We start from the raw sequence: 115,343 nt of genomic DNA on the forward strand, positions 1-115,343 counted from the left end.
GCGCACACAGTATCGACGTAGGTCCTCACCTGATCCACGGTATGGAGGAGGGCTCATGACCCAGCATGTCGCCCCCGCCCTACGCCTGCTCCCCTGGACCGGGGAGGGGGGTAAGGCGTGCTACCTGAGCACCGATGGCGAGGGCGGATACGTGTCCGCGGTCGCTGATCAAGTCGAAGCTGTCCAATTGGGCATGGCCTCCGAACTAATGGACCACGCAGACGACTTGCTCCAGCAGCCCTCAGTCACATCAACTGAACTACACTTCCTTGCCGCCCGTCTGACTGAGTCACTGCGCGACGTACACCGGGTCGCGAGGAGCCGGGGAATCAGGCTTCACTCTGAGGCCGCGTCAAACATCACCAAAGGACCTGACGGGGGCTCGTAATGAAGTAGCTGTCGACGAGGGTGCCGCACCAAAGATGGTGCGGCACCCTCGTTCGAACCCAGGTCCCTCACGGCCCCGCCCGCGTCGCCACGATCACGCACTCCGTCGGCGCCGCGGCCAGGACCTGGCGCCGGGGCCGGACGAACCCGGCCTCCGCGAGCCACTGCGCGTACTCCTCGAAGCCGTAGGTGCGGCCTCCCTGCGTATGGAACAGGTTGAGGCTGAAGAGCCGGACGTGGGCCTCGCCGAGGCGGCCCGCCGAGCGGTCGACGTCGGGGAGAGGTTCCAGGAGGGCCACCGTCCCGCCGGGGGCGACCGCCGACGCGGTGGCGCGCAGCAGAGCCTTGTTCTCCTCGGCTCCGTTGCCGTGCAGGACGTTGAAGAGCAGCGCCACATCGTGTCCGGTGCCGAAGTCGGCGCTCAGCCAGTCCCCTTCGCGGAGCGTGAAGCGGTCTCGCAGGCCCGCCCTCCCTATCGCCTCCGCGCCGATCGCCAGCGCACCCGGCAGGTCCACCAGGGTCGCGTGCAGCCGCGGGTGGCGGCGGCAGAACGCCAGGGCGTAGCGGGCGTGGCCGCCGCCGATGTCGAGGAGGCGCCTCGCCTTTCCGGGGACCGGAACCAGGTCCACCACGTCGTCCTTCAGGGACTCGGCCAGGCCGGTGAGCATCGTCTGGAACTGGCGGAGCGTGTCCGGGCGTTGCTCGATCCAGGAGTAGAAGTCGACGGCCCGGCGCCCCTTGCGCACCGATTCCTCCAGGTCCGTCCAGAGGTCGCCGATCACCGCCTGCCAGAACGAGAAGGCGCTCGCGTAGTCGTCGGGGGCGTCGCGGCGCAGCCAGGTGTCGGTCGCCGCCGTGTTCGCGTAGCCACCCTCCTGGCGTGTCAGGTAGCCGAAGCTCACCAGCGCGTCCAGGAGCACCGTGAGGCCGCGCTCGTCGGTGGCCGTGCGCGCCGCGAGCTCCGCCGCGCCGAGCGGGCCCGCGTGCAGCTCCTCGAAGACGCCGAGCCGGAAGGCGGCGCCCGCGGCCCGGAAGGAGACCGCCCCGATGAAGTCCAGGTAGGCGGCCGGGGCCTCGTTGGTCTGCGTATGGCGGCGCAGTTCCTCAGGGTCCGGTACGAGCGGCACAGGTCCTCCTCTCGCTCATGGGGGTCAGACCGTGCGCGGCCGCCGCCTCGTCGACCTTCTTGCGCAGCCGCGTGGGGATGTCGTCGTACGGGAAGCGCGCCAGGTACGCCTCCATGTAGTCGCGGTCGTGCGCCAGGAACGGCAGGTCGGTCGGGACCATGTAGCGGATGGCGAGCAGCGGCACGGGGCTGTGCAGCGGCCGGAAGTCGTCGTTCCAGAGGCCGGCCTTCTGGGGCGGGGCGTCGTGGAACTCCCCGATCATCAGCCCGTGCGAGACGTAGTCGATCTTCAGGGCCTCCTGGCTGGCGTCGATGAAGCGGGTCAGGTCGGCGGGCGGCACGTCGGGGAAGAGCACCAGGATGGTCCGGAACTGGGCCGCGGAGAGTCCGGCGGGCCCCATCTCCAGGAACCAGTCCCGGTAGTACGTGAGGGTCGACGCCACCACCCCGAGGTCGTCGGGCACCCCCCGGTACAGGCCGAGGTAGAAGGTGCCGCGGTCCATGGAGCCCTGGGCGAAGGGGCAGACGGGGCCGCGGCGGCCGAGCTCCGGGTGCGGGTTGGTGAGGTACTCGCTCGCCCAGCGCGCGACCGTGCGGAAGGCGTCCTCGTGGCCGCGCACCGCCTCGGGCAGCGGGTCGCGCGGGAGGTCGGCGAGTTCGAGGAGCAGCCGTTCGGGATAGGACCAGTCGATCAGCACGGATTACCTCATGTCCTTCGAAGTGGGACTCGGAGCGGAGCTCGGAGTGCGTACGGCCTTGCGTACGAGGCGGTGGAGGGCGAGAGCGGTGCCCGCGGCCGTCGCGGCGGCGAGCACCTTCAGTACGGTGTCCTGCCGGCGGGCGCGCTCCAGGGCGTCGCCGTACGGCATCGTGGTGTGCGAGACCATCGTGTAGAGCGGCTGCCACGCGGTCGGGAAGACCTTGCTGAGCGCCAGGTCGGCCTTTTTCAGGGCGACATGGAGCGGGGAGGCGAGGCGGTCGCGGAGCTCCACGAAGTTCTGTTTGGAGAGTTCGTTGAGGACGTCGGTGTGGCGCTTGCGCGCCTCCTCGAACTCCCGGAAGGCGGCGTCCAGTCGGCCCGGGTGGCGGCCGATGCAGGCGTCGAGTTCCAGGCAGTCCTCGAAGGAGGAGTTCATGCCCTGCCCGTAGAAGGGGTAGACGGCGTGCGCGGCGTCGCCGATGAGGACGGCCCGGCCCCGGTGCTGCCAGGGCCGGGTGCGGACGCAGACCAGCGTGCCGACCGGGTTGGCGTCGAACTCCTTGAGCAGGTCGGGGATGAGCTCCTCCGCGTCGGGGAAGCGGGCGCGGAAGAAGGTGAGGACGGCCTCCGGGGTGGTCAGGGTGGCGAAGCTCTCCTCGCCCTCGAAGGGCAGGAAGAGCGTGCCGGTCAGGGAGTTGTCGCGGTTGGGGTGCGCGACGATGAGCCCCGCACCGCCCGGCCAGATGTGCAGCGCCTCGATCCGGACCTGCGCGGAGCCGTCGGGCGCGGCCGGGATGGTCAGCTCCTTGTAGCCCCAGTCCATGAACTCCTGGTGCACATCGGCGCGTTCACCGCTGTGGAGGTGGCGGCGGACCGCCGAGTACACCCCGTCGGCGCCGATGACGGCGTCGGCCGTGACGGCGCGTTCCTCGCCGGTGGCCGCGTCGGTGACGTACGCGCACGCCTGGTCCTTGTCGAGCCCGGTGAGCCGGGTGCGAAAGACGAAGCGGACGTTCGGCAGGGCCTCGGCGGCGTCGATGAGGAGGCGGTTGAGGTCGCTGCGCAGGACCGAGTGGAGGATCTGGCTCTCCTCGGTCCCGTACGCCTGGAACGCCGGTGCGGCGCCCGGCCGGTGGATGACGCGGCCGCGCATCGGCACGGTCAGCGGCCACAGCCGTTCGAGGAGGCCGACCTGGTCGAGGGCCCGGATGCCGCGCGCGGACAGGCCCAGGTTGATGGAGCGGCCCTGCCCGTCGTCGGGCTGCGAGCGCAGGTCGGCCCGGCGCTCGTACACGGTGACGCGGTAGCCGCGCCGCCCCAGGTAGAGGGCCATGAGCGAGCCGGCGAGCCCGGCGCCGACGACGGTGAACCTCGGTGGTGTGTCGGCGGCGCCCGCCCTCGCTCCGTCCGGCGTACCGGTGGTGTCTGTCATCGCTCCCCCTCCGTCGTCCGGTCGCCGGTCCGCGTGGGCGCCGTGACGACCCGTATGTCCTGCAGCGTCAGTTCGCACCGCCCGACCGCCTCGGCCGCGCTGCGCCCCGTGGCCACGACCTCGCCGCAGACCCGGTCGACCGACCAGGTCAGGGGCGGCACGACCAGGCCCGGCTCGGCCTTAAGGTCCAGGCTCACGCCGTCCCGCAGGGTGCGCGGGACCTCGACGGCGGTGACCGTCCCCGGCTCGGCCGCGATGAACCGGACGGCCGCTCCGCCCACCGGGGGCGGCGCCGTGTGGTCCCACGCGGTCAGGCCGAGGGGCACTCCGACGGCGAGCCGGATCAGGTCCACTCCATAGGTGAGCCGCACCAGTTCGGGGATGCTGTCGCCGCCGGTGCGGTTGTGGGACTCCAGGATCCGGGGGCCCGCCGGGGTGAGCTTGAGCTCGGTGTGCGTGGGGCCCTCGGTCAGGCCCACAAAGTCCAGCAGACGCTCCGTCAGCTCGGTGCACTCGGCGGCGAGTTGAGGGGTGAGCGCGGCGGGCACGGCCTGGCCGAACTCGATGAAGCGCGGACCGAGCAGCTTGTCGGTGATCGCGACGACGGTGTGCCGCCCCTCGTACGAGAACGCCTCCAGGCTGACCTCGGGCCCCTCCAGATACTCCTCCGCCAGCATCCGGCCGCGCCCGCCGCGCTCGACCTCCCGCCAGACGCGGGCGGCGTCGGCCGGACCCTCGACGCGGTGGACGTCGGCGCTGCCGCCGTGGTCCGGCGGCTTGACGATGGCGGGACCTCCCAACCCCGCGACGAAGGCCGCGAGTTGGGCCGCCCCGCGCACCATGCGGTGGCGCACCGGGGACAGGCCGACGGAGTCGAGGAGGCCGCGCATCGCGGACTTGTCCTTGAGCAGGACGGCGGTGCGCGGGCTGTTGCCGCCGAGGCCGAGCTCCGCGTTGAGCCGGGCGGCCGGGACGAGGCCGGGCTCGGTGAGGGTGAGGACGCGGCGGAAGGGCCGCTCGGCGTGGGCCTTGCGGACCTCGGCGGCGATGGCCTCCTCGTCCAGGAGGTCGACGTCGACGACCCGTTCGCACAGCTTCGCCGACTCCGGTCCCGCCTTGCCCGGGGCGTGGAACAGGACGGTGTCGAGGCCGTACGAGGCCGCGGCCCGCAGGATGTCGGCCTGGCCGCCGATCACCGCGACGCGTGTCTCTGCCATCTCAACTCACCTCCGCGGTCCGGGAGTCGGCGTTCTCGACGGGCGCGCAGTGCACGCGGTAGCGGTCCGCCGTGTCGAGGACCTGCCGGGTGACCTCGGCGGTGGTCCGGCCCCGGTAGCGGAACCGGCCGCCGATGAACTCGTACGTCCCGCGCAGGTCCGGCACCACGGCACCGGGCTCGGGCAGGACCTCGGCGTACGGCCCTTCGGCGCCCGTCATCGAGGGGGCGCTGACGATGCGGCAGGGCCGGGGCCCGGTGAGCGGGACGAGGAGGCAGCCGCCGACGGGCTCGTCCGCCGGGAACGGGCGCAGGCGCGGCAGGACGTCGCACTGGAGGTGGAACTCCAGCTCCATCAGGTCGACTCCGTGCACCTCGCGCCAGACGAAGGGGATGTCCCCGCCGCCGGGACGGCAGCCGACCTCCAGGAACACACACGTGGGCCGGCCGTCGCGCTCGGCGAGGAACAGCTCCAGGTGGAAGACCCAGGGCTTGGTGGACATGCCGGGCACGACGGTGCGCAGGAAGTCCTCCACCACGGCGTTGACCGCCGGGTCGTCGACCTCCACGGAGCCGACGGGCTCCCCCATCATGAAGGCGAGCGGACCGGTGGTCGCGGCGCCCGGCACGTTCTCGTACGTGGACAGGCGCCAGGGACCGAGGTCCTGGCCGGTGTAGATGCCGTCGACGTGGTACACCCGGTGGTCCAGATACTCCTGGACGAGGACGGGCTGCGCGGCGTCGATGGTCAACTGCGCGGCGTCGTCGGGGCCTTCGAGGCGCCGGATGCCGGTGCTGGCCCGGCCCTGCAGCCGCTTGGCGACGACCGGCCAGCCGTACTCGGAGGCGAACTTCTCCACTTCGCCGGGCGAGGTCGCGAGGTGGGAGGCGGGGGTGGCGACGCCGGTGCGGCGGGCGGCCGCGAGCATCGCCTCCTTGTCGAGGAAGTGGTGCAGCTCCTCGGGGAGCCGTCCGCGCGAGCCGAAGTCGGCGCGCAGCCGGGCCGCGACGGCGAGGTCGCTCTCCTGGAGCGCGACGACGGCCTCGGGTAATCCGAAGCGGGTGACGACGGGGTCGAGTGCCGCGCGGACCGCGGCGTAGTCGGTGGGGTCGTCGACGACCAGGACGTGGGCGGCCTCCTCCGGGACCGCGGAGCGGCCGATCTCGGTGGTGACATAGGTGACGGCGCAGGCGGTGTGGTCGACATAGGTGAGGTAGTCCGCGTATTTGTCACGCCACCGGTTGAAGACAAGGATGTGCACGTTGTGCAGGGGAACTGCGGGCATGCGGGTTCTCTTTCCTGAATCAAACTTCGGCAGCGGCCAGTTGGAGATGCCGCGCGATCACGGGCCGGTAGGAAACGACGATGAGCGCCGCCATCACGGCGAACGACGCGGCCATTCCCCAGGGCGGAAGGAGCGCGCTGGCGCTCAGCCCGACGGACGCGATGATGAGTCCGCCCTGAATGCTCATCTTGAACACGGCGAGATAGGTCGTGCGGGCGTGCTCCGGCACCAGATCGGCGAGCATCGCCTGCATGACGGGAATGTGCATCAGCTCACCGACCGTCAGGGCCGCCACGGAGAGGATGAGCAGCACGACGGAATTGCTGACTCCGAGCGCCGCCATTCCCGCCCCGAAGAGCGCGATTCCCCAGTAAGCCCGTCTGGAGTCCGGCAGTTCGCGCAGCAGCCGTTCCGAGAAGAAGGCGAGCACGACGATGAGGATGGTGTTCTCCGCGCGGAGAATGCCGAGCAGCCGGTAGCCGTCGAGGTGCAGCCCCCAGAAGTCCTGGGGCCGCAGCTCCTCGGCGAGCCGCACGGCGACATAGCCGGTCATCTGCAGCTCGATGCCGAGCCACAGCGTCATGCCCAGGACCAGGCGCAGGAACAGGGAGTCGCGCAGCACCTGGGCGTACCCGGCGACGAGCCGGCGCGGCCGCAGCACCTCGCGGGGCACCGGCGGCGGCTCCTTTGCGGGGCGTGGCGGCGCCGTCTCGGTCAGCAGCCGCAGGCTGACCAGGGCGGCGGCGCCGGCGATGAGCGCGGCGGCGGCGAGCATGGCGGCGAAGAAGTCGGCGTAGAGGAACCCGCCGACGACGGCGCCGGCGGCGAGGGCCACATTGACCGACCAGTACTGCAGTGTGTAGACGCCCTTGCGCTCCTCGGACGTCGTCGTGTCGACGATCATCGCCTCGTTCGCGGGCAGCGCGAAGCTGCCCAGCGAGGTATTGAGCACATAGAAGAGATAGACGCCGGCCGCCGAATTGATCCATGGCGAGCTGAAGAGCGCCATTCCGCCGAAGGAGAGCGCCACTCCGCCCGTCCCCGCGACGAGCGGCCCGCGGCGCCCGAAGGCATCCGCGACCGGTCCGCCAAGGAGGCTCGCGAGGACCGAGATCCCCACGGCCACCAGAATGAGCAGACCGGCCAGTGCGGCGCCGACCTCGGCGGCCAGGTAAATGGCCATGAGCGGCGTGATGATCGTGTTCAGAAATCGCTCGACAAATCCCACGGCGATTCTGAGACGAAGGGCTGGATGAAGGGCGCGGAAGTGCACCTTGATATCCCCCGGTCAAGGTGGCAGTGCGACTTTTCGCAAGAAGCATTCCCGGCCGGAATCAAGACTGTCAATGTGACGCACGTCACACCGTAGAAAGGGTAATTACCTTGCCCGCACGTTGAGTTGCTAAATCACCGGAGAATGTAAAGGGCCGCACGTCACGGCACCGTCACGCGGCCGTCACCGAATGCGAGCAGTAATTACCAGCCGAAGAATTGCGCCCCGGCCGCCTCAGTAGGAACGCGGCGCGGCGCCGTGCGGCGGCGGATAGCCGTACCCCGCGGGGGCGGGCGCGGGGGCCGCCTGGGCCTCCCGGTCGTAGAACGGTCGGGCGTTGGCGCGCAGCCACATCGCCACCGGGTCGTACGCGTCCGACATCGCGACCGTCGAGACGGGCAGACCGTCCGGGACCGCGGCGATCGACTGCTGCATCATGGCGCGCACCGCGTCGACCGACGCCGGCGACGTGTCGTACACGTCGAGCCCGATCGCCAGGTACGGGGCGCCGAGCGAGGGCTGCACCCAGGCGCGGCGCAGCGAGCGCACGGCGGGCGTGCGGTGCGCGGTCTGCGCCAACAGGGCCCAGAACTGGGGGATTTCGATGCTCGGCTCGGTCAGCCGCAGCGGGCCCGCGGGCACCAGGTCCAGGCCCGTCGCGATGCGGCGCAGATCGAGCCACGGAATGCCGACGCCGCCGCCGGGCGCGTGCGGGTTGAGCCACAGGCCGTAGTGGTCGGGGAAGAGGGTGCGGGCGACGTCGAGGCCGCTCACCACCTCGTAACTCCTGTTCCAGCCGCTGGCGGAGAGCTCCTGGGCGGAGGTCACACAGGGCGCGTAGCCGAGGCCCTCGACCTCCATGTTGCCGTACTGGGCGTCGGGGGAACCGGCCTGGCCGTGCCAGAGCAGCATCCACACCTGGTCGGCGGCGAGGGCGCGCAGCAGTGCCTCGTACGCGTCATAACGCCCCGGCGTCACCTGGCGCAGCATGTGCTCGACCTGACCGGCCGCAGCCGTGCCCGACGCACTCACCCGTAACCGCCCCTTCATGACTCTTCCGACGAACCCGGCACATCTCTCGCGACGGTGGCACGACAGCGCGCTGTGTACGGCCGCGCGCCGACCGGGTCATGAAACCAGCTTAAGCGGCGATCCTGACACCGACTTGGCGTACGGAGTCCTCGGTGCTCACTCGGTGTGGCCCGGCGGCTGGAACGCGGGCTGCTCGGACGCCACTTGGTGCAGGTGATCGGCGGCCGTCTGATGGAAGGGCCGCACCCGCTCACGCAGCCAGTCCCCCACCGGGTCCTGCGCCACGTCGAGGAGCACGAGGTTCACCGGCCAGCCGACCGGAACCTGGGCCAGGGCGCGGCCGAGCGCCGCCATGGGCCGCTCGCGGGCGTCGCCGTCCCAGGTGGTCAGCTCGACGCCGACGAACAGGGTGGGGTCGCCGTCCTCGATGCGGGCCAGACAGCGGCGCGCGGTGCGCACCACGCCGGTCGCCTCGAACTCGCGGGCCGCGGCGGTCAGGAAGTCCACCGGGTCGTGCTGCCAGTCCGGCTCGTAGAGCTGCACCCGGCCGCCGCTCGCGGGCCCGTCGAGCTCGGTGCGCCCGGCCCGGCACAGCTCGGCGACGGCGGGCGGGGGCAGCGGGACGCCCACGGTGCCCTCCGGGTTCACGGCGATGCCGAGCTGCGGGGGCAGTCCGCGCGCGAACTCCACCGCGGGCGCCACCGTGCACCCCATGCGGCCGCCCGTGACCTGCTGGAACTGCTCCTCGGAGGAGAAGACCGGGACATACGCCTGGCCGTCGATCTCCAGCGTCGGCAGGTCGAGCGTCGCACTGTCGGGGCCGCCGCCCCTGGGCAGCGGGATCCAGATGTGGCTGCGCCCGAGGACCTCGACGATGCGGGCCCCCGTCGACGGCGCCGGCGCCGCGCCGCCGAGCGACGCCGCGAGCACCTCCTCGAGTTCGTTGCCCGGCCATCCGCCATATGGATGGGCGTGTGCCTGCGCCGGAATGTCCATCGCTCAACCCCTGCTCGCGTACCGCTCTGCCTGCGGCTCGAACCCTAACGCCGGTCGCCGCGACGGGGGCCGCGTGCACCCAAATGGACACGCTCCGCATCTGTCTGGTTGCGGACCGTAGGGACCGCTTCGAGGGTGGCCGTACAACCCCATCCCGCCCCCACCGCCGAAAGGTCCCCCCATGACTCCGCTCAGGACCGCCTCGCTCGTCGTCAGCGCGTCCGTCTGCGGCGCCCTGATCCTCGGGGCGGCCGCCCCGGCCGGTGCGGTGGGTGCGGCCCCTGCCAGAAGCTCCACCGACATCGCCCGCCCCACCGTGCCCCGGACCGTGCAGGACCTGGAGTCGCTCCTCGAAGCCTGCCAGTACCTGCTCGACACCTCGTTCGGCGGCTGGATCAACCCGGACGCCCTGGAGAAGGTCAGCGCCGAGCTGGACACGGTGCTCGGCGAGCCGACCCCGCCCGGCGAGGAGCCCGGCACCTGGCCGGGCGAGGCCCGCAAGACCTTGAAGAAGGAGGTCCAGGGCCTCATCGACGCGGCCTCGGACGGCGACTGGTTCAAGGTCTTCCTCGCCCTGCAGACCGTGCCGAAGGCGGCGAACGACCTGCTGTTCGCCGTCGGCCTCGGCAACTTCATCGACTCGCTGCCCCCAGCCCCCGAACCTCCGGCCAGCACCACGCCGGCGCAGTAGTCCCCACCCACCCACAGGAACACCGAACACCCCACCCCCACGGAAGGACCCTCCCCATGCGACTCAGCAAGTCCGCCACCGCGCTCGCCGTCTCCCTGTCCCTCTTCGCCGGCGCCGCGGGCTCCCTCGCCCTCGCCGCCCCCGCGAGCGCGGCCACCGCCTCCGTCGACGACCAGCGGGCGCTCCGCGTCGAGCAGGGCTTCGACGCGCTGTACGACGCGATCGACCGGCTCGCCGACCGCGCCGCCGACGACTCGGTCGGCCCGGCCGACCGCGCCGCCGTCGACGCCGCCCTGGACGGGGTGCTCGCCGCGACCGGCGCCGTGCGCGCCGCCGACCCGGAGCCGACGCCCCCGAAGGGCGACGACCCGGTCAAGGCGGCGCAGGCCAAGCTGAAGAAGCAGACGGATGTCCTGGTCCAGGCGGCGATGAAGGGTGACCTCCTCGGCCTCGTCGTCGCCCTCAACGCGGTCCCGCAGCTCGCGGTGGACCTGCTGATCCAGATCGGCCTCGGCAAGCTCACGAAGGACCTGCCGAAGCTGCCGGAGGTCCCGGGCCTGCCGAAGATCCCGGGCATGCCGGAGACTCCGGCCACCACGCCGCCCGCGACGACGCCCGCCGTGCCGGGCTTCCCGAAGATCCCGGGTCTGCCGTTCTGACGGCGCCCGCCCGCCCGAACAACGACGAGGCCCGCACCGTTCGACGGTGCGGGCCTCGTCGTCCTGTCAGCGCGTGAACCCGATCCTCCTCAGCGCCCCCGCCGCCTCCCGGTCAAGGAGCACAGCGGACCCGCATCCCCGGGGCAGCTCCCCCCTCTCGGTCGCGGCCACCAGGCGCCCCACCATCCTGCGATGCCGTGCGAAGGCGTACCGCGAGACGCCTCTGCCCCGCTCCCGCTGGCCCTTGAGGGCCGTGGCCTCGGGGACGTCCAGGAGGAGCAGATGGAGGGCGGAGCCCCGGCGCTCGGCCTCGCGCGCGAGCCACCCGCGCACCCACGCCTGCGTACCGCAGTCGTGCACCACGACGCTCTCGCCGGAGCGCAGCGCCCGGCGCAGGCCCGCGTAGTGGGAGAGGCGGACGAGGGGGCGGTAGAGCGCGTACGGGAGCAGGCGCGGCATCCGGTGCGCCCAGCGGTCGCGGGTGTCCTGGGAGTCGATGCGCCCGGCCGCGGCCGCGCGCCGCATCAGCGTGGACTTGCCGCTGCCCGGAAGACCCGACACCACCACCAAGTCGCCCTGGGCGAAGGCGAGCCGGTGCGGGCTGCGGCCCGCACGGGCCCGCAGGTCGCGGACCACCGGCCGGGGCAGCGGCGGTGCCGCGGCGTCCGGCGCGCAGCACTCGTGGGCCGGGGCACCCGCCTGCCCGGGCAGCAGAGCCCCCGTCGTCGTCGCGTAGACACTCGCCTTGCGCACCGTGATCGGCCTCCCCATGCGGTCACACGTCACTGGTCTCCCGCCCTTCCCCATCGAGTGTAAAGAGAAGGTAATGCCGCACAAGGGCTCCGCTGTTCGACCGCAGCTCCCCGGCGTGCGCCCCCGCATGCAATGATGTGCGCGCCAACTCCATACCGGCCGCTTGAATCCGCGCGGGAGAGTTCCCGGACCCCTGTACCGCACTACCGCTTCGTCGGTAGGTGATACGGATCCGGGGCGCCGAAGGAGCAAGTTCCTCCCTTGAATCTCTCAGGCCCCGTACCGCGTGGGCGAGGCACATCTGAAAAGCGGGCCGCCCCCTGGGCCGCCCCACCCAAGGTGCAAGCCGACGTCCCGGTGACCCCGGACCGAGGCGAACCTCTCAGGTTCCATGACAGATGGGGAGGAAACCAACCTCGCCGTCATGCATGCCCTGGGAGCCTTCACTCATGAGCAACGCCGTACGCCACACCGCCCTCGATGCGCTGCATCGTTCGCTCGGCGCGACCATGACCGACTTCGCGGGCTGGGACATGCCGCTGCGGTACGCCAGCGAGCGCGACGAGCACAACGCCGTGCGCACCAAGGCCGGGCTCTTCGACCTGTCCCACATGGGTGAGATCACCGTCTTCGGCCCCCAGGCCGTGGACTTCCTCAACCACGCGCTGGTCGGCAACATCGGCTCCATCGGCGTCGGCCGCGCCCGCTACACGATGATCGTCGACGAGAACGGCGGCATCCTCGACGACCTGATCGTCTACCGCCTGGGCGAGGCCGAGGCCCCCGAGTACATGGTCGTCGCCAACGCGGGCAACGCCCAGACCGTCCTGGACGCCCTCACCGAGCGCGCCGCGGCGTTCGACGCCACGGTCCGCGACGACCGCGAGGCCTACGCGCTGCTCGCCGTCCAGGGCCCCGAGTCCCCCGGCATCCTCGCCTCCGTCACCGACGCCGACCTCGACGGCCTCAAGTACTACGCGGGCCTGCCCGGCACCGTCGCCGGCGTCCCCGCCCTGATCGCCCGCACCGGCTACACCGGCGAGGACGGCTTCGAGCTCTTCGTCGCCCCCGGCGACGCCGAGAAGCTCTGGCAGGCGCTCACCGACGCGGGCGCGGCCAAGGGCCTCGTGCCCTGCGGCCTCTCCTGCCGCGACACGCTGCGCCTGGAGGCGGGCATGCCGCTGTACGGGCACGAGCTCACCACCGCGCTCACCCCCTTCGACGCCGGTCTCGGCCGCGTCGTGAAGTTCGAGAAGACCTCGCAGTCCGACACCTTCGTGGGCCGCGCCGCGCTCAGCGCCGCCGCCGAGCGCGCCGAGTCCGCTCCCCCGCGCAAGCTCGTCGGCCTGATCGCCGAGGGCCGCCGCGTCCCGCGCGCCGGCATGCCGGTCGTCGCGGACGGCCAGGTCATCGGCGAGGTCACCTCCGGCGCCCCGTCCCCCACCCTGGGCAAGCCGATCGCCATGGCGTACGTGGACGCCGCGCACGCCGAGCCCGGCACCACCGGAGTCGGCGTCGACATCCGCGGCACCCACGAGCCGTACGAAGTCGTGGCGCTGCCGTTCTACAAGCGCCAGAAGTGACCGTGGGGCGCCGCACGTGACGGCGCCCGCCGTCTCCCAGCTTTCCCTTGTTCACCAGCACACGCCCGCGTACAGGAGAATTCAGGCATGAGCAACCCCCAGCAGCTGCGCTACAGCAAGGAACACGAGTGGCTGTCGCCCGCCGAGGACGGCGTCGCGACGGTCGGCATCACGGAGCACGCGGCCAACGCGCTCGGTGACGTCGTCTTCGCCCAGCTCCCCGAGGTCGGCGACACCGTCACCGCGGGCGAGACCTGCGGCGAGCTCGAGTCGACGAAGTCCGTCAGCGACCTGTACTCCCCGGTGTCCGGCGAGGTCGTCGCGGCCAACCAGGACGTCGTGGACGACCCGTCGCTGGTGAACTCCGCGCCCTTCGAGGGCGGTTGGCTCTTCAAGGTGCGTGTCGCGGGCGAGCCGGACGACCTGCTCTCCGCGGACGAGTACACCGAGTTCTCCGGCTCCTGAGTCTCCTGCCTCCTAAGGACGTATAGGCATGTCGCTTCTGAACACCCCCCTCCACGAGCTGGACCCGGACGTCGCCGCCGCCGTCGACGCCGAGCTCCACCGCCAGCAGTCCACCCTGGAGATGATCGCCTCGGAGAACTTCGCTCCGGTCGCCGTCATGGAGGCCCAGGGCACGGTCCTCACCAACAAGTACGCCGAGGGCTACCCCGGCCGCCGCTACTACGGCGGCTGTGAGCACGTCGACGTCACCGAGCAGATCGCGATCGACCGGGTCAAGGACCTGTTCGGCGCCGAATACGCCAACGTCCAGCCGCACTCCGGCGCCTCCGCCAACCAGGCCGCCCTCTTCGCGATCGCCCAGCCCGGCGACACGATCCTCGGCCTGGACCTGGCGCACGGCGGGCACCTCACCCACGGGATGCGCCTGAACTTCTCCGGCAAGCAGTTCAACGTGGTCGCGTACCACGTGGACGAGGCCGGCCTGGTCGACATGGCCGAGGTCGAGCGCCTCGCCAAGGAGAACAGCCCCAAGGTGATCATCGCGGGCTGGTCCGCCTACCCGCGCCAGCTGGACTTCGCCGAGTTCCGCCGGATCGCCGACGAGGTCGGCGCGAAGCTGTGGGTCGACATGGCGCACTTCGCCGGTCTCGTCGCCGCCGGGCTGCACCCGAACCCGGTGCCCTACGCGGACGTGGTCACCTCCACCACGCACAAGACCCTCGGCGGCCCGCGCGGCGGCATCATCCTGGCCCGCGACAAGGAATTCGCGAAGAAGCTGAACTCCGCGGTCTTCCCCGGCTTCCAGGGCGGCCCCCTGGAGCACGTGATCGCCGCCAAGGCCGTCTCCTTCAAGGTCGCCGCCTCGGAGGAGTTCAAGGAGCGCCAGCAGCGCACCCTGGACGGCGCCCGCATCCTGGCCGAGCGCCTCGTCCAGGACGACGCCAAGGCCGCCGGCGTGGACGTCCTGTCGGGCGGCACCGACGTGCACCTGGTCCTCGTCGACCTGCGCAACAGCGAGCTCGACGGCCAGCAGGCCGAGGACCGCCTCCACGAGGTCGGCATCACGGTCAACCGCAACGCGGTCCCGAACGACCCGCGCCCCCCGATGGTCACCTCGGGCCTGCGGATCGGCACCCCGGCGCTCGCCACGCGCGGCTTCGAGGCCGACGACTTCCGCGAGGTCGCCGACGTGATCGCCGAGACCCTCAAGGCGCCCGCTCCCTTCGAGGGTACTGACGCGGCCGCGCTCCGCGCCCGGGTGACCGCTCTGGCCGAGAAGCACCCGCTCTACCCCGGCCTGTAAGGGTTCCGCAAGGATTACGTACCCTTGCGTACGTACGAACCTTCGGGGCACCGCGCACACTGGAATCAGAGAGACCAGCGCGCGCGGTGCCCCTGCCCATGCACCCCATGCACCGCCTGAGCGTCACCTCTGCACGACCCCGGCAGACAACGGCGTCTACCAACCACCCTTGGAGTTCCCCGTGGCCATCTCGGTCTTCGACCTGTTCTCGATCGGCATCGGCCCGTCCAGCTCCCACACGGTCGGCCCGATGCGCGCCGCCGCCCTCTTCGCCCGCCGCCTCAAGAACGAGGACCTGCTCCAGCGCACCGCCACCATCCGCGCCGAGCTCTACGGCTCCCTGGGCGCCACCGGCCACGGTCACGGCACCCCCAAGGCGGTCCTGCTCGGCCTGGAGGGCGAGTCCCCCCGCACCGTGGACGTGGAGAAGGCCGACGACCGCGTCGAGGACATCAAGCACAGCGGCCGCCTCAACATCCTCGGCACCCACGACATCACCTTCGACTTCGACGAGGACCTGGTCCTGCACCGCCGCAAGGCACTGCCCTACCACGCCAACGGCATGACCGTCGCCGCCCACGACGCCGCCGGAACGCTTCTGCTGGAGAAGACCTACTACTCCGTGGGCGGCGGCTTCGTCGTCGACGAGGCCGTCATTTCCGGAGAGGGCAACGCGGGCGAGAACCCGATCGTCCCCGACGACACCATCCTGAAATACCCCTTCCGCACCGGCGCCGAACTGCTCGTCCGCGCCCAGGAGACCGGCCTGTCCATCTCCTCGCTGATGCTGGAGAACGAGAAGGCATGGCGCACCGAGGACGAGATCCGCTCCGGCCTGCTGGACATCTGGCGCGTCATGCAGGCATGCGTCAGCCGCGGCATGTCGCGCGAGGGCATCCTGCCCGGCGGCCTCAAGGTCCGCCGCCGCGCCGCCACCTCCGCCCGCCAGCTGCGCGCCGAGGGCGACCCCCAGGCCCGCGCCATGGAATGGATCACCCTCTACGCCATGGCCGTCAACGAGGAGAACGCCGCAGGCGGCCGCGTCGTCACCGCCCCCACCAACGGCGCCGCCGGCATCATCCCCGCCGTCCTGCACTACTACGTCAACTTCGGCGCCGGCGCCGCCTCCGAGACAGAAAAGGAAGAAGGCGTCATCCGCTTCCTGCTCGCCGCGGGCGCCATCGGCATGCTCTTCAAGGAGAACGCCTCCATCTCCGGCGCCGAGGTCGGCTGCCAGGGCGAAGTCGGCTCCGCCTGCTCCATGGCCGCAGGCGCCCTCGCCGAAGTCCTCGGCGGCTCCCCCGAACAGGTCGAGAACGCCGCCGAGATCGGCATGGAACACAACCTCGGCCTCACCTGCGACCCCGTCGGCGGCCTCGTCCAGATCCCCTGCATCGAACGCAACGGCATGGCCGCCGTCAAGGCCGTCACCGCCGCCAAGATGGCCCTGCGCGGCGACGGCTCCCACAAGGTCTCCCTCGACAAGGTCATCAAGACCATGAAGGACACCGGCGCCGACATGAGCGTCAAATACAAGGAAACCGCCCGCGGCGGCCTCGCCGTCAACATCATCGAATGCTGAGCACGTGCCGGTCCGGCCCGAGCATGGGTGAGCGTTCCGCGGGAACCCGTCAGGGCGACCACAACTCGTGGGCTTTCAGGCTCAGTTGACGTACGCGGGAGGCCGCCGTGGAATCCCTGGCTCATAACGAGGCGACGGTGTCTCAGGCCGTGCTCGTGCTGGACACCGCCGAGCCCGAACAGCTCGCGGAGTTCTACGCGCGGCTGCTCGGCGCCGAGGTACCGGAGGAGCGTGAGCTCGCCCGGATCGAGATCACCGGACGCGGCGGCACCCGCCTCGCGTTCCGGCGCGACAACGGCGCCGCCCCACCGAGCTGGCCGCGCCCCGACGACTCCCAGCAGGCACACCTCCAATTCCTCGTCCCCCGCGAGGACATGGACGCGGTCGAGCGCCAGATCTTCGACCTCGGCGGCCGCCCCCTGGACACCAAGGAGAACGAGGGCCTGCACGACTGCAGGCTGTACTCGGACCCGGCGGGCCACACGTTCTCCCTGCGCAGCGAGTAGCGCGCAGGGGCGTCAGGGGGCGCGGGGAAGGCCACCCCTGCATTCCGGCGTAACTCCGGGTACCCACCGATGCCGGGCGAAACGGAGTCAGGCGTTCGGGGGTGGAGGGGCGCGGCTCCGGGAACCACTAGGAAACCCAGGAGGTTCACCGCCCGGCCTCCTCCCAGCCCGGGAGACGCCCATGATCCGTGGCATCGACGTCAGTTCCTACCAGTCCTCCTTCGACACCGACGGCCTCTCCTTCGTCTTCATCAAGGCGACGGAGGGGCGCAGTTACGTGAATCCACGCCTGACCTCCCAGACGAAACGCGCCCGCGACGGCGGCTGCGTCGTCGGCTTCTACCACTTCCTGTGGCCGGGCAACATCGCGGCGCAGGCGGAGTACTTCGTGAAGAAGGCGCCGGAGAAGGAGGGGGATCTGCTGGCGGTGGACTGGGAGTGGACAGGGGACCATACGGCGGCCACGAACGCGGAGAAGGACCGCTTCATCCGGGAGGTGAAGAGGCTGCGGCCGGACCACCGGTGCCTGTTGTACTGTTCGCGCGATTTCTGGCTGAACCGCGACTCCACGTCGTACGCGGGCGACGGCCTGTGGATCGCCGACTACGTCACGGCGGGCAAGCCCCGCATCAAGGCGAAGTGGACGATCCACCAGTACACGTCGACGCCGCTGGACAAGGACGTCGCGGCCTTCGACGACGAGGAGGCGCTCCGGGACTGGGCAACTCCCTAGCGCCGCACCGCCGTTGGGTCCCTGCGGTCAGGCCCGCCACTCCGCCGTGCGCTCCGGGGACGCCCCCGCGAGTGCCTTCGTGATCGTCTCGACGTCACCCCTGTTGCCGTACACCGGCGTGCCCGGCTGCTGGCGCCAGGAGTCGTCGAGGCCGCCGTTGTCGACGGTGTCGAAGCCGAGTTCGTCGATGAGCGCCCGTACGACCCGCTTGGCCGCCTCGTCGTCGCCGGAGACCGGCAGGGCGACGCGGCCCGGGGTCCCCTTGGGGAGCGACTTGTCGAGGATGTCCTCGGCGTAGGTGCCGTTGAACGCCTTCACGACCGGGTGGCCGAGCTGCTGCTCGGTCCAGCGGCTCTCGGTCAGGCCGTCCTCGATGGCGGCGATCCTGCCGTCCCGCTGCTGCGGGTAGTAGTTGCCGGTGTCGATGACGACGACGTTCTCGGCCGCCCCGTCGAGGATGCCCGCGGGCAGGTCGGGCACGGCCTTCAGCGGGATGGTGACCACGACGACCTGGGCGCCGACGGCCGCCTCCGTGGCGGCGACGGCCTTGGCCCCGGTTTCCTCGGCGAGCGCGGTGAGGGTGTGCGGTCCTCGCGAGTTCGCGACGGACACGTCGTGGCCGAGCGCGGTGAGACGGCGGGTGAGGTTGCCGCCGATGTTGCCCGCGCCGATGATGCCGATCTTCATGGGAGTGCCCTTTCACGATCCGTCGCAGTCCGTACGGGGAGCAGCAACCTCGCCGGGCTTCCGGCTATTCCGGCGGCCCGGCCGGGCCGATGGGGCCAATGGGGCCGATGGGGCCCGTACGGGTCAACGGCCGCCCAACCGCCCCATCGTCGCCTCCAGTTCCGTCCGCGCCGCCCGCTCCGCCTCCTCCGCGTCCCCCTCCGCCACCGCCCGTACGAGCGCCTCGTGCGCCTCGTGCCCGTGGTTGGACTCGTCCGCGCGTACGCCCGTCAGGTCCAGCAGGGCGATGAGGCCCTCCCGCAGCGCCGGGGCGAACTCGGCGAAGAGGTCGGTGAGTACGGGGTTGTGGGCGGCCGCCACCACCGCCGCGTGCAGGGCGATGTCGGCGTCGACGAAGGCCGGGTCGGGGCCCGCGGACGCCGCCCTGCGGCCCTCCAGCGCCGTTGTCATCGCCTCGACGTCCGCGTCCGTGCGGCGGTGCGCAGCGAGGCGGGCCGCCTGGACCTCGACCAGCATCCGCACCTCGTACACATCCTCAACTGCCGCCCTGCGCAGGCGAGTCGGCCAGTCCTCCTTCGCCTCCGTCGCCGTGACGAAGACCCCTGCCCCCTGCCGGGCCCGCACCAGGCCGGCGCCCGCGAGGGCGCGGAGGGCCTCGCGGACCGTGGAGCGGCCCACGCCGAGCTCCTTCGCGAGCGTCGTCTCGCCGGGCAGCTTGCTGCCGACCGGCCAGTGGCCCTCGGCGATCTGGGCGCGCAGGCGTGCCGCGGCCTGTTCGACCAGCGGGCTGGGGCGGAGAGCGCCGAGCGAGGAAGCGGATGAGGGCGAGGGCACCTTGGGCACCAACTTGTCTGAGGAGTACTTGTCTGAGGACCTGAGCTGTGGTTAGTGTAGCCGCATGATCTTCCGTGGTCTCCTTCTCGGCCGCCGCGGCGGGGCCTGACGCGACCGGCACCCCGCCGCGGGGTGCCGTGCTGCCGGTCGTCACGCCACCACCACGACCGAGCAGAGGCCGCACTCATGAATCCCGTAGATCCCGCGTACCCCTGGAATCCGCAGCGCCCGAGCGCCATGCCCTTCCACCGCTACCGCCCCTACGAGGAGCGGGTCGATGTCCCCGTGGAGGAGCGGAGTTGGCCCGGCAATCGCATCACCGAAGCTCCCCTCTGGGTCCCCGTCGACCTGCGCGACGGCAATCAGGCGCTCGTCGAGCCGATGGACACCGAGCGCAAGCGGCGGCTCTTCGACCTGCTGGTGCGGAGGGGGTTCAAGGAGATCGAGATCGGCTATCCGTCCGCGTCCCGGACCGATTTCGACTTCGTCCGTCACGTCGTCTCGCTCTGCGCCTCCGGCGCCGTGCCCGACGACGTCACGCCCGTCGTCTTCACCCCGGCCAGGCCCGACCTCATCGACCGGACCTTCGAGTCCATCGACGGGCTGCCGCGCGCCGTGGTGCACCTGTACATCGCCACCTCGCCCGTGTGGCGCGACGTCGTGCTGGGGAGGGACCGGGAGGCCGTGGCCGCCACCGTGCGGGAGGCCGCGGAGCGCATGGCGCGGCTGGCCGCCGAGCGGCCGGGTGCCGACATCAGGTTCCAGTTCTCGCCGGAGACCTTCAACCTCACCGAGCCCGACTACGTCATCGAACTCTGCGACATGGTGAGCGAGTTGTGGGACGCACGGCCGGAGCGGCCCGTCACGCACAACCTTCCGGCCACTGTCGAGATCGCCACACCGAACGTGTACGCGGATCAGATTGAGTACATGCACCGGAATCTGGCCCGACGCGACTCCGTCATTCTGTCCGTGCACCCGCACAACGACCGCGGCACCGGCGTGGCCTGCGCCGAACTCGCCGTCCTTGCGGGCGCGCAGCGCGTGGAGGGGTGCCTGTTCGGCAACGGCGAGCGGACGGGGAACGTCGACCTCGTGACGCTGGCGCTCAACCTGTACGCGCAGGGCGTGGACCCGATGGTCGACTTCTCCGACATCGACGCCGTGCGGGACGTCGTCGAGCACTGCAACCGCATCCCCGTGCACCCCCGCCACCCGTACGCGGGCGAGCTCACCCACACCGCGTTCTCCGGCACCCATCAGGACGCGATCAGCAAGGGCTTCGCCCACCACGCGGTGAGGGCGGCCGAGTGGGGGGTGGCGGAGAGCGAGGCGCCGTGGGAGGTGCCGTATCTGCCGATCGACCCGGCGGACATCGGGCGCAGTTACGAGGCGGTGATCCGCGTCAACTCCCAGTCGGGCAAGGGCGGCATGGCGTATCTGCTGCGCGAGCACCACGGCCTCGACCTGCCGCGGCGGCTGCGGCCGGACTTCTCGCGGGTGGTGCAGGAGGCGACGGACGACAGCGGGCGCGAGGCGACGCCGAAGGAGCTGTACGAGCTGTTCCGGGCGACCTATCTGGCGCCGGGGACCGACGGGGATCACGTGGGCCTGCCCTCGTGGACCGTCGACCGCGATCCGGCGACCGGCGAGCACCGCTTCGTCTGCACCCTCGAAGTCGGCGACAGGGCGGGGGACTTCGAGGGGGTGGGGAACGGTCCGCTGTCGGCGTTCGTGGCCGCCCTCGCGGCGGCGGGCATCACGGTCGACATCCTCGACTACTCCGAGCACGCCACCACGGCGGGCCCGGGCAGTGAGGCGGTCGCGTACGCGGAGTGCCGCGTCGGTGGGGACGCGGGAGGGACGTACTGGGGTGCCGGCCGGGACACCTCCGTGCTCACGGCGTCCGTGCACGCGGTCCTGGCGGCCGTGAACCGGGCGGGGGCGGGACGGTGACGACGGCGACGACGACAGCGGAGACGGCGACGGCCACGGCGGCTGCGACACCCGTACTGGCGGCCACGGACGTGACGGTCGTGCGCGACGGGCGCCCCATCCTGGACGACGTCTCGCTCACCGTGCGGCCGGGCGAGCACTGGGCGCTGCTGGGCGCCAACGGGGCCGGAAAGTCGACCCTGTTGAGCCTGCTCGGCGCGGTCGCGCATCCCACGCACGGCTCCGTCGAGGTGCTCGGGCGACGCCTTGGGAGCGTCGATCTGCGGGAGCTGCGGACGTACGTGGGTCATGTGAACCCGCGCCACCCGCTGCGCTCCCCGCTGTCCGTGCGCCACGTCGTCCTGACGGGCCTGACCAACAGCGTGGAGCCTCTCCCCCGCTGGCGGCCGACGCCGGAGCAGCAACGGCGGGCGGACGAGCTGATCGCACTGCTCGGGCTCGCGCACCGGTCCGGGGCGCGCTGGCCGACGCTGTCCCAGGGTGAGCGCGGTCGGGCCCTGATCGCCCGCTCGCTGATGCCGCAGCCGCAGCTCGTCCTGCTCGACGAGCCCGCGACGGGGCTCGATCTGGCGGGCCGCGAGGGGCTGTTGGACAGTCTGGACGCGCTGCGGAAGGGGCACCCGGAGCTCGCGACGGTCCTGGTCACCCATCACCTGGAGGAGCTGCCGTCCGGCACGTCGCACGCGCTGCTGCTGCGGGACGGGCGGGCGCTCGCCTCGGGCGCCGTCGGGTCGGTGCTCACCAGCGACCTGGTGACCAAGTGCTTCGACCACCCGGTGGAGCTGGCGCGCACGGACGGGCGCTGGAGCGTGCGGACCCGGCGCTGACGCCGGACATGACGGTGGGGCCCGGTGCGCTCGCATGCGCTCCGGGCCCCACCGCCGCAGGGCCGTACCGCCCTACTTGTTCAGGCTCGCCCAGAACTCGTCGAAGGACAGCTTCTTGTCCGAGTTGAGGTCCTTCGTGCCTATGACGGCCTCCGCCACGGTCTCGGTGACGTGGAAGTCCCCCATCTGCGCCATGGCGGTCTTCCACTCTGCCGCCGTGATGAAGCCGTCGCCGTCCGCGTCGAACCGGTCGAACGTCTTGCGCGCTTCCTCGATGTCCGCCACCGCGTCCACCCCTTCTTGTTGCCCTACTGACGGGCCACAGGGTATCCGCAGGTCATCTGAAGATCCCCGTGTGCCCCAGGGAGTAGCGGCCGGGCTGCGGGTAGACGGCGAGGCCGTGGGGTCCGCTGCCCACGGGGATGCGGGCGAGCTGGACGCCGGTGCGGGTGTCGATGGCGTACACCTCGGAGTCGTAGCGCCCGGACAGCCACAGGGTGTGGCCGTCGGCGGAGACGCCGCCCATGTCGGGGCTGCCGCCCTGAGGGAGCTTCCACTTCTTGGTGAGCTTGTTCTTCGGGAAGTCGAAGACGGAGATGGTGCCCTCGCCGCGGTTGGAGATGTACATCTCCTTGGAGTCACGGCTGACGTACAGACCGTGGCAGCCCTTGCCGGTGGGCAGCAGCTTCGGGGTGGTGAACCTCTTGCCGTCCAGGACCCACATGCCGTGGGCCATCATGTCGGCGATGTAGAAGGTCTTGCCGTCCGGGGACATCTTCACGTCCTGCGGCATGGCGCCCTCGAAGGGCAGCTTCTGCTGGCCGACGATCTCCATCTTCTCGGTGTCGACCTTGAGGAGCTCGCCGGAGAACTCGCAGGAGACGATGAAGTAGCGGCCGTCCATGGAGAAGTCGGCGTGATTGACGCCCGCGCAGGTCACCGGGACGGTCTTCACCCGGTTCATGGTCTTCGGGTCGCGGAAGACCAGCTCGCGGTCCATGGAGGCCATGACGACGGCGTACTTGCCGTTCGGCGTGAAGTAGAGGTTGTAGGGGTCGGAGACCTCGACGGTGCGGCCGGTCCTGCCGGTGGCGGGGTCGATGGCGGTGAGCGAGTCGCCCAGGTCGTTGTTGACCCAGAGGGTCTTCATGTCCCAGGAGGGGACGACGTGCTGGGGCTGGTTGCCGACCGGGATGGTCTCGACGACCTCGTACGTCTTGGGGTCGATGACGGAGACGGTGTTGGAGTTGGTGTTGGGCACGTAGACGCGCGGCAGGAACTTCTTGACCTCCGGCTGGAGGGCGTTCGGGCGGTCGGCGGCGTAGGCGTCCTCCGGGTTGAGGACGGGCGGCATGCCGGGCAGCCCTGGCACGACCTTCGGCTTGGCGGGCTTGCGCACGCCCTGGGTGCCGAGGGCCTCGTTGGCGCGCTTGCCGTCGGCGCCGCAGCCGGCGAGCGCGGCGAGGACGGCGCCGGCGGCGAGGAGCGCGCCGGTGCGCTTGGTGAGGGTCAGTTTCTGGTTCGTCTTGTGGCTCATCAGGTCAGCAGCTCCGTGGTCGTCACCGCGCGCAGGCCGCGGCGGTCGAGTTCTTCCAGGACGGCGGGGAGCGCGGCGACCGTGTCCGCGTACCCGAAGTGGAGGCTCACCACGGAGCCCGGTCGGATCTCCGCGGCGACCTTGCGGGTGATCGCGGGGGCGCCCGGCGAGGTGAAGTCGAGGGAGTCGACGTCGTACGAGAGGACGTGCGGGTAGCCGGCGCGGCGGGCCAGGCGCTCCACGAGGGGCGTCGCGGTCTGCGTGCGGGAGGGCCGGAACCAGGTGCCGATGGAGCCGGTGAGGCGGCGGAGCCGGTCCGCGCAGCCGGTGATCTCGGCGTATGCCTCGGCCTCGGTCATCGCGTTGATGTCGCGGTGGTGGTGGGTGTGGTTGCCGAGGTCGTGGCCGCCGTCGAGGATGCGCCGGGCGATGCCGGGGTGCTCGTCGAGCCAGCTGCCGACGGCGAGGACGGTGACGTGGGCGCCCGCCTTCTCGGCCTGGCCGAGCAGGGTCTGCGCGATGGCCGGGTCGCCCTGGCCGTGGAAGGTGAGGGCGACGCGGGGGCGGGTGCCGGGGCCGTGCGCGATCTGGGCGGGCAGGCCGGGGAAGCGGCGGGGGGCGGGCGCCGGGGCCGGGTGGCGGGCTTTGGCCGCCGGGTGGTCGCCGGTCGCCGCCCGGCGGTCGGGCGCGGGCTTCGCGGGGTCGCTCGTCGCGCAGCCCGTGGTGAGCGCGCCCGCGACGATCAGCCCGGCGCCCGCGCGCAGGGCTCCACGACGGTCTGTCTCGGTCACCCGGCCATTTAATAGGGAAAGCTTCAGAAAACTGGTGATTTGCCCCTTTCGGGACTGTTGCGCGTCGCAGCCCTTGGGTATCGCCCGTCACAGCGGGCCCTTAACCAGCGTTTACCAGGCAGGTGGCCCATCTCACCAAGGATTCACCTCTAAAGTGCAATGGTTAGTCCCGCTATGTCCTGGTTGGGACTTTTGGATCCCTGGGTCCCGTCTGCCATAGTCGGAGCCACGACCCCCATTGACCCGGGCTCAGGTCGTCATCAGCGGCCGTGGACCACACCCCTTCCGGTCCCGGCCCTCCGCGAAAAGCCCCCACGGCGCCGCATCAGGCTCCCGGGGGCTTTCGTGCATCCGGACCCGCACGGGTCCGGGTCCGGATGGGTCCAGGTCCGCGCGGGTCCGGGCGGGCTCAGCGGTCGACGACCCGCATCTCGAACCAGGTCGTCTTGCCGCGCGGCAGCAGGTCCACGCCCCAGCGGTCGGAGAGCTTGTCGACGAGGAAGAGGCCGCGGCCGCTGACGTCGAGGTCGCGGACGGGCATGAGGCAGGGCAGTCCGCGCGAGGGGTCGCGCACCTCGACCCGCAGCCAGCCGCGCCGCCGCAGCATCCGCAGGCCGAAGACGCGGGCACCGGTGTGCCGCACGGCGTTGCCGACGAGTTCGGAGACGAGGAGCACGACGTCCTCGGTGAGCTTCGGGGTCAGGCCCCAGTGGCGCAGGACGACGACCTGGGCGAGGCGGCGCGCGATGGCGGCGGACTCCGGGCGTGACGGCAGCGGAACCTCCGCGTCCGTCGGATTGCCGAACAACTCCAGCGCCTTCAGCGCGTGTTCGTCCTCAACCGCCGGCGACCAGCGTGCCGCGGTCGCACCCACGTGCCGCCGCGGCGGTTCGATACCCTCCAGCCCCGCCATGTCCACCATCATGGCCGCCCAGAGCGCTCTCCGGGGCCGTTCCGGCGGAATAAGCCCCCCGGAACGCCTCATTCCGGGGGGTCAAGTAGGCATATGCCGTTGGCAGTTAAGGGTCCGGCGCACCCGCTCCGACCTGCGATGACTTGCCGCTTACGAGTGATCACCGAGCGCCTCGGGCAAGGCTGCCTTAAGGTTCGCTTAAGTCAGCCCTAATCCGCCCCTTCGGGGGACACGTCGCGCTGACGCCCCCTCAACTGCCATGAATTCAGACGAACTTGGCCTTACCGGGTCCCTCCTCGACGAAGCTGCGCATGCCGCGCTCCCGGTCCTCGGTCGCGAACAGGCCCGCGAACCAAGTGCGTTCGACGGCCAGGCCGGTGTCGATGTCGGTCTCCAGACCCGAGTCGATCGACTCCTTCGCGGCGCGCAGCGCGAGCGCCGGGCCCTGGGCGAGCCGGGCGGCCCAGGTGTGCGCCTGCTCGTACACCTCGGCGGCGGGCACGACGCGGTCCACCAGGCCGAGCGCGAGCGCCTCGTCGGCCTTGACCATGCGTCCGGTGAAGATGAGGTCCTTCGCCTTGGACGGGCCGATGAGGCGGGACAGGCGCTGGGTGCCGCCCGCGCCCGGGATCAGGCCGAGCAGGATCTCCGGCTGGCCCAGCTTGGCGTTGTCCCCGGCGATGCGGAAGTCGGCGCAGAGCGCCAACTCGCAGCCGCCGCCGAGCGCGTAGCCGGTGACGGCGGCGACGACGGGCTTGGGGATGCGGGCCACGGCCGTGAAGGACTCCTGCAGGGCGCGGGAGCGCAGGACCATCGCCGTGTGGTCGATGTTCTGCATTTCCTTGATGTCCGCCCCGGCGGCGAAGACCTTCTCGCCCCCGTACAGGACGACGGCCCGCACGTCGGTGCGGGCCGTCGCTTCCTCGGCGAGCTCCTTGAGGCGGTCCTGGGTGGCGATGTCCAGGGCGTTCATCGGCGGTCGGTCGAGGCGGATCGTGCCGACGCCCTCGGCTACTTCAAGAGTCGCTGTCATGACCGCAGGCTAACGGGCGTTCACCCCCTGCGGTCCAGGGCGCGGGTCACATCAGTGGCGCTCCAGGGGTGCTACGCCTTCCACTTCTCCCAGGACATGTTCCAGCCGTTGTAGCCGTTCTCCGGGGCGATGGTCTTGTCGTGCGTGTTCTTCACGACCACGACGTCACCGGTCATCGAGTTGTCGAAGAACCAGGCGGCGGGGACCTTCTTGTCGTAGCCGCCGCGCACGTCGCGCAGGCCGATGCAGCCGTGGCTGGAGTTGACGTTGCCGAAGGTGCCGCCGCCCCAGTAGTTGCCGTGGATGAAGGTGCCGGAGTTCGACAGGCGCTGGGCGTGCGGGACGTCCTTGATGTCGTACTCGCCGCCGTAGCCGACCGTGTCACCGTTCATGCGGGTCACCTCGAGGCGCTCGCTGATGACCATCTGGCCGTTCCACGTCTCGTAGCCGGGCTTGCCCGTGGTCACCGGGATCTTCTTGATGAGCTTGCCGTCGCGGACGACCTTCATCTGGTGCGTCTTGGCGTCGACGGTGGAGACCTGGCTGCGGCCGATCGTGAACTTCAGGGTCTTGGCCTGCTTGCCGTAGACGCCCGGGCGGCCCTCGACGCCGTCGAGGTTGAGGTCGACGGTGACCTTCGTGCCGGGCTTCCAGTACTTCTCCGGGCGGAAGTCCAGGCGGTCGTTGCCGAACCAGTGGCCCTCGACCGGGACCGACGGCTCGGTCTTGATCCTTATCGCCTTCTGCACGGCCTTCGGGTCGGTGATGCCGCGCGTGAAGTGGACCGAGAAGGGCATCCCCACGCCGACCTTGGAGCCGTCCTCCGGGGTGAACTGGCCGACGAAGGTGTTCTGCGGCACCAGCGTCGTGAAGTCCGAGTCCTTGGCGGCCGTGCGGCCGTCGGAGTCCTTCGCGACCGCGTGCACCTCGTACTTCGTCGACGCCGCGAGGTGCCCGTCCGGGATCCAGCGGGCGCCGTCCGCGGCGATCCTGCCGGGTATCTCCTTGCCCTTGGGGTCCTTCACGGTGACCTCGGAGAGCTTGCCCTTGGCCGCGGTTATCTTCAGGGCGCCGCTGGTGGCGACCTTGTCCGCGCCGTCCTTCGGGGCGATCGTCACGACCGCCTGCGACGGGGCGTTCTTGTCGGCCCCGTCCTTGTCCTTGCCGCCCGAGTCCGAGCCGCCTCCCCCGCCGCACGCGGCGACGAGCAGCAGCGTCGCACCCGATGCGAGCGCGAGAGCGGTCCTCGCGCCCCTCCCGTGCTTGCGCCCCCGGCCGTACGCGTCAACCGACGCCCCCGATATCGGTCGCCCGTTCAAGATGTCTTCTCCCCTCGCACGGCCTGGACCAGGCCCGCACCCTCGCGCACCCCCGTGCGCGTATGCGCTCAGATCGCGCACTGCGCTAGATAACCACACGCCTCTGACCGATGGATCCCCGCCAATGTCACCGTTCAGTCCCAACCTCGTGTGTGGTGCGGGCAGACCCTTCACACGACCCCCTTCACCCCTGTCTCACCCGGTCCTCTTCCAGTCCTTCCACTCCATGTTCCAGCCGCTGAGCCCGTTGTCAGGAGCGACTTTCTTGTCATCGCTGTTGACGACTTCGACGACGTCCCCGATGAGGGTGCGGTCGAAGAACCAGCCCGCGGGCGTCGCTGAGCTGCCGCCCTTCACATCGCGCAGGCCCACGCAGCCATGGCTGACATTCGTGTTGCCAGGGGCGTTCGGCGACCAGTAGTTGCCGTGCAGGAAGGTCCCGGACGTGGTGAGGCGGATGGCGTGCGGGACGTCCTTGATGTCGTACTCGCCCTTGCCGTCGTCGTCGGTGAAGCCGACCGTCGCGCCGTTCATGCGCGTCACCTCGTACATCTCCGCGACCACCATCTTCCCGTTGTACGTGGTGGTCTTGGGGGCGCCCGCGGTGATCGGGACGGTGGAGAGGACCTCCCCGTCGCGGCGCACCTCCATGGTGTGCGCGGCGGCGTCGACGAGGCTGACCTGGCTGCGGCCGACCGTGAACGTGAACGACTTGTCCTGCAGTCCGTAGACGCCGGGCGCCGCCTGCACGTCACGCAGGTCCAGGTCGACGGTGACCTTCGTGCCGGGCTTCCAGTACTTCTCCGGGCGGAAGTCCAGGCGGGTGTCGCCGAACCAGTGCGGGGCGATCTCCACGGCCGGCTTCGACGTGACGCGGATGGCGCGCCGCACGGCCGCCCGGTCGGCGATCTCCCGGTTGAACTCCAGGGACACGATCATGCCGGTGCCGACGGTCGCCCGGTTCTCCGGCGTCACGTACCCGATGAAGCGCTCGTCGGGCACGTACGTCGTGAACGTCGTGTGCCGGGCCGAGCGGCGGCCGTGCCCGTCGAGGGCGACCGCGTCGACGCTGTACTTCGCGGCGAGCGGCAGCGCGCCCGGGTCCAGCGGCCGCCACGTCATGCCGTCCTCGTCGATGCGGCCCGGCACGTCGAACTCCTGGGCGTCCTGCGCCCGGACGACCTTCACCGACTCCAGGCGCCCGTCCGGTACGGACACCTCGATCCGCTCGTTCGGCTTCACGCCCTTGGCGCCGTCGTCGGGCGCCACCCGGATCGCGTCCTCGGGCGACCGGGACTTGCCGAACATCCCGTCAAGGCCGGTGCCGGAGCAGCCCGCGGCCCCGGCCAGCAGTCCTGCCCATGTCAGTACGGCGGCCAGCGCGGCCCCTGCGCGCCGTGCGCGCCTCGCTACCTGTGTCACGTAGGTGCCAACGACCGTGCCCCTCCTGGGGAAACGTGAGTGCGACGCACCCGCTGGGCAGAACAGTGGGGAGGACCGGCCTGGGAGGCCGCGGCCGGGACGCCGTGTGCCTTCCGCCCCGCCGGTCCCGGTGAGCCGCGGGAGGCTGAACGGTGTCGAGCGCACCCGAGCAGGAGGCAGTACAGGAGGGGCGCGGCGGTCATCCGGTGCGCGCGAGTGAGCGGGCGGCGCTGAACGGCGTACGGAGGAAGGGGCGCCCGCGGCCCGCCCCGCCGGTGTGGCCCGGGGCGCCGACACCGCTCGGGGCGCGCTTCCGGGTGGGCCCGGACGGCGTCGCGGGCACCAACTTCGCGCTGTGGGCGGGCGGGGCGGACTCCGTGGAGCTGTGCCTCTTCGACGACGACGGGGCCGAGACCCGCTGCCCGCTGACCGAGCTGACCCATGAGATCTGGCACGGCTTCGTGCCGGGCGTGCGTCCCGGGCAGCGCTACGGCTACCGCGTGCACGGCCGCTGGGACCCGTGGACGGGCGCCCGCTGGAACCCGGCGAAGCTGCTCCTCGACCCGTACGCGCGGGCGGTGGACGGCGACTTCACGCTGCCTCCCGAGGTGTACGGGCACGTCCGCGACTGGCCCCAGCAGCACGTCGCGGACACCGTGCGCGACGACCGGGACTCCGCCCCGTACGTCCCCAAGGGCGTCGTGGTGCACGACGACGCGCCGGACGACGAGTGGGCCGACGACCGCCGCCCGAAGACCCCGTGGGCGGACTCCGTCATCTACGAGCTCCATGTGAAGGGCTTCACCAAACTCCACCCGGGCATCCCCGAGGAACTGCGCGGCACCTACGCGGGCCTCGCTCACCCGGCGGCGATCGAGCACCTGGTGAAGCTGGGCGTGACGGCGGTGGAGCTCCTGCCGGTGCACCAGTTCGCCCACGAGGACCACCTGTTGAAGCGGGGCCTGCGCAACTACTGGGGCTACAACTCCATCGGCTACTTCGCCCCGCACGCGGCGTACGCGGCGTCGGGGACGCGCGGCCAGCAGGTCGGCGAGTTCCGGCGGATGGTGCGGGCGCTGCACGAGGCCGGGATCGAGGTGATCCTCGACGTCGTCTACAACCACACGGCGGAGGCGGGCGAGCTGGGCCCGATGCTGTCGCTGCGCGGCATCGACAACCGCGCGTACTACCGGCTGCAGGACGACGCGCGGCGGTACGCGGACTACACCGGCTGCGGCAACACCCTGAGCGTGGTGCAGCCGCACGTGCTGCGGCTGATCACGGACTCGCTGCGGTACTGGGTGTCGGAGATGGGGGTGGACGGCTTCCGTTTCGACCTGGCGGCCGCGCTGGCCCGGTCCTTCCACGACGTCGACATGCTGTCGCCGTTCCTCGCGGTGATCGCGCAGGACCCGGTGCTGCGGCGCGTGAAGCTGATCGCGGAGCCGTGGGACGTCGGCTCCGGCGGCTACCAGGTGGGCGCCTTCCCGCCGCTGTGGACGGAGTGGAACGACCGCTACCGGGGCGCGGTGCGGGACTTCTGGCGGGGCGCGCTGCCGGACGTCCGGGACCTCGGCTACCGGCTCTCCGGGTCGAGCGACCTGTACGCGTGGGGCGGTCGGCGCCCGTACGCCTCGGTGAACTTCGTGACGGCCCACGACGGGTTCACGCTGCGGGACCTGGTGACGTACGAGCGCAAGCACAACGAGAGGAACGGGGAGGGGAACCGGGACGGGTCCGACGACAACCGGTCCTGGAACTGCGGGGTGGAGGGCGAGACGGACGACGAGGGCGTACGCGCCCTGCGCCGACGGCAGTTGCGGAACCTCCTCACCACGCTGCTGCTGTCCACCGGGGTGCCGATGCTGGTCGCGGGCGACGAGATGGGGCGTACGCAGCGGGGCAGCAACAACGCGTACTGCCAGGACAACGAGGTGAGTTGGGTCGACTGGGGGAACCTGGACGACCCGGGCTGCCGGAGCCTGTTCGCGCTGGCCGCACGGCTGATCGCGCTGCGGCACGCCCATCCGGTGCTGCGGCGGCGGGCGTTCTTCTCGGGGCGGGCGCATTCGGCGGACGGGCTGCGGGACCTGGCCTGGTTCACGGACCGGGGCGAGGAGATGACGGAGGCGGACTGGTACGCGCCCGCGGCGACGCTCGGGATGTACCTGTCGGGGCTCGACATTCCCGGGCGGGACGCGCGGGGGGCCGCCGTGCGGGACGAGAGCTTTCTCGCGGTGTTCCACGCGGGCGACCGGGGGGTCAGCTTCGTGCTCCCCGGGGAGCCGTGGGGGGCTGCGTACGAGGTGGTGGTGGACACGGGGCTGGAGGAGCAGGGGGGTGAGCCGGGGGTGGTGTGCCGGGGTGGGGAGTCGGTGGTGGTGGGGGCGCGGTCTGTCGTGCTGTGGCGGGTGGTGGGGGGCTGAGGGGGCTGAGGGGGCTCGTCCTCACACGCCGGACGGGCTGATTCGGCTAGCCGAGGATGCCCCGGTCGTAGCCCGCCGCCACCGCCGCCGCCCTGTCCTTCACGCCCAACTTCCCGTAGATGTGCGTCAGATGCGTCTTCACCGTCGCCTCGCTGATGAACAGCTCCCGCGCGATCTCACGGTTCGCCGTGCCCTTCGCCACCAGGACCAGGACCTCCCGCTCGCGGGCGGACAGGGACGCGTCCGGCGCCGGGGCCGGGGTGCGGACCGCCGAGACCAGGCGGGACGCCACCGCGGGCGACAGCACCGTCCGCCCCTGCGCGGCGGCCCGTACCGCTGTGAAGAGCTCCTCGCGCGGGGCGTCCTTGAGGAGGTAGCCCGTCGCACCCGCCTCGATCGCGGGCAGCGTGTCGGAGTCCGTGTCGTACGTGGTGAGGACGAGGACACGGGCGCGGGCGCCGCGGCGGGTGAGTTCGGCGATCGCGTCGACGCCGTTGCCGCCGGGCATGCGGAGGTCCATGAGGACGACGTCCGGGTCCAGGGCCGCCACCTGGCCGAGCGCGGCCACGCCGTCGGACGCCTCACCGAGTACGGAGAAGTCCGGGGACGACTCGAACATGCCGCGCAGCCCGTCCCGTACGACGGGGTGGTCGTCGACGATCAGGAGGGTGATGACCTCGGGGTCCGAGGCCGCGCCCGAAGTGTTCTCAGCGTTCATCGCGCACCAACGGTACGCGAGCCGACACCGCCGTGCCGTGTCCCGGCTCGGACTCCACCGTGAGGGAGCCCGCGACGCGCTCCGCGCGGGCCCGCATGCCGTCGAGGCCGAAGCCGCCCGTGCCGGAGCGGGCCGGGACGGCGAGCGGGTCGAAGCCGGTGCCGTCGTCGCGGACGTCCAGCGTGACCTCGCCGTCCATGTAGGAGAGCGTCACGCCCACGCGCGTGGGCGCCGCGTGCCGGGAGGCGTTCGAGAGGGCCTCCTGGGCGATGCGCAGGAGGGTGGACTCCAGTTCCTCGTGGAGGGGGGTTGTGGTGCCTGTGGTCGTGAACTGGGCGCGGACCCCCGTGCGTTCGGACCACTCCGTCACCGTCTTCTTCAGCGCCTCCGGCAGCGTGTCGTGCTCCAGGGCGACCGGCGCGAGGTTCTGCACGGAGCGGCGGGCCTCGCCGAGGCTGTGCCGGGCCAGGTCGGCGGCGCGGTCGAGATGCTCGCGGGCGACCGCCCGGTCCGGGGCGTTCGCGACGACCTGGAGCTGGGCGATGATGCCCGTGAGCCCTTGGGCGATGGTGTCGTGGATCTCGGCGGCCAGGCGGCGGCGCTCGTCGGCGACGCCCGCCTCCCGTGCCTGGACGAGGAGTTGGGCGTGCAGCGCCGCGTTCTCGTCGAGGGCCTGCTGGAGCGCGGCGTTGGTGCGCTCCAGCTCCTGGATGGTGTCGGCCTGGGCCGCGGCCCGCTCGTCCTCCTTGGCGGCGAGGTGCCCCATGACGGTGACCAGGGCCATGTTGACCGCGAGGAGCGCCCCGAAGAGCGCCCAGCCGAGCGGCCCCTTGGGCGGCAGGCCGCCGGACTGGGAACCCGCCATGACCGCCGCCGTGGCGAAGAGACCCGGCCACAGCAGGCGCTTCAGGAGCAACTGCTGGACGCCGAAGTAGCCGCTCGCGGCGTAGAACACGAAGAACGGGTTCAGCCAGGACAGGACGAAGCCGATCGCCCAGCGGAGCCCGTAGTAGACGGTCCCGGCGACGGAGGGGCCGGGGCGGCTGCGGGCCGCCCGGTTCCACCAGACCTGGAGGGCCACCGCGACGGTGGTCAGGCTCCCCGCCACGGCCCAGTCGGCCCGGCTCATGCCCACGACGTGCGTCGTGGCCGCCGAGATGGCGAAGCCGAAGCCGAGGAGGGCGTAGGGCCCGTACCGGTTGAAGGCGCCCCAGCGCTCCTCGATGGTGGTCGCGGCGCCCGTGACCGTGGCGTCGCGGCCCGTTCCCGTGCTCATGCACCCAGTCTGCATCGTTCCCCCGTCGAGCCCGTCGAGCCCGTCGGCCCCGTCGCCCACCGGCTCACTCCCAGCGGAACCAGCGCGCGGCGGCGCCGGTGAGCAGGGCCGTCCATGCCACCAGGACGGCCAGGTGGGACCAGCTCGGCCAGTCCCCCGCGGCCGCCTGGTTGAGGGCCTGGGCGGCGGCGCCGAAGGGGGTGTACTCGACGACGCGGGCGAGGCCGTCGGGCATGGCCTGGACGGGCAGCCAGACGCCCGCGCAGAACATCATCGGGAAGAAGACGACCGTGCCGATGGCGTTGGCGATCTTCGAGGTGCGGGCCCGGGACGAGACGACCGCGCCGAGCCCGAGCGCGACGAGGATCGCGAGGACCAGGGCGAGGAGGTAGCCGGCGGGCTGCTCCGGCAGCGGCACGTCGAAGGCGACCCGGGCGACCGTGACCGACAGCAGCGCCGAGCCGAGCGCGGCGGCGCCGTGGATGCCCATCTGCGCGCCGAGCAGCCAGCTGGGCCGCATCGGCGTGGCCGACATGCGGCGCAGGATGCCGCGCTCCCGGTAGCCGGTGACGACCGGCGGCATGGCCTGGAGCGCGGCCATGATCATGGGGAGCAGCACGGCGACGGGCACGTAAGCGTCGACGAGGCGGATGCCGCCGCCGGAGCCGAGCGTCTTGTCGACCTCGCGGAACGACGGGATCGAGCCGAGGACGACGAGCAGCAGCGTCGGGAAGACGAGGATCCAGAAGAGGGCGGCGGGCTCCCGCCGAAAGAGGCGGATCTCCGTCTTCAGTACGGCGCCGCGCGCGCCGGAGCGGGCGGCGGGGGTCGCGACAACGGTGCTCATGAGGAGGTGGCTCCCGTCAGGTCCAGGAACGCGTCGTCCAACGTGGCGTCGGACACGCGGAGTTGGTGGGCGGTGATGTGGTGGCGCGCCAGCAGGCTGATGACGGCGTTGACGGTCTCGTCGGTGCCGCCCAGGGTGTAGCGGCCGTCGCGGTGGTCGACGGAGGCGAGCGCGGGGAGTCCGGCGAGCTCACGGTCGTCCAGCGGCGCCGACGGCGTGAAGGACATGACGGTGGAGCTCGCGGCCCGGCTGATCAGGCCCGCGGGGGTGTCGAGGGCGGCGACGCGGCCCCGGTCGATGACCGCGACGCGGTCGCACAGGTGCTGTGCCTCCTCCATGAAGTGGGTGACGAGGACGACGGTGACGCCGCCCGCGCGCACGTCCTCGATGAGCCGCCAGGTGTCGCGCCGCGCGCGCGGGTCGAGCCCGGTGGTCAGCTCGTCCAGGACGACGACCCTCGGGTTGCCGATGAGGGCGAGCGCGATGAACAGGCGCTGCTTCTGGCCGCCGCTGAGCTTCGCGAAGCGGGTGTCGAGCTTCTCGGTCAGGCCGAGCCGCTCGGCGAGGGAGCGCCCGTCGACCGGGTCCGGGTAGAACGCGGCGTACAGTTCGAGCGCCTCGCGCACGGTGAGCTTCGGCTGCAGCTCGCTCTCCTGGAGCTGGGCGCCGAGGATGCGGGTGACGCGGTCGTGGTCGGCGACCGGGTCGAGCCCGGCGACGCGGACGCCGCCGCCGTCGGGGACGCGCAGCCCTTCCAGGCACTCGACGGTGGTGGTCTTGCCCGCCCCGTTGGGGCCGAGGATCCCGAAGATCTCGCCCTCCTCGACGGCGAAGGTGACGCCGTCGACGACGTTCCGGCCGCCGTAGACCTTCTTCAGGTCGTTCACTTCGATGAGAGGCATGCTCAGAGAATCGCTGGTGGGAGGCGGTTCTGGCATCGCCCATCGCGCTCGGGAGCGCATCAGCCGATCGGTTGATGGGGGGTACGACCTCGCGGCTCCTGGCCCCTGGTCCTAGGACCAGGAGACGAGTGCGCGCGGGGCGAAACTCGGTGGGCACTGTCAGTGGCAATCCGTACGCTCACTCGTGATGCCGACAACTGATGCACCTACCAAGGAATCCGCCGGGGAACCCGCCGAGGACAGGTCCGCCGTCCGCACTCTGCTGCGCCTGTGGCCCTATGTCCGCCCGGTGCGAACTCGCCTGTTCACGGCGGCATTTGTCGCGGTCGCCGCCTCCTGCACGGGCCTGGTCTTCCCGCTCGTGCTGAAGTGGATGGTGGACGGTCCGGTGACCGACCGGGACTCGCGCGGGGTGTGGCTCGGGGCGCTGCTCCTGCTCGTCCTCGGGATCGCGGAGGCGCTGCTCTTCGGGCTGCGGCGGTGGCTGGTCGCGCGGCCGCTCGCGCACGTGGAGGCGCGGATGCGGGCGGACCTGTACGAGCATCTGCAGCGCCTCCCGGTCGCCTTCCACGACCGCTGGGCCTCCGGCCAGCTGCTGTCCCGGGGCACCACGGACCTGATGCTGCTGCGCATGTTCCTGGCCTTCCCCATGACGTTCCTGCTGGTCAACGGGGTGACGATCGCGGTCGGCATGGTCATCCTGCTGGCCCAGGACTTCACGCTCGGCCTGGTGCTGCTCGCACCCGTGGTGCCGATGGTGGTCTTCCTCTCCTACACGGAGGGGAAGTACGCGACGGTGGCGCGGCGGGCGCAGGACCAGGTCGGCGATCTGACGACGGTCGTCGAGGAGAGCGTGCTCGGCATCCGCATCATCAAGGGCTTCGGCCGCCACCGCAGCCAGGCGCACGCCTTCCGGGAGCTCTCGCACACGCTGCGCGGCACGGAGCTGGGCAAGGCGCGGCTGCTCGCGGGGATCTGGGCGGTCATCGTGACGCTGCCGGAGATCGCGATCGGCGCGGCCCTGGTGCTCGGCACGGTCCGGGTGGCGGACGGGGACCTGTCGGCGGGCACCCTGGTCGCCTTCCTCTCGACGGCGCTCGCGCTGCGCTGGCCGGTGGAGTCGATCGGTTTCCTGCTCGCGATGAGCCAGGAGGCGGCGACGGCGACGCAGCGGTACTTCGAAGTGCTGGACGCGGAGCGGGAGTTGGAGACGGGTCCGGGGGCTGGCTCGGGGGCGGGTGCCGGGTCGGCTCCGGAGCCGGGTTCGGGGTCGGTCCCGGAGCCGGGTGCGGCCGGTGGAGGCGGGCTGCGCTTCGACGGCGTCGAGTTCCGCTACCCGGACGCACCCGCCGACGAGCCGCCCGTCCTGACCCGGGTGGACCTGCACATACGGCCCGGCGAGACCATGGCCCTGGTCGGGGCGACGGGCAGCGGCAAGACGACGCTCACGGCGCTCGTGCCGAGGCTGCACGAGGTGAGCGGCGGCCGGATCACCCTGGACGGCGCGGACATCGCGGCGATGGACCGGGAACACCTGCGCACGCTGGTGGCGGTGGCCTTCGAGGAGCCCACGCTGTTCTCCGCGACGGTCGGCGAGAACGTGCTGATGGGCGCCGACGAGACGGCGGGCGACGAGGAGCTGGGGCGGGCGCTCGCGGTGGCGCAGGCCGACTTCGCGCACGCCCTGCCGCAGGGCACCGCGACCCAGGTGGGCGAGCAGGGCCTAAGCCTCTCCGGCGGCCAGCGCCAGCGCCTCGCCCTGGCCCGCGCGGTCGTGGGGCGCCCCCGCTTCCTGGTCCTGGACGACCCGCTGTCCGCGCTCGACGTACACACGGAGGCGCTCGTGGAGGAGGCGCTCAGACGGGTCCTCAAGGACACGACGGCCCTGGTCGTGGCGCACCGCCCGTCCACGGTCCTGCTCGCGGACCGGGTGGCCCTGCTGTCCGGCGGCCGCGTCACCGCCGTGGGCACGCACCAGCAACTGCTGCGGGAGAACGCGGAGTACGCGTGGCTGATGTCGGGGGCGGACACCCCGGCACAGGGGACACCGGAGGAGCCGTCGTACGAGGGGGAGGGCAGCACCCGATGACCGCATCGGCATCGACACCGTCTTCACTGACCACAGGGGACGCGGAGAACCAAGGAGACGCGGGAAACCAAGAAGAACCAGGGAAGCGAGGGGACACAGGGAAGCGAGGGGACTCGGGCGGCCTCAACGAGGAACCGGCGGACGCCCAGCCCTCCGTACCGCCCAAGTCGCCCCCTCCTGAGGGTGGTTCGTCGCCGGCCGCCCCCGGCGACGGCGACCCCTTCGACCGCGACGCCCTCCCCGCCCCGCCCGGCGCCACCCGCGCCCTGCTCCGGTCGCTGCTCGCGCCGCTGCGCGGGCGGGTCGTGGTGACCACCGTCCTGTTGCTGCTGCAGCAGGCCGCCGTGCAGGCCGGACCGATGCTCGTCGCGTACGCCATCGACCGGGGCGTGCCCGCCGTGCGGGCCGACGACTACGGCCCGCTGATCGCCGTGGCGCTCGGGTATCTGCTGTGCGCGGGGCTCTCCGGCGCGCTGCAGTACGCCTTCATCGCGGCGTCCGCGCGCGTGAACCAGGACGTGCTGCTCGACCTGCGCGGGCGGATCTTCCGGCACGCGCAGGCCCTCAGCGTCGACTTCCACGAGCGCTACACCTCGGGGCGGCTCATCTCCCGGTCCACCACGGACGTGGAGTCGCTGCGCGAGCTGCTCAGCGAGGGGCTCCAGGAACTCGTCACGGTCATCCTGTCGTTCGTCTACATCTCCGTGATGCTGCTCTGGCTGGACCTGGGGCTCGGCGCGGTCGCCGTCCTCTCCTTCCTTCCCCTGTATCTGCTGATCCGCCGCTACCAGCGGCGCGCGGGCGCCCTCTTCCGCACCCGGTCCACCGCGATCGCCGCGGTCATCGTGAAGTTCGCGGAGACCATGAACGGCATCCGTCCGGTACGGGCCTTCCGCCGCGAGCGCGCCAACGACGCCCGGTTCGCGGAGCTCAACCACCGCCACGAGCGCACCAACGGCAGCGCGATGCTGGAGATGGCCCAGTACGTGGTCGGCTCGCGGCTCGTCGCCAACACCGCCGTCGCGGGCATCGTGCTGTGGGGCGCCCAGCGCGTCGCGGACGGCACTCTCGCGCTCGGTGTGCTCGCCGCCGCCGTGCTGTATCTGCGGCGCCTGTACGACCCGATCGACCGGCTCGGGATGTTCCTCAACTCCTATCAGTCGGCGGCCGCTTCGCTGGAGAAGATCGCCGGGCTGCTCGCCCAGACCCCGTCTGTCCCCGAGCCCCCCAAGGGCGCCCAGCGCCCGCTGCCCGCGCGCGCTCCGGAGCACCCCGGCCGCGAAGTCGCCTTCGAGGGCGTCCGGTTCGGCTACCGCACCGGCGGCGAGATCCTGCCGCGCTTCGACCTGACGATCCCGGCCGGGCAGACCGTCGCCGTCGTGGGCTCCACCGGCGCCGGCAAGTCCACCCTCGCCAAGCTCCTCGCCCGCTTCTACGACCCCTCCGGGGGCGTCGTGCGCCTGGACGGCGTCGACCTGCGCGAGCTCGCCACCGCCGAGCTGCGGCGCGGCGTCGTCATGGTCACCCAGGAGGCGTTCCTGTTCTCCGGCACGGTCGCGGAGAACATCGCGATCGGCCGCCCGGACGCCTCCCGCGAGGAGATCGAGCGGGCCGCGAAGGCCATCGGCGCCCACGACTTCATCGCCGCGCTGCCGGACGGGTACGACACCGACGTACGCAAGCGGGGCGGGCGCGTCTCGGCCGGGCAGCGGCAGCTGGTGGCGTTCGCACGCGCACTGCTCGCCGACCCGGCGGTACTCATCCTCGACGAGGCGACGAGCTCTCTGGACATCCCCGGCGAGCGGGCGGTGCAGCGCGCGATGCACACGGTCCTGAAGGGCCGCACGGCCGTCGTCATCGCCCACCGGCTCTCCACCGTGGAGATCGCCGACCGGGTCCTGGTGATGGAGCACGGCCGCGTCGTGGAGGACGGCCCGCCGGAGCAACTCATCGCGGGGACCGGCCGGTTCGCCCGGCTGCACCGGGCGTGGCGGGAGAGCGTGGTGGGCTGAGCCCACCGATCACTACAGTCACCATCCTTATCCGTAACGGCGATTGAGGAGACCATGACCGAGACAGTCGTCCCGGAGGCGTACCAGGGATACCCGGGGGTCGCCTTCGGCGGCTATGTCGCGGGGCTGCTCGCGGGGCGTTCCGCCGCGCGGACGGTACGGGTGGACTTCCGCGCCGTCACCCCCGTCGGCATACCCGTCGAGCTGGCCGAAGTGCCGGGCGGGGGCGCCCAGTTGCTCGACAAGGAGGGCGCCACCCTCGCCACCGCGACGCCCGCCCCCGACCTGTCGGGGCCGGTTCCGGACGTGCCGTCGTGGGCGGAGGCGGTGGCCGCGGCGGAGGAGTACCGCGCCCACCCGCCGACGGGGCTCGCCGACGAGCAGGTGGACTGCTTCGGCTGCGGCCTCGACCGGTCGCCGGACCGGGGCCTGCGCCAGCACTGCTCGCTCGTGCCGGGGCGCGAGCTGGTCGCGACGGCGTGGACGCCGCACCCCGTGTTCGCGGACGGGAACGGGGAGTTGACGACCGAGGTGCTGTGGGCGGCGCTCGACTGCCCGAGCGCCTGGGCGGGCGTGCTCGCCGGGCGCCTCGGCAAGGGCGCGGTGACGGCGGCGCTCACCGCGACGGCACTGCGGCCCGTCACCACGGGCGAGGGTCACATCACCTTCGCCTGGCCCGTCGCCCACAGCGGCCGCAAGCACACGACGGGGGTCGCGATCGCCACGGCGGCGGGCGAACTGTGCGTGGTGGGCGAGGCGTTGTGGGTGGAGCCGCGCTCGTAGGAGAACCTTCGCGGGAGCCTCGCGGGGTTTCGCGGGGGCTTCGCGAGAGCTGGAGGGCCGGGTCCGGGTTGGGTCCGGGTTGGGGCCGGGTCCGGGTTGGGGGCCGTTCCTCGTCGAGCGCGAGCGCCTCCGCCGGCCCGGGGCGACCGGCTCGCCGCGGCGCACCTGGTCCAGGAGGCGTCGTCGCCGGGCCGGGCGGCGGCCGAGACGGCGGCAGGCGCTTCGGCATGCCCGGGGCCCGGGGGCCGGGGGCCCGGACCACGGTCCGCATACCGAACGCAACTTCCCGGCCATCGAACTATTTCCAGCCAACTCTTCACGCTCCCCTGACAGCGCGCGTGCGCCAGTGCCACTCTTCCCCTCGCCGGTCGCACGGCTTTCAACCTCGTGTGATCCCGTGTCCGGCGTCAGCACTGCGTACCGCCTTGTTCTGCGTACTGCCTTGCAATGCCCGGACGGTCACCCGCCGCCCGGTCGCCCTGGCCGCGCAACCCCGCGGCCGCGCAGAAGGAGCCCGTGTTGAAAAACACCTCCCACAGACGCACGCCCCTCGGCCGCGCCACCGCTCTCGGCGCCCTCACCGCCACCGCCGCCCTGCTCGGCATGGCCGTCCAGACCGGAGCCGCCTCGGCGGACGCCGGGAAGGCCGCCACCGCCCAGACCACCAAGGGCTCCAAGGTCAACCCCGGCGCACTCCCCGTGAAGCTCACCCCGGCCCAGCGCGCCGAGCTGCTCCGCGACGCCGACGCCCCCGCGGCCAAGGCCGCGGTCGCCAGGCAGCTGGGCCTCGGCGCCAAGGAGAAGCTGTCCGTCAAGGACGTCCTCAAGGACCGCGACGGCACCCTCCACACCCGCTATGAGCGCACCTACGACGGCATGCCCGTCCTCGGCGGCGACCTGGTGGTGGACACCGCCAAGTCCGGTGCGACCGAGGGCGTGACGCGGGCGGCGAAGGCGCAGCTGAAGGGCATCGACACCAGCGCGGAGGTCAAGGCCGCCAGCGCCGAGAAGCAGGCCGTCGGCGCCGCGAAGGCGCAGGGGTCGACCAAGGCCACGGCCGACCGGGCGCCCCGCAAGGTCGTGTGGCTCGTCGACAACAAGCCCACGCTCGCGTACGAGACGGTGGTCGGCGGACTCCAGGACGACGGCACGCCGAACGAGCTGCACGTGGTGACGGACGCCGCGACCGGCAAGAAGCTCCGCCAGTGGCAGGCCATCGACAACGCCGGCACGGGCAACACGATGTACAGCGGCCAGGTCCAGCTCGGCACGGCCCAGTCCGGGTCCACCTACAACCTGACCGACACGGGCCGCGGCAACCACAAGACGTACAACCTCAACCACGGCACCTCGGGGACCGGCACCCTGTTCTCGAACTCGACCAACGTGTTCGGCAACGGCACCAACTCCGACGCGGCGACCGCCGGCGCCGACGCCCACTACGGCGCGGCGGAGACCTGGGACTACTACAAGAACGTGCACGGGCGCAGCGGCATCCGCGGCGACGGCGTCGGCGCGTACTCCCGGGTCCACTACGGCAACGCCTACATCAACGCCTTCTGGTCCGACAGCTGCTTCTGCATGACGTACGGCGACGGCGCGGGCAACGCGAAGCCGCTGACCGCCATCGACGTCGCGGGCCACGAGATGTCGCACGGCGTCACCGCGGCCACCGGCAACATGCAGTACAGCGGTGAGCCGGGCGGTCTGAACGAGGCGACGTCGGACATCTTCGGCACCTCCGTCGAGTTCTACGCCAACAACTCCTCGGACAAGGGCGACTACCTCATCGGCGAGAAGATCGACATCAATGGCGACGGCTCGCCGCTGCGCTACATGGACAAGCCGAGCAAGGACGGCGCGTCCAAGGACGCCTGGTACTCCGGCATCGGCGGCGTCGACGTGCACTACTCGTCGGGCCCCGCGAACCACTTCTTCTACCTCCTGAGCGAGGGCAGCGGACCCAAGGACATCAACGGCGTCCACTACGACTCGCCGACCTCCGACGGCCTGCCGGTGACCGGCATCGGCCGCGACAAGGCGGAGAAGATCTGGTTCAAGGCGCTCACCACGAAGTTCACCTCGACCACCAACTACGCGGCGGCGCGCACCGGAACGCTCGCGGCGGCCGGTGAGCTGTACGGCACCACGAGCGCCGAGTACAAGGCCGTGGCCAACGCGTGGGCGGGCGTCAACGTCGGCACCCGGCCGGGCGGCGACGGCGGCACCTCGTTCGAGAACACCACGGACGTGGCGATTCCCGACAACGGCGCCGCGGTGACGTCCTCGATCAACGTGACGGGCCGCACCGGCAACGCGCCGAACAACCTCAAGGTCGCGGTCGACATCGTGCACACCTGGCGCGGCGACCTGGTCATCGACCTGGTGGGCCCGTCCGGCAAGACGTACCGCCTGAAGAACTTCAGTTCCTCGGACTCGGCGGACAACGTCAACGAGACCTACACGGTCAACGCCTCGACCGAAACGGCAAACGGCACCTGGAAGTTGAAGGTGCAGGACCAGGCGGCTCAGGACACGGGCTACATCAATGGCTGGAAAGTGACCTTCCCCTGATCTTCCCCTGATCTCGGTCCCTGACAGAACGCGCGCCGTCCCGGGTGGTCAACTCCCCGGGGCGGCGCGTTTTTTCACGACCTGTTCGCATTGCGTACGTGGACCATCGACCAGCGGACGATTTCCAGCCAACATGAGCCAGGGTCCTGACATGTGCCTGACTCGAATGACACTCTTCCCTCGCACAGCACAGAAGTACACATGTACGTCCGTTCACCCGCACAGCATCTTTCATGCCCGGGTAGTCCCCCATGCCACCCGGGCCCCCCACAGAAGGAGCCTGCGTGACCCCCCACAAGTTCAGCAAGAAGCGCTCGACTCTCGCGATAGCCACCGCTGTTGCGGCCGGAGCGCTGCTGACCGCCGGTCTCACCACCGGCGCCTCCGCACAGCCCACCTCGGCGTCCGCCCTCGGCGCCCAGCCCACGACGCTGTCGGCGTCGGCGCGTGCGAACCTGCTCCAGGACGCCCACTCCCAGGCCGCCGCCACCGCCGAGAAGATCGGCCTGGGCAGCAAGGAGAAGCTGGTCGTCAAGGACGTCGTGAAGGACCGCGACGGGTCGACCCACACCCGCTACGAGCGCACCTACGAGGGCCTGCCGGTCCTCGGCGGCGACCTCATCGTGCACAAGGCGAAGAGCGGCTCCGTCAAGGGCGTCACCAAGGCGGCCAAGGCCACCATCAAGGTCGCCTCGACGTCCGCGAAGGTCACCCCGAAGGCGGCCGCGAAGTCGGCCGAGTCGCGGGCGATGGCGGTCAAGACGAAGAAGGCCGACGCGCAGCAGCCCCGCAAGGTGGTCTGGGCGGCCAACAACAAGCCGACCCTCGCCTGGGAGACGATCGTCACGGGCGTCCAGAAGGACGGCACGCCCTCTAAGCTCCACGTCATCTCCGACGCCACGACCGGCAAGAAGCTCTTCCAGTACGAGGGCATCGAAACCGGCACCGGCAACAGCCAGTACAGCGGCAAGGTCGAGATCGGCTCCAAGAAGGGCTCCAACGGCTTCGACCTGACCGACGACGAGCGCGGCGGCCACTCGACGTTCACCCTGGGCAACTCCGAGAGCGGTGACGGCAAGATCGTCACCGACGACGACGACACGTGGGGCACCGGCAAGCCGGACGACCCGCAGACCGCCGCCGTCGACGCCGCCTACGGCGCGCAGGTCACGTGGGACTACTACAAGGACGTCCACGGCCGCAGCGGCATCAAGGGCGACGGCAAGGGCGCGACCTCGCGCGTCCACTACGGCAAGAGCTACGTCAACGCCTTCTGGGACGACAGCTGCTTCTGCATGACGTACGGCGACGGCGAGGGCGACAAGAAGCCGCTCACCTCGATCGACGTCGCGGGCCACGAGATGTCGCACGGCGTCACCGCCGCCACCGGCAACATGGAGTACAGCGGCGAGTCCGGCGGCCTGAACGAGGCCACGTCCGACATCTTCGGCACCTCGGTCGAGTTCAACGCCAAGAACGCCGAGGACGTCGGCGACTACCTCATCGGCGAAGAGATCGACATCAACGGCGACGGCAGCCCGCTCCGCTACATGGACAAGCCCTCGAAGGACGGCCAGTCCCTGGACAACTGGAGCTCGGACGCCGGCAACGTGGACGTCCACTACTCCTCGGGCATCGCCAACCACTTCTTCTACCTCCTCTCGGAGGGCAGCGGCGCCAAGGAGATCAACGGCGTCAAGTACGACTCCCCCACGGCCGACGGCTCCAAGGTCGAGGGCATCGGCCGCGACAAGGCCGAGAAGATCTGGTTCAAGGCCCTGACGACGTACTTCACGACGACCACGCAGTACAAGGACGCGCGTGAGGGCACGGTGAAGGCGGCGACGGACCTGTACGGCGCCGACTCGGCGGAGGTCAAGGCGGTCGAGGCGGCCTGGACGGGCGTCGCGGTCAAGTAAGTCCTTGCAACTGGCCTTGTGCATCGGCCAGTTGCGCTCGCACCACCTCAACGGGCGGCACCCGGAGGTTCCTTCCTCCCTCTGGGTGCCGCTTTTCCGTTCCGGTTCTTCGCGATGTTCCTGTTCTTCGCGATGTTGCGCGTCTTCCTGGTGTTGGCCGACTCGGCGAGCAGGGCGAGTACCTCCGGCGACGTCGACCACTGGGCGAGATGGCGCTGCATCCAGTCCGTGACCTCCGCCAACTCGGCGGGGGTCGGCACGTGACCGGCCTTGACGGACAGGTAGAACAGCCAGTCGTGGATGCGGCGGCGGACGAACGTGCGGTTCCCTTCCGCCTTGAGCCGGTCGATCTCCGGCAGCAGCTCGTCCGACCACTGCCGGAACTCGTCAGGACCGGTCGCCTTCATCGCGATCTCGTCCACAAGGGCGACCACCGCCGTCTTGGCCCCCATTTCATTGGGGTCGCGCAGGATCGTGGCCACGATCGCGCGGTCCCGGTCGCGGCTCGGCGAGGCAGCGGTCACCGAGACGACGCGCAGGTACGCGGACGTCCGCGCGTGCTCGTCCGCGACGGCCTCGTCGACGTCCACGTCGAGGAGGCCGGCCTCCGCCAGCAACTCGGCCACATCGGTGTGCAATGTCATCGTCGCTTCATCCCTTACATCCCTTCTTGGCGGCCTCGGCGGCCTCGCGCTGCTCCTTCGCGGCCCGCTCCTCCGCCTGGCTTCGCCTACCGAGCTTCCTGACGGCGGTTCTGATCTGCGGCTTGAAGTGCTCCACCGCTTGTTGCTGCTTGCGCGAGAGCTCCGGCTGGTTGTGGAGGGGTTTGCCGTTCGGCCCGATTCTGACCTCGCGGCCCCCGCCGCCGGTGACATGGGCGTGCGCCGGCTTGTCGACGTCGTACTCGTGCACGACGATGTGCACGCCGTTCTTGCTGACGTCGAGGAGGGACAGGCCGAGCGGGTCGATCCACATGAACGGGTTGGGGACGTAGCTGTGCGGCGCGAAGCCACCGGCGAGACCGATCGGGTCCGCGGTGAGGTAGCGGGCGGTTTCGGGGTCGTAGTGCCGGAAGTAGTTGTAGTGCAGCCCCGTCTCGGGGTCGTAGTACTGGCCGGGGAAGCGGAGTGGTGTGTAGGCGGTGGCGCTTCGGTTCCACACCGTGGTGCCCCAGAGGGTGGTTCTGGTGCGCCAGGCGATGTCGCCCCGCTCGTCGAGGAGTTCGGTCGGGGTGCCGACGAGGTCGGTGACGATGGCGTAGAAGCGGGCGTCGACCTCTTCGTCGGTGAGGTGCTTGCGTTCTGTCTGGGCCAGGGGACACAGGCCGTCGTGGTCCCAGGTGAGGGTCACTGATTCGGGTGCGCCCGGGGTGTGGCTCGTCTGTTCGCAGAGAGTCATGTCGTCCCAGGTGAAGTCGGTCCGCTCCGCCACCCCCTGTTCCGTCATGCGCTGTTTGGACACCCGGCGGCCCAGCGGGTCGTAGAGGTAGCGCCACCTCGTGCCGTCGGGGGTCACCACGGAGGTAAGGCGGTCCTCCGCGTCCCATTCGTAGTGCCAGGTGTCGGGTTTGCGGGACAGGCGAGTCTTTTGGCGCAGGGTCACCCGGCCAGCTGTGTCGTATTCGTAGCGGACGTTGCCCGCCGCGGTGATACGGGTGCCGGTGTAGGTGCGGGGGCCCGTCGCCTCTTGGCCCGGCATGGGGGACGGCCAGGAGGCATCGGTCTGGTTGCCCGCCTCGTCGTAGGCGTAGGTCTCCGTCCAGCCCGCCGCGTGGACCGTTGTGACCCGGCCTGCCGCGTCCAGGTCGAAGCGCCGCGTGCCGTTGAGCCGGTCCTCCATGCCGGTCAGCTGGTCGTCGGCGCGGTAGGTGTACGCGCGGTGCTGGATCCGCCCGCCGGCCGAGCCGCCCGTCAGGTCCTGTTGCAACAGGCGGCCCACGACGTCGTACGCGTTCGTCAGGGTCAGGGCCTCGCCGACCGTGCGGGTGAGTTCCCGGCCCGCCCCGTCGTGCGTGAACGCCAGCCTCCGCCCGGACGCGGTCAGTTCGGTGCAACGGCCTGCCGCGTCGTACGTCCAGGTGCTCGTCGCGCCGGACGGTGTGGTGCGGCCGGTGCGACGGCCCAGTGCGTCATAGGTGTGGGTCAGGGTGCGGCCGTTGACCGTTTCCGAGAGCAGCCGGCCTGCCCCGTCCCGCTCCAGGGTCAGGGCCACGTCCGGGCCCACCGCCTCGGTGAGGTCGCCTGTCGCGTCGTATGTGTAGCGCGTGGTCGTGGCGCCTGCCACGTTCTGCGCGACTGTCCGGCCCAGCACGTCCCGTTCGAAGGTGATCTCGACGCCCGCGGCCGTCGTACGGGTCACCAACTGGCCCGCCGCGTCATGGGTGTACGTCAGCGTGCGGTCGTCGAAGTCCCTCTCCGCCACCAGGCGGCCGGCCGGGTCGTACTCATAACTCCAGCTCAGACCCTGCGGGTTGGTGACCCGGCGAAGCTGGAGCTGGGTGTCGTGGTCGAACTCGTGGCGGACGCCGTCGGGGCCCGTGCGGGCCGCGATCAGGTCGAAGTGCGTGTATTCGTGCGTCGTGGTCGCACCCATCGCGTCCGTGTGCGAGACGCAGTTGCCCTCGCCGTCGTACGTCCACGACTCCGACGAACCGTCCGCCTCCGTACGCCGCGCCAGCTTGCCCTCCACCGTCCACTCCAGCCGCGTGATCGCACCCGTCGGGTCCGTGATGGCGTGCGCACGGCCGAAGGCGTCGAGGTCGTAGCGGGTCACCGCGCCCAGCGGGTCGGTGACTTCCAGCGGCAGGCCCGCCGCGTCGCTGCGCAGCTCGGTGATGTGGCCGAGGGGGTCCGTGATGGTGGCCACGGCTCCGGTGGCGTCGTGGGTGAAGTGGTGCGTCATGCCGTCGCGGGCGGTCACGCTGGTGCAGTTGCCGTGCTCGTCCCATGTCTGGCGCTGGACGACGCCGTCCGGGCCGACGATCTCGACCGGCAGGTTGAGGTCGTTGTACACCGCACTGGCGCATGTGCCGTCCGGAGGACGTACCGCGGTCAGATTGCCGTGCTCGTCCCAGGTGTTCTCGGTGCGGCGCCCCAGCGCGTCGGTGCGGACGAGCAGGTTGTTCCAGCTGTCCCACTCGCTGTGGACCGTGCCGCCCAGCGGGTCCGTCTCGGACAGGAGCTGTCTGAGGTCGTTGTAGCGGTAGACGGTGGTGTGGCCGAGGGCGTCGGTGTAGCGGGTCTCCCGCTCATCGGGGCGGTACTCGACGGTGCAGGCCAGGTGACCGGCGGTGCTCTCGCCGCGGACGCAGCGGTCCTCGTCGTCGTAGGTGAAGCGGTACCAGGTCTGGTTGCTGTCGGTCCAGGACGTGATGCGGGCTTCGTCGTCGTAGTCGAGCCGCAGCCGAAGACCGGCCGAGTTGTGGATCTCGGCGAGATTGCCGACTTCGTCGTAGCCGTACGCGGCGATCAGTGTGCCGTCTGCGCCGGGGGCGAGCAGACGCAGCGCGGTGACGCGGTGGTCGTCGGTGTCCACCTTCAGGTGGTAGCCGCCGGTGTGGCGTACCGCCGTGGGTGCGCCGGTGGGGTCGTGGTCGATGTCGATGCGGTTGCCGTTGCGGTCGGTGATGGCGCGCAGGGGCAGGGTCGCGGGTCGTTCTCCGGCAGGGAGCCGCTCGTCCGCCGTGTGGGGTGTGACCGGGAGGAAGTGGCGTACGCGGCCGGTCTGCGGGTCGGTGGCGGTGACCGTGCCCGCGGCGTCCACGCTCAGCGGCCAGCGGGGGCCGTGGGCGGGCAGCACGGGCTCACCGCCGGGTTCGGGGTGGGGGTAGGACAGCAGCTGGCCGTCCTCGGTGAGGTAGACAAGACCCGCGTCGTCGATCTCGACCCGCTCGTCCAGCGTCGAGGCCCACGAGTCGCCGTACCAGTGGCCCCAGCGGTAAGTCGACAGGTGCGTACGCCGAAGGACGAGCGGCAGCAGGCCCGGCAGCTCGATATCGGTCTTCTCCATGATCATCTCGCCGGAGATCATGTCGATGGGGTCGCCGTTCTTGCAACGCCCCTTGGCGGGCTTGCCCTTGGCGACGACGTCGTCCGCCTCCTTGCGCAGCCCCTTCTTCCCCAGCCCCCTGGCCATGGCTTTCAGGCCCTTGAGGCCCTTGAGGCCCTTCATGCCCTTGGCCAGCTTGCCGAGAGAGGTGATGCCCTTCATGCCGGGTATGCAGTCGAGTGCTGCGAACGCGACGTCGAGGAGACCGGCCTGTCCGTTGGCGTATTTGTTGAGGGTGTCGGCGAGGACGACGAGAGCGGCGACCACGACGATCGCGGCCAGGATCGGACCGCCGACGATCATCGCGATGACGCCGACCACGGCGACGACGACCTTGCAGACGGCGACAATGGTGTCCCAGTTGTCGGAGACCCAGTCCCCGACCTCCTCCCACCACTTGCGGTTGTGGATGCCCGCGTCGGAGGCTTCGTCGACCTTCTTCTTCGCGACGCCCGCGGCGTCCTCGCGCATCTTGCGCGCGTCCTCGGCCATCTTCTTGGCGGCATCCAGGGCGCTCTGCGCATTGGAGACGTCGGTCTTGGCGTCGGACTGGGCCTTCTCGGCGGCGTGGGCGTTGCGGGTGGCGGCCTTGACCTTGTCCTCGTCCGGCTTGGGGACGTCTCCCTTGCCCCCGCCGTCCTTGTCCTTGTACTTGTCGGCTTCTTTCCCCGCGCGGTCCACCCAGGAGTCGGCGGAGGACAGCTTGGACTTGGCGTCGGTCAAGTCCCCTTGAGCCTCACGCCCCTTGGCAAGTGCCTTGTCGGCGAGGGCCTGCGCGCGCTCCAGCTTGGGCCAGTAGTCCGCGAGCGCGTCACCGGCCATCTCGTAGCTCTTCTTGAGCTTCTTCAGCTTCCCCGGAGCGTCTTCGAACTCGGCGGTGAAGGACTCCGCCGTCTTGCCCGCCCAGGACAGGATCGCGTCCTCGCCCGCCATCCCCTTGATGTCACGGAGCACATCGGACACATCGTCGGCGAAGTCGTGCAGGTTCTTGGCAAGTTGACGGACCCGCTGCGGATCACCCGGAGTCGGATCCTTATCCAGGTCAAGGACATGCCAATCTGCAGGACGGTGTGACACTGCGATCCCCCGTTGTACTCATGCCTGGACGTTCATGTCCTGGCTGGCCTCGAAGACGCGGTTCGGCGGCTTGTGCACGCCGCCGCGGTCCGAGCCCTCCAAGAATATCTCCCGGGTGATCTTCCGGGTGGCCCTCCCCGCGGTCCTCCCAGTGGTCCTTCCAGGCGAGGGAGCCTTCAGCCGGTGGGACGTGCCATCGACGGTGCGCAGACGACGCACACCCCAACTCGCCCTGCATCCCGCTATGTTGGCCCGGACCACGCCGACCACGGGGGTTCACACATGTCCACGCCCGAGCACGCCGATCCACACACGGCTCCACACGCCGATCCCCACTCCGGCACCATCGAGATCGTCCGTGCCAACGAGTCGCACCTGTCAGCCATCGTCGCCCTCGCCGAAGAGCGACGCCTCGACGCAAGCGACCCGGAGAACGCGGGCCGCGACGGATTCCTCGTGTCCGACTACACCGTCGACGACTACCGTGCGCGGCTCACGACGGCGGAGCACTTCTGGGTGGCGGTGAAGGGGACGGACGTACTCGGCTACTTGATGGCCTACAGCGACGAGCGCATCGAGCCCGGAGAGTGGCTCAATCACCGGATCAAGACGACGCTCGGGGCGTTTCTCGTCATCAAGCAGATCTGCGTCTCCCGTGCGCAGGCCCGTGGCGGGGTGGCCTCGCGGCTCTACCACCACGTCCTCGAGCAGTGGTCGGAGAGCCCGGTGATCGCGGCGGTCGTGTGCGAGCCGTTCAACGAAGCCTCTACGAGGTTCCATCGCAAGCTGGGCTTCGACGAGTTGACCCGGCTGACGCCGCCGGACGGGAAGCAGCGGATGGTGTGGGTGTGGCGGCGGCCGCGCGAGGCGCTGCTGCAGGCGCAGTACGCGGTCGCCATAGACCTCTACAAGCATGAGGACGCCACCAACTGGCACAAGCTCAACAACTTCTTCTACATCACGGTGGGTCTGGCCGCGTCGCTCGGATTCGTCCTCGGGAACGGCGACCAGACGTCGGCATCGCCCTCGCCCCCGGCATCGACACCGACGTCCATGGAGGAGGTCGCGCGGAACCTCGCCCTCGTCATCTGTGTCATCGGCATGGCGTCCGCGACCGCCTTCTCGCAGATGCTCCGCTTCGGCCGCCGCTACCTCAACGCCCGCAAGCAGGCCGCCTCGGAGCTGGAGGAGTACCTCGCCTGGCACGGCGGCCAGCGCATCGTCGCGCGCGAGGCGGAGGTGGAGGGCAACCGATGGCTGAAGCAGTCACCCACGGGGCTCATCATGGTCCTGCTGCCGGCACTGATCGCGGTGTGCTGGGCGGTGATGTTCGTGGTGATCGTGGTCAGCTGAGCCCCACACCCCCCGGACCAACGGGTGCCCCGGGAAGCCCGTTCCACGAACTCACCGCATCAACACCCCACCCCCCTCCCCCATCCCCTCATCCGAAGCCACCGCCACGAGCCCCAGCTCCGCGCCCCCGGACAGCAGCCGGTGCGAGGGCAGGATGCGGACCGTGTAGCCGAAGGGGCCCGTGTGGTCCAGGGAGAGGGGGCCCTCGTACAGCAGGCGGCCCTCCTCGTCGGGGCCCGCCGTGGGTTTCAGGGGGACCGCCACCGCGTCCGTGATGTGGTCCTCCGCGTCGACCCGGCCCGCCAGCACCTGCACCTCCACGTCGTCGGGCGTCAGCTCGCCCAGCTGGACGCGGACCCGCAGGGCCAGCGTCGCTCCCAGTTCAGCCGTCGCGCCCAGTGAGGCGGACGGCGAAGACGGCGAAGACGGCGAAGGTGCCGTAGTCGGTAGCGCCGCCGTGCCCTCCACATGGTCCACCACCACCCGCGGCCACGCCCCCCGCACCCGCGTCTTCCACGCCGCCAGCTCCCCCGCCGAGACCGCGTCCAACACTCGATGGGCGCGGGCCGCCGGGACGTACAGCTGCTCCACGTACTCGCGCACCATCCGCCCCGCAAGGACCTTCGGGCCCAGGCGGGTCAGCGTCCGCCGCACCATTTCGATCCAGCGGTCCGGCAGTCCCTCCGGCCCGCGCTCGTAGAAGCGGGGCGCGATCCGCTGTTCCAGCAGGTCGTAGAGCGCGCTCGCCTCCAAGTCGTCGCGCCGCACGTCGTCCGTCGCCGCGCCGTCCGCCGTCGGGATCGCCCAGCCGAAGTCCGGCTCGAACCACTCGTCCCACCAGCCGTCCAGGACCGACAGGTTGAGGCAGCCGTTCAGAGCCGCCTTCATCCCGCTGGTCCCGCACGCCTCCAACGGCCGCAGCGGGTTGTTCAGCCATACGTCGCACCCCGGGTACAGGGCTTGGGCCATCGCCATGCCGTAGTCCGGCAAGAACACGATGCGGTGGCGTACGCGCGGGTCGTCCGTGAAGCGGACCAGGTCCTGGATGAGGCGTTTGCCGCCGTCGTCGGCCGGGTGCGCCTTGCCCGCCACCACGATCTGGATCGGGCGCTCAGGGTGCAGCAGCAGCTCCATCAGGCGGTCCGGGTCGCGCAGCATCAGCGTCAGGCGCTTGTACGAGGGGACGCGCCTCGCGAAGCCCACGGTCAGCACATCGGGGTCCAGGGCCTCCTCCACCCAGCCCAGTTCCGCCGTCGCCGCGCCCCGCCCCCGCCACGACTCCCGCAGCCGGCGCCGCGCCTCCGCCACCAGTTGCCCGCGCAGCACCCGCCGCAGCTCCCAGATGTCCGCGTCGTCGATGTCGGCGACCGCGTCCCAGCGGCCGTCGCCGCCGCCCACCGTGAGCGCCCTCTCGGTGCGCCGCTCGCCGATCACGCGGGCCCCGAGCCGGAACACCTCCGGCGCCACCCACGTCGGGGCGTGCACGCCGTTGGTGATGGACGTGATGGGCGCCTCCTCCGCGTCGAAGCCCGGCCACAGGCCCGCGAACATCTCCCGGCTCACCTTGCCGTGCAACGTCGAAACGCCATTCGCCTGCCTCCCCAGACGCAGCCCCATCACCGCCATGTTGAAGACGTTGGGGTCGCCGCCCGGGTACGTCTCCATGCCGAGGCGGAGGATCCGGGCCACGTCGATGAGGGGCAGTTCGGCGTCGGGGCCGAAGTGGTGGGCGACCAGCTCGCGGTCGAAGCGGTCGATCCCGGCGGGGACGGGGGTGTGGGTCGTGAAGACCGTGCCCGCGCGCACCGCTTCCAGGGCCGCGTCGAAGTCCCGCCTCTCCGCGGTCAGTTCGTGGATGCGCTCCAGGCCGAGGAAGCCCGCGTGGCCCTCGTTGGTGTGGAACACCTCCGGTTCGGGGTGGCCCGTGAGACGGCAGTACGTGCGGACCGCGCGCACCCCGCCGATGCCCAGCAACATCTCCTGGAGCAGGCGGTGTTCGCTGCCGCCCCCGTACAGCCGGTCGGTCACGTCGCGCTCGCCGACGTCGTTGTCCTCGATGTCCGAGTCGAGCATCAGCAACGGCACCCGGCCCACCTGCGCCTGCCAGACCCTGGCCCGCAGCAGCCTGCCGCCGGGCAGGGCCAGGCCGACCTGGGCCGGGGTCCCGTCCGCCTCCCGCAGCAAGGACAGGGGGAGCTCGTTCGGGTCGAGCACGGGATAGCGCTCCTGCTGCCAGCCGTCGCGCGAGAGCGACTGGCGGAAGTAGCCGTGCCGGTACAACAGCCCCACCCCTATCAGCGGCACCCCGAGGTCGCTCGCCGCCTTCAAGTGGTCGCCCGCGAGGATGCCGAGCCCGCCCGAGTACTGCGGCAGGGCCGCGGTCACACCGAACTCGGGCGAGAAGTAGGCGATGGCGCGGGGCAGTTCGCGTCCGGCAGCCCCCTGTTCGGCCTGCTCCTGGTACCAGCGGTCTCCGCTCACGTAGGAACGCAAGTCCTCGCCGACCTCCGCCAGGCGCCCCAAGAACGCCTCGTCGCGGGCGAGTTCGGCGAGCCGCTCCGGCGCCACCCCGCCCAGCAGCCGCACGGGGTCGCCGCCCGAGGCCGCCCACAGAGCCGGGTCCACGGATTCGAAGAGGTCGCGGGTCGCGGGATGCCAGGACCAGCGCAGGTTGCGCGCCAACTCGGCCAGCTCGGCGAGGGGTTGGGGGAGGACGGGTCGTACGGTGAACCGACGGATCGCTTTCACGGCTGCCACCTTCACGGGTCGCGTCACGGAGCGAGGCGGGCGGTGTACGCCACGACCCACGACGGTAGCGGCCGGACCGTGCCGTCAACCACCGCGCCTCGTGGGCGATCACCGCACTCCGTGCGGACAGGGGCGGCGGCCCGCGCGCGGGGCCGGCGGCAGAGCTCGTGTCAGGGCGCGTATCCGGAGACGATCTTCCCTTGGTGCGTCTCGCCGAACATCGCGCCGCCGAGGAACAAGGGCGCCCCGAGAGAGTCGGGGTCGACGTCGGCCGGCTCGTCGGCATCGGTCGCCGGGACCGACTTCGACCGCGTCTTGTCGGGGTCGCCCGACGTGTCCAGACCCCACATCTCGTACGCGCCGACGGCGATCACCCGACGGCCCGCGAGAGCCACCGGCCCGAGCTGCTGCGGGGCGCCGAAGTGCCACAGCTTCTTGCCGCTGCGGTAGTCGTAGCCGGTCAGCTGGTGGTCGACCGGGCTCGCCCCGTCGGGATTACGGGTGGCGAGCACGAGGACGCCCCGCTCGCCGACGACCGGCGGCGGGCCGTCCGGCTCCGCGCCCGGGGCCAGGGTGCGGCGGGTGGCGAGCGTCGCGGGGTCCAGGACGCGCACGCCCTTTCCGCCGCCCCAGCACAGCAGATCCGGCCCGTGCGCCAGGACGTCGCCGCAGCTCACGGACTTGGCTGTGCGGGCCCTGCGGCCGGTCCGGGCGGAGAGCGTCGCCACGCCGCCGCTCTCCAGCGAGGTCACGACGCGGCCCCCGGCACCTCCCCCGTCACTTCCCCCGTCACCTCCGCCGGCGCCTCCCCCGGTGACGAGGAGCGCGCCCTGCGTCTTGGGCAGCGGCTCGGACTCCCACAGCTGGTCGCCGTCCGAGGCGCGGCGGGCGCGGACGACCGTGGCGTAGGGGTGCTTCGCGGTCTCGTACTGGTACTCGGCGCTGTAGACGACACCGTGCGCCAGCGTGAACGTCAGCAGGCCCGCGTCCGACGGCAGGCGCTTGCGCCAGCGCTCCTTCCCGGACGCCAAGTCGACCTTGGTGAGGCCCAGTTGGCTGGGCACGAAGACGCTGCGACCGTCGGACTCGGGCCCATTGGTCTGGATTCCGTCGAGGCTGTTCGCGGCCGCCTCGAAGCCGGGGGTGGTCCACTTGTGGCGGCCGGTCGCCGCGTCCAGGGCGGCTGCCGCGCCCTTCCCGTCACGGCACACGAGCGTGTCGTTCACCAGGACGCAGCCGCCGCCCATGGAGTCCAGGCCCTTCGGGCGCGGGACGGACCACGGCTTCCAGCCCTTGGGGCGCGCTGTGGCACGGGCGGTCGCGGAGCCGAACTCCCCCGAGTGGCCCGGGTTTCCGTAAGCGGTGACGATGCGGGTGGGGGTGCTCCCACTGCCTCCGTCCTTGCCTCCGCCCTTGCCTCCGCCCTCGCCGGCCCCCTTCCCGCCGCCCCCGGCGCCCCCGGCGCCGTCGCGCCCGGCGGAACCGTCCGGAAGCAGGACCGCCACCACGGTCACGGCAACAGCGGCCACCGCCGCGGCGGTGATCCACGGCCACCGACGGCGCGGGGAAGGGGAAGAAGGCGCAGGGGAAGGGGGCATCGCATGCGCTGTCGAGGGCGCTGTCGGCGGCGATGTCGAGGGTGATACCGGGGGCGTCGTCGGCCGCGGAGCTCCCAGCGACGTGGCCGTGGGCGCCTGCGCGAACGACGCCTGCGCCGTCTCCCGTTCGCAGCGCGCCACCGCCTCGCGGTGCTCGGCGAAGAGGGAGAGCACCTCGGCGGGCCAGGCGACGGCGGGCGAGTCCCCGTCCGCCGCACCGAGCCGCTCCGCCAGCTCGGCCGCCGTCGGCCGCTTCCCCGGGGCGAGCGCGAGGCACGCGGCGACGGTGTCCCGCAGCCCCGACTCCTCGGGCACGCCCGAGAGATCCGCGTCCCCCTGCGTGATCCGGAAGATCACCGAGGCGAGTTCCTCGTCGTCGAACGGGCCGCGCCCCGTGGCGGCGTACGCGAGGACGGCGCCGAGCGTGAAGACGTCCGACGCGGGGACGACGGCGGGGCCGCCCTCGATCTGCTCGGGTGCCATGAAGCCCGGCGTGCCCACGAGCATGCCCGCCGCCGTGAGCGCCGTCGCGTCGAATGCCTGCGCGATGCCGAAGTCGATGAGGCGGGGGCCGTCGGAGGTGAGCAGCACATTGCCCGGCTTGAGGTCGCGGTGCAGCACCCGGGCCGCGTGCACGGCGGCGAGGGCGCGGGCGAGCCGGGCGCCGACGGCACACACCACGGACGGGGGCAGCGGACCGCACCTGGTCACCGTTTCGGCGAGGGCGGGACCGGCCACGTACTCCGTTGCCAGCCACGGCACTTCGGCGTCCGCGTCCCCGTCGAGGAGCGCGACCGTACCCGTGCCCGAGACCGCGCGGGCCGCGGCGATCTCGCGCCGGAACCGGATCCGGAACTCCCGGTCGATGTCGAGGTCCGCCCGCACGGTCTTCACCGCGACCAGCCGTGGGCGGGCCGCCGTCGACGACGCCTCCGTCCCCGGCGCCTCCGTCCCCGGCGCCTCCTCGCGCGCGAGATAGACCTCGCCCATGCCCCCGGCCCCGATGAGGGCGAGCAGCCGGTACGGGCCGATGTGCCGGGGCGGGCCGGGCAAGGGGGCGAGCAACAGGTCCTCCTCGGACATTCAGGACGGCTGCCGGACCGAGACCACGGTGCCCTGGTCGTACACGATCGTGGCCACCCCGCCGAGGAGCAGCAGCTTCGGCGGGCGCAGCGAGTCGGCGATCACGGTGTCGCCGTCCGACGCGGACTTCCCGGGGCGGTCGCCCGGCGCCCCCGCGACCGGAGTGCTCCGGACGGCGCCCGTGCCCTTCAACGGCAGGGAGCGGAGCGTGGAGTTGTCGGCGTAGAGCGCGCGGTCGCCGGTGATCAGGGGCGAGGAGCCGAATTTCGACGGCTGCACGCGGCGCCCGACGCGGGCCTGCTCCGGCTCGGCCACCAGGATCTTCCCGGCCTCCGTGTCGTCGGCGAGCACGGCGTCCGGGCCGACCGCGGAGATCATGACCTGGCTCGCGGCGTAACCCTCCTTGGACGGAGGGGTCTTGAATTCGAGGCGGCGGCCTTCCGGCTTGAGGGTGCGCGCGTCGAGGCGGGTGACGCGGGTCTGCGGCTCGGCGTTCGACTCGTCGAACTCGCTGTCACCACTGAGAACTTGGACGCACAAGAGGTGGTCGGCATCGGCCATGACGTCGATGCACTCGGCCCCCCGGTCGTTGAATGCGGCCCCGCGCTGCTCGCCCGTCCGGGCATCGAGGGCGACGAGACCCTTCTTGGCGAGTGCGTAGACCAGGCCGTCGCGGTCGAACTCGGCGCCGTAGCCGTTCTTCTCGGAGTCCGAGATGGCATCGGTGCTGAGCGGGTGCGTCCACTGCGGGTCGCCGCCGCGCCGCGCGTCGTACGCGAGGAGTGTGGCGCCGGTCGACGGCTCCGCGCCCTCCGGGTCGCCCTCCGTGGCGGCGAGTATCCGGTCCTCCGTGATCCGGGCGGAGGTGAAGTGTGTTCCGGCGGGCGGCTCGGCGGTCCAGCGCACGCGCCCGGTCGTGGAGTCACGGACCTGGAGGCGGCCCCGGTACGCGATGACGGTCGTCCCGCCGCGCACCACGGGGTTCAGGTCGTCGCCGGGCATGAAGAACTGACCGGACGGGCTCATGTACGCCTCGCCGAGACCCCGGTCCGCCGCGGAGCGCCCGTCGGAGGCCCACAGCCTGCGTCCGTCGGCGGCACCCAGCGCTTCGTACGTGCCGTCGGTGAGCTGGCAGACCACGGCGCGCGCATCGGTGGCGCAACTCAGCGGCGCGTGCCGGAACTTGGCGCGCCACGGCTTCCAGCCCTCGGGGCGCTGCTGGGCGAACTGCGGTACGTATCCGCTGTGGTCGTCCGTGCCCTGCTCGTCGACGCCCGCTCGGGCGACGAGCTGGGCGGGGGTGAGGGTGGTGGTGGGCGCGGGACCGGCGGCCCGTCCGCCGCCGCCCGTGCCGCCGCCGCTGTCACCGTCACCGTCGCCGTCGCCGTCGCCGGGGCCCAGCAGGGCGAGCAGCGCGCCGGTCACGCCACCCACGACGGCGACCGCCACGACGGCGGCGAGCGCCCGGCGCCGACGGGGGCGCGGGGCACCGGCAACCGGGGCAGCGGTGCCGGGAGCCGCGCCGCTCAGGGTGGGGAGGCTGTGCGGGTCGGCCCCGACCCCGGGCGCGGACCCGGGCGCGGTCGCGGGTTCGGACCCGGGCGTGGGCGCGGACCCGGGCGCGGTCGCGGGTTCGGACCCGGGCGTGGGCGCGGACCCGGGCGCGGTCGCGGGCGCGCCGAGAGCCGTGGGCGTCCGCCCCGGTATCTGCCCAGGTATCCGACCGGACCCCGCTGGGCCCACAGTCACCGAACCCGGAGCCGTCGGCGTCGGCGTCGGCGTCGGGCCCGGTGCCGTCTCGGGCCGCTCTGGCACCGGCAGCAGCGGCCGGCCCGCCGCGCACAGCTGCTCGACATCGCGCCGCGCCTGGCCGATCGCCTCCGTCACGGCTTCCGGCAGCGCGGCCGGGACGAGGTCCGCCGGACCGCCGTAGAGCTCCGCGAGCCGCCCCGCGAGCTCTCCCGCCCCCGGCCTGCGCCCCGCCTCCCGCACCAGGCAGGGGGCGAGCACCTCCCGCAACTCCTCGGGCACACCGTCCAGTCGGGCCTCGGCCTGTGACACCCGGTACAGGACCGCGGCCACCGGCCCGTCCCCGAACGGGTCCTCTCCCGCGGCCGCGTACGCGAGCACCGAAGCGAGACAGAACACGTCCGACGCGGGCACCACATGACGGCCGCCCGCGATGTGCTCGGGCGACATGAACCCGGGCGTACCGACGAGCAGGCCCGTGGACGTCAGCGTCGTGGCGTTGAGCGTGCGGGCGACGCCGAAGTCGATGAGCTTGGGCCCGCTCGCCGCGACGAGGACGTTGCCGGGCTTCAGGTCGCGGTGCAGGGCGCCCGCGGCGTGCACGGCCTCCAGGGCGCGGGCGATGCCGATGCCGAGCGCCGCCACGGCCGGGCCGTCGAGCGCGCCGTGCCGCCGCACCGCTTCGGAGAGGGTCGGCCCCGGCACGTACTCCGTCGCCATCCAGGGGACGTCGGCGTCCGCGTCCCCGCCGACGAGGCGGGCCACGTACGGGCTGTCGACGGCGGTCGCGACGGCGATCTCGCGCCGGAACCGGGCCCGGAAGGCGGCCTCGTCCGCGACGTCCCGCCGGATGGCCTTGACGGCGACGAGCGCCTCCGGCACGTAGCCGCCGGTCTCACCGGCAGCGACCAGTGGCCCGTCACCGGCCGGCGCCCCGAGGAAGACCTCTCCCATGCCGCCGGCACCCAGTCGCGCCAGCGTCTCGTAGGGACCGATGCGTCGCGGCGACGTCTCCCGCAGTGGCCCGATCATCCGCCCCGCTCCCCCGTCCCCCTGCATTCCTGGGCATCGGCGCCCCGACGCGCCGTAAGGTTACTCCCCCACCGCACGCCAACGGCCCGTGAGCAGCACGGAAGTTGAGCAGCACTCCGCTTAGGATTCCGGCCATGCCCGACCTCCAGCGCCTCCACCCCACCCACGCCCCCGCCCTGCTCGCCTTCGAGCGGGAGAACCGGGCCTACTTCGCCGCGCGCGTGCCGGACCGCGGTGACGCGTACTTCGAGGAGGCGGAGTTCGCGGCGCGCCTCGACGCCCTGCTCGCCGAACAGGCCGCCGGGGCCTGCCACTTCCACGTGCTGGTGGACGACGGCGGGGCGATCGTCGGGCGCGTGAACATCGTCGACGTGGCGGACGGCTCCGCCGAGCTGGGCTACCGGATCGCGGAGCGCGCCGCGGGCCGCGGGCTCGCCACGGCCGCCGTCCGGCAGGTCCTCGCGCTCGCCGCCACCGAGTACGGGCTGACCTCGCTGCGCGCCGCGACGACCCTCGACAACGAGGCGTCGCGCACCGTCCTCGCCCGCACCGGATTCACCCCGACCGGGACCGCCGGCGAGATCCGGCTCAGCGGCCGCCCGGCCGTCTCCTACATCGCGTACGTGAGGAAGCCCGACGGCGCCGCATAGCGGTCGTACACCGCCCGCGCCCGGTAGTTGTTCTCGGCGGTCCGCCAGGACAGCGACGGCCAGCCCGCCTCCTCGGTGACCCGGCGCAGCTCGGCGAAGAGCGCGTCGACGGCGCCGCCGCCGCGGTGCTCCGGGGCCACGAACAGGTCGTCGAGGAAGCCGCGCGTGCCCCGCAGCGGCGAGTCCTCCGCCCGGTAGTGGGCGAGGCCGATCGGCGTGCCGTCCTCGGTGCGCGCCAGCAGGCAGTGCGTGGAGCGCGCGGGGTCGTGGATCCAGGACCAGGCCCGGTCGTACGCGGCGTCGTCGAGCTCCACCTCGTAGAACGCCGCGTACCCGGCGAACAGTTCGCGCCAGGCGGCGTGGTCCTCGGGGCGGGCCGGGGAAACGGTGATCATGCGGCCGACGTTAACCACCTCATTGCATTAGCGTCAACCAGTTATGCACTAGAGCAGAATCTACGAGAGCACCCTGCGCGTCAGCTCCCCGATCAACTCCTCGAAAGGGAACGGCGCGAGCAGGTCCGGCACCGTCAGGTCGTCCACGATCAGCCCCAGCATCGCCAGGTACAGCAGCACCACCCCCGTGCGGTCTCCGGGCAGCCCCGCGTCCAGGTGGAAGCCGATGTTGCCCTCCAGCTGGGCGGCGAAGAAGCGGGTCAGCTCGGTGTGCAGCTCGGGGCGGCGGGTGGCCTCCAGGCGCATCTCCAGGAGCGCGAGGTGACTGCTGCGGTCCGCCCTCATCCGCTCGACCAGCTGCCCGAGCAGCGTGGCCACCAGCTCGTGCGACGGCTTCTCGCTCATCGTCTCGGAGAGTGCGTCCGGGTCGGGGGTCAGCCGCTCCTGGACCCGGCCCATCACCTGGGCCAGCAACTCCCCCCGGTTCGCGAAGTAGTTGGTGGTGGTGCCCTTGGGCACGCCCGCCTCCGCGTCGACGGCGCGCAGGGTCAGCCCACGGGAGCCCTCGCGCGCGAGCACCTCGATCGAGGCATCCAGGAGCGCGGTACGGCGGGCGGAGTTCTGTCGCATGAGGGCCTCCCAGAAGCCGGGGATCGGGAATCGAGGAAAGAGCGTTGACACCACTGCAAGTGAAGTACTACGTTCTAACCACTGCAAACACAGTACATCAGCCACCGCCCGGACCGAAGGGCCGCACGGCACTTCAGAGGAGACCCGCATGCGAAAGCTCGTCTACTTCATCGCCGCCAGCCTCGACGGCCACATCGCCGGTCCTGACGGCTCCGACCCCACCGGCCCCGACGGCTTCTGGCCGGTCGGCGAGGACTACCTCCAGGAGCTCGTCGCCCAGTACCCCGAGACGCTCCCCGCCCATGCGCGGGAGGCCCTCGGCATCACCGACCCCGGCACCCACTTCGACACGGTCGTCGAGGGCCGCCGCACCTATCAGATCGGCCTGGACCTCGGATTCCCGGACTGCTACCCGCACTTGAGGCACCTCGTCTTCTCCCGCACGCTCAAGGAGAGCCCGGACCCGGGCGTCGAACTCGTCGGCACCGACCCGGCCGCCCGGATCCGCGAGCTCAAGCAGGAGCCCGGCGAGGGCAAGGACATCTGGCTGATCGGCGGCGGGGAGCTCGCGAGCGCCCTCTACGGGGAGATCGACCGGCTGGTCCTCAAGGTCGCCCCGCTCACGGTGGGCTCGGGCACGCCGCTCTTCGCCCACGAAACCCCCTTCGAGCCCACCCTGTTCACGCTCACGGACAGCAAGGTCCTGGACAGCGGCACGCTCTTCCTCACGTACGACAGGAAGGCATGACCTCGCGCACGACAGGAGGGCGCGACTCCGCAAGAAGGCGTGATTCGGCCAGTTTTCGCCGCAACCCTCACACGCCCCACACGGGCGATATGGCCGATTCCGCCCCCTCGTGCGGTCTTGTAGCGCTTCACACCGCACGAGAGGCTGCCCACTGACGCTCGCGGAGTTGTGGGGGACCCGGCGCAGCGCCGGTCCAACTCCGCGAGGTACACGTCGAGTTGGGGAGGGAAGCCAGCCTATGACTCTGCCACGCAGCAAGCGTCTGCGATGGGCGGGAGCCGTCACGGCCGCCACCACGGCGGCCGTGGTTTCGGCCGTCACACTGCCCGCGCACGCCGCGCCCGCCGCACACACCGCGCCCGCCGAGGGCCCCACGGGGCGGATCCTCGGCGCCGGGAGGCCCGGTGCGGTCAGCGACAGTTACATCGTCACCTTCAAGGAGGGCAGAGGCGGCCGAGGGGGTGTGCAGGCTCCCTCACGCGCGGGCAAGGAGATCGCCGCGAAGTACGGGGCGGAGATCCGCCAGACTTATGGCGCGGCTCTCAACGGCTATGCCGTCAGGGCCAGTTCGGCCGAGGCGAAGCGGCTCGCCGGTGACAAGCGGGTGGCCGCCGTCGTGCAGGACAGCAGGGTCTCCCTGCGGCACACGCAGAAGAACCCGCCGTCCTGGGGCCTCGACCGGATCGACCAGAAGAACCTGCCGCTCGACCGCTCCTACACCTGGCCGGAGTCCGCCGACGCGGGCGCGGGCGTCACCGCGTACGTGATCGACACCGGCGTCCGCACCACGCACCGCGAGTTCGGCGGGCGGGCGCGCAGCGGCTACGACTTCGTCGACCACGACCGCACCGCCCAGGACGGCAACGGCCACGGCACCCATGTCGCCGGGACCGTCGCGGGCCGGACCTTCGGCGTCGCCAAGAAGGCGAAGGTGGTCGGCGTGCGCGTGCTCGACAACGAGGGCTCGGGCACCACGGCCCAGGTCATCGCGGGCATCGACTGGGTGACGCGGCACGCCCAGAAGCCCGCCGTCGCCAACCTCAGCCTCGGCGGCTACGCCAACGCCCAGCTGGACGCGGCGGTCCGCAACTCCATCGCCTCCGGAGTCACCTACACGGTGGCGGCGGGCAACGACGGGCTCCCGGCGAGCCTCTACTCGCCCGCCCGCGTCCGCCAGGCCATCACGGTCGGCGCCACGGACAAGAAGGACGCCCGCGCCTCCTTCTCCAACTGGGGCACGCGCCTGGACCTGTTCGCCCCCGGCGTCGCGATCACCTCGGCCTCGAACCGCAGCAACACCGACAGGGCGACCCTCTCCGGTACGTCGATGGCCTCGCCGCACGCCGCGGGCGCGGCCGCCCTGTATCTCGCCGCTCACTCCTGGGCCTCGCCGGCCGAGGTCGCGAAGGCGCTCACCGGGCGCGCGGCCAAGGGGAAGGTGAAGGGCCCGGGGACCGGGTCGCCGAACCGGCTGCTTCAGGTGCACAACCCGTGAGACGGCCCGGCGCCCACGGTCCGACTCAGTCCGTGAGACGGCCCGTGAGACATTCGGCCAACAACCGTAAAGAATCCGCACGTTGACCGGCCGGCCCCGCATCTCGTCGCGGGGCCGGTCTTGTGTGGGTCGTTACGTGCGAGTAGTTAACAAAGGGCCGGATTGCCCACCCGGACCGGGTGGGAAGGCTCCCCCGGTACGCCGAATCCGGTACGCCCGGCACGCACCTGAACTCTCGTACGACGACGCAGAACCCTCCACACCCCGTAACCCCGCAAGCCAACCCTCGCGCACGCGGACAGGAGCGGTCATGCCCTCACCCGAAAACAGGGATCCCTCCAGGACCGGGGACCCCTCACTCACTGTGCCCGTCCTCGACGTCGAACCCGTGGTGCACCGCGGCCGACGCCCCGCGAAGGCCGTGATCGGAGAAACGTTCCAGGTCTCCGCCACCGTCTTCCGCGAGGGGCACGACGCGGTCGCCGCCAACGTGGTGCTGCGGGATCCCGAGGGGCGGGCCGGGCCCTGGACGCCGATGCGGGAGCTGTCGCCGGGCACCGACCGGTGGGGAGCGCGCGTCACACCGACCGCGGCAGGGGGCACGGGCGACTGGACGTTCGCCGTCGAGGCGTGGGGCGACCCCGTCTCGACCTGGCGGCACACGGCGCACATCAAGATACCGGCGGGCCTCGACACCGAACTCGTCCTGGAGGAGGGCGCCCGGCTCTACGAGCGGGCGGCCGCCGGGGTACCGGAGGGCGGCGGCCGGCGGGCCGCCGTCCTCGCCGCCGTCGAGGGCCTGCGCGACGCGGGGCGCTCCCCCGTCGCCCGGCTCGCCGCCGCGCTCACCCCGGACGTGGACGCCGTGCTCGCCGCCCACCCGCTGCGCGAACCCCTCACCTCCACCGAGGAGTTCCCCCTGCGGGTGGAGCGGGAGCGCGCCCTCTTCGGCTCCTGGTACGAGTTCTTCCCGCGCTCCGAGGGTGCCGTCGTGCGGGCCGACGCGCCGCCCGTGTCGGGCACCTTCCGCACGGCGGCCCGGCGCCTGCCCGCGATCGCCGCGATGGGCTTCGACGTGGTCTATCTGCCGCCCGTCCACCCCATCGGCACCACCTACCGCAAGGGGCGCGACAACTCCCTCTCCCCCGGCCCGCACGACGTCGGCGTGCCCTGGGCGATCGGCTCACCGGAGGGCGGGCACGACGCCGTCCACCCGGACCTCGGCACCCTCGACGACTTCGACGACTTCGTCCGCGAGGCCGAGGCGCACGGCCTGGAGGTCGCCCTGGACTTCGCCCTCCAGTGCTCCCCCGACCACCCCTGGGTGGAGAAGCATCCCGACTGGTTCCGGCATCGGGCGGACGGCTCCATCGCGTACGCGGAGAATCCGCCGAAGAAGTACCAGGACATCTATCCGATCGCCTTCGACCGGGACCTGGCCGGGATCACCGCCGAGGTGATCCGGCTCCTCCGCTTCTGGATGGGGCACGGCGTGCGGATCTTCCGCGTCGACAACCCGCACACCAAGCCCGTCGCCTTCTGGGAGGCGGTGCTCGCGGACATCAACGGCACCGACCCGGACGTGGTCTTCCTCGCCGAGGCGTTCACCCGCCCCGCGATGCTGCGCACCCTCGCCGCGATCGGCTTCCAGCAGTCGTACACCTACTTCACCTGGCGCAACGGCAAGGACGAACTCACCGACTACCTACGGGAACTGGCGGGCGAGTCGGCGCACTACCTGCGGCCCAACCTCTTCGTGAACACCCCCGACATCCTGCACGCCTACCTCCAGGACGGCGGCCGCCCCGCCTTCGAGGTGCGGGCCGTGCTCGCCGCAACCCTTTCGCCCACTTGGGGCGTCTACAGCGGATATGAGCTGTGCGAGAACACCGCTCTGCGTCCGGGCAGCGAGGAGTATCTGCACTCGGAGAAGTACGAACTGCGGCCGCGCGACTGGGAGTCCGCGGAGCGCACGGGGCAGAGCATCGCGCCCCTCATCACCACCCTCAACCGGATCAGGCGCGCCAACCCCGCCCTGCGGCAACTGCGTGACCTGCACTTCCACTCCACTGACCAGGAAGCGGTGATCGCGTACTCGAAGACCGTCACGGACGCTCACGGCTCGAACACGGTTCTGGTGGTCGCCAACCTCGACCCTCACCACACCCAGGAGGCCACGGTCTCGTTGGACATGCCGGAACTCGGCCTGGACTGGCACGAGTTCGTGCCGGTGCGCGACGAGCTCACCGGCGAGACCTACCACTGGGGCAGGACCAACTATGTGCGCCTCGAGCCGGGCCGGGCGCCCGCGCACGTACTCGTCCTGCGACCGTCCTCCTCCCCGCTGATCGGAGGGTCACCCACACCATGATCGTCAACGAGCCCGTCCAGGACACATTCGAGGACACGCCGGCCAAGGACCGTCACCCCGACTGGTTCAAGAGCGCCGTCTTCTACGAGGTACTCGTCCGCTCCTTCCAGGACAGCAACGGCGACGGCATCGGCGACCTCAAGGGCATCACCGCCAAGCTGGACTATCTGCAGTGGCTCGGCGTCGACTGCCTGTGGCTGCCGCCGTTCTTCCAGTCCCCGCTGCGCGACGGCGGCTACGACGTCTCCGACTACACCGCGGTGCTCCCCGAGTTCGGGGACCTCGCGGACTTCGTGGAGTTCGTGGACAGCGCCCACCAGCGCGGCATGCGGGTCATCATCGACTTCGTCATGAACCACACCAGCGACCAGCACCCGTGGTTCCAGGCGTCCCGCACCGACCCGGAGGGCCCCTACGGCGACTACTACGTCTGGGCCGACGACGACAAGCAGTACCAGGACGCCCGCATCATCTTCGTCGACACCGAGGCGTCGAACTGGACCTTCGACCCGGTCCGCAAGCAGTACTACTGGCACCGCTTCTTCTCCCACCAGCCGGACCTCAACTTCGAGAACCCGGCCGTCCAGGAGGAGATCGTCTCGGCGCTCAGGTTCTGGCTCGACCTGGGCATCGACGGGTTCCGGCTGGATGCCGTGCCGTACCTGTACGCGGAGGAGGGCACCAACTGCGAGAACCTCCCCCGCACCCACGACCTGCTCAAGCGGGTCCGCGCGGAGATCGACGCGCACTACCCGGACACGGTGCTGCTCGCCGAGGCCAATCAGTGGCCCGAGGACGTCGTCGACTACTTCGGCGACTTCGAGAACGGCGGCGACGAGTGCCACATGGCGTTCCACTTCCCGGTGATGCCGCGCATCTTCATGGCGGTGCGCCGCGAGTCCCGCTACCCGGTCTCCGAGATCCTCGCCAAGACCCCGGCCATCCCGTCCGGCTGCCAGTGGGGCATCTTCCTGCGCAACCACGACGAGCTGACCCTGGAAATGGTCACCGACGAGGAACGCGACTACATGTACGCGGAGTACGCCAAGGACCCGCGCATGCGCGCCAACATCGGCATCCGCCGCCGCCTCGCCCCGCTCCTCGACAACGACCGCAACCAGATCGAGCTCTTCACGGCTCTCCTGCTGTCGCTCCCCGGCTCGCCGATCCTCTACTACGGCGACGAGATCGGCATGGGCGACAACATCTGGCTCGGCGACCGCGACGCCGTGCGCACCCCCATGCAGTGGACGCCGGACCGCAACGCGGGCTTCTCGTCCTGCGACCCGGGCCGCCTCTACCTGCCGACGATCATGGACCCCGTCTACGGGTACCAGGTCACCAACGTCGAGGCGTCCATGTCGTCCCCGTCCTCGCTCCTGCACTGGACGCGCCGGATGATCGAGATCCGCAAGCAGAACCCGGCGTTCGGGCTCGGCACGTACACGGAGCTGCCGTCGTCGAACCCCGCGGTCCTCGCCTTCCTGCGCGAGTACAAGGACGACCTCGCGCTGTGCGTGCACAACTTCTCGCGGTTCGCGCAGCCCACGGAGCTCGACCTGCAGGCGTTCAACGGCCGCCACCCGGTGGAGCTCATCGGTGGCGTGCGCTTTCCGGCCATCGGTGAACTGCCGTACCTCCTGACGCTGGCGGGACACGGCTTCTACTGGTTCCGTCTGCGCAAGGACGCGTCCTAGCCTGAGAGTTGGGCACTCGCTCCCCACAACCCCTGATACGACCGCACCCCCCTTGATACGACCGGCACCCCCTTGTCCGCGGCGCGGAAAGGACACGACGCCATGTCGGAAGCCGCCATCCGCTCAAGTGCCACCACGAACGCCCTGCTCGCCTCGCTCGATCCGCTGCTGCGCGCGTGGCTGCCGCGGCAGCGGTGGTTCGCGGGCAAGGGGCGGCCCGTGGACGGGTTCGCAGTGGTGGCGGCGACCGAACTCCTGCCGCCGGGGCGCGAGTTGGGGATGGTGCACCTGCTCGTCGACGCCGTGTCCGAGCGGTCGTCGGACTGCTACCAGCTGCTGCTCGGGGTGCGCGACGCCCTGCCGCCGCATCTGGCGCCCGCCCTCATCGGCCATGTCACCGAGGGGCCGCTGGCCGGGCGGACGGTGTACGACGCGCTGCCCGACCCGGCGCTCGCCCGGGTGCTCTTCGAGCGGCTGCGCTCGCCGGGCCGGCTCGGCGTGCTGCGGTTCCGCAGGGACCTGGGACGAGAGGTCCCCGGCGATCTGGTGCCGCGCCCCCTCGGCGCCGAACAGTCCAACTCCTCGCTCGTCTACGGCGATACGTTCATCCTGAAGCTCTTCCGCCGCGTCGTGCCCGGCGTCAACCCGGACCTGGAGCTGCCGCTCGCCCTCGCCCGGCAGGGCTGCGGCCACGTGCCCGCGCCGGTCGCATGGTTCTCCGCGCACCCCGGGCCGGACGCCGACACCCCGGAGAACACCCTCGTCCTCGGCGTCCTCCAGCCCTATCTGCAGGGCGCGGCCGACGGCTGGGAGCTGGCCCTGCGCGAGCTCGCCAAGGGCCAGGACTTCCAGGACGAGGCGCGGGCGCTCGGCCGGGTCACCGCCCAGGTGCACGCCGCCCTCGCCCGCGCCCTGCCCACGGTGACGCTCGGCCGCGCCCAGCTGCGCGCCCTCGCCGACTCCATGACGCAGCGCCTGGACGCCACCGCCGTCGCCGTCCCGGCGCTGCGCCCCTACGCCCCCGCCCTGAACACCGCCTACGAGGCGCTCGCCGGGCTCGCCGACGAGGGCGCCGCCCGGCAGGCCCAGCGGGTCCACGGCGATCTGCACCTGGGCCAGTGCCTGCGCTCTCCCGACGGGGACTGGACCCTGATCGACTTCGAGGGGGAGCCCGTGCGCCCGCTCGCCGAGCGTAGGGTCCCGCAGCCCGCCGTCCGGGACGTCGCGGGCATGCTCCGCTCCTTCGACTACGCGGCCGGCTCCGCCGGTCCCGCGAAGCCCGTCCCCGAGTGGGCCGACCACGCCCGCGCGGCGTACTGCACCGGGTACGCGGAGGTCTCCGGCCGCGACCCGCGCACGGACCCGGTCACCCTGCGCGCGTACGAGACCGACAAGGCGGTCTACGAGGTCCTCTACGAGGCCCGCCACCGCCCCGACTGGCTCCCCGTCCCGCTCGCCGCGATCGACCGCCTCGCCGGCAACGGCTCCACCACCTGACCGTCCCGCTCCCGCTCCCGCTCCCGCTCCCGCTCCCGCTCCTGCTCCTGCTCCTGCTCCTGCTCCTGCTCCTGCTCCGCCGAGGAGGCTGTCCCGTGTCCCCCAAGTCCGACCAGCCGAAGCCGCGTTCGGCCGCGAAGAGTGCCAAAGCGACCAAGGGTACGAAGGGGGCACAGGGGAAGCCGAGGCCCGCCGCGCGGAAGACCGCGGCGCCCGCACAGGCCGCCCCGCACCCGGCCCCCGCTCCCGAGGCACCCAGGGTTCCCGCCCAGCAGGGCGCCGCCCCGCCCGTCTCCCCCGTCCCCGCCGCCGACCGCGTCCGCCTCCTGCGCGGCACGCACCACGACCCGCACTCCGTCCTCGGCGCCCACCTGACACCCGACGGCGTCGCCTTCCGCGCGCTGCGCCCGTACGCCCTCAAGGTCTCCGTCGTGGCCAAGGACTTCCGGGCCGAGCTGCACGACGACGGCGACGGGTTCTTCTCGGCGGTGCTCCCGCTGCGGGAGGTCCCGGACGACTACCGGCTCCACATCACGTACGAGGGAACGGAGCTGGAGGTCCACGACGCCTACCGGTTCCTGCCCGCCGTCGGGGAGCTCGACCTCCATCTGATCGGGGAGGGGCGGCACGAGCAGCTGTGGCAGGCGCTCGGGGCCCGCCCGATGGTCCATCAGGGGGCCACCGGCACCCGCTTCACCGTGTGGGCGCCGAACGCCCAGGGGGTGCGGGTCGTCGGGGGCTTCAACTTCTGGGACGGCACCGGCTTCGCGATGCGCTCGCTCGGCTCCAGCGGGGTGTGGGAGCTGTTCGTGCCGTCCGTCGGCGAGGGCGAGCTGTACAAGTTCGCGATCACCCGGCCCGACGGCTCCGTGACCCTGCGCGCCGACCCCCTCGCCCAGCGGACCGAGACGCCGCCCGCCAACTCCTCGGTGGTGCACGAGTCGCACCACGAGTGGCACGACGAGGAGTGGCTGCGGCGGCGCGCGGACCGGCCCGTGCACGCGGCGCCGTTCTCCGTGTACGAGGTCCATCTGGCGTCCTGGCGCCCCGGCCTCACCTACCGCCAGCTCGCCCACCAACTCCCGCCGTACGTGGCGGATCTGGGCTTCACGCACGTGGAGCTGCTGCCGGTCGCCGAGCACCCCTTCGGCGGCTCCTGGGGCTACCAGGTCACCGGCTTCTACGCGCCGACGGCCCGGCTCGGCACCCCCGACGACTTCAAGTACCTGGTCGACTGTCTGCACCGCGCGGGCATCGGCGTCCTCATGGACTGGGTGCCCGCGCACTTCCCGCGCGACGACTGGGCGCTCGCCGAGTTCGACGGGCGGCCCCTGTACGAGCACGAGGACCCGGCGCGGGCGGCGCACCCCGACTGGGGCACCCTGGAGTTCGACTACGGCCGCAAGGAGGTCCGCAACTTCCTGGTCGCCAACGCCAGTTACTGGTGCGAGGAGTTCCACATCGACGGCCTGCGCGTGGACGCCGTCGCCTCGATGCTGTACCTCGACTACTCGCGCGAGCACGGCGAGTGGACCCCGAACGTGCACGGCGGCCGCGAGAACCTCGACGCCGTCGCCTTCCTCCAGGAGATGAACGCCACCGTCTACCGCCGCTCCCCCGGCGTCGTCACCATCGCCGAGGAGTCCACCGCCTGGGACGGCGTGACCCGCGCGACGCACCACACGGGCCCCGGCGGCTTCGGCGGGCTCGGCTTCGGCCTGAAGTGGAACATGGGCTGGATGCACGACTCGCTGGAGTACATGGCCCACGAGCCGGTCCACCGCAAGTACCACCACAACGAGATGACGTTCTCGATGGTGTACGCGTACTCCGAGAACTACGTCCTGCCGATCTCCCACGACGAGGTCGTGCACGGCAAGCGGTCGCTGGTCTCGAAGATGCCGGGCGACTGGTGGCAGCAGCGCGCCAACCACCGCGCCTACCTGGGCTTCATGTGGGCCCACCCGGGCAAGCAACTGCTGTTCATGGGCCAGGAGTTCGCGCAGGGCGCGGAGTGGTCGGAGGCGCACGGCCCGGACTGGTGGCTGCTCGACCCGGCGTACGGGGCGGAGCCGGACCACCGGGGAGTGCGGGACCTGGTCCGCGACCTGAACATGGTCTACCGGACGGAGCCCGCGCTCTGGCAGCGCGACACCGACCCCGGCGGCTTCGCCTGGGTGGACGGCGACGCCTCCGAGGACAACGTCTTCGCCTTCCTCCGCTACGACGACGAGGGCACGCCGCTGCTCGCGGTCTCGCACCTCTCACCGGTGGTGCGGCACGAGTACCGGCTCGGCGTGCCCGACGAGTTCACGGCCTGGCAGGAGGTCCTGAACACGGACGCGGCCCGCTACGGCGGCGGCGACATCCTCAACCCCGGCCCCCTGAAGCCGGACTCGCGGGGCGCGCACGGCCGCCCCGCGAGCCTCCAGCTGACCCTGCCCCCGCTGGCCACGGTGTGGCTGCGGCCGGTGTGAGGGCCGGGAGGAGTCAGCCGGGCAGCGGGGCGAGCGCCGCCGGGAGCCCCTCCCGGTGCAGGACGCCGAGCGTCTGGGTGGCCCGGGTCAGGGCCACATACAGATCGCTGGCGCCGTACCGGGCGGGCTCCACGACGAGCACCGCGTCGAACTCCAGGCCCTTCGCCTGACGCGGGTCGATCAGCACGACCGGCCGCGTCAGGTCCGGGGCCTCCCCGGCCGTCACCCCGGGGAGCTTTCCGGCGAGCTCCCCATGGAGCTCGCGCGGGGCGATCACGGCGAGGCGCCCCTCCTCGGGCAGGGCGTCGGCGACCGCGTCGGCCACGGCGGCCGCCAGGTCGTCGGCCTGCCGCGCCCACGGCCGTACGCCGGTGGAGCGCACCGAGCTCGGCGGCCGGAAGCCGGGGTCGGTCGCCCTCGGCACCTCCGCCGCGACGTCCATGATCTCCACGGGCGTGCGGTAGTTGACCCCGAGCCGCGTGTACTCCCACCGGTCGGAGACGTACGGCTCAAGGATCGACTCCCACGAGCCGCAGCCGCCGGCCTCGGCGGTCTGCGCCGGGTCGCCGACGAGCGTCATGGAGCGGGTGGGGCAGCGCCGCATCAGCAGCCGCCACGCCATCGCGGACAGCTCCTGCGCCTCGTCGACGATGATGTGCCCGAACGCCCAGGTCCGGTCCGCCGCCGCTCGCTCGGCGGCACTCCGGTGATCGAGCTCCTCCTGCCGCTCGGCCATCCGCTCGGCGTCGATGATGTTGTGCGCGAGCAGGACCTCGGCGTCCTCCTCGTCCTTGTCCTCGAACTCGTACGTCCGCGAGGCCCGCGACACGTCAAGCACGCCCTGTGCGTAGGCGACCTGCTCCTGCCACTCGGCCTCGGCGGCTGCGCGCTCGGCGCTGTCGTCGTGGCCGAGCAGCTCGGCGGCCTCGTCGAGCAGCGGGACGTCGGCGGGCGTCCAGGCGCTGCCCCGGGGCCGCCGGATCACGAAGGCGTCGGTCTCGTCGAGCCCCGTGGGCTCCTCCAGATAGTCCGTGACGAACTGCTGCGCCGTGAGCACCGGCCACAACTCCTGGATGGCCGCGTGCACTTCACCGCTCGCCGCGATCGACTTGCCGATCTGCGCGAGGTCGTCGGGGCCAAGGAAGTTGGGCCCGCCGTACGGGTCGGCGCCGATGCGGTCGGCGAGCTGCCGGGTGAGCGCGTCGATGACGTGGAAGGCGAAGGTGGGCCGGGCGAGGTTGTGCGGCACGTCGGCCTCGCGCGCCTTCTCCCGCGCCTCGTACGCGATCGTCCAGTCCAGGACCAGCTCGCCGTCGTCGTGCTCGATGAGCAACGGGGCGCCGGGCTCGGGCAGTTGCTGCCGGTCGCGCAGGGCCCCGGCGAGCACCTCCGCCATCGCGACGCGGCCCTTGACCTCGGCGGCGGCCGGGCTGTCGGTGCCGGTGGCACTCACGCCGGGGAACAGCTCCCCGACCGTGGACAGGAGCACCCCGGTCTCGCCGAGCGCGGGCAGCACCTCGCTGATGTAGCCGAGGAAGGCCGGGTTGGGCCCGACGATCAGGACGGCTCGCTTGGCGAGCAGCTCGCGGTGGGCGTAGAGCAGGAAGGCGGCCCGGTGCAGCGCGACGACGGTCTTCCCCGTCCCGGGCCCGCCCTCGACCACCAGCACGCCCCGGTGCGGGGCGCGGATGATCCGGTCCTGCTCGGCCTGGATGGTCTGCACGATGTCGTGCATGCGGCCGGTGCGCGCGGAGTCGAGGGCGGCGAGCAGCACCTCGTCGGCGTTGGCGCCCTCGTGCCCGGTGCGGGTGGTGTCGCTCAGGTCCAGGATCTCGTCGTGCAGCGCGGTGACCTCGCGCCCCTCGGTGGTGATGTGGCGGCGCCGCCGCAGGCCCATGGGGGTGTGCCCGGTGGCGAGATAGAAGGGCCGCGCGACTTCTGCGCGCCAATCGATCACGAGCGGGGTGCGCTCGGTGTCGGAGGCGCGGATTCCGATCCTGCCGATGTGGTGATCACGGCCGTCCCGGAATTCGAGCCGCCCGAAGCACAGACCGTTCTCGCCCGCGTTGAGGGCGGCGAGCAGGCCGGACCGCTCCGCCACCATCACATCGCGCTCAAGGCGCGCCTGAAGACCGTTGCCGACCTGCGACAACGACGCCTGCACGGCGGTCTCGGCCTCCTCGCGCAGCGCGTCCAGGCGCGCGTACAGCCCGGAGACGAATTGCTGCTCTTCCCGCAATTCCTCGGTTGACAATTCAGCCCCTCGCCAGTTACAGTGCTCTTATAAAGCTTCCGCGATGCTTGCATGTCGTTTTAGACATAGCTCCGCGAAAGAATCCAATATACGCAGAGAAAGACCCCGGACGTCAATTCGTCCGGGGCTTTTTCTTTGCTGTACGTCAGGTCGCTTTACATCACCTCGGCGAGCTCCTCCAGGAGCTTCCGCTTCGCCCGCGCCCCCACCATCTGCTTCACCGGCTCGCCGTCCCGGAAGACGATCATCGTCGGCGCCGCGAGGACCCGGTATGCGATCGCCGACTCCGGGCTCCGGTCCACGTCCAGCTGCACGATCTTGATCCGGTCCGCCTCCTCCCGCGCCAGCTCGCTCAGCACCGGCGCCAGCTGCCGGCACGGCCCGCACCAGTCCGCCGTGAACTCCACCAGGACCGGTCTCGCGCGCTCCCCCAGGACCTCCGCCGCGAAGTCCCCGTCCGTCACCTCGGCCACACCCGCTGCCCTCACAGCCCGTCCCCTTCCCTTTCACTGTCCAGTTCGCACCGCGGCTCCGGACCACCCGGAAGCGCCGCCTCGGCGCGCACGAGCTGCGCGCCGACCTGTTCCCGCACCGCACTCAACTCGCCTATCAGCGCGTCGAGTTCGGCCAGCTTCTTGCGATAGACGGCGAGCGAGGCCGGGCAGGAGTCGCCCTCCGGGTGCCCGGAGCGCAGACACTCCACGAAGGGCCGCGTCTCCTCCAGGTCGAAGCCGAAGTCCTGCAGCGTCTTGATCTGCCGCAGCAGCCGCAGGTCGTCCTCGTCGTAACGGCGGTATCCGTTGCCGCCGCGCCGTGCGGGCAGCAGCCCCCGGCTCTCGTAGTAGCGCAGCGTCCGCGTGGTGGTCCCCGCGCGGGCCGCGAGCTCGCCGATTCGCATGCGTACGACGGTAGACGTTGACGCCGGGGTCAAGGCCAGCGCTATGCGTCCGGGCCCTCCAGGTCGTCCAGGTCTTCCGAGTCTTCCAGGTCCTCGGGATACTCGGGGTCCTCCTCGCCCGGCACGCCCAGCAGGCGGCGGGTGAGGAGGTCGCGGTCGGAGAGGAGCTCGTCGGCGGCGGTGCGCAGGTCGTCGGGGGACGCGGGGGACGCGGCGCCCGCGGCGCGTTCGGCGCCGATCAGGACCGCCCGGCGCACCAGTTCCTTCATGAAGGACGCCGTGGTGCCCTCCGTCCGCGCCACGATCTCCCCGGCCGCCTCCGGCGCGAGGCCGAGCCCGCCCCCGTACAGGGAGAGCAGCGCGCGCCGCCCCGCCGCGTCGGGCAGCGGGATCTCCACCGCCAGGTCGACGCGGCCCGGGCGCTGGGCGAGAGCGGGTTCGAGCAGGTCGGCGCGGTTCGTGGTGAGCAGGAAGGTCACGTCGGCGTCGTCGCCGAGGCCGTCCATCTCGTTCAACACCTCGAAGAGCAGCGAGTGTTCGCCGGGATGGTCGCGGGACTCGGCGATCAGGTCGCAGTCCTCCAGGACGACGAGGGCGGGCTGGAGCATGCGGGCCAGCGCGCAGGCCGAGCCGATCCGGTCGATGCCCGAGCCGGCGAGCAGCACGACGGTGAAGTCCGGGAGGTGGGAGAGCAGATAGCGCACCGTGTGCGTCTTGCCGGTGCCCGGCGGCCCGTACAGCAGAAGGCCGCGCCGCAGGTGCTGGCCCGCGGACCGCAGCCGGTCGCGGTGCCGGGCGACGCCGACGACCTGCCGCTCCACCCGCTCCAACAGCCCCGGGGGCAGCACGATCCGGTCGCGGTCGAGGCCGGGCCTGCGGTGGAAGCGGAACGGGCCGAGGCCGTCGCCGAAGTCGGAGCCCTCGAAGGAGAGGACCTGGCCGCGGTAGATGTTGTCCTCGCGGATCAGCGCGTCGACGCCGCCGAGCAGCCGCCGGGCCGCGTCCCGCGCCGGGGCGATCACCTCGACCTGCACCTTCTCGCTGCCGTACTCGTCGTTCGGCCCGCGCAGCAGCACCACATAGCGGTCGGCGCCGTCCGTGCCGAGGTAGAACCCGAAGGAGACGCAGGCGAGTTCCTCGTCCGGGGAGACCGGGAGATAGGCGTAGTCGACGGCGCCGACCACGAACTTGTCGTAGCGGTCGGCCGATTCGAGCATCTCGGAGAGGGTGTACATGCCGCGGTGCGTGGCGCCCGTCAGGCCGATGAGCTCATGGGTCCGCCCGTCCGTGGTGAACCAGCGCTCCAGGGCGCGGTGCACATTGGGATGGTCGTACGCCGGGTAGGTCGCCTTGAGGACGGGGGTCCCGCCGGGTGCCGAACCGAGGTGCTCGCGCAGCCGGGTGGTCAGGTCACGCCCCTGGTCCTCGCCCCGGCCCCGGCGCGCCACGGCCTCCAGGAACTCCTGGAACAGGTCTCCCACACGCTCGAGATCGGCCCGTCCGGCGGGCTGCGCCACGTCATCCACGCCTCAGCGTGACCCGGCAGCAGCGCCACCGTCAACGCGGCCGCAGTGGTCGGCCGTGTCAGGCCAGCAGTCCGCGCAGTCGCTCGCACACCTCGGCGACGGCGCCCGTTTCCGGTGCCTCTCCGGCCGTGAACTGCGCCATCTGCAGGGCGGGCCCGTACGCGTCGTGCCGGTCGAGGTCGGCGGTGCGGGCCGGCTGCACCACGAAGTGGAGGTGGCCCGGCACTCGCCCCGCGTGCGACCAGAGGCAGACGTACACCTGCTCGCAGTCCTCGACCGCCTCGCGGACGGCACCGCTCACCCGGGTGAGCAGCGGACCGAGCTCCGCCGACTCGGCGCCGGTCAGCTCGTGCACCCCCGTGACATGCCGCAGCGGCTTGACCACGAGGGTGCCGACGCCGAGGGGGCCGACGCAGTGCTCGACGGTCCACAGAGCGGTCCGCAGGACGGTGCCGCCGGGCAACTCGGCTTCTCCATGGGCCAGTTCGCAGGCGAGGCAGCTCACTTGTCCGCCTTGTAGAGCTTGATGTCCCGGTTCGCGAACAGGTGGACGTAGCCGCAGAGCCAGCAGATGAGCCCGGTCGCGGACTCGTTGGCCCACGCGAGGTTCATGAACTCCGCGCCCGAGCTGTTGAGTTTGACCTCCCGGTCGCGGAACAGATCACCGTCGCAGACCTGGCACCTGATCCACATCTCACCGATCGCCGCCCGAACCGGCTTGCGCGCCATGGCGGTTCCCCTTCCCCCGTCGGTCATCGGCCCAGGTCAGGGCCGATGACCTTCGAGGCTAACCGACCGCGTCCACCCGCTCGGCGACGGGAGCAGCCGTCTCGGGCTCCGGGTCCCCCGGCCGGCCGGCCGCCCGCCGCCCCGGCAGCACCAGAGCCACCACGACCGCGCCCACACCGAGGAGCACGGCGCCCACCAGGCTCGTGTGGGCCACCGCGTCCGAGAACGCCGAGCCCACCGCGTCCTTCATCTGCACGGCCCCGTGGGCGAGTTGCTCGGCCTGCGCCTTCAGCTGGGCGGCCTGCTCGGGCGAGCTCGCGTGCGCCGCCTTCTCCGTGAGACCGCGGGCCTGCTCGGCGATGGCCTGGGCCACGCCGTTGCCCGCGCCCACCGAGTCCTTGGCGGTCTCCAGGGCCTCGGGCGGCAGCTTCGTGCCCTGCGCCGCGTCCGTCAGGTGCGAGGAGTACGAGCTCGCGAGCACCGAGCCGAGCACCGCGATGCCCAGCGAACCGCCGAGCTCCAGGGAGGTGTCGTTGACCGCGCCGCCCACGCCGAGCTCCGACTCGGGGAACGCGCCCATGATGACGTCCGTGCACGGCGACACCGCGAAGCCCAGCGAGAGCCCGAGGATGATCAGGGGCGCCACGAAGTCCCCGTACGTCGAGGCACCGTCGATCTGCGTGAGCAGCGCGAGCGCCACCGTGCCGCCGACGAGCCCCGCCACCACCATGATCTTGCCGCCGATGCGCGGCGCCAGGATGCCCGTGAGCGCCGAGCCGACGAAGACTGCGCCGGCCAGCGGCAGCATCCGTACGCCGGTCTCCAACGGGTCGTAGGCGAGGACGAACTGGAGGTGCTGGGTCAGGTAGTAGAAGGCGCCGAAGACCGCGAGGAAGAAGAGCGCGACGGCCAGGTTCGAGCCCGCGAAGGCGCGGCCCGCGAACTTCCGTACGTCCAGGACGGGGCGCGGGTGGCGCAGCTCCCAGATCACGAAGAGCACCAGGCCCACGGCCGCCACGACGGCGGCGCCGATCGCGCGAGCGCCCCAGCCGAAGTGCGGGCCGTCGATGATCATGAAGATCAGCGAGCCCACCCAGACCACCGAGAGCAGCCCGCCCACGTAGTCGATCCGCCCGTGCTGCGCCGCCTTGGACGGCGGGACCAGGACGAAGGCGCCGATGATCGCGACCGCGGCCACCGGGATGTTGATCAGGAACGTGGAGTGCCAGCCGTTGTCGCGCAGCAGCGCGCCCGCGATCAGCGGGCCCGCCGCGATCGCGATGCCGGACGTCGCCGCCCAGATGGTGATCGCCTTGGCCCGCTCCGCCCGCGGGAACGTCGAGGCGAGCAGCGAGAGCGTCGCGGGCATGATGAGCGCCGCGCCCACCCCCATCACGGCGCGCACGGTGATGACCGCCGCGGCGCTGTCCACGAGCGAGCCCGCGGCCGCGCCCGCGCACATCACGAGGAGCCCGAGCACCAGGGCGCCCCGGCGGCTGTACTTGTCGCCGATCGCGCCGAGCAGCAGCATCAGCGCGGCATACGGGACGGTGTACGCGTCGATGACCCACTGCAGGTCCGAGCTGGACAGGCCGAGGTCCATGGTCATGTCGGGGGCCGCCACCGTCAGCGCGGTGTTCGCCATCACGGCGATCAGCAGGCTCAGACAGAGCACGCCGAGGGCCCACCAGCGGCGGGCGTACGGCTTCTCCATCCGCTCGACGGGTTCATTGATCAGCAAAGGCATCGGCAGCCACCCCTCACATCCTGCACATGGCTGTGCAACTACACACTGGTGTGCAACTTACCCGAACTTGCACAGCAGTGTGCAACTCATGGCGGGGCGCGGGGCAGAATGGGGCCATGAACCCGAGCCAGGGGCCCACGCACCCGAGCAAGGCGAGCGTCAGAGCCGACGCCAACCGCCGCCGCATCCTTGAGGTCGCCCTCGCCGAACTGCTCCAGGACCCCGACGCGTCCATGGACCAGATCGCGCGTGCCGCGGGCGTCGTACGGCGCACCGTGTACGGCCACTTCCCCAGCCGCGAGGCGCTGGTCGGCGCGCTCGTGGACGAGGCCATGACCGCCGTGCTCGACGCGCACCACGCGGGCGCCGAGGGCGTCGACGACCCGGCCGAGTCGCTGGCCCGCTCGGTGCTCGCCGTCTGGGAGGTCGCCGACCGCTACCGGCTGCTGCTCTCCCTGGCCCGGCGCAGTGTCACGGTGGAGGGGCTGCACGCGCGGCTCGCCCCGGTGCGCGCCGCCGGGGCCGCGGTGATCCGGCGGGGCCAGGAGCAGGGCGCGTTCCGGTCCCCCGTACCGGCCGAGGCGCTCTCGCACGTCTGCGACCACGTGATGATGGGCCTGATGGACGCGGTCAACGCGGGGGACCTGGCACGCGAAGAGGCGGGCAGGGCCACCGCGGTCACGTTCCTGACCGCGGCGGGCCTGCCCGCCTCCGATGCCACCGAGCTGGTGGACCGCATCACTTCCGAGTGATCACCCCTGGGGGACGGCTTCCGGCTCCGGCTTCCGCGGCTCCGGGACGTCCCCGTGACCGTCGTCCAGCAGCGTCTTCTCGTCGAACGGCAGCTTCCCGTCGAGGACTTGGGCGACCCGCTCCCGGTCAACCTCCTTGGTCCACGTGCCGATCAGGAGCGTGGCCACCGCGTTGCCCGCGAAGTTGGTGAGGGCGCGGGCCTCACTCATGAAGCGGTCGACGCCGATGATGAGCCCGACCCCGTCGACGAGCGCCGGCTTGTGCGACTGCAGCCCGCTCGCGAGCACCGCGATGCCCGAACCGGACACGCCCGCCGCGCCCTTGGACGCGATCATCATGAACAGGAGCAGGGTGATCTGCTCCCCGATGCCGAGCGGCTGGTCCATGGCGTCGGCGATGAAGAGCGAGGCCATCGTCAGATAGATCATCGTGCCGTCGAGGTTGAAGGAGTAGCCCGTCGGGACGGTGATGCCGACGACCGGGCGGCTGACCCCCAGGTGCTCCATCTTCGCGATGAGCCGCGGCAGCGCCGACTCGGAGGAGGACGTGGAGAGGATGAGCAGGAACTCCCGGCCCAGGTACTTGAGCAGCTTGAAGAGATTGACCCCGGTGGCCAGGCGCAGCAGCGTGCCGAGCACCACGACCACGAAGAGCACACAGGTCACGTAGAACCCGATCATGATCGTGGCGAGCGCCTTCAGCGCGTCCAGGCCGGTCTCCCCGACGACGGCCGCCATCGCGCCGAACGCACCGACCGGCGCGGCCCACATGACCATCGCGAGGACACGGAAGACCAGCTTCTGGATGTGGCCGACCCCGCGCAGGATGGGCTCGCCCGCCGACCCCATGCCCTGCAGCGCGAAGCCGACGAGCAGCGCGACGAGGAGGGTCTGCAGGACCTTCTCCTGGGTGAACGCCGAGATCATGGTCGTCGGGATGATCCCGAGCAGGAACTTGACGGGCCCCTCGCTCGCCTCGTCGGCGGCCGTGTGCCCGGCCTCCTTCACCGAGTTCGTGAGGTCCATGCCGGAGCCCGGGTGCAGGATGTTGCCCACGATCAGGCCGATCGCGAGCGCCACCGCCGACATCGCGATGAAGTAGCCGAGCGCGAGGCCGCCGACCTTGCCGACCTGCGCGGCCTTGCGCACCGAGCCGACGCCGAGCACGATCGTGCAGAAGATGATGGGCGAGATCATCATCTTGATGAGCGCGACGAAGCCCGTGCCGATGGGCTTCAGCTCCTTGGCGAAGTCCGGCCAGATGAAGCCGACCGCGATGCCGAGGAGCACGGCACCGATGACGGCGATGTAGAGATAGTGCGTGCGGTCCCGTCTGGCGGCGGGTGCCGTTCCCTGTCCCTCGGTCACGGGTGCCTCCTCGCCGACTGCGTCGTCGGCCTTCGATGTCGTCTGCTCTGCGATCCCGATGCCCTGTGCGTGCGGCTCACGCCCCGGCGGCCCTGGCGATCCCGGCGACTATCTCCCGCCCTGTGAGGACGGTCACCCTTGCGTTCATTGAGTTCACATCGGGTTCACGCCGAGGAGAGGCTGCCCACATCGTGGTACCCCACGGGAAACGTTGAGGGCAGACTGGCAGCGTGCCGCTCACCCGTCCACACCGCCCCCGCAGCCTCGCGGGCCAGCTCTTCGCGATGCAGATCGTGCTGGTCACGATCGTCGTCGCCGGGTGTGCCCTGTTCACGTACGTCAGCGACCGCCGCCAGGCGGAGGAGTCCGCGCGCCGCCAGGCGACCGCGGCGGCGCGGGCGGTCGCGGACACCCCCTCGGTACGGGAGGCCGTCCGCGGCAGCGATCCCACGGCGCAGCTCCAGCCGTACGCGAAGAAGGTGCGGGCCCACACCGGCGTCGACTTCATCACGATCATGGCCCCGGACGGCACCCGCTGGACCCACCCCGACCCCCGCTACATCGGCGAACGCTTCCTCGGCCACCGCGCGGCCGCCCTGCGCGGCGAGACCTTCACCGAGACCTACACCGGCACCCTCGGCGCCTCCGTGCGCGTGGTCACCCCCGTCCACGACGGCGGCCGCATCACCGGCCTGGTCAGCGCGGGCATCACCATCGAGAACATCAGCGAGCGGGCCCGCGGCCAGCTCCTCACGCTCCTCGGCGTGGCCGCGGCGGCGCTCCTGCTCGGCGCCGTCGGCACGTACGTCATCAACGCCCGCCTGCGCCGCCACACCCACGGCATGAACGCAGCCGAGCTCAGCCGCATGCACGACTACCACCAGGCCGCCCTCCACGCCGTGCGCGAGGGCCTGCTGATGCTCGACGGACAGCGCCGCATCGCGTTGATGAACGACGGCGCCCGCGACCTCCTCGGGGTGCGCGGGTCGGACGACGTGGTGGGCCGCAACGTGGCGGAACTGGGCCTGCCCGCCCCCCTGACCGGCGCGCTCCTCGCCGCCGAGCCCCGCGTCGACGAGGTGCACCTGACCGTCGACCGGGTCGTGCTCGTCAACACCTCACCCGTCTCCGGCGGCGAACGGCGCGGCACGGTGGTGACTCTGCGCGACCACACCGAACTCCAGGCCCTGACAGGCGAGTTGGACTCGGAGCGCGGCTTCACGCGCGCCCTCCGCTCCCAGGCCCACGAGGCCGCCAACCGCCTCCACACGGTGGTCTCCCTCATCGAACTCGACCGCGCGGACGAGGCGGTGGACTTCGCCACGGCCGAACTGGAACTGGCCCAGGCGCTCACCGACCGCGTAGTGGCGGCGGTCAACGAGCCCGTCCTCGCGGCGCTCCTCCTCGGCAAGGCGGCCCAGGCCAACGAGAACGGCGTCGAACTCCTGGTCTCCCCCGAAACCCGCATCGACGACGCGGTCCTCCCCTCCGCCCTCCCCTCCCGCGACCTGGTGACGATCCTCGGCAACCTCATCGACAACGCGGTGGAGGCGGCACAAGGCTCCCCCCGGGCCCGCGTGACGGTCACGATCACGGCACACGCCGACGAACGCGGCCTGCTGCTCCGCGTCTCGGACACGGGCCCCGGCGTGGACCCGGCCCACCGGGAGGCGGTGTTCCGGCGCGGCTGGTCCACGAAGTCGACGACGGGGGCACGGGGCCTGGGCCTCGCGCTGACGCGGCAGACGGTGGGGCGGCACGGGGGGAAGCTGACGGTGGGGGAGTCGGCGGAGGGGGGTGCGGAGTTCACGGCTACGGTGCCGGGACAGGGCTGGGGCTCGGGCTGGGGCTCGCCGCGGAGCGGCGAAGAGACGCACCGCCGGGACGGTGAGCCGGCGCAGGGGCTGTCCCACGACGCTGGTGGCTCGACGGAAGGTCGCAGGGTGCCGGGTGGGCGGGTAGGAGACCCGCCGCGGAGCGGCGAAGAGGCGGCGCGGAGCGCCGAAGAAACACCCACCCTCAAGGGAACGCAGTACAAGAAGCCAAGCCCCGACAGAGGCCGGGAGCCCCACCCATGACCCCACCCCCAAGAGAGACGGCACCCAAGATCCGCGTACTCGTCGTCGAAGACGACCCCGTCGCGGCGGACGCCCACGTCCTCTACGTCAACAGAGTCCCCGGTTTCACAGCGATAGCGAAACCCGCCCACACCGGCGCGGAAGCACAACGCACACTGGACCGCGAACCCGTCGACCTCCTCCTCCTGGACCTCAACCTCCCCGACGGCCACGGCCTCCAGCTCGCCCGCTCACTCCGCGCGGCGGGCCACCGCGCGGACGTCATCGCCGTGACGTCGGCCCGCGACCTGACCGTCGTACGCGAGGGGGTCTCGCTCGGCGTGGTCCAGTACGTGCTCAAGCCCTTCACCTTCGCGACCCTGCGCGACCGCCTCGTCCGGTACGCGGAGTTCCGCGCGGCCACCGGCGAGGCGGGCGGCCAGGACGAGGTGGACCGCGCCCTCTCGGCCCTGCGCGCACCGGGCCCCGCCGAGCTCCCGAAGGGCCTGAGCGCCCCGACCCTGGAGCGGGTCACGCAGACGCTCCGCCAGGCCCCCTCCGAGGGCCTGACCGCGAACGCCGCGGCCGAAGCGGTGGGCATCTCCCGCATCACGGCCCGCCGCTACCTGGAACACCTCGTCGACGCGGGCCGCGCCGAACGCACCCCCCGCTACGGCCAGGTGGGCCGCCCGGAGCTGAGCTACCGCTGGACACGCACCCCACGCCCGTAAACTCCCCCAACTACCCATCCCGGCCCCCCTCTTAACAACACTCCGCCCCCGAATAACAACGTTGTCACGCATCAACGCGGCACCCGCGCACGCCCATTGACCTTGCTCCGAGCCCCCGCTTACGTTCACCTCGCAGCCCCGCGCGGCATCCACCCTCCAGCCGCGTAGGCGAGGAGGAGGTCGTGCCCGTGCGCCCCACCACCCGTTCCCCCCGCTCCCCCCGCGCCACCCGCTCCGTCCCTCTGCTTCTCAGCGCCCTGTTGCTGGCCACCGGCACCCTCACCGCGTGCGGCTCCGGTTCGGACAGCGACCCCGACACCGTGAAGGTGTCCTTCAAGCAGTCGACGGACAACAAGATCCGGGTCATGGACGGCTATCTGGACGCCATGAAGAAGCAGTTCGAGAGGGACCACCCCGGCAAGAAGGTCAAGCTGGTCCCGATCAAGGCGCCGGACGCCGACTACTACACCAAGCTCCAGCAGATGCTGCGCTCCCCCAAGACCGCCCCTGACCTGGTGTACGAGGACACGTTCCTCATCAACTCCGACATCACCAGCGGGTACTTGAAGCCCTTGGACCCCTACCTTTCCAAGTGGAAGGACTGGGACCAGTTCATCGACACGGCGAAGACCGCCGCGAAGGCCGCCGACGGCAAGACGTACGGCGTACCGGACGGCACGGACACCCGCGGCCTCTGGTTCAACAAGTCCATCCTCAAGAAGGCGGGACTCCCCACCGACTGGCAGCCGAAGTCCTGGGACGAGGTCCTGGACGCGGCCCGCACGATCAAGAAGAAGGTCCCCGGCGTCATCCCGCTGAACGTCTACACGGGCAAGCCGGGCGGCGAGACGTCGGCGATGCAGGGCCTGGAGATGCTCCTCTACGGCACCGGCAAGGACCCCTTGTACGACCCGCAGTCAAAGAAGTGGATCACAGGGAGCCAAGGCTTCAAGGACGCCCTCAAGTTCGTCGAGACGGTCTACAAGGAGAAGCTGGGCCCCGACGTCTCCGACGCCCTCGACCCGAACATGGCGACGCGTGTCCGCGGCGAACTCCTCCCCGAGGGCAAGCTCGCCATCAACCTCGACGGCTCCTGGCTCCCGCAGGACTGGCTGAAGGGCGCGGGCCACGAATGGCCCACCTGGTCAAAGGAGTTGGGCCTCGCGGCGATGCCCACGCAGCACGGCCAGGCACCGGGCAAGGTGAGCATGTCGGGCGGCTGGACCTGGGCGGTCCCGGACAAGGCGGGCAACCCCGACCTGGCCTTCGAGTTCATCAAGACGATGCAGACGACGGCGAACGCCAAGCGCTGGTACATCGCCAACTCGGGCATCGCGGTCCGCAAGGACGTGGCGCAGGACCCGGAGTACGTGAAGGCGCAGCCCGGCATCAAGTTCTTCACCGACCTGGTGGGCCAGACCCACTACCGCCCCGCCTACCCGGCGTACCCGAAGGTGTCGACGGCGATGCAGGAGGCCATGGAGTCGGTGACGACGGGGGACGCCTCGGTCGACAAGGCGGCGAGCGGCTACGACGACGAGGTGAAGTCGGCAACGGACGGCGCGGTCATCGACAAGAAGTAGCACTCATCTGCCCGTACGGGAGAAGTGAGCCGGCACGTGACCACCGCACCCCCCGCCGGGCCCGGCGTCCACAAGACGGCATCGGGCCCGCCATCACCCAGACGACCCTCCAAACACCCCGCGCGACACCGCAGCACCCTGCCGCGCACCCTCCTGCGCGCGCTCCCCGTCTCCCCCGCGGTCGTCCTGCTTCTCCTCTTCCTGGCGGGCCCGATCGGCTACTGCGCGTACATAGCCTTCACGGACCTCCAACTGACGGGCCAGGCAGGCTCGTCCTTCGTCGGCTTCGAGAACTTCCGCGCGGCGTTCGCCGACGAGGACTTCCTGAACGCGGTCTGGCTGACGCTCGTCTTCACGTTCCTCTCCTCCCTCATCGGCCAGAACACGCTGGGCCTGGCCCTGGCGTCCCTGATGCAACGAGCGTCAAAGACAGTCCGCACGATCACAGGCGCGGTGGTGATCACGGCCTGGGTACTCCCGGAGGTAGTGGCAGGCTTCCTCCTCTACGCCTTCTTCCGCCGCGAGGGCACCCTGAACAACATCCTGGACTGGCTGCATCTCCCGTCCCAGAACTGGCTGTACACGCTCCCGATCCTGGCGGTGTCCTTCGCGAACGTCTGGCGCGGCACGGCATTCTCGATGCTGGTCTACTCAGCAGCCCTCAATGAAATCCCCCAGGAAATAACAGAAGCAGCAGAGGTGGACGGCGCAGGCGGCTGGCGCCGCATGTGGCACATCACGCTCCCCATGATCCGCCGCTCCATAGGCACAAACCTCATGCTGAACACCCTCCAGACCCTCTCCGTCTTCGGTCTGATCTGGGTGATGACGCGCGGCGGCCCGGGAAACCGCAGCCAGACCCTCCCCCTGTTCATGTACGAGCAGGCTTTCGTGAAGAGCATGATCGGCTACGGCACAGCGGTAGCCCTCCTCCTGCTCCTGGTCGGCTCCCTCTTCTCCCTCATCTACATGCGCCTGCTGCGCACGGAGGTCTGAGGTGCTCGCATCCCACCGCAGAAACCGCAAAATAGCCGCGAACACAGCCCTACTCGCCGTAGCCGCAGCCTTCGCCCTCCCCCTGGCCTGGGTGATCCTGTCCTCTCTGGACCCCAAGGCAGACCTCAGTGTGAAGGCCCCCTCCGGCCTGACCCTCTCCAACTTCGACGCGGTGATGACGGACGAGATCACCTTCACCCCGCTCCTCAACAGCCTGATCCTGTGCGGCGGCGGCACCCTCCTGACGGTGGTCTGCGCGGCCCTGGCGGCCTACCCCCTCTCCCGCTTCCACTCCCGCCTGAACCGCCCGTTCATGCTGACGATCCTCTTCGGCACCTGCCTGCCGATCACGGCGATCATGGTCCCGGTCTACGCACTCTTCGTCCAAATAGACCTGATCGACACCATGCAGGGCACGATCTTCTTCTTCGCGGCATCCCAACTCCCGTTCGCGATCTGGCTGATGAAGAACTTCATGGACGGAGTCCCCAAAGAACTGGAAGAGGCAGCCTGGACGGACGGCGCCTCCCCCTTCCAATCCTTGATCCGCATAGTCCTCCCTCTGATGGGCCCAGGAGTGGCGGTCGTAACGGTCTTCTCCTTCGTCATGATGTGGGGCAACTTCTTCGTCCCGTTCATGCTCCTGCTGACTCCGGAACAGATGCCCGCTTCAGTCAGCATCAACGAGTTCTTCGGAAACCGCGGCACGGTCGTCTACGGCGAACTGGCGGCGTTCTCGATCCTCTACTCGACCCCGGTGATCCTCCTGTACGTCCTGGTGGCACGAAAGGTAGGAGGCGGCTTCGCGCTGGGAGGAGCGGTAAAGGGCTGAGCCCTCCACCAGGAGGGCGTCCCCTCCCCCCCTACACCCCTTCCCTCTCCTCCACTTCCGCCCATACGGCCTTGCCGATCCCATGGCGTCGCGGGCAGCACCCCCACCGCGAGGCCAGCGCGACGACGAGCGCGAGCCCACGCCCGCCATCACTCTCCACCCCCGCCTGCACGGGAACGGGCCGCCCGCCTCCGGCGTCGGCCACCTCGACCCGCACCTTCCCCTCGTAGCGGGCGAACCGCAGCCCGATCTCCCGCCCGGCCGGGATGTAGGCGTGCTGAATGGAGTTGGTGACCAACTCGGAGAGCAACAGCTCGGCCACGTCGACGACTTGACCGTCAATCTTCCAGGCGGCGAGCTGCTCACGCAGGAGGGCACGGGCGTGGGGTGCGCTGCGTGGAGTGCGGGGGAGTTGGTGGGTGACTTCGTCGGTTTCAGGCATGGGGGGTCCCTTCGAGTCGCCCAAGTGCCCTGTGTGAACACGAGGTTGCCATCCGTAGGGTCCCGCCCATGCGATCGCCGGTGCAAGTGGAACACTGTAATTTCATTGCACCGTGTGTATCGCGGCTAATCTGGAGTCGATGACCTGCAACCAAGGGGACAGGCATGGCAGTTGAGCAACATCCGACCGTGCGTCGCCGCGTCCTCGGCGCCAACCTGCGTCGCCTGCGCGAGCGCGAGGGCCTGCTCCTGGAAGACGCGGCGGAGCGCCTGAGCTGCCACCCGGCGAAGATCAGCCGCATCGAATCGGGCCGCAGCGGCATCCGTCAGCTAGACCTACGCGTACTCCTCGACCTGTACGGACTCCACGACCTCGCCGAGCGCGAGGGCTGGCTCTCCCTCGCCCGCGAGAGCAAGCACCAGCGCTGGTGGCACTCCCTGGTGGATCAACTCCCCCGGGATTTCCTTGATTTGATCGGCCTGGAGGAAGAGGTCTCGCGTTGCCGCGGCTTCCACCCCAACACGATCTCCGGGCTCTTCCAGACCAAGGAGTACGCAACGGCCGTCATCCAGGGCGGCCGCCCAGGCCCCCTGTCCGAGGAGCAGGAGACCAAGGTCCGCGTCCGGCTCGAGCGCCAGAAGGCGCTGACCCGCTCCGACCCTCCGGCGCTGGACATCTGGATGGTGCTCGGCGAGGCCGCGCTGCGCCAACAAGTGGGCGGACGCGCGGTGTTGCGCGACCAATTGGCCCACCTGGCCGAACTGACGCAGCTTCCGAACGTGACCATGCAGGTACTACCCTTCGCCGCAGGAGCGTGCCAGGGCGGGATGCTTCCCTTCCTGCTCTACGGTTTCCCGGCACCGACCGAGCTCGAAGTGGTCCTGCTGGAAAGCTTCACGAGCCACGTCTACCTGGACTCAGCCGAGGACACACAGCACTACACCAACGCCTTCGACCACATCCGAGCCACCGCACTGAGCCCACTGGAGTCGGAGACCCTGATCAAGAAGACCGCCAGCGAGCTGGCCCGCACCTAAGGAAGCCACGAGATGCCGTCGCGTTCGCCCGAGTGGTTCAAGAGCAGCTACAGCATGCAGGACGGCGAGTGCCTGGAGGCCCAGGCAACCCCCCACGGCCTGACCCTCCGCGACTCCACCCGCCCCGAGGCCACCCACATCTCCTTCACGACGGCGGCATGGCGGGCCTTCGTGACCCGCACGCCTTCCATACGCCCCCACACCACGTAGGAACGGACGAACCCCCGTAGCTTCCTACGATCCGCGACCTCGTACGAACGCACCGTAGTCACACCCCTCACGGGGCCCTAGCTTGTGCCCGTGCAACCGAGCCAGCCCACGCCACCCTTCAACTTCCCCGCGGCACGCCGCCTGCGCGAGGCACTAGGGATGGCCCCGGGCCACGTCGCGTACGGAATGCGCGCGAGCTACGGCCTCACCCACATCACGGCCGACACGATCACGTCATGGGAACGCGGCCTGTCCGCACCGACGTCCGCGGAACTCACCGCACTGGCAGCCACACTCTGGTGCTCCCCCAGCGAACTGATGGGCGCGGCGACGACGCTCCGCGAACACCGCCTGGCAAGGGGCCTGGCTCCGGAGGACGTGGCACGCACAACGGGCGTGGAACTCCACGCGTACCTGCGCATGGAGGAGACGGACACCTGGCAGGGCAACGACCGCCAGTCGGCAGCCCTGGCGGAGGCGCTGTCGCTCTCCCTCAAGGACTTCATGACGGTGACGGGCCGCGAAGAGGACCTGGCCGCGCTCCTCCGCTCAGCGGTCACCTCCCGCTGGCAGGGCTACGTACGCCCACTCGCGAAACTCCTCCCGGTCCCGAAACGCAACCTGGAACGCGCCCTGCGCCGCCTCCACGAGACGTACCAGTCACGCACGGCCAGCACCCTGAGCTGGGGCACGCAGTCATCCACGGAACGGGACACATCAGACAAGGCAGGCCAGGAATTCCTGGACGCGATCCTGGACCATTTCTGGCCACTGATCCCCCGCTAACGGAATCACCAACTCCCCACAGGCTTGCCCCAATCACCCCGCTCCACAACAAATTTCTCCCTGGTGCCGTCAACCCCTCGCGGATAGCGTGGCTTCGCTCACGCTAACCCCACCGCCAGGAGCCGACAGTGAACCGCCCTCTCCGCCTCACGACGGCCGCACTCATCGCGTCCGCGGCCCTGCTGCTGACTTCTTGCGGCAGCGACGACAAGCCGAAGGACGACGACAAGATCGCTGGAGCGGGGAAGGAAGAGAAGACTCCTTCACCGAGCACGCCGGATACACAGGTGGCAGATCGCCCGTCGATCAAGACGCCCTCCGACCTCCACTACAAGTTCGAATGGGCGAAAACCGGCGACAAGGGCAAGGATGCCGTCCTGTCCGACACCGAGCAGTACATCAAAGCCGTCGACATGGCCATTACCAGGCAGAAGCCGCTCCACGAGGCGTACCGCTTCTACTCAGAGGGTGAAGCGGCCGCAGGAAGTCAGAAGTTCATCCAGGAGTTCGTCGACTACAAGGATCGGATCACCGGCACCAAGCGCTTCTACAACGCCCACGTCGAGGTCAAGAACCAAAAGACCGCGGGGCTCGTCTACTGCGAAGACCAGGGCAAGGCTTACAACAAGAGCATCAAGACCGGCAAGACCGATGTGACATCGCCGTCCAAGCAGGACCTCGTGCTCTACAGCAGCCGACTGCGCGTGAACCAGCAAGGCGTTTGGATCACCGAGCAGACCACGTCAAACCGGGGAAGTGCCGCATGCCAGTCGTAGGACGCAAGCCATTCGTCATGGTCGGCGCCGTGGCCGTCAGCTGCTCGCTGTTCCTGTCCGGTCCGGCATGGGCGGGATACGGACACCATGGGAGCACCAACGGCGACGCCAAGGGCCCCGACAAGAAGGGGGGCGGCGGCAGCCTCTCGGCCGAGGCCGGCGGCATCGTCTACGACCGCTCCAAGAACGGCTCCGGCACCAACGTCGGCGCCATCACCCCGGCAACCAACTGGTCCCCACCCCCGTGCTGGTACGCCCCCAGATACACCGCCGGACAGTTCAAGAAGGAACGCGAGAAGGTCTGGTCAGCCGAGTCCACCGGCTACCAATGGGACGCGGCGCAGCGCGATCGCTACGTCAACGGCAAGCCGTACAAGAACTTCAACTTGGACAAGGCCGACAAGGGCTACTGGTGGGACGCGAGCTGGGACACGTCCACCATCCGGCCCGGCTGGGACAAGTGCACCAAGGAAACCTTCTGGGTCGACAAGGGCGACTCACCCCCCGCCGACACCCCCGAGGCAGTCACCCCCGAGATTCTCGCCAAGCTCGCCTACGCCGAAATCCGCGTCCCCGGCACAAAGGTGACCCTCGCCCCCAAGGGCAACACGACCAAGGTCAACCTCCCCACCTGGGCCTGGCTGAACAAGGCGGAATTCAAACCGGTCTCGGTAACGGCCTCCGTCCCCGTCCTGAACATCCAGGCGACTACAACAGCCGAACCGGTCTCCCTCAAGATCGACCCAGGCACAAAGGACGCAGAAACCTACCCCACCTCGGGCGTCTGCCCCCTCAACACAAAGACAGACCAGATCGGCGAGCCCTACACAAAGGGCAAGTCCAACAAGACCCCACCCTGCGGCGTCCGCTACCTCCGCTCATCCGGCGACGGCACATTCCCGCTGAAAGCAACGGTCACGTGGAAGATCCACTGGACGGGAACAGGCGTCGACGGCCAAAAGAACCTTCCAGACGGCGAGTTCGGCGCGGACCAGAACGTCGTGGTCCAGGAAGTCCAGGCAGTCAACCGGTAAAGGCCGCAGAGCGACCGCACACCACGGGGGAGTCTCGCAATGTCGTACCGCCCGGCCGACTGGCACATACTCGACCTGGACAAGGACCCAACTCCAGGCGACCCACAGCGAGTTCGCCAACTCGCCAAGAACCTGCATGACTTCGCCGACGACGTGTCCGATGTGCTCCGCGACATCAAGGGCATGGCGGGCGAGGACGCGATCCTGTCCTGGGCGGGCAAGACGGCCGAATCGTTCACGGCCGAGTTCGAGGACGCCCCGGGCAAACTCAAAAAGCTCAAGAAGAGCTACGAGATGGCGGGCGACGCCCTCGCCGACTACTGGCCCAAGCTGGAACGCGCCCAGGCTCTCGCCGACAAGGCCCTGGCCAAGGGCCGCGAGGCCCAAGGCGACTTGACCTCAGCCAAGTCGAAACTGTCCTCGGCGGACTCCTGGGTGGACCGCGCGGGCAAGGAAGCCGACAAGTACAAGGACAAGGACGGCGGGGGCTCCGGCGGCAAGGACGTCCCCAAGCCGGACGAGGACAAGGTCAAGGCCGCCACCCGCAACGCGCATGCCGCCGAGAAGGCCCAGTCCGACGCCAAGTCCGACGTCACCAACGCGCAGAGTGCCCTGGACGCCGCTAAGAAGATGGCGGAAGACGCCCGCAAGATGCGCGAGGACGCCGCGGGCACGGCGAAGAAGAAGATCGACGAAGCCTCCGACGCCGGCATCCACAACCGCAAGTGGTGGGAGGAAGTCGGCGACTGGGTCTCCGACAACTGGGACACCATCGTCGCCGTCTGCAAGGTCGTCGTCGCCGTCCTCGGCATCGTCGCGATGATCATCGGCGGCCCCATCCTCGGCGCGATCGTGCTCGTCGCCGCCCTCGTCGTCCTCGCCGACACCCTCAACAAATACGCCAACGGCCAAGCATCCCTATGGGACGTCGGCTTCGCCGCCCTGGACTGCATACCCGGCATGAAGGGACTCACCAGCCTCCGTGGCCTCGCCAAGGGCATGAAGGGCCTTAAGGGTGGTCTGAAGGGGCTGAAAGGCGCCCGCGCGATGCTAGGCCGCGGCAAGGACGCCTTCGCGCGCAGCGCCAAGGCAGTCTGGAAGAAGCTGACCGACCCGGTCGACCTGGCCACAGGCCAGATGTTCCTGCCCCAAACGGACATCACTCTGCCTGGCACCCTTCCGCTCACCTTCAGTCGCCGCGTCGCCTCCGACTACCGCACCGGCTGGTGGTTCGGCCCCACCTGGTCATCCACCGTCGATCAACGCCTCGAAGTCGACAACGAGGGCGTCATATTCGTCACCGAGGACGGTCTACTGCTGGCCTACCCCCACCCAGAAGGCTTCGAAGGGCCCGAGTCGGCGGTGCTGCCGGAGGTCGGCCCCCGCTGGCCTCTCTTCCGCCTGGACAACGGCGGCTACCGCATCGACGACCCGATCGCCGGACAGAGCCGTCACTTCGGCCGTCCCGACACTGAAGGGCTGGCGCTGCTGGAGCGCGTAGCTGACCGCAACGGCAACGCCATCGACTTCGACCACGACAGCGATGGCACCCCGCTCGCGATCCGCCATTCCGGCGGCTACCACCTCAAGCTCACGGTCGAGAACGACCGGGTCACCCGGCTTTGCCTGGCAGGCGGTGCCGAGGACGGCTCGGACGTCACAATCAAGGAGTACGGCTACACCGGCGGGAACCTCGTCCAGGTCTTCAACTCCTCCGGTTTGCCACTGGAGTTCACGTACGACGAGCGGCTGCGCGTCACCTCTTGGACCGACAGCAACCACAGCCGCTACGACTACACCTACGACGAGCAGGACCGGTGCGTCGCCGAAGGCGGCGAGGCCGGGCACATCAGCCTCACCCTCGACTACGACGGCACCGACCCCACCTGGCCCGGCCACCGAGTGACCACCCTCACCACCGCTGAAGGCACCGTCACTCGCTTCGTCATCAACGACTCCTGCCAGGTCGTCGCGGAAGTCGACGCGCTGGGCGGCGTGCTGCGTACCTCGTACGACAGCAATCACCACGTCGTGTCCCGATCCGACCACCTCGGGCACACCACGCACTTCACGAACGACGCACTCGGCCAGCCCACACAGGTGACCAGGCCGGACGGTTCAACGCTGCGCTTCACCTACGACGGTCTGGGCGCTCCCACCGCCGTCGAGCTGCCGAACGGTGCCACGTGGCACCGGGAGTACGACGCCCAGGGCAACTGCACGGCGGTCATCGACCCGGGTGGGGCCACGACCCGCTTCACGTATGACGACGCGGGAGGGCTCTCCACGCTCACCGACACGTTGGGGCACACCAGGGCGGTGCGGTGCGACGCGGCGGGCCTCGCCATTGAGGTCACCGACCCGCTAGGCGCCACCACGCTCTGGGAGCGTGACGCCTTCGGCCGCGTCACGGCCCACACCGACGCATTCGGCCACACCACGCGCCTTACCTGGTCGACAGAGGGCCGGCTCACCAGTCGCACGGCTGCGGATGGCACCCGGGAACTGTGGTCGTATGACGGCGAGGGCAACTGCACCCACCACACCGCGCCGACAGGCGCCGTCACTCAATTCGAGTACACCCACTTCGACATGCCGTCCGCCCGCATCGAACCGAACGGTGCCCGCTATGAGTTCACCCACGACGCCAGCCTGCGCCTCGTCGGTGTCACCAACCCGCAGGGCCTGACGTGGTCCTATGAGTATGACGCGGCGGGTCGCCTGATCGCGGAGACGGACTTCGACGGGCGCACCCTCACCTACACCCATGATGCGGCGAGCCGCCTCACTTCCCGCACCAACGCCCTTGGACACACAACCAGTTACCAGCACGATGAACTCGGCCGCACGATCCGTAAGATCGCGGATGGCCGGGTCACCACCTTCGCCTACGACCCCAACAGCCAGCTGGTGGCGGCCACCAGTCCGGAGTCCGCCCTCACACTGCTGCGGGACCTCAACGGCAGGGTGACGTCCGAGACTGTCGACGGCCACCGTATGACGTATGCGTACGACCAGTTGGGCCGTCGGCTCCAGCGCACCACGCCCAGCGGCGCGACCACAACATGGACGTACGACGCAGCGGGCAACACGAAGGAACTGACGGCATCTGGCCGCGCGGTGCGCTTCAAACACGACCGCTCGGGGCGCGAAGTCTCCCGAGGCTTCGGCGATTCCGTGACGCTCACTCATGACTTTGACGAACTCGGGCACCTGACCACCCAGTCAGTGACCAGATCCACCGACAATCGGCAGATCCAACACCGGACGTACGCCTACGACGGGCAAGGCGGCCTCACCAGCATCGACGACCAACTGTCCGGCAACCACCGCTACGCCTTCGACCCGGTGGGCCGCGTCACCGCCGTCGACGCACACGGCTGGGCCGAACGCTACGCCTACGACGAGGCGGGCAACCAGACAGCCGCGTCCTGGCCCGCCGAGCACACCGGATGTGAGTCGACCGGCACCCGCACCTACCACGGCACCAGCATCACCAGGGCCGGCCGCACCCGCTACGAGCACGACGCGCTGGGCCGCACCGTCCTGCGGCAGAGGACCCGCCTGTCCCGCAAACCGGAGACCTGGCGCTACACCTGGGACATCGAGGACCGTCTCACCTCCGTCGTCACCCCGGACGGCACCCGCTGGCGCTACACCTATGACCCCCTCGGCCGCCGCACCGCCAAACAACGCCTGTCCGAAGACGGCCGGACGGTGCTCGAACAGACCGACTTCACCTGGGACGGCGAGACCCTTTGCGAGCAGACGACCCACTCAGACTCGCTGCCCCACAGCGTGACCCTCACCTGGGAACACGACGGTCTGCACCCGATCAGCCAGACTGAACGCATCGCGGGGCGCGAAACCCCTCAAGACGAGATCGACTCCCGCTTCTTCGCCATCGTCACTGATGTCGTCGGTGCCCCGACAGAACTCGTCGATGAAACCGGGCACATAGCCTGGCGCACGCGCAAAACCCTCTGGGGCATCACCACATGGAACTCCAGCGCGAGCGCCTACACCCCGCTCCGCTTCCCCGGTCAGTACTACGACCCCGAAACAGGGCTCCACTACAACCGCTTCCGCCACTATGACCCGGAAACGGCCCGGTACCTCACCCCAGACCCCCTCGGCCTCAGCCCGGCCCCCAACCCCAGCACCTACGTGCGGAATCCCCAGCTGCAGTCCGACCCACTCGGTCTGTCGCCTTACCCCAACGATCCCCTGGGCAGCCTCCCCATTCACGAGCGTTACGACAGGTTCTACGTGCGGGCCGGTGAGCTGGTCAACAACAGAATAGCCAGCCATCCTTTGACGGAAGCCCAGATGTATGGTGGCGAAGTAGCAGGCCATGGAGGTGTTCGGAACCTTGCCAACGAAGATCTGACCAGATTCGGCGGCCCGCAGGGCAACGACCCCATCAGCGGGTACCGCGATTGGGCACCGGGCGACTCGCCGAACTTCCCCGGTTCCAGGATTCACATAACCGGCGGGCACCACAGGACGGCAGAAGTGGTCCGGCGCATCAACAATGGAGAGATGGATCCAAATATCCTCATCGAATTTGCACTGAGGGAGTGAGGGGTATGCAAGGAATGGTTATCCACCAATCACCCCTTCTGATCGCCGACATTTTCAGGACGACCACTCAAGGAATGAGTCGCGTGTGGGTATGCCTGAGAACGGGCCGACGCGGCGCGGGACAGGGCTGGATCGGATGTTGGCATACCGAAAATTCGTCGGACGACAGCGAAGAAGTCGGTGATTTCCTGGAGAACCTGAAAGACTTCGCCACAGAACGGATGTCGGAAAGCGGCACGGCCCTCACGGATCACTACTTCCGAATGGGATGGCAGACGTGGGGGCCTGGCGTCCCAGAGCCGCTGATCGACATAGCAGCGACCCCCTCACCAGAGCAGCCAGCCACATGAAGGAGTACACATATGTGGGCCCTGCTGAGATAAGAGAAAACGCCTCTAGTGGGGTCGGCACCAGGATCGCGGACTCGGGCGACTTGGAAAAGTTTCTCGCTTCCCGCGATTGCGATGAACGAGGCGAGCCCTTTACCTTCACCATCGACCGAAACGGGGGCCTTTCCCTTGCTCCGCGACGTTCGGAGCATGTGGCCTGCGCGGGTGGCTTCCCAGTACTCGCAGCAGGGGAGATCGCCTTCTCTTATTCTGTTACACGAGACGCATGGGTGGTCTCATACGCCAGCAATCAATCAACTGGATACTGCCCTGATCCGGAGTCATGGGCAGCGGTTGCCCGAGCCCTGGGCAGTGCCGCAATCCAGCATGGCTCCGAATACACCCACCCGATAGTTTTTCGGCACTGCGACACCTGCAACGAATGGAACACCGTTCGAGATTCATACTTCTTTTGCGTCTTCTGCGACAACGCCCTGTCACGCCACTAAAGCTTGTCACAGGAGGCTCTGAACTGACCGTCACGGAGGTCCCCATCGCCGACGGTCTCGTTCCTCTAGCCCGCTGGCTCCTGACTGCCACCAGCTCAGGAAAAGTCGGGCCCTTGGCCCCGACTGCGGGGACCAAGGGCCCGAACGAATGGACCACCAGCTCCAGAAGCCCGGCAGCTCAAGAAGCCCTAGAAAACCGACTCCGCCTCATCCATCCGATCCTTCGGCACCGTCTTCAGCTCGGTCACCGCACTGGCCAACGGCGCCATCACGATGTCCGTCCCCCGGAGCGCCGTCATCTGTCCGAAGTCACCCCGGTGCGCCGCCTCCACCGCGTGCCAGCCGAAGCGGTTGGCGAGGACGCGGTCGTACGCCGTGGGGGTGCCGCCGCGCTGGACGTGGCCGAGGATGACCGGCTTGGCCTCCTTGCCGAGGCGGGACTCCAGTTCGTATGCGAGGGCCGTGCCGATGCCCTGGAAGCGCTCGTGGCCGAACTGGTCGATGGCGCCCTTGCCGTAGTCCATGGTGCCGTCCTGCGGGTGGGCGCCCTCGGCCACGCAGATCACCGCGAACTTCTTGCCGCGGGCGAAGCGCTCCTCGACCATCTTGACCAGGTCGGCGGGGTCGAAGGGGCGCTCGGGAAGACAAATTCCATGTGCTCCACCCGCCATCCCCGACTCCAGGGCGATCCAGCCGGCGTGCCGGCCCATGACCTCGACGACCATCACGCGCTGGTGGGACTCGGCCGTGGTCTTCAGGCGGTCCATCGCCTCGGTGGCGACCCCGACCGCCGTGTCGAAGCCGAAGGTGCGGTCCGTCGCCGAGATGTCGTTGTCGATCGTCTTGGGGACGCCGACGACCGGGATCCCGGCCTCCGAGAGCATCTTCGCCGCGGTGAGCGTGCCCTCGCCGCCGATCGGGATGAGCGCGTCGAAGCCGCTCTTCTCGACCAGGTCCTTGGCGTTGTCGCAGGCCGCCCGGAAGCGGGCGCGCTCCAGGCGGGAGGAGCCGAGAATCGTTCCGCCACGGGCGAGGATGCCGCTGACGGCGTTCAGGTCGAGGTGGCGGTAGCGGCCGTCGAGAAGGCCCGCGTAGCCGTCCTCGAAGCCTATGACCTCGTCCCCGTAGTGCGTGACGGCTCGGTGCACGACCGACCGGATCACTGCGTTGAGGCCGGGGCAGTCGCCGCCTGCGGTGAGAATTCCGATACGCATCGCGCTGTGTCTCCTGCTCGCTATTGGTACTTGTGAGCCGGTCCGATTGTTCCACGGCGCGGGAGGGGGCGCCGCCCGCGGCTACTCCCACCGATCCTGGGGCAGGGGCCTTTAGTCCCACTGGGGCGGGCCTTGTCGTCCCGGCAGGACGGGCCTTCGTCCGGCGGGCGACCTAGCCACCACCAGAGGTATTGTCAAGAGGACACAGCTCACGAAATCGGGTGTTTTGGGTAGTCCCGAACAGGCCCCGAACAGGTCCCGAACGGGTCCCGACCTGGTCACTCCGCCGCACTCCGCCACGGAGAGCCGGGCCAGAGAGCCGGGCCAGAGAGACGGGTCGGAGAACCGGCCGGAGAGCCGGGCCTGAGAACCGGGTCGGAGAACCGGGTCGGAGAGACGAGCAGAGAGACGAGCCAGCCCGACGGGCTGTGAAAGGGGAGAGCACGCGTGACGCGCAGCGTGTACGTGACCGGGATCGACCGGGGCGACGGCCGCCAGGTCATCGAGCTGGGAGTCATGGAGCTCCTGACCCGTCAGGTAGACCGGGTCGGCGTCTTCCGGCCGCTGGTCCACGACGGCCCCGACCGCCTCTTCGACCTGCTGCGCGCCCGCTACCGGCTCGCCCAGGACGCGGCGTCGGTGTACGGCATGGACTACCACGAGGCTTCCGCGCTCCAGGCCGAGCAGGGCACCGACGAGCTGGTCTCGCGGCTCGTCGACCGGTTCCACCAGGTGGCCAGGGAGTACGAGGTGGTCCTCGTCCTCGGCACCGACTTCGCCGACACCCAGCTCCCCGACGAGCTGGCCCTCAACGCCCGCCTCGCCAATGAGTTCGGCGCCGCCGTGCTCCCGGTCGTGGGCGGCAAGGACCAGCCCGCCGAGTCGGTGCGCGCCGAGACCCGCAACGCCTACCGGGCGTACGAGAGCCTGGGCTGCGACGTCCTCGCGATGGTCACCAACCGGGTGGCGCCCGAGGACCGGGACGACATCCACGAGCGGCTCGCGGCCCGGCTCCCGGTGCCCTGCTACGTGCTGCCGGACGAGCCCGCGCTCGCCGCCCCGACGGTCTCCCAGATCACCCACGCCCTCGGCGGCGAGGTCCTGCTCGGCGACGAGGCGGGGCTCGCCCGCGACGCCCTGGACTTCGTCTTCGGCGGCGCCATGCTGCCCAACTTCCTCAATGCCCTGACGCCGGGGTGTCTCGTGGTCACCCCCGGCGACCGTGCCGACCTCGTCGTGGGCTCGCTCGCCGCGCACAGCGCCGGCACCCCGCCCATCGCGGGCGTCCTGCTCACTCTGAACGAGCGGCCGAGCCAGGAGATCCTCACCCTCGCCGCCCGCCTCGCGCCCGGCACCCCGGTGATATCGGTGTCCGGCAACAGCTTCCCCACCGCGGCCGAACTCTTCGCCCTGGAAGGGAAGTTGAACGCCGCGACGCCGCGCAAGGCGGAGACCGCGCTCGGCCTCTTCGAGCGGTACGTGGACACCGCCGGCCTCATGGGCCGCGTCTCGGCGCCCAGCACCGACCGCCTCACGCCGATGATGTTCGAGCACAAGCTCCTGGAGCAGGCCCGCGCCGACCGGCGCCGCGTCGTCCTGCCGGAGGGCACCGAGGAGCGCGTGCTGCGCGCCGCCGACGTGCTGCTGCGCCGCGGCGTCTGCGACCTGACGCTGCTCGGCCCCGAGGAGACCATCCGCAAGAAGGCCGCGGACCTCGGCATCGACCTGGCCGAGAGCCAGCTGATCGACCCGCAGACCTCCCCCCTGCGGGACCGTTTCGCCACCAAGTACGCACAGCTGCGCGCCCACAAGGGCGTGACCGTGGAGCTCGCGTACGACGTGGTCGCGGACGTGAACTACTTCGGCACCCTGATGGTCCAGGAGGGCCTGGCCGACGGCATGGTCTCGGGCTCCGTCCACTCGACGGCCGCGACCATCCGGCCCGCCTTCGAGATCATCAAGACCAAGCCGGACGCCTCGATCGTGTCGTCCGTCTTCTTCATGTGCCTGGCCGACAAGGTCCTCGTCTACGGCGACTGCGCGGTCAACCCGGACCCGAACGCGGAGCAGCTCTCGGACATCGCCGTCCAGTCGGCCGCGACGGCCGGGCAGTTCGGCGTGGAGCCGCGCATCGCGATGCTCTCCTACTCGACGGGCACGTCGGGTTCGGGCGCCGACGTGGACAAGGTGCGCGAGGCCACCGAGAAGGTGCGCGCCTCCCGCCCGGACCTGAAGATCGAGGGCCCGATCCAGTACGACGCCGCCGTGGAGCCGTCCGTCGCGGCCACCAAGCTGCCGGACTCGGAGGTCGCGGGCCAGGCCAGCGTGCTGATTTTCCCGGACCTCAACACCGGCAACAACACTTACAAGGCCGTGCAGCGCTCGGCCGGCGCGATCGCCGTCGGTCCGGTGCTGCAGGGCCTGCGCAAGCCGGTCAACGACCTGTCCCGCGGCGCCCTCGTCCAGGACATCGTCAATACGGTGGCCATCACGGCCATCCAGTCCCAGACCCCCACCGAAAAGGCTGCCCAGCAGTGACTGCCCACCCGTCTCCCGCCACCGCCCTGCCTGACGAGCTGCGCTCGGCACCTTCTGCTTCGCGCGTTCTCGTTCTCAACTCCGGCTCCTCGTCGCTGAAGTACCAGCTGCTCGACATGAGCGACGGCGCCCGTCTCGCCGTGGGCCTGGTCGAGCGCATCGGTGAGGAGAACTCCCGCCTCAAGCACGAGCCGCTCACCGGCGGCGGCGAGCTGCGTGAGGAGTTCGGGCCGATCGCCGACCACGACGCCGCCCTGAAGGCCGTCGCCGCCGAGCTCAGCAAGGACAAGCTCGGCCTGGACTCCCCCGAGCTGGCCGCGATCGGCCACCGCGTGGTGCACGGCGGCCAGACCTTCACCCAGCCGACCGTCATCGACGACGAGGTGCTCGCGGAGATCGAGCGCCTCATCCCGGTCGCCCCGCTGCACAACCCGGCCAACCTGACCGGCATCCGCACCGCCCAGGCGCTGCGCCCCGACCTGCCGCAGGTGGCCGTCTTCGACACCGCGTTCCACACGACGATGCCGGAGTCCGCGGCCCGCTACGCGATCGACGTGAAGACGGCCGACGAGCACCGCATCCGCCGCTACGGCTTCCACGGCACCTCGCACGCGTACGTCTCCCGCAAGACCGCCGAGCTGCTCGGCAAGCCCGCGGAAGAGGTCAACGTGATCGTGCTGCACCTGGGCAACGGCGCCTCGGCGTCGGCGGTGCGGGGAGGTGTCTGCGTGGACACCTCGATGGGGCTCACGCCGCTGGAGGGTCTCGTCATGGGCACCCGCTCGGGCGACCTGGACCCGGCGGTGATCTTCCACCTGATGCGTGTCGGCGGCATGTCGGCCGACGAGATCGACAGCCTGCTCAACAAGAAGAGCGGCCTGATCGGCCTCTGCGGCGACAACGACATGCGGGAGATCCGCCGCCGCGTGGACGAGGGCGACCAGGAGGCACAGCTCGCCTTCGACATCTACATCCACCGCCTGAAGAAGTACATCGGCGCCTACTCCGCGGTGCTCGGCCGGGTGGACGCCATCGCCTTCACGGCGGGTGTGGGCGAGAACGCGGCGCCGGTGCGCGAGGCCGCCGTCGCGGGCCTGGAGGAGCTGGGCCTCGCGGTCGACGGTGAGCTCAATTCCGTACGTTCCGACGAACCCCGCCTCGTCTCGCCGGAGTACGCGCGGGTCGCCGTGGCCGTGGTGCCCACCGACGAGGAGCTGGAGATCGCCACGCAGACCTACGCCCTGGTCCGAACTCCCCACGCCTGAGCGCCCGTCCGCCCATTTGTAGATTCCACCAGACGGAATATTCCGTAGCGAAACAAACCGATAGGATCGCCTCCATGCGCCGTTCCAAAATCGTCTGCACGCTGGGCCCCGCCGTCGACTCCGAAGAGCAGCTCGTCTCGCTGATCGAGGCCGGCATGAACGTGGCCCGCTTCAACTTCAGCCACGGCACTCACGCCGAGCACCAGGGGCGCTACGACCGCGTCCGTGCGGCCGCCGAGAAGACGGGCCGCGCCGTGGGCGTGCTCGCCGACCTCCAGGGCCCCAAGATCCGCCTCGAGACCTTCGCCGAGGGCCCCGTCGAGCTGGTGCGCGGTGACGAGTTCACCATCACCACCGAGGACGTGCCCGGCGACAAGTCGATCTGCGGCACCACCTACAAGGGCCTGCCCGGCGACGTCCAGAAGGGCGACCCGGTCCTCATCAACGACGGCAACGTCGAGCTGAAGGTCACCGAGGTCGACGGCCCCCGGGTCAGGACGATCGTCATCGAGGGCGGCGTCATCTCGGACCACAAGGGCATCAACCTGCCCGGCGCGGCCGTGAACGTGCCCGCGCTCTCCGAGAAGGACATCGAGGACCTCCGCTTCGCCCTGAAGATGGGCTGCGACATGGTCGCCCTGTCCTTCGTGCGCGACGCCAACGACGTCAAGGACGTCCACAAGGTGATGGACGAGGAGGGCCGCCGGGTCCCCGTCATCGCCAAGGTGGAGAAGCCGCAGGCCGTCGCCAACATGGCGGACGTCGTCGCGGCGTTCGACGCGATCATGGTGGCCCGTGGCGACCTGGCCGTCGAGTACCCGCTCGAGAAGGTCCCGATGGTGCAGAAGCGCCTCGTGGAGATGTGCCGCCGCAACGCCAAGCCGGTGATCGTCGCGACCCAGATGATGGAGTCGATGATCACCAACTCCCGCCCCACGCGCGCCGAGGCGTCCGACGTCGCCAACGCGATCCTGGACGGCGCGGACGCGGTCATGCTGTCGGCCGAGTCCTCCGTGGGCGCCTACCCGATCGAGACCGTCAAGACGATGTCGAAGATCGTCAAGGCGGCCGAGGAGGAGCTGCTCTCCAAGGGTCTGCAGCCGCTGGTGCCGGGCAAGAAGCCGCGCACACAGGGTGGTTCGGTGGCCCGCGCCGCCTGCGAGATCGCCGACTTCCTCGACGGCCAGGCCCTGGTCGCCTTCACCAAGTCCGGTGACACGGCCCGCCGGCTGTCCCGCTACCGCGCGACCCAGCCGATCCTGGCCTTCACCACCGACGCGGGCACCCGCAACCAGCTCGCCCTGAGCTGGGGCGTCGAGTCCTTCGTGGTCCCGCATGTCGACAACACCGACGCGATGGTCGAGCTGGTGGACGCGGAGCTGCTCAAGCTCCAGCGCTACCACGAGGGCGACACCATGGTCATCACCGCCGGCTCGCCCCCCGGCGTCCCCGGCACCACCAACATGGTCCGGGTGCACCACCTGGGCGGCGGCGAGCGCGACTGATCCCGGCCGCGTGAGCCTCGTACACCTCGTACGACACTGAGGGCGCCCCCTGGAGAAGGGGGCGCCCTCAGTGCTTTCGCGGCTCCCGGAAGCGTTACGGGATGTGCCCGCCGTCGGGGCCTACTCGGCTCCCCCGTCGGTGAGCGACTGGTGCAGTCCGGGCACCGTGAGGTTGCCGTCGAACTGCGCCGCCTGCTTGACCTTCACGTCCGTGAAGTAGATCAGCGGGATGTTGATGGGCGGCGGGTGCTCGGGGTCGAAGGTGATCGGGATGAGCCCGAAGAGCTTGCCCGAGATCGACTCCGTCAGCATCGTCGTCGGCGCGCCCCGCATCGTGGACGTGGAGCCCTTGGCGGCGTAGAGGTGGAACTTCTTGCCGCCGGGGCCCTCGGTGGTCTGGTGCAGATCGCCGATGTCGACGCCGTTGCTGATGACGTACTTGAGGGCCTGCTTCTTCTTGCCTCCGGCCGTCGTCAGGTTCACGACGCCCTGGTAGTCGGCGCCCTTGAGGAGCAGGGAGCTGGCCTCCAGGTCCCAGGACGCGTCCGGGATCGGGGCGGGCGTCTTCTCGTCGTCGCCGTCGACCTTCTTCTCGACGACGCACGGGAACGGCTTCTTGCCGTTCTCGTCCGGCGCCATCGGGTCCTTGGCCTCGGCGCCCGGGGCCTCGTCCTTGGCCTTGTCCGCGGCCTTGCCGACCTCGTCCTCGGCCTTGTCCGCGGTCTCCTTGGCCTTGTCCGTGGTGTCCTCGACGCCGTCCTTGACCCCGTCCTTGACCCCGTCCTTGACCTTGTCGACGGTGTCTTCGACCGGCTTGGTGACCTTCTCGGCCGTGTCCTTCGCCGTGTCCTCGGGCTTCTTGGACTCCTCCGAGGCCGAGGGGGTCGGCTCGGGGTCCTCGGACTTCTTGTCGTCCGGGGTGAAGAAGTCCTTGATGGCGTCGCCGACACCCAGCGGGTCCAAGGGGTTCTTGGTCTCGGTGGGCGTGGGGGTGGGCTCGGCCTTGTCGCCGTCCGCGGCGTCGTCCTTGCCGGAGGACTTCGAGGGCGAGGGGGTGGGCTCCGCCTTGTCGCCGTCCTCGGCCTCGTCCTTGCCCGCCTTGTCGCCCGCGGAGGGCTCCGGGGTGGGCTCGGCCTTGTCCTTGGCGTCGTCGGCCTTCTTCTTGGCCTCCTCGGCCGCCTTGTCCTTGGCGTCCTTGGCGGCCTCTTCCTTCTTCTTGTCGGCCTCGGCGTCCTTCTCGGCGTCCTTGTCGGGAGCCGTGACGCAGGGGCCGTCCTGGAAGGGGTTCTTCGGCACGCCGGGCTTCGCGGAGGCGAGCGTCGGCGTCAGGCCCATTCCCATGAGGACTGCGCTGGGCATGGCGGCGATGGCTATCGCCTTGCCCGCGGGAATGTGCAGCCGGGTGATCAGCGGCTTCTTGGGAGCCGCGTGCCGCGGCCCGGTTCTCGCACGGGACTCCTCCACGGAGTCCTCGTGGTGCACCTCGTCAGCCGGCACGGTGCCTCCCGTTCGTCCCGTTCGTCGGGCTCGTTCCTGACAGATCGTCGGTCGCACCACCCGCCCCGTTCACGGCCCCCGCGGCCGCGGGTTCCGCGGCCGAGTCGTCCGAGCCGTCGGTGTCCCCGTCGGTCCGTCCCTTCGCGGGTTCGCCGGCTGCCTTAGCGGGTGCCCAGGAGACGCCGAGGGCGCCGCCGATCAGCGCGAGCAGGAAGCCCATGACGAAGCCGCCGAAGTTGGAGACCACGAGGGAGACCAGGGCGAGCAGGATCGCCGCCACACCCGCGAACACCCGGGAGTGCGGCTGGAACCACATGGTCAGGCCGAGCACGACCAGGAGCACGCCGATGATCAGGGACCCGGCGCCGGCGGTGGTCGCCATCCGGATCGTCATCGTGCCGAGCGTCAGGTTCGCGTACGGGAAGTACATGATCGGGATGCCGCCGAGCAAGGTCAGCAGACCACCCCAGAACGGGCGCTGACCGCGCCACCCTCGGAACGATCGGCGCATCCGGCCGAGCTTGATGCCAAGGCCCGCTTGCGCTTCGGCGCTCATGTCGTACAGCTCCTCGGGGAATGGCGTTTGGTTCTGTGTGTCGGATTCGGGCACGGGGACGGCTCCGCAAGGTTCCGTCGCGGCCCCCGCGCCCGGCCGTTCAGCGCATCGAGCACGCCTGAGACATCAACTGCCTCAGTAGCACTCGTGCTTGCCCTTCTTGACCGACATACCCAGGCCAGAGAGCTTGAAGGTGCCGGCCGTGGTGGCCCACGCACGCTGCTTGACGTCCTCGAAGTGAACCGATTCGGCCTGCTGCGCGAACGAGTCGGGGGCGTACTTGTCGCCCTTCGACGGGCCCGGACCCTTGGTCGTCTGGTCGACCGAGACGCCGATGTCGACCTTGTTGAAGGTCGCGTTGGCCTTCAGGTCGTCGGCGTCGATGTAGAGCTTCTTGGCCTCTACCCTCGGGCCACCCTTGCCACCGGCCTTGAGGGTCATCGACACATCGCCGAAGACCGGGACCGGAACGACCACGGACTGGCAGAGGTTGGTGATCTCCGCCGTCTCCATGCCGACGACGGCAACCGGGTGGTTGCCCGACTTCCCGCTGTCGAGGGCTCCGTACTGGACGAACCCCTTGCCGTCGAGCGAGTCAGCCGTCACCTTGAACTGCTGACCGGACACACTGAACGATGCCGCGAGCGCACCCTGTGACAGGGCCACGCCTATCGCGGCAGTCGCCGCGACGCTCGGCACCATGACTACGGCGAACCGCTTCCATCTGGTTCCGCCACGAGCCACGGACTCCATGACTTTCCTCCTTCTCGGACGTACATCTCCGGCCCTGGCTGCTCCCGTTCGGGCGGCTCAGCCGGGCAGGGATGGGAGAAGTGCTACGTCCTCGGGAAGGAGAGCGCCCGCGTCGGAGGCGCGCAACTGCGCCCTTATCACCGGCGATCACCCCCGAGCGACAACCACTGGTCGCGCCTGACGCGTATCACGCACAACCTGCCGGACAGGCCCTGCCGGTCGGCAGAGACCCCCCTGTCCACGGCCGGCGCCACTGCCGCCGGCCCACTCGGTGGGGACCCAGAATCCCCGCACCCCGACCGGCTGTCGGGCTGCGGGTCAATTGGACCGAGCGTCAGCGATCGTGGTGCATTCTCGGCGCCCGCACAAGGGGGTTCGTTACTCGCTAGTAACGGCTGGATAACCGAAGCGCGACCGCCCGGCATCGGCCCGCAACAGACGGTGGCAGCAAGGGGTGTCGCGAAAGGGGAGAATGAGGTTGAGAAGCGGACAGATCACTGCCGTCCTCTTACTCCAAGTAACAGCGGCCGCGTTTACCAAGATTTGGTAAAGCGCGGCCACTGTGGCTGCTTGTCGACAGACTTTTCACGCGGGCATCACAGGCACCCGCGTTTAGTGACTGGTCAGCGAACAGGTCCGAAAAGACACTAGAGAACGGCGCAGAACAGACGTACCGCCGTCACCGGTCCCGGGCCCTGGCACCGGCCTCGACGCGAGCCCTAGAAGAGCGCCCGCGCGAGCCGCTGCCGCGCGGTGATCACCCGCGGGTCGTCCGGGCCGACCACTTCGAAGAGTTCGAGCAGGCGCACCCGCGCGGCGTTGCGGTCGTCGCCCGCCGTCCGCTGCACCGTCTCGACGAGCCGCCCGAAGGCGTCCTCGACGTGGCCGCCCACCAGGTCCAGGTCGGCCGCGGTGATCTGCGCCGCCACGTCGGCGGGCTTCTCGGCGGCGTCCTTGCGCACCTGCTGCGGGTCCAGTCCCTGCACGCGCTGGAGCAGCTCGGCCTGGGCCAGGCCCAGTTCGGCCTCCGTGTTGCCGGGGTCGTCGGCCAGCACATTCTTGTACGCCTGCACGGCACCCGGCAGGTCGCCCGCGTCCAGGGCCTGCACGGCGGCCTCGAGCAGCGCGTCGTAGGGGCCCGCGGGCTCCTCGGCGGGCTGCTGGTCCTCGCCCTGGGCGTCCGCGTCGACCGTCAGTCCGGTGAGGCCGAAGCGCTGCTCACCGACCTGGATCAGCTGGTCCAGGGTCTGCTGGATCTGCTCGAGCGGGGCCGCGCCCTGGAAGAGCGGCAGCGCCTGCCCCGCCACCACCGCGAAGACCGCCGGGATGCCCTGGATCCCGAACTGCTGCATCAGCATCTGGTTGGCGTCGACGTCGACCTTGGCGAGCACGAAGCGGCCGTTGTACTCGTGCGCGAGCCGCTCCAGGATCGGGCTCAGCTGCTTGCAGGGCTCGCACCACTCGGCCCAGAAGTCGATGACGACGGGCACCTGGGTGGACAGCTGCAGGACATCGCGCTCGAAACCCGCCTCGTCGACGTCGATGACGAGGCTCGCGGGCGTGACGGCGCCGCCCCCGCCCTGCCGGGCCGTTTCGGCGCGCGCCTGCTCCGCCTTCGCCTTGGCCTCCTGGGCCGCCTTCACCGCGGCGAGGTCGACGACTCCGCTCATGGACATGTTCCGTGGCTGCATGAGTACATCCTCCCCCAAGCGGTGCCGGTCCCATGACGGTAAGGCCCCAAGGAGGCCGATGGTTGGCGCCGGGTCCCCACCTGGCGCCGAGGTATGTGGCTGTGTGGTTGTCGCGAGGTGTTTTCGCTACGGGTCGTAGCGTAACTGGATCATGGGCGCCCGGGTACGGCGCCTCGGGTGATCTGCCTCACTGATCCGGCCCGACTTCCCTTCTCCGATTCCTCCGTACTGGCCGGTATGGTCGCGGCCATGCAAAGCCGCACTCCCCCGTCGCCCGCCCCCGCCCCCCGCGGCGGGCGCCCCCGCAACGCCGCGACGGACGCCGCCATCCTGGAGGCGACCCGGCAGGCCCTCGTGGAGCTGGGCTGGACGAAGCTGACGCTCGGGGACGTGGCCACCCGCGCCAAGGTCGCCAAGACCACGCTGTACCGGCGCTGGGCGGGCAAGAGCGAACTCGTGGTGGACGCGGTCGCGGAGCTCTTCGACGAGCTGGAGCTCCCCGACCGGGGCAGCCTCGCGGCCGACATCGAGGGCGTGGTGCTCCAGTTCGCGGCGCTGCTCGGGCGCCCCGAGACCAAGACGGCCCTGATGGCGGTGGTCGCCGAGTCCACGACGGACGGCCCGCTGCGCGAGCGGATCCGCACGTCCATCGTGGAGCGGCAGAAGCGGCTGGTCCTGGAGGGCCGCGAGCGCGCCCAGGCCCGCGGCGAACTCCCCGTGGAGTCCGACCCCGAGACGGCGGGCCGCACCGCGGACCTCATCTTCGACGTGACGGCGGGCGCGGTGGTGCACCGGGCGCTGGTCAGCGCGGAACCGGTGGACGTGGAGTGGGCCCACCGGTTCACGGCACTGCTGTTGGGCGGGCTGCAGGGGGCCTGGGCGGGAGAGGCTCAGACCTGGTAGCGGTCGGCCGCGAACAGGTGGAGGTTCTCGGCGACCCACGCCGAGGTCAGCTTCAGCCCCTCCCGCAGGGAGACCTCGGGCGCCCAGCCCGAAAGCTCCCGCGCCCGCGAGTTGTCGGAGAGCAGCCTCTCCACCTCACTGCCCGAAGGGCGAAGCCGCGCCGGGTCCACCACGACCTCCGCGTCCCGGCCGCTCGCGGCGATCAGCTCGCGCGCCAGGTCGCCGATCGAGATCTCCTGCCCCACACCGAGGTTGACCACCTGGCCCAGGGTCCGCTCGGCCTCGGCCATCGCGAGGAAGCCGCGCGCGGTGTCCGTGACATAGGTGAAGTCGCGGGTCGGCGAGAGCGAGCCCAGCTTGATCTCCCGTGCCCCGGCGTGCAGTTGGGCCAGGATCGTGGGGATCACCGCGCGCGCCGACTGCCGCGGCCCGTACGTGTTGAAGGGCCGCACGACCGTGACGGGCAGCTCGAAGGCGTGCCAGTGCGAGAGCGCCATCATGTCCGCGCCGATCTTCGACGCGGAGTACGGGGACTGCGGCTGCAGCGGGTGGCTCTCGCTGATCGGGGCGGTGAGCGCCGTGCCGTACACCTCGCTCGTGGACGTGTGGACCATGCGCCGCACCGCGTGGCGGCGGCACGCCTCGGCGACGTTCTCGGTGCCGACGACGTTCGTCTGCACGTAGGCGCCCGGGGAGTCGTACGAGTACGGGATGCCGATGAGCGCGGCGAGGTGGAAGACGGTGTCGCACCCGGCGACGGCGTCCATCACACGGCCCGCGTCCCGCACGTCGCCCGCGATCATCTCGACCCGCGGGTCGTCGAAGAGGTGCGCGAGGTGGCCCTTCTCCGCGTACGGCTTGTAGTGCGCGAAGGCGCGGACCTTGGCGCCGCGCTCCAGGAGGAGGTCGACGAGCGTGGAGCCGATGAAGCCCTCCGCTCCGGTGACGAGGACGGTGCGGTCGTGCCAGGTGAAGGGCTGGGCGGAGGTGTTCATGCGTACTCCAGGGTGTTCACGTGGTCGCTGTGGTGGGTGAGTCGGAGGACCCGCTCGGCGAGCAGGTCGGCGGCGCGGGCGTGCGGGCCGGGGTCGGCGGCGCCGTCCATGGCCTTCAGCCGCGCCGGGTCGGCGAGCAGCGGGCCGAGCAGGGACTCCAGGCGCTCGGCGGTCGTCTCGGCGTCGGGCAGCAGCAGGCCCGCGCCCGCGTCGGTGAGGACCCGGGCGTTGTGGGTCTGGTGGTCGCCGGGGGCGTGCGGATAGGGCACGAGGAGGGCGGGCACGCCGGTCGCGGCCAGCTCGGCGACGGTGGCGGAGCCCGCGCGGCACACCACGAGGTCGGCGGCCGCGTAGGCGAGGTCCATGCGGTCGAGGTAGGGCACGGCCCGGGCCACGGAGTCCCCGCCCCCGTACGCCAGTTGCTGCCGTACCGGGTCGAGGGCGGCGGGTCCGGTCTTGATGAGGAACCGGACGTCGGTGCGCGCCTGCCAGCGCTCGGCGAGGCCGACGGATGCCTCGTTGAGCCGGGCGGCGCCGAGGCTGCCGCCGTTGACGAGGATCAGCCGGGCCCCCTCGGGCACGCCGAGCTCGCGGCGGGCGGCGGCGCGCAGCGCGGGGCGGTCGAGGCGGGCCAGGGCGTCGGCGATGGGCATGCCGGTGGTGACGGCGCCGTCGCCGCCCGGCAGGTGCGCGCGGCTGCGGTCGAAGGCGACGGCGATGTTCGGGGTGAGCCGGGCGGTGAACCGGTTGGCCCGTCCCGGGACCGCGTTCGACTCGTGGATCATGCTCGGCAGGCCCGCCATCCGGGCGCCGACGATCACGGGGGCGCTCGGGTAGCCGCCCATGCCGACGGCGGCCTGGGCGCCCTGCTCGCGCAGGATGGAGCGGACCTGCGCGCCGGACTTCAGGAGGGCGGCCGGGAGCAGGAAGCGCTTGGCGCCGAGCGAGGGATCGAAGGGGATCATGTCGACGGTGTGCAGCCGGTAGCCGGCGTCCGGGATGAGCCGGGTCTCCAGGCCGCGCTGGGTCCCGACGAAGGAGACGACGGCGCCGGGCACGGCGCGGCGCAGCGCGTCGGCGAGGGCGAGGCCCGGGTAGATGTGCCCACCGGTGCCACCCGCGCCGATGACGACGGACAGACGTGAAGGTGTTGGCGTTCGCATGGCACCGGAGCTTCACGCCCCGCCCTAAGAGGGTTTTAAGAGCCGCATTTGGCACCTTTGGTTCATGAGGTTCACGAGGTTCATGAGCTGGGTGCACCGGCGGGGGTGGCGCGGATGACGGCCGCGAAGATCCTGGTCGTCGACGACGACCCCGAGGTCCGTGCGGCGGTGGAGGACGCCCTGACGATCGAGGGCCACGCCGTGAAGGGCGCGAGCGACGGCCAGCGCGCCCTGACCGCGGTGGCCCGCTGGGAGCCCGACCTGCTCGTCCTGGACGTGCTGATGCCCGTCCTGGACGGCCTGGCCGTCTGCCGCCAGCTGCGCGCCGCGGGCGACCGCACCCCCGTCCTCGTCCTCACCGCCCTCGACTCCGTCAGCGAACGCGTCGACGGACTGGACGCGGGCGCCGACGACTACCTGGTGAAGCCCTTCGCGCTCGACGAACTCGTGGCCCGCGTCCGCGCCCTGCTGCGCCGCACCTCCCCCGAGCCCACCGCCCCGGGCGGCCCCGCCCTCACGTACGGCGATCTCGTCCTCGACCCGACGACCCGCACCGGGCACCGCGCCGGGCGCCCCGTCGAGTTCAGCCGCACCGAGTCCGCCCTCCTCGAACTGCTCCTGCGCAACGCCGGGCAGGTCCTGCCGCGCGAGGTGATCCAGGAGACCGTGTGGGGCCGCGACTTCGGCCCGGACTCCAACTCCCTCGCCGTGTACGTGGGTTATCTGCGCCGCAAGCTGGAGGCCGGCGGCGAGGCACGCCTCGTGCACACGGTGCACGGCGTCGGCTACCGGCTGGGCTCCCCGTGAGCACGCGGCGCCGGCTCGGCGCCCGCTGGCGACGCCGCCGCCCGCTGCGCACCCGCCTGGCGATCGCCGCGTCGGCGGCGGTGGCCCTGGTCGCCGTCGGCGCCTGCATCGCCTCGTTCTTCGTGATCCGCTACAAGCTCTACCAGCAGCTCGACCAGAACCTCGCCCAGTCGGCGACGCTCATCTCCCAGCAGCACCGCTCCGAGGGCACGCTCGGCGTCATCACCGGCGAGTGCCGCTTCCTGGGCTCCCCCGCCTGCTCGCAGCTGGTCCCCGCCGACCCCGCCAAGGACCCCTCGCAGCCCTATCTGCTGCCGGTGAGCCAGGCCACCCGCCAGGTCGCGGAGGGCCGACTGGCGCCCTACTGGACGAACATCACCCTCGCCGGCAAGCCGGTGCGGATGTACACGATGAAGGAGGGCGACGGCACCGCCCTCCAGGTCGCCCTGCGCGCCGACATCGCCGAGCGCGGCGTGCGCCAGACCGCCTATCTGCTGCTCGCGGTCGGCAGCGCGGGCGTGCTGCTCGCGGCGGTGAGCGGCTACTGGGTCTCGCGCACCGGCCTCGCCCCCATCACCCGGCTGACCGCCACGGCGGAGCGCATCGCGGCGACCCGGGACGCCCGCCACCGCATCGAGCTGCCGCCGGGCCAGGGCGGGCGCGAGGACGAGGTGACCCGCCTCGCCGCCACCTTCAACACGATGCTCGGCGAGCTGGAGGAGTCCGTGGCGGCCCGGCGCCGGCTGGTCGCCGACGCCTCGCACGAGCTGCGCACGCCCCTCACGGCGCTGCGCACCAACGCCGAACTCCTGGCCCGCGCCGAGCGGTTGAGCCCCGCCCAGCGCGAGCGGGCCTCCGGCGCGCTCGGCCGCCAGCTGCGCGAGGTCACCGGGCTCGTCAACGATCTGATCGAGCTGGCCCGCGACCAGGAGCCGCAGCCGCTCCTGGAGGAGGTGCGGCTCGCGCCCCTGGTCACCCACGTCGTGGACGCGGCCCGCGGCCACTGGCCCGCCGTCCCGTTCGCGCTGCACGTCACGCCCGGGGCGGCGGAGGTCTCCCTGCCCGGCGTACCGGCCCGCCTCTCCCGGCTCCTGACCAACCTCATCGACAACGCCGCCAAGTTCTCGCCGACCGGCTCGCCCGTCGAAGTCACGCTCACCGAGCGCGAGTTGACGGTCCGCGACCACGGCCCCGGCATCGCCGAGGAGGACCTCCCGTACGTCTTCGACCGCTTCTACCGGGCGGAGAAGGCCCGCGCCCTGCCCGGCTCGGGCCTCGGCCTCGCGATGGCCCGGCAGATCGCGCACGCCCACGGCGCGGAGCTCACGGCGGAGGCGGCGCCGGGCGGCGGGGCGCTGTTCCGGCTGACGCTGCCGGAGGGCTGACGGCTACTTCTGCTTCTTCCCCTTCTGCCAGGCACAACTGCCCAGCGCGGCCTTGCCGTTGGACACGAGCCGGTCGGCCTGGGCGGCGGGCAGCACCTTCGTGTGCTTCTCCGTGCAGACGACGGTGCGGTCCCCGTGTCCCGCCAGGTCGACGAGGATCTGGTCCCAGTGCCGGTACTGCACGTCGTGCCCGGTGTCGGCGTAGGTGCGCACGACCGGCTTGCCCGGCAGGTGCTCCTGCCAGGTCTTCAGGGTCGACGGCGGCACGGTCGTGTCCTTCTTGCCGCCGTAGAGGTAGACGGGCGCCGTGAGCTTCGCCAGGTCGGGGCCCGGCCGCTCGCAGTACAGCCGCTGCTCGTGCACCTGCGGCGCCGGGTCGGCCTGCTGGCCGCGCTGGTTGTAGGTGCGGGCGCCTTCCTCGTACGCGGTGTCGGCGAAGCCCGGGATCGACTTCACGGGGCTGTCGTCGGGGAAGGACCACCACTTCCTGGGGTCCTTGATCTGGTCCTCGACCGCGTCGGCGAGCACGTCGTCGGAGAGCCCGCAGTAGTCGGGCTTCGTGCCGTACGGCGGGAGGGCGGCGGCGAGGTGCAGGGCGGAGACGCGCTCCGGGGCCCTGGCGGCGAGCTCGGCCGCGTACGGGCCGCCGCCCGAGATCGCGACGACGGAGAAGTCCTTCACGTGCAGCCGGTCCATGACCTGCAGGGCGTCCGCCGCGAAGTCGGCCTTGCCGAGGCCCTTGTCGTACGCGGTGTCCCCGAAGCCGTTGCGCTCCACGGAGATGAGGCGGAGCCCGAGGTCCTCGCGGGTGCTGCGGAAGAAGTCGGTCATGTGCGCGGCCCGGGCGCTGGTACCCGTACCGCCGATGAACAGGACCGGCTTGCCGCGCCGCGGGCCCGCGTCGACGTAGTGGGCGGTGCGGCCGCCGTCCAGCTTCGCGGCCCGCACCTCGGGGCCGAGCGAGTCGAAGTCGTCCTGGACCTTGGGCGCGGGCGGCGGGCTCGCGTGGACCCCCTCGGAGCCGCCGACGAGCAGGGTGCCGACCACGGCGAGGGTGGCGGCGCCCAGGGCGACGGCGGCGGTGCGTGCGTGGCGGTCGGGGCGAGCGGGGACGTCCGGACTCACAGGTGTTCTCCAGGGGGCAGGAAGGAGGGACGCGGCCGCACCTACCCGCACCCCCGGGAACAACACCTGTAACTCAGATCACTCCGGCCACTCAAGTCACGCAGTTGCCCGGACGGTTCACGCTCGGCGGCCGGACCTCTCACACACAACGGCCGGGCGGCTCACGCTCAGAAGCCGGGCGGCTCCGTGTACACGCCCCACTCGTCCCGCAGCACCCCGCAGATCTCGCCCAGCGTGGCCTCCGCGCGCACCGCGTCCAGCATCGGCTCGATCATGTTGGAGCCGTCGCGCGCGGCGGCCAGCATCGCGTCGAGCGCGGACCGCACCTTGGCGTCGTCACGCGCCTCCTTGCGGCCGGCGAGCGCGCGCACCTGCTCGCGCTCCACCTCGTGGCTGACGCGCAGGATCTCCAGGTCGCCGGTGACCGAGCCGTGGTGGACGTTGACGCCCACCACCCTCTTGTCGCCCTTCTCCAGGGACTGCTGGTACTGGAAGGCGGACTCGGCGATCTCGCCGGTGAACCAGCCGTCCTCGATGCCGCGCAGGATGCCGGAGGTGATCGGCCCGATGGGGTGCCTGCCGTCCGGGTGGGCGCGCAGCCCGCGCTCCTTGATCTGGTCGAAGATCCGCTCGGCGTCGGCCTCGATCCGGTCGGTCAACTGCTCGATGTACCACGAACCGCCCAGCGGGTCCGCGACGTTGGCGACGCCGGTCTCCTCCATCAGCACCTGCTGGGTGCGCAGGGCGATCTCGGCGGCCTGCTCGCTGGGCAGCGCGAGGGTCTCGTCCAGCGCGTTCGTGTGCAGGGAGTTGGTGCCGCCGAGCACCGCGGCGAGCGCCTCGACGGCCGTGCGCACCACGTTGTTGTACGGCTGCTGCGCGGTCAGCGAGACCCCGGCGGTCTGCGTGTGGAAGCGCAGCCACTGCGCCTTGTCGCTCCGCGCCCCGTACACGTCGCGCATCCAGCGGGCCCAGATGCGCCTGGCCGCGCGGAACTTGGCGATCTCCTCGAAGAAGTCGACGTGCGCGTCGAAGAAGAAGGAGAGCCCCGGCGCGAAGACGTCCACGTCGAGCCCGCGGCTGAGCCCCAGCTCCACGTATCCGAAGCCGTCGGCCAGGGTGTAGGCGAGCTCCTGCGCGGCCGTCGCCCCGGCCTCGCGGATGTGGTAGCCGGAGACCGACAGGGGCTTGTACGCCGGGATGCCCTTGGCGCAGTGCTCCATCAGGTCGCCGATGAGGCGCAGATGGGGCTCGGGCTGGAAGAGCCACTCCTTCTGCGCGATGTACTCCTTGAAGATGTCCGTCTGCAGCGTGCCGTTGAGCACGGCCGGGTCGACGCCCTGCCGCTCGGCGGCCACCAGGTACATGCAGAAGGCGGGCACGGCGGGCCCGGAGATCGTCATCGACGTCGTGACGTCACCCAGCGGGATGTCCTTGAACAGGACCTCCATGTCGGCGGCGGAGTCGATGGCGACGCCGCAGTGGCCGACCTCGCCGAGGGAGCGCGGGTCGTCGGAGTCGCGCCCCATGA

General features: G+C 70.8%; 89 protein-coding genes and 2 riboswitches (1 of these 91 running past the window's edge). Of the genes, 42 read left to right on the top strand and 47 right to left on the bottom strand.

What is annotated here, in order from left to right:
- Window positions 1–455 precede the first annotated feature (455 nt).
- The 8 genes from ACQB60_RS32465 to ACQB60_RS32500 all read right to left on the bottom strand — a co-directional run bounded on the left by ACQB60_RS32465 (window position 456) and on the right by ACQB60_RS32500 (window position 9,448).
- A complete protein-coding gene (locus ACQB60_RS32465) occupies window positions 456–1,514 on the bottom strand; it encodes a methyltransferase (protein ID WP_496929688.1) in 1,059 nt (352 codons plus the stop codon).
- Entirely contained in the window at window positions 1,492–2,211 is a 720-nt protein-coding gene (locus ACQB60_RS32470; protein WP_496929689.1) for a DUF6875 domain-containing protein, read from the bottom strand. The genes ACQB60_RS32465 and ACQB60_RS32470 overlap by 23 nt, the downstream gene beginning before the upstream one ends.
- A gap of 3 nt (window positions 2,212–2,214) precedes the next feature.
- Window positions 2,215–3,645, bottom strand: a complete 1,431-nt coding sequence (locus ACQB60_RS32475; protein ID WP_496929690.1) for an FAD-dependent oxidoreductase — start codon at window positions 3,643–3,645, stop codon at window positions 2,215–2,217.
- Window positions 3,642–4,862 (bottom strand): ATP-grasp domain-containing protein, encoded by a 1,221-nt coding sequence (locus tag ACQB60_RS32480; protein ID WP_496929691.1) that lies wholly within the window; start codon window positions 4,860–4,862, stop codon window positions 3,642–3,644. Before ACQB60_RS32480 ends, ACQB60_RS32475 begins: the two co-directional genes overlap by 4 nt.
- A gap of 1 nt (window position 4,863) precedes the next feature.
- A complete protein-coding gene (locus ACQB60_RS32485) occupies window positions 4,864–6,147 on the bottom strand; it encodes an ATP-grasp domain-containing protein (RefSeq protein WP_496929692.1) in 1,284 nt (427 codons plus the stop codon).
- Window positions 6,148–6,166: 19 nt separating this feature from the next.
- A complete protein-coding gene (locus ACQB60_RS32490; RefSeq protein ID WP_496929693.1) occupies window positions 6,167–7,420 on the bottom strand; it encodes an MFS transporter in 1,254 nt (417 codons plus the stop codon).
- 234 nt (window positions 7,421–7,654) lie between these two features.
- A complete protein-coding gene (locus ACQB60_RS32495) occupies window positions 7,655–8,452 on the bottom strand; it encodes an enhanced serine sensitivity protein SseB C-terminal domain-containing protein (protein WP_496929694.1) in 798 nt (265 codons plus the stop codon).
- Window positions 8,453–8,608: 156 nt separating this feature from the next.
- Window positions 8,609–9,448 (bottom strand): enhanced serine sensitivity protein SseB, encoded by an 840-nt coding sequence (locus tag ACQB60_RS32500; protein WP_496929695.1) that lies wholly within the window; start codon window positions 9,446–9,448, stop codon window positions 8,609–8,611.
- A gap of 181 nt (window positions 9,449–9,629) precedes the next feature.
- Here ACQB60_RS32500 and ACQB60_RS32505 point away from each other — a divergent pair, with 181 nt between their 5' ends.
- Both ACQB60_RS32505 and ACQB60_RS32510 read left to right on the top strand, forming a co-directional pair.
- Window positions 9,630–10,139 (top strand): hypothetical protein, encoded by a 510-nt coding sequence (locus ACQB60_RS32505; RefSeq protein WP_496929696.1) that lies wholly within the window; start codon window positions 9,630–9,632, stop codon window positions 10,137–10,139.
- 56 nt (window positions 10,140–10,195) lie between these two features.
- The gene (locus tag ACQB60_RS32510) at window positions 10,196–10,798 is read left to right on the top strand and encodes a hypothetical protein (RefSeq protein WP_496929697.1); all 603 of its coding nucleotides are present in this window, start codon (window positions 10,196–10,198) and stop codon (window positions 10,796–10,798) included.
- A 66-nt stretch (window positions 10,799–10,864) separates the two neighbouring features.
- On the opposite strand, the gene ACQB60_RS32515 is transcribed toward ACQB60_RS32510, so the two are convergent.
- Window positions 10,865–11,557, bottom strand: a complete 693-nt coding sequence (locus ACQB60_RS32515) for an AAA family ATPase (protein WP_496929840.1) — start codon at window positions 11,555–11,557, stop codon at window positions 10,865–10,867.
- 158 nt (window positions 11,558–11,715) lie between these two features.
- Window positions 11,716–11,846: riboswitch (glycine riboswitch) on the top strand.
- Window positions 11,847–11,959: riboswitch (glycine riboswitch) on the top strand. It begins immediately after the preceding riboswitch.
- A gap of 41 nt (window positions 11,960–12,000) precedes the next feature.
- On the opposite strand from ACQB60_RS32515, the gene gcvT reads away from it, so the two are divergent.
- The 6 genes from gcvT to ACQB60_RS32545 all read left to right on the top strand — a co-directional run bounded on the left by gcvT (window position 12,001) and on the right by ACQB60_RS32545 (window position 17,723).
- The gene (gene gcvT / locus ACQB60_RS32520; protein WP_496929698.1) at window positions 12,001–13,134 is read left to right on the top strand and encodes a glycine cleavage system aminomethyltransferase GcvT; all 1,134 of its coding nucleotides are present in this window, start codon (window positions 12,001–12,003) and stop codon (window positions 13,132–13,134) included.
- An 87-nt stretch (window positions 13,135–13,221) separates the two neighbouring features.
- Window positions 13,222–13,599 (top strand): glycine cleavage system protein GcvH, encoded by a 378-nt coding sequence (gcvH, locus tag ACQB60_RS32525; protein WP_496929699.1) that lies wholly within the window; start codon window positions 13,222–13,224, stop codon window positions 13,597–13,599.
- Window positions 13,600–13,627: 28 nt separating this feature from the next.
- Window positions 13,628–14,902, top strand: coding sequence for a serine hydroxymethyltransferase (gene glyA, locus ACQB60_RS32530; RefSeq protein ID WP_496929700.1), 1,275 nt, complete (start codon window positions 13,628–13,630; stop codon window positions 14,900–14,902).
- Between the two features lie 181 nt (window positions 14,903–15,083).
- Window positions 15,084–16,484 carry an L-serine ammonia-lyase gene (locus tag ACQB60_RS32535; RefSeq protein WP_496929841.1) on the top strand — a complete coding sequence of 467 codons (1,401 nt, stop codon included), beginning with the start codon at window positions 15,084–15,086 and terminating at the stop codon, window positions 16,482–16,484.
- Window positions 16,485–16,621: 137 nt separating this feature from the next.
- Complete coding sequence (locus ACQB60_RS32540) at window positions 16,622–16,990, top strand: VOC family protein (RefSeq protein WP_496929701.1); 369 nt, start codon at window positions 16,622–16,624, stop codon at window positions 16,988–16,990.
- Window positions 16,991–17,171: 181 nt separating this feature from the next.
- A complete protein-coding gene (locus ACQB60_RS32545; RefSeq protein WP_496929702.1) occupies window positions 17,172–17,723 on the top strand; it encodes a glycoside hydrolase family 25 protein in 552 nt (183 codons plus the stop codon).
- 27 nt (window positions 17,724–17,750) lie between these two features.
- On the opposite strand, the gene ACQB60_RS32550 is transcribed toward ACQB60_RS32545, so the two are convergent.
- A complete protein-coding gene (locus ACQB60_RS32550) occupies window positions 17,751–18,410 on the bottom strand; it encodes an NADPH-dependent F420 reductase (RefSeq protein ID WP_496929703.1) in 660 nt (219 codons plus the stop codon).
- A gap of 123 nt (window positions 18,411–18,533) precedes the next feature.
- Entirely contained in the window at window positions 18,534–19,244 is a 711-nt protein-coding gene (locus ACQB60_RS32555; protein ID WP_496929704.1) for a FadR/GntR family transcriptional regulator, read from the bottom strand.
- A gap of 186 nt (window positions 19,245–19,430) precedes the next feature.
- Between ACQB60_RS32555 and leuA the strand changes: the two genes are divergently transcribed.
- Window positions 19,431–21,200 (top strand): 2-isopropylmalate synthase, encoded by a 1,770-nt coding sequence (gene leuA / locus ACQB60_RS32560; RefSeq protein ID WP_496929705.1) that lies wholly within the window; start codon window positions 19,431–19,433, stop codon window positions 21,198–21,200.
- Complete coding sequence (locus ACQB60_RS32565; protein WP_496929706.1) at window positions 21,197–22,027, top strand: ABC transporter ATP-binding protein; 831 nt, start codon at window positions 21,197–21,199, stop codon at window positions 22,025–22,027. Before leuA ends, ACQB60_RS32565 begins: the two co-directional genes overlap by 4 nt.
- 72 nt (window positions 22,028–22,099) lie before the next feature.
- Here the strand turns inward: ACQB60_RS32565 and ACQB60_RS32570 are convergent, their stop codons facing one another.
- The 7 genes from ACQB60_RS32570 to ACQB60_RS32600 form a co-directional block, all read right to left on the bottom strand.
- The gene (locus tag ACQB60_RS32570; RefSeq protein WP_496929707.1) at window positions 22,100–22,312 is read right to left on the bottom strand and encodes an EF-hand domain-containing protein; all 213 of its coding nucleotides are present in this window, start codon (window positions 22,310–22,312) and stop codon (window positions 22,100–22,102) included.
- A 52-nt stretch (window positions 22,313–22,364) separates the two neighbouring features.
- The gene (locus tag ACQB60_RS32575) at window positions 22,365–23,564 is read right to left on the bottom strand and encodes a YncE family protein (protein WP_496929708.1); all 1,200 of its coding nucleotides are present in this window, start codon (window positions 23,562–23,564) and stop codon (window positions 22,365–22,367) included.
- Window positions 23,564–24,355, bottom strand: coding sequence for a polysaccharide deacetylase family protein (locus tag ACQB60_RS32580; protein ID WP_496929709.1), 792 nt, complete (start codon window positions 24,353–24,355; stop codon window positions 23,564–23,566). Before ACQB60_RS32580 ends, ACQB60_RS32575 begins: the two co-directional genes overlap by 1 nt.
- A gap of 409 nt (window positions 24,356–24,764) precedes the next feature.
- Entirely contained in the window at window positions 24,765–25,268 is a 504-nt protein-coding gene (locus ACQB60_RS32585) for an ATP-binding protein (RefSeq protein ID WP_496929710.1), read from the bottom strand.
- Window positions 25,269–25,533: 265 nt separating this feature from the next.
- The gene (locus tag ACQB60_RS32590) at window positions 25,534–26,301 is read right to left on the bottom strand and encodes an enoyl-CoA hydratase/isomerase family protein (RefSeq protein ID WP_496929711.1); all 768 of its coding nucleotides are present in this window, start codon (window positions 26,299–26,301) and stop codon (window positions 25,534–25,536) included.
- Window positions 26,302–26,372: 71 nt separating this feature from the next.
- Window positions 26,373–27,620 (bottom strand): L,D-transpeptidase, encoded by a 1,248-nt coding sequence (locus tag ACQB60_RS32595; RefSeq protein WP_496929712.1) that lies wholly within the window; start codon window positions 27,618–27,620, stop codon window positions 26,373–26,375.
- A gap of 195 nt (window positions 27,621–27,815) precedes the next feature.
- Entirely contained in the window at window positions 27,816–29,042 is a 1,227-nt protein-coding gene (locus ACQB60_RS32600; protein WP_496929713.1) for a L,D-transpeptidase, read from the bottom strand.
- 152 nt (window positions 29,043–29,194) lie between these two features.
- Here ACQB60_RS32600 and glgX point away from each other — a divergent pair, with 152 nt between their 5' ends.
- Window positions 29,195–31,468, top strand: coding sequence for a glycogen debranching protein GlgX (gene glgX, locus ACQB60_RS32605; protein WP_496929714.1), 2,274 nt, complete (start codon window positions 29,195–29,197; stop codon window positions 31,466–31,468).
- Between the two features lie 46 nt (window positions 31,469–31,514).
- On the opposite strand, the gene ACQB60_RS32610 is transcribed toward glgX, so the two are convergent.
- The 4 genes from ACQB60_RS32610 to ACQB60_RS32625 all read right to left on the bottom strand — a co-directional run bounded on the left by ACQB60_RS32610 (window position 31,515) and on the right by ACQB60_RS32625 (window position 35,211).
- Window positions 31,515–32,186: a response regulator gene (locus ACQB60_RS32610; RefSeq protein ID WP_496929715.1), complete on the bottom strand. Its 672-nt coding sequence runs from the start codon at window positions 32,184–32,186 to the stop codon at window positions 31,515–31,517.
- Window positions 32,176–33,462 (bottom strand): sensor histidine kinase, encoded by a 1,287-nt coding sequence (locus tag ACQB60_RS32615; protein WP_496929716.1) that lies wholly within the window; start codon window positions 33,460–33,462, stop codon window positions 32,176–32,178. Before ACQB60_RS32615 ends, ACQB60_RS32610 begins: the two co-directional genes overlap by 11 nt.
- Before the next feature lie 64 nt (window positions 33,463–33,526).
- Window positions 33,527–34,309 carry an ABC transporter permease gene (locus tag ACQB60_RS32620; RefSeq protein WP_496929717.1) on the bottom strand — a complete coding sequence of 261 codons (783 nt, stop codon included), beginning with the start codon at window positions 34,307–34,309 and terminating at the stop codon, window positions 33,527–33,529.
- Entirely contained in the window at window positions 34,306–35,211 is a 906-nt protein-coding gene (locus ACQB60_RS32625; RefSeq protein WP_496929718.1) for an ABC transporter ATP-binding protein, read from the bottom strand. Before ACQB60_RS32625 ends, ACQB60_RS32620 begins: the two co-directional genes overlap by 4 nt.
- 187 nt (window positions 35,212–35,398) lie before the next feature.
- Here ACQB60_RS32625 and ACQB60_RS32630 point away from each other — a divergent pair, with 187 nt between their 5' ends.
- The 5 genes from ACQB60_RS32630 (at window position 35,399) to ACQB60_RS32650 (ending at window position 44,588) form a co-directional block, all read left to right on the top strand.
- Entirely contained in the window at window positions 35,399–37,300 is a 1,902-nt protein-coding gene (locus ACQB60_RS32630; protein ID WP_496929719.1) for an ABC transporter ATP-binding protein, read from the top strand.
- Complete coding sequence (locus ACQB60_RS32635; RefSeq protein WP_496929720.1) at window positions 37,297–39,312, top strand: ABC transporter ATP-binding protein; 2,016 nt, start codon at window positions 37,297–37,299, stop codon at window positions 39,310–39,312. Before ACQB60_RS32630 ends, ACQB60_RS32635 begins: the two co-directional genes overlap by 4 nt.
- A gap of 54 nt (window positions 39,313–39,366) precedes the next feature.
- Window positions 39,367–40,095 carry a hypothetical protein gene (locus ACQB60_RS32640; protein ID WP_496929721.1) on the top strand — a complete coding sequence of 243 codons (729 nt, stop codon included), beginning with the start codon at window positions 39,367–39,369 and terminating at the stop codon, window positions 40,093–40,095.
- Window positions 40,096–40,614: 519 nt separating this feature from the next.
- A complete protein-coding gene (locus ACQB60_RS32645) occupies window positions 40,615–42,669 on the top strand; it encodes a M4 family metallopeptidase (RefSeq protein WP_496929722.1) in 2,055 nt (684 codons plus the stop codon).
- Between the two features lie 284 nt (window positions 42,670–42,953).
- Window positions 42,954–44,588, top strand: coding sequence for a M4 family metallopeptidase (locus tag ACQB60_RS32650; protein WP_496929723.1), 1,635 nt, complete (start codon window positions 42,954–42,956; stop codon window positions 44,586–44,588).
- A gap of 47 nt (window positions 44,589–44,635) precedes the next feature.
- On the opposite strand, the gene ACQB60_RS32655 is transcribed toward ACQB60_RS32650, so the two are convergent.
- Together ACQB60_RS32655 and ACQB60_RS32660 are read right to left on the bottom strand one after the other, a co-directional pair.
- Window positions 44,636–45,232 carry a hypothetical protein gene (locus ACQB60_RS32655; RefSeq protein ID WP_496929724.1) on the bottom strand — a complete coding sequence of 199 codons (597 nt, stop codon included), beginning with the start codon at window positions 45,230–45,232 and terminating at the stop codon, window positions 44,636–44,638.
- A gap of 7 nt (window positions 45,233–45,239) precedes the next feature.
- Window positions 45,240–49,712 (bottom strand): RHS repeat-associated core domain-containing protein, encoded by a 4,473-nt coding sequence (locus ACQB60_RS32660; RefSeq protein WP_496929725.1) that lies wholly within the window; start codon window positions 49,710–49,712, stop codon window positions 45,240–45,242.
- A gap of 282 nt (window positions 49,713–49,994) precedes the next feature.
- Here ACQB60_RS32660 and ACQB60_RS32665 point away from each other — a divergent pair, with 282 nt between their 5' ends.
- The gene (locus ACQB60_RS32665; protein WP_496929726.1) at window positions 49,995–51,065 is read left to right on the top strand and encodes a GNAT family N-acetyltransferase; all 1,071 of its coding nucleotides are present in this window, start codon (window positions 49,995–49,997) and stop codon (window positions 51,063–51,065) included.
- A 51-nt stretch (window positions 51,066–51,116) separates the two neighbouring features.
- Here the strand turns inward: ACQB60_RS32665 and glgP are convergent, their stop codons facing one another.
- The 3 genes from glgP to ACQB60_RS32680 all read right to left on the bottom strand — a co-directional run bounded on the left by glgP (window position 51,117) and on the right by ACQB60_RS32680 (window position 59,275).
- Complete coding sequence (glgP, locus tag ACQB60_RS32670; protein ID WP_496929727.1) at window positions 51,117–53,813, bottom strand: alpha-glucan family phosphorylase; 2,697 nt, start codon at window positions 53,811–53,813, stop codon at window positions 51,117–51,119.
- A gap of 170 nt (window positions 53,814–53,983) precedes the next feature.
- Window positions 53,984–56,494: a protein kinase domain-containing protein gene (locus ACQB60_RS32675; protein WP_496929728.1), complete on the bottom strand. Its 2,511-nt coding sequence runs from the start codon at window positions 56,492–56,494 to the stop codon at window positions 53,984–53,986.
- Window positions 56,495–59,275 (bottom strand): protein kinase domain-containing protein, encoded by a 2,781-nt coding sequence (locus ACQB60_RS32680; RefSeq protein WP_496929729.1) that lies wholly within the window; start codon window positions 59,273–59,275, stop codon window positions 56,495–56,497.
- 134 nt (window positions 59,276–59,409) lie between these two features.
- Between ACQB60_RS32680 and ACQB60_RS32685 the strand changes: the two genes are divergently transcribed.
- Window positions 59,410–59,925 carry a GNAT family N-acetyltransferase gene (locus ACQB60_RS32685; protein ID WP_496929730.1) on the top strand — a complete coding sequence of 172 codons (516 nt, stop codon included), beginning with the start codon at window positions 59,410–59,412 and terminating at the stop codon, window positions 59,923–59,925.
- On the opposite strand, the gene ACQB60_RS32690 is transcribed toward ACQB60_RS32685, so the two are convergent.
- Together ACQB60_RS32690 and ACQB60_RS32695 are read right to left on the bottom strand one after the other, a co-directional pair.
- Entirely contained in the window at window positions 59,886–60,320 is a 435-nt protein-coding gene (locus ACQB60_RS32690; RefSeq protein ID WP_496929731.1) for a GNAT family N-acetyltransferase, read from the bottom strand. The genes ACQB60_RS32685 and ACQB60_RS32690 overlap by 40 nt on opposite strands.
- A 60-nt stretch (window positions 60,321–60,380) precedes the next feature.
- Window positions 60,381–60,950, bottom strand: coding sequence for a TetR/AcrR family transcriptional regulator (locus ACQB60_RS32695; RefSeq protein WP_496929732.1), 570 nt, complete (start codon window positions 60,948–60,950; stop codon window positions 60,381–60,383).
- A 148-nt stretch (window positions 60,951–61,098) separates the two neighbouring features.
- Here ACQB60_RS32695 and ACQB60_RS32700 point away from each other — a divergent pair, with 148 nt between their 5' ends.
- The 6 genes from ACQB60_RS32700 to glgB all read left to right on the top strand — a co-directional run bounded on the left by ACQB60_RS32700 (window position 61,099) and on the right by glgB (window position 71,235).
- Window positions 61,099–61,698 carry a dihydrofolate reductase family protein gene (locus ACQB60_RS32700; RefSeq protein WP_496929733.1) on the top strand — a complete coding sequence of 200 codons (600 nt, stop codon included), beginning with the start codon at window positions 61,099–61,101 and terminating at the stop codon, window positions 61,696–61,698.
- Between the two features lie 238 nt (window positions 61,699–61,936).
- Window positions 61,937–63,193 (top strand): S8 family peptidase, encoded by a 1,257-nt coding sequence (locus tag ACQB60_RS32705; protein WP_496929734.1) that lies wholly within the window; start codon window positions 61,937–61,939, stop codon window positions 63,191–63,193.
- Window positions 63,194–63,503: 310 nt separating this feature from the next.
- Entirely contained in the window at window positions 63,504–65,564 is a 2,061-nt protein-coding gene (locus tag ACQB60_RS32710) for an alpha-1,4-glucan--maltose-1-phosphate maltosyltransferase (RefSeq protein ID WP_496929735.1), read from the top strand.
- On the top strand, window positions 65,561–67,261 hold the full coding sequence (gene treS, locus ACQB60_RS32715; protein WP_496929736.1) for a maltose alpha-D-glucosyltransferase: 1,701 nt from the start codon (window positions 65,561–65,563) through the stop codon (window positions 67,259–67,261). Before ACQB60_RS32710 ends, treS begins: the two co-directional genes overlap by 4 nt.
- Before the next feature lie 102 nt (window positions 67,262–67,363).
- The gene (locus ACQB60_RS32720; protein WP_496929737.1) at window positions 67,364–68,758 is read left to right on the top strand and encodes a maltokinase N-terminal cap-like domain-containing protein; all 1,395 of its coding nucleotides are present in this window, start codon (window positions 67,364–67,366) and stop codon (window positions 68,756–68,758) included.
- Window positions 68,759–68,853: 95 nt separating this feature from the next.
- Window positions 68,854–71,235: a 1,4-alpha-glucan branching enzyme gene (gene glgB, locus ACQB60_RS32725; RefSeq protein ID WP_496929738.1), complete on the top strand. Its 2,382-nt coding sequence runs from the start codon at window positions 68,854–68,856 to the stop codon at window positions 71,233–71,235.
- A 13-nt stretch (window positions 71,236–71,248) separates the two neighbouring features.
- Here glgB and ACQB60_RS32730 read toward each other — a convergent pair whose 3' ends face one another.
- The 7 genes from ACQB60_RS32730 to ACQB60_RS32760 all read right to left on the bottom strand — a co-directional run bounded on the left by ACQB60_RS32730 (window position 71,249) and on the right by ACQB60_RS32760 (window position 78,389).
- Window positions 71,249–73,489, bottom strand: a complete 2,241-nt coding sequence (locus tag ACQB60_RS32730; protein WP_496929739.1) for a HelD family protein — start codon at window positions 73,487–73,489, stop codon at window positions 71,249–71,251.
- 155 nt (window positions 73,490–73,644) lie between these two features.
- A complete protein-coding gene (locus tag ACQB60_RS32735) occupies window positions 73,645–73,977 on the bottom strand; it encodes a thioredoxin family protein (RefSeq protein WP_496929740.1) in 333 nt (110 codons plus the stop codon).
- On the bottom strand, window positions 73,974–74,387 hold the full coding sequence (locus ACQB60_RS32740; RefSeq protein ID WP_496929741.1) for a MerR family transcriptional regulator: 414 nt from the start codon (window positions 74,385–74,387) through the stop codon (window positions 73,974–73,976). The genes ACQB60_RS32735 and ACQB60_RS32740 overlap by 4 nt, the downstream gene beginning before the upstream one ends.
- Window positions 74,388–74,428: 41 nt before the next feature.
- Window positions 74,429–75,904 (bottom strand): AAA family ATPase, encoded by a 1,476-nt coding sequence (locus ACQB60_RS32745; protein ID WP_496929742.1) that lies wholly within the window; start codon window positions 75,902–75,904, stop codon window positions 74,429–74,431.
- 67 nt (window positions 75,905–75,971) lie between these two features.
- Window positions 75,972–76,418 carry an HIT family protein gene (locus tag ACQB60_RS32750; RefSeq protein ID WP_496929743.1) on the bottom strand — a complete coding sequence of 149 codons (447 nt, stop codon included), beginning with the start codon at window positions 76,416–76,418 and terminating at the stop codon, window positions 75,972–75,974.
- Window positions 76,415–76,642, bottom strand: a complete 228-nt coding sequence (locus ACQB60_RS32755; RefSeq protein ID WP_496929744.1) for a hypothetical protein — start codon at window positions 76,640–76,642, stop codon at window positions 76,415–76,417. The genes ACQB60_RS32750 and ACQB60_RS32755 overlap by 4 nt, the downstream gene beginning before the upstream one ends.
- Window positions 76,643–76,700: 58 nt before the next feature.
- Window positions 76,701–78,389: an MFS transporter gene (locus tag ACQB60_RS32760; RefSeq protein WP_496929745.1), complete on the bottom strand. Its 1,689-nt coding sequence runs from the start codon at window positions 78,387–78,389 to the stop codon at window positions 76,701–76,703.
- 116 nt (window positions 78,390–78,505) lie between these two features.
- On the opposite strand from ACQB60_RS32760, the gene ACQB60_RS32765 reads away from it, so the two are divergent.
- Window positions 78,506–79,141: a TetR/AcrR family transcriptional regulator gene (locus ACQB60_RS32765; RefSeq protein WP_496929746.1), complete on the top strand. Its 636-nt coding sequence runs from the start codon at window positions 78,506–78,508 to the stop codon at window positions 79,139–79,141.
- Here the strand turns inward: ACQB60_RS32765 and ACQB60_RS32770 are convergent, their stop codons facing one another.
- Window positions 79,142–80,509 (bottom strand): cation:dicarboxylate symporter family transporter, encoded by a 1,368-nt coding sequence (locus ACQB60_RS32770; RefSeq protein ID WP_496929747.1) that lies wholly within the window; start codon window positions 80,507–80,509, stop codon window positions 79,142–79,144. It abuts the gene before it with no gap.
- Between the two features lie 284 nt (window positions 80,510–80,793).
- On the opposite strand from ACQB60_RS32770, the gene ACQB60_RS32775 reads away from it, so the two are divergent.
- The 5 genes from ACQB60_RS32775 to ACQB60_RS32795 all read left to right on the top strand — a co-directional run bounded on the left by ACQB60_RS32775 (window position 80,794) and on the right by ACQB60_RS32795 (window position 86,708).
- Window positions 80,794–82,587, top strand: a complete 1,794-nt coding sequence (locus tag ACQB60_RS32775; RefSeq protein ID WP_496929842.1) for a sensor histidine kinase — start codon at window positions 80,794–80,796, stop codon at window positions 82,585–82,587.
- Window positions 82,584–83,297: a response regulator gene (locus ACQB60_RS32780; RefSeq protein WP_496929748.1), complete on the top strand. Its 714-nt coding sequence runs from the start codon at window positions 82,584–82,586 to the stop codon at window positions 83,295–83,297. The genes ACQB60_RS32775 and ACQB60_RS32780 overlap by 4 nt, the downstream gene beginning before the upstream one ends.
- Before the next feature lie 182 nt (window positions 83,298–83,479).
- Window positions 83,480–84,880, top strand: a complete 1,401-nt coding sequence (locus ACQB60_RS32785; RefSeq protein ID WP_496929749.1) for an extracellular solute-binding protein — start codon at window positions 83,480–83,482, stop codon at window positions 84,878–84,880.
- A gap of 36 nt (window positions 84,881–84,916) precedes the next feature.
- A complete protein-coding gene (locus ACQB60_RS32790) occupies window positions 84,917–85,876 on the top strand; it encodes a carbohydrate ABC transporter permease (protein ID WP_496929750.1) in 960 nt (319 codons plus the stop codon).
- A gap of 1 nt (window position 85,877) precedes the next feature.
- A complete protein-coding gene (locus ACQB60_RS32795) occupies window positions 85,878–86,708 on the top strand; it encodes a carbohydrate ABC transporter permease (RefSeq protein ID WP_496929751.1) in 831 nt (276 codons plus the stop codon).
- Window positions 86,709–86,739: 31 nt separating this feature from the next.
- Here the strand turns inward: ACQB60_RS32795 and ACQB60_RS32800 are convergent, their stop codons facing one another.
- Window positions 86,740–87,150, bottom strand: a complete 411-nt coding sequence (locus ACQB60_RS32800) for an ATP-binding protein (protein WP_496929752.1) — start codon at window positions 87,148–87,150, stop codon at window positions 86,740–86,742.
- 164 nt (window positions 87,151–87,314) lie between these two features.
- Here ACQB60_RS32800 and ACQB60_RS32805 point away from each other — a divergent pair, with 164 nt between their 5' ends.
- From ACQB60_RS32805 to ACQB60_RS32830, 6 genes are all read left to right on the top strand, one after another.
- On the top strand, window positions 87,315–88,187 hold the full coding sequence (locus ACQB60_RS32805) for a helix-turn-helix domain-containing protein (RefSeq protein WP_496929753.1): 873 nt from the start codon (window positions 87,315–87,317) through the stop codon (window positions 88,185–88,187).
- A 12-nt stretch (window positions 88,188–88,199) separates the two neighbouring features.
- Window positions 88,200–88,397 carry a DUF397 domain-containing protein gene (locus ACQB60_RS32810; RefSeq protein ID WP_496929754.1) on the top strand — a complete coding sequence of 66 codons (198 nt, stop codon included), beginning with the start codon at window positions 88,200–88,202 and terminating at the stop codon, window positions 88,395–88,397.
- A gap of 159 nt (window positions 88,398–88,556) precedes the next feature.
- Entirely contained in the window at window positions 88,557–89,183 is a 627-nt protein-coding gene (locus ACQB60_RS32815) for an XRE family transcriptional regulator (RefSeq protein ID WP_496929843.1), read from the top strand.
- 128 nt (window positions 89,184–89,311) lie between these two features.
- On the top strand, window positions 89,312–89,959 hold the full coding sequence (locus ACQB60_RS32820) for a hypothetical protein (RefSeq protein WP_496929755.1): 648 nt from the start codon (window positions 89,312–89,314) through the stop codon (window positions 89,957–89,959).
- On the top strand, window positions 89,947–90,993 hold the full coding sequence (locus tag ACQB60_RS32825) for a hypothetical protein (protein ID WP_496929756.1): 1,047 nt from the start codon (window positions 89,947–89,949) through the stop codon (window positions 90,991–90,993). The genes ACQB60_RS32820 and ACQB60_RS32825 overlap by 13 nt, the downstream gene beginning before the upstream one ends.
- Before the next feature lie 39 nt (window positions 90,994–91,032).
- On the top strand, window positions 91,033–95,577 hold the full coding sequence (locus ACQB60_RS32830) for a DUF6531 domain-containing protein (RefSeq protein ID WP_496929757.1): 4,545 nt from the start codon (window positions 91,033–91,035) through the stop codon (window positions 95,575–95,577).
- A gap of 1,026 nt (window positions 95,578–96,603) precedes the next feature.
- On the opposite strand, the gene ACQB60_RS32835 is transcribed toward ACQB60_RS32830, so the two are convergent.
- Complete coding sequence (locus ACQB60_RS32835; RefSeq protein ID WP_496929758.1) at window positions 96,604–97,629, bottom strand: 6-phosphofructokinase; 1,026 nt, start codon at window positions 97,627–97,629, stop codon at window positions 96,604–96,606.
- Window positions 97,630–98,076: 447 nt separating this feature from the next.
- On the opposite strand from ACQB60_RS32835, the gene pta reads away from it, so the two are divergent.
- The 3 genes from pta to pyk all read left to right on the top strand — a co-directional run bounded on the left by pta (window position 98,077) and on the right by pyk (window position 102,937).
- Window positions 98,077–100,167, top strand: a complete 2,091-nt coding sequence (gene pta / locus ACQB60_RS32840; RefSeq protein ID WP_496929759.1) for a phosphate acetyltransferase — start codon at window positions 98,077–98,079, stop codon at window positions 100,165–100,167.
- A complete protein-coding gene (locus ACQB60_RS32845) occupies window positions 100,164–101,432 on the top strand; it encodes an acetate kinase (protein WP_496929760.1) in 1,269 nt (422 codons plus the stop codon). Before pta ends, ACQB60_RS32845 begins: the two co-directional genes overlap by 4 nt.
- A gap of 74 nt (window positions 101,433–101,506) precedes the next feature.
- The gene (pyk, locus tag ACQB60_RS32850) at window positions 101,507–102,937 is read left to right on the top strand and encodes a pyruvate kinase (protein WP_384844922.1); all 1,431 of its coding nucleotides are present in this window, start codon (window positions 101,507–101,509) and stop codon (window positions 102,935–102,937) included.
- Window positions 102,938–103,057: 120 nt separating this feature from the next.
- Here the strand turns inward: pyk and ACQB60_RS32855 are convergent, their stop codons facing one another.
- The 4 genes from ACQB60_RS32855 to ACQB60_RS32870 all read right to left on the bottom strand — a co-directional run bounded on the left by ACQB60_RS32855 (window position 103,058) and on the right by ACQB60_RS32870 (window position 107,434).
- Window positions 103,058–104,434: a hypothetical protein gene (locus ACQB60_RS32855; RefSeq protein ID WP_496929761.1), complete on the bottom strand. Its 1,377-nt coding sequence runs from the start codon at window positions 104,432–104,434 to the stop codon at window positions 103,058–103,060.
- Entirely contained in the window at window positions 104,424–104,990 is a 567-nt protein-coding gene (locus tag ACQB60_RS32860) for a DUF6114 domain-containing protein (protein ID WP_496929762.1), read from the bottom strand. Before ACQB60_RS32860 ends, ACQB60_RS32855 begins: the two co-directional genes overlap by 11 nt.
- A gap of 135 nt (window positions 104,991–105,125) precedes the next feature.
- Window positions 105,126–105,743 (bottom strand): DUF6230 family protein, encoded by a 618-nt coding sequence (locus ACQB60_RS32865; protein WP_496929763.1) that lies wholly within the window; start codon window positions 105,741–105,743, stop codon window positions 105,126–105,128.
- 719 nt (window positions 105,744–106,462) lie between these two features.
- Window positions 106,463–107,434, bottom strand: a complete 972-nt coding sequence (locus ACQB60_RS32870) for a tetratricopeptide repeat protein (RefSeq protein ID WP_496929764.1) — start codon at window positions 107,432–107,434, stop codon at window positions 106,463–106,465.
- 249 nt (window positions 107,435–107,683) lie between these two features.
- On the opposite strand from ACQB60_RS32870, the gene ACQB60_RS32875 reads away from it, so the two are divergent.
- Window positions 107,684–108,337, top strand: a complete 654-nt coding sequence (locus tag ACQB60_RS32875; RefSeq protein WP_496929765.1) for a TetR/AcrR family transcriptional regulator — start codon at window positions 107,684–107,686, stop codon at window positions 108,335–108,337.
- On the opposite strand, the gene ACQB60_RS32880 is transcribed toward ACQB60_RS32875, so the two are convergent.
- Both ACQB60_RS32880 and ACQB60_RS32885 read right to left on the bottom strand, forming a co-directional pair.
- Entirely contained in the window at window positions 108,325–109,332 is a 1,008-nt protein-coding gene (locus tag ACQB60_RS32880) for an SDR family NAD(P)-dependent oxidoreductase (RefSeq protein WP_496929766.1), read from the bottom strand. The genes ACQB60_RS32875 and ACQB60_RS32880 overlap by 13 nt on opposite strands.
- On the bottom strand, window positions 109,329–110,495 hold the full coding sequence (locus tag ACQB60_RS32885) for a UDP-N-acetylglucosamine--N-acetylmuramyl-(pentapeptide) pyrophosphoryl-undecaprenol N-acetylglucosamine transferase (RefSeq protein ID WP_496929767.1): 1,167 nt from the start codon (window positions 110,493–110,495) through the stop codon (window positions 109,329–109,331). The genes ACQB60_RS32880 and ACQB60_RS32885 overlap by 4 nt, the downstream gene beginning before the upstream one ends.
- A gap of 114 nt (window positions 110,496–110,609) precedes the next feature.
- Between ACQB60_RS32885 and ACQB60_RS32890 the strand changes: the two genes are divergently transcribed.
- Both ACQB60_RS32890 and ACQB60_RS32895 read left to right on the top strand, forming a co-directional pair.
- Window positions 110,610–111,302: a response regulator transcription factor gene (locus ACQB60_RS32890; RefSeq protein WP_496929768.1), complete on the top strand. Its 693-nt coding sequence runs from the start codon at window positions 110,610–110,612 to the stop codon at window positions 111,300–111,302.
- The gene (locus ACQB60_RS32895; RefSeq protein ID WP_496929769.1) at window positions 111,299–112,687 is read left to right on the top strand and encodes a sensor histidine kinase; all 1,389 of its coding nucleotides are present in this window, start codon (window positions 111,299–111,301) and stop codon (window positions 112,685–112,687) included. Before ACQB60_RS32890 ends, ACQB60_RS32895 begins: the two co-directional genes overlap by 4 nt.
- A 3-nt stretch (window positions 112,688–112,690) precedes the next feature.
- Here ACQB60_RS32895 and ACQB60_RS32900 read toward each other — a convergent pair whose 3' ends face one another.
- Both ACQB60_RS32900 and icmA read right to left on the bottom strand, forming a co-directional pair.
- Entirely contained in the window at window positions 112,691–113,812 is a 1,122-nt protein-coding gene (locus ACQB60_RS32900; protein ID WP_496929770.1) for an alpha/beta fold hydrolase, read from the bottom strand.
- Window positions 113,813–113,979: 167 nt separating this feature from the next.
- Window positions 113,980–115,343: the 3' portion of a coenzyme B12-dependent isobutyryl-CoA mutase large subunit gene (gene icmA / locus ACQB60_RS32905; RefSeq protein WP_496929771.1), read on the bottom strand. The gene runs 337 nt beyond the window's last position; the window shows 1,364 of its 1,701 coding nt (coding positions 338–1,701); its start codon lies off the right edge, out of view; its stop codon occupies window positions 113,980–113,982.

This window comes from Streptomyces odontotermitis, assembly GCF_050510915.1.
Lineage (GTDB): Bacteria > Actinomycetota > Actinomycetes > Streptomycetales > Streptomycetaceae > Streptomyces.

What these genes read in the sequence shown, in the direction of transcription:
- ACQB60_RS32585 (WP_496929710.1), bottom strand. Translation starts at nt 25,268, where the DNA reads ATGGCGGGGCTGGAGGGTATCGAACCGCCGCGGCGGCACGTGGGTGCG.
- ACQB60_RS32865 (WP_496929763.1), bottom strand. Translation starts at nt 105,743, where the DNA reads ATGGAGTCCGTGGCTCGTGGCGGAACCAGATGGAAGCGGTTCGCCGTA.
- ACQB60_RS32885 (WP_496929767.1), bottom strand. Translation starts at nt 110,495, where the DNA reads ATGCGAACGCCAACACCTTCACGTCTGTCCGTCGTCATCGGCGCGGGT.
- ACQB60_RS32690 (WP_496929731.1), bottom strand. Translation starts at nt 60,320, where the DNA reads ATGATCACCGTTTCCCCGGCCCGCCCCGAGGACCACGCCGCCTGGCGC.
- ACQB60_RS32655 (WP_496929724.1), bottom strand. Translation starts at nt 45,232, where the DNA reads ATGACATTGCACACCGATGTGGCCGAGTTGCTGGCGGAGGCCGGCCTC.
- ACQB60_RS32810 (WP_496929754.1), top strand. Translation starts at nt 88,200, where the DNA reads ATGCCGTCGCGTTCGCCCGAGTGGTTCAAGAGCAGCTACAGCATGCAG.
- ACQB60_RS32475 (WP_496929690.1), bottom strand. Translation starts at nt 3,645, where the DNA reads ATGACAGACACCACCGGTACGCCGGACGGAGCGAGGGCGGGCGCCGCC.
- ACQB60_RS32480 (WP_496929691.1), bottom strand. Translation starts at nt 4,862, where the DNA reads ATGGCAGAGACACGCGTCGCGGTGATCGGCGGCCAGGCCGACATCCTG.
- ACQB60_RS32805 (WP_496929753.1), top strand. Translation starts at nt 87,315, where the DNA reads ATGGCAGTTGAGCAACATCCGACCGTGCGTCGCCGCGTCCTCGGCGCC.
- ACQB60_RS32800 (WP_496929752.1), bottom strand. Translation starts at nt 87,150, where the DNA reads ATGCCTGAAACCGACGAAGTCACCCACCAACTCCCCCGCACTCCACGC.
- ACQB60_RS32590 (WP_496929711.1), bottom strand. Translation starts at nt 26,301, where the DNA reads ATGACAGCGACTCTTGAAGTAGCCGAGGGCGTCGGCACGATCCGCCTC.
- ACQB60_RS32640 (WP_496929721.1), top strand. Translation starts at nt 39,367, where the DNA reads ATGACCGAGACAGTCGTCCCGGAGGCGTACCAGGGATACCCGGGGGTC.
- ACQB60_RS32830 (WP_496929757.1), top strand. Translation starts at nt 91,033, where the DNA reads ATGTCGTACCGCCCGGCCGACTGGCACATACTCGACCTGGACAAGGAC.
- ACQB60_RS32545 (WP_496929702.1), top strand. Translation starts at nt 17,172, where the DNA reads ATGATCCGTGGCATCGACGTCAGTTCCTACCAGTCCTCCTTCGACACC.
- ACQB60_RS32615 (WP_496929716.1), bottom strand. Translation starts at nt 33,462, where the DNA reads ATGAGCACGGGAACGGGCCGCGACGCCACGGTCACGGGCGCCGCGACC.
- ACQB60_RS32505 (WP_496929696.1), top strand. Translation starts at nt 9,630, where the DNA reads ATGACTCCGCTCAGGACCGCCTCGCTCGTCGTCAGCGCGTCCGTCTGC.
- ACQB60_RS32760 (WP_496929745.1), bottom strand. Translation starts at nt 78,389, where the DNA reads ATGCCTTTGCTGATCAATGAACCCGTCGAGCGGATGGAGAAGCCGTAC.
- ACQB60_RS32870 (WP_496929764.1), bottom strand. Translation starts at nt 107,434, where the DNA reads ATGCAGCCACGGAACATGTCCATGAGCGGAGTCGTCGACCTCGCCGCG.
- ACQB60_RS32630 (WP_496929719.1), top strand. Translation starts at nt 35,399, where the DNA reads ATGCCGACAACTGATGCACCTACCAAGGAATCCGCCGGGGAACCCGCC.
- ACQB60_RS32500 (WP_496929695.1), bottom strand. Translation starts at nt 9,448, where the DNA reads ATGGACATTCCGGCGCAGGCACACGCCCATCCATATGGCGGATGGCCG.
- ACQB60_RS32700 (WP_496929733.1), top strand. Translation starts at nt 61,099, where the DNA reads ATGCGAAAGCTCGTCTACTTCATCGCCGCCAGCCTCGACGGCCACATC.
- ACQB60_RS32875 (WP_496929765.1), top strand. Translation starts at nt 107,684, where the DNA reads ATGCAAAGCCGCACTCCCCCGTCGCCCGCCCCCGCCCCCCGCGGCGGG.
- ACQB60_RS32610 (WP_496929715.1), bottom strand. Translation starts at nt 32,186, where the DNA reads ATGAACGCTGAGAACACTTCGGGCGCGGCCTCGGACCCCGAGGTCATC.
- ACQB60_RS32550 (WP_496929703.1), bottom strand. Translation starts at nt 18,410, where the DNA reads ATGAAGATCGGCATCATCGGCGCGGGCAACATCGGCGGCAACCTCACC.
- ACQB60_RS32835 (WP_496929758.1), bottom strand. Translation starts at nt 97,629, where the DNA reads ATGCGTATCGGAATTCTCACCGCAGGCGGCGACTGCCCCGGCCTCAAC.
- ACQB60_RS32860 (WP_496929762.1), bottom strand. Translation starts at nt 104,990, where the DNA reads ATGAGCGCCGAAGCGCAAGCGGGCCTTGGCATCAAGCTCGGCCGGATG.
- ACQB60_RS32880 (WP_496929766.1), bottom strand. Translation starts at nt 109,332, where the DNA reads ATGAACACCTCCGCCCAGCCCTTCACCTGGCACGACCGCACCGTCCTC.
- ACQB60_RS32685 (WP_496929730.1), top strand. Translation starts at nt 59,410, where the DNA reads ATGCCCGACCTCCAGCGCCTCCACCCCACCCACGCCCCCGCCCTGCTC.
- ACQB60_RS32635 (WP_496929720.1), top strand. Translation starts at nt 37,297, where the DNA reads ATGACCGCATCGGCATCGACACCGTCTTCACTGACCACAGGGGACGCG.
- ACQB60_RS32740 (WP_496929741.1), bottom strand. Translation starts at nt 74,387, where the DNA reads ATGCGAATCGGCGAGCTCGCGGCCCGCGCGGGGACCACCACGCGGACG.
- ACQB60_RS32680 (WP_496929729.1), bottom strand. Translation starts at nt 59,275, where the DNA reads ATGATCGGGCCACTGCGGGAGACGTCGCCGCGACGCATCGGTCCCTAC.
- ACQB60_RS32890 (WP_496929768.1), top strand. Translation starts at nt 110,610, where the DNA reads ATGACGGCCGCGAAGATCCTGGTCGTCGACGACGACCCCGAGGTCCGT.
- gcvH (WP_496929699.1), top strand. Translation starts at nt 13,222, where the DNA reads ATGAGCAACCCCCAGCAGCTGCGCTACAGCAAGGAACACGAGTGGCTG.
- ACQB60_RS32720 (WP_496929737.1), top strand. Translation starts at nt 67,364, where the DNA reads ATGTCGGAAGCCGCCATCCGCTCAAGTGCCACCACGAACGCCCTGCTC.
- glyA (WP_496929700.1), top strand. Translation starts at nt 13,628, where the DNA reads ATGTCGCTTCTGAACACCCCCCTCCACGAGCTGGACCCGGACGTCGCC.
- ACQB60_RS32510 (WP_496929697.1), top strand. Translation starts at nt 10,196, where the DNA reads ATGCGACTCAGCAAGTCCGCCACCGCGCTCGCCGTCTCCCTGTCCCTC.
- ACQB60_RS32710 (WP_496929735.1), top strand. Translation starts at nt 63,504, where the DNA reads ATGCCCTCACCCGAAAACAGGGATCCCTCCAGGACCGGGGACCCCTCA.
- ACQB60_RS32765 (WP_496929746.1), top strand. Translation starts at nt 78,506, where the DNA reads ATGAACCCGAGCCAGGGGCCCACGCACCCGAGCAAGGCGAGCGTCAGA.
- ACQB60_RS32775 (WP_496929842.1), top strand. Translation starts at nt 80,794, where the DNA reads ATGCAGATCGTGCTGGTCACGATCGTCGTCGCCGGGTGTGCCCTGTTC.
- treS (WP_496929736.1), top strand. Translation starts at nt 65,561, where the DNA reads ATGATCGTCAACGAGCCCGTCCAGGACACATTCGAGGACACGCCGGCC.
- ACQB60_RS32755 (WP_496929744.1), bottom strand. Translation starts at nt 76,642, where the DNA reads ATGGCGCGCAAGCCGGTTCGGGCGGCGATCGGTGAGATGTGGATCAGG.
- leuA (WP_496929705.1), top strand. Translation starts at nt 19,431, where the DNA reads ATGAATCCCGTAGATCCCGCGTACCCCTGGAATCCGCAGCGCCCGAGC.
- ACQB60_RS32825 (WP_496929756.1), top strand. Translation starts at nt 89,947, where the DNA reads ATGCCAGTCGTAGGACGCAAGCCATTCGTCATGGTCGGCGCCGTGGCC.
- ACQB60_RS32575 (WP_496929708.1), bottom strand. Translation starts at nt 23,564, where the DNA reads ATGAGCCACAAGACGAACCAGAAACTGACCCTCACCAAGCGCACCGGC.
- ACQB60_RS32815 (WP_496929843.1), top strand. Translation starts at nt 88,557, where the DNA reads ATGGCCCCGGGCCACGTCGCGTACGGAATGCGCGCGAGCTACGGCCTC.
- ACQB60_RS32625 (WP_496929718.1), bottom strand. Translation starts at nt 35,211, where the DNA reads ATGCCTCTCATCGAAGTGAACGACCTGAAGAAGGTCTACGGCGGCCGG.
- ACQB60_RS32675 (WP_496929728.1), bottom strand. Translation starts at nt 56,494, where the DNA reads ATGTCCGAGGAGGACCTGTTGCTCGCCCCCTTGCCCGGCCCGCCCCGG.
- ACQB60_RS32485 (WP_496929692.1), bottom strand. Translation starts at nt 6,147, where the DNA reads ATGCCCGCAGTTCCCCTGCACAACGTGCACATCCTTGTCTTCAACCGG.
- ACQB60_RS32705 (WP_496929734.1), top strand. Translation starts at nt 61,937, where the DNA reads ATGACTCTGCCACGCAGCAAGCGTCTGCGATGGGCGGGAGCCGTCACG.
- ACQB60_RS32620 (WP_496929717.1), bottom strand. Translation starts at nt 34,309, where the DNA reads ATGAGCACCGTTGTCGCGACCCCCGCCGCCCGCTCCGGCGCGCGCGGC.
- ACQB60_RS32695 (WP_496929732.1), bottom strand. Translation starts at nt 60,950, where the DNA reads ATGCGACAGAACTCCGCCCGCCGTACCGCGCTCCTGGATGCCTCGATC.
- gcvT (WP_496929698.1), top strand. Translation starts at nt 12,001, where the DNA reads ATGAGCAACGCCGTACGCCACACCGCCCTCGATGCGCTGCATCGTTCG.
- pyk (WP_384844922.1), top strand. Translation starts at nt 101,507, where the DNA reads ATGCGCCGTTCCAAAATCGTCTGCACGCTGGGCCCCGCCGTCGACTCC.
- ACQB60_RS32780 (WP_496929748.1), top strand. Translation starts at nt 82,584, where the DNA reads ATGACCCCACCCCCAAGAGAGACGGCACCCAAGATCCGCGTACTCGTC.
- ACQB60_RS32665 (WP_496929726.1), top strand. Translation starts at nt 49,995, where the DNA reads ATGTCCACGCCCGAGCACGCCGATCCACACACGGCTCCACACGCCGAT.